111 protein-coding genes (1 of these 111 running past the window's edge) are annotated in these 114401 nt (G+C 56.7%); 49 read left to right on the top strand and 62 right to left on the bottom strand.

Translation table 11 applies throughout. From position 1 onward, the window contains the following. From ADH66_RS00550 to ADH66_RS00530, 5 genes are all read left to right on the top strand, one after another. Positions 1-213, top strand: the 3' end of a protein-coding gene (locus ADH66_RS00550; protein ID WP_066537068.1) for a hypothetical protein. It extends 372 nt beyond the left edge of the window; only the last 213 of its 585 coding nucleotides appear in the window; the start codon falls outside the window, past its left edge; it ends in the stop codon at positions 211-213. Positions 214-272: 59 nt separating this feature from the next. Further along, a complete protein-coding gene (locus tag ADH66_RS00545) occupies positions 273-938 on the top strand; it encodes a hypothetical protein (RefSeq protein WP_066537070.1) in 666 nt (221 codons plus the stop codon). A gap of 154 nt (positions 939-1092) precedes the next feature. Further along, positions 1093-2187, top strand: a complete 1095-nt coding sequence (ychF, locus tag ADH66_RS00540; RefSeq protein WP_066541757.1) for a redox-regulated ATPase YchF — start codon at positions 1093-1095, stop codon at positions 2185-2187. A gap of 24 nt (positions 2188-2211) precedes the next feature. Continuing rightward, positions 2212-3417 carry a GNAT family N-acetyltransferase gene (locus tag ADH66_RS00535; protein ID WP_066537071.1) on the top strand — a complete coding sequence of 402 codons (1206 nt, stop codon included), beginning with the start codon at positions 2212-2214 and terminating at the stop codon, positions 3415-3417. A gap of 23 nt (positions 3418-3440) precedes the next feature. Further along, entirely contained in the window at positions 3441-4358 is a 918-nt protein-coding gene (locus ADH66_RS00530; RefSeq protein ID WP_066537078.1) for an alpha/beta hydrolase, read from the top strand. Positions 4359-4399: 41 nt separating this feature from the next. Here the strand turns inward: ADH66_RS00530 and ADH66_RS00525 are convergent, their stop codons facing one another. From ADH66_RS00525 to ADH66_RS00455, 15 genes are all read right to left on the bottom strand, one after another. Next, a complete protein-coding gene (locus ADH66_RS00525) occupies positions 4400-4627 on the bottom strand; it encodes a DUF378 domain-containing protein (RefSeq protein WP_084384605.1) in 228 nt (75 codons plus the stop codon). Between the two features lie 119 nt (positions 4628-4746). After that, positions 4747-7095: a protein translocase subunit SecF gene (gene secF / locus ADH66_RS19735; protein WP_066537087.1), complete on the bottom strand. Its 2349-nt coding sequence runs from the start codon at positions 7093-7095 to the stop codon at positions 4747-4749. Positions 7096-7240: 145 nt separating this feature from the next. Further along, on the bottom strand, positions 7241-9223 hold the full coding sequence (locus ADH66_RS00515; RefSeq protein ID WP_066537089.1) for a bifunctional 4-hydroxy-3-methylbut-2-enyl diphosphate reductase/30S ribosomal protein S1: 1983 nt from the start codon (positions 9221-9223) through the stop codon (positions 7241-7243). Between the two features lie 9 nt (positions 9224-9232). After that, positions 9233-9910, bottom strand: a complete 678-nt coding sequence (locus ADH66_RS00510) for a lysophospholipid acyltransferase family protein (RefSeq protein WP_066537091.1) — start codon at positions 9908-9910, stop codon at positions 9233-9235. Continuing rightward, on the bottom strand, positions 9911-10591 hold the full coding sequence (cmk, locus tag ADH66_RS00505) for a (d)CMP kinase (RefSeq protein ID WP_066537092.1): 681 nt from the start codon (positions 10589-10591) through the stop codon (positions 9911-9913). It abuts the gene before it with no gap. A gap of 20 nt (positions 10592-10611) precedes the next feature. Continuing rightward, positions 10612-11172 carry a GNAT family N-acetyltransferase gene (locus tag ADH66_RS00500; protein ID WP_066537094.1) on the bottom strand — a complete coding sequence of 187 codons (561 nt, stop codon included), beginning with the start codon at positions 11170-11172 and terminating at the stop codon, positions 10612-10614. Next, positions 11169-11807, bottom strand: coding sequence for a zinc dependent phospholipase C family protein (locus ADH66_RS00495; protein ID WP_066537096.1), 639 nt, complete (start codon positions 11805-11807; stop codon positions 11169-11171). Before ADH66_RS00495 ends, ADH66_RS00500 begins: the two co-directional genes overlap by 4 nt. Before the next feature lie 3 nt (positions 11808-11810). After that, positions 11811-12215, bottom strand: a complete 405-nt coding sequence (locus ADH66_RS00490) for a hypothetical protein (RefSeq protein WP_066537097.1) — start codon at positions 12213-12215, stop codon at positions 11811-11813. Between the two features lie 2 nt (positions 12216-12217). Further along, positions 12218-13423, bottom strand: a complete 1206-nt coding sequence (locus tag ADH66_RS00485; RefSeq protein WP_330397743.1) for a BaiN/RdsA family NAD(P)/FAD-dependent oxidoreductase — start codon at positions 13421-13423, stop codon at positions 12218-12220. An 11-nt stretch (positions 13424-13434) separates the two neighbouring features. Further along, the gene (locus ADH66_RS00480; protein ID WP_084384336.1) at positions 13435-14307 is read right to left on the bottom strand and encodes a MurR/RpiR family transcriptional regulator; all 873 of its coding nucleotides are present in this window, start codon (positions 14305-14307) and stop codon (positions 13435-13437) included. A gap of 131 nt (positions 14308-14438) precedes the next feature. Further along, on the bottom strand, positions 14439-14978 hold the full coding sequence (locus tag ADH66_RS00475; RefSeq protein WP_066537104.1) for a hypothetical protein: 540 nt from the start codon (positions 14976-14978) through the stop codon (positions 14439-14441). Between the two features lie 15 nt (positions 14979-14993). Continuing rightward, positions 14994-15611, bottom strand: a complete 618-nt coding sequence (locus ADH66_RS00470) for a J domain-containing protein (RefSeq protein WP_066537106.1) — start codon at positions 15609-15611, stop codon at positions 14994-14996. 106 nt (positions 15612-15717) lie between these two features. Then, the gene (locus ADH66_RS00465) at positions 15718-16620 is read right to left on the bottom strand and encodes a DUF5685 family protein (RefSeq protein WP_066537107.1); all 903 of its coding nucleotides are present in this window, start codon (positions 16618-16620) and stop codon (positions 15718-15720) included. 125 nt (positions 16621-16745) lie between these two features. Further along, the gene (locus tag ADH66_RS00460; RefSeq protein WP_066537108.1) at positions 16746-17636 is read right to left on the bottom strand and encodes a diacylglycerol/lipid kinase family protein; all 891 of its coding nucleotides are present in this window, start codon (positions 17634-17636) and stop codon (positions 16746-16748) included. A gap of 18 nt (positions 17637-17654) precedes the next feature. Then, positions 17655-18098 carry an NUDIX hydrolase gene (locus tag ADH66_RS00455; protein ID WP_066537109.1) on the bottom strand — a complete coding sequence of 148 codons (444 nt, stop codon included), beginning with the start codon at positions 18096-18098 and terminating at the stop codon, positions 17655-17657. A 138-nt stretch (positions 18099-18236) separates the two neighbouring features. Between ADH66_RS00455 and ADH66_RS00450 the strand changes: the two genes are divergently transcribed. Together ADH66_RS00450 and ADH66_RS00445 are read left to right on the top strand one after the other, a co-directional pair. Beyond that, positions 18237-18671 (top strand): cell wall hydrolase, encoded by a 435-nt coding sequence (locus ADH66_RS00450; protein WP_066537110.1) that lies wholly within the window; start codon positions 18237-18239, stop codon positions 18669-18671. 24 nt (positions 18672-18695) lie between these two features. Then, positions 18696-19115 (top strand): hypothetical protein, encoded by a 420-nt coding sequence (locus ADH66_RS00445; protein WP_066537111.1) that lies wholly within the window; start codon positions 18696-18698, stop codon positions 19113-19115. Positions 19116-19156: 41 nt separating this feature from the next. Here the strand turns inward: ADH66_RS00445 and trxB are convergent, their stop codons facing one another. Genes trxB through ADH66_RS00415 form a run of 6 tightly spaced genes read right to left on the bottom strand, consistent with a single transcriptional unit; the run spans position 19157 to position 24232 of the window. Continuing rightward, positions 19157-20053 (bottom strand): thioredoxin-disulfide reductase, encoded by an 897-nt coding sequence (trxB, locus tag ADH66_RS00440; protein ID WP_066541759.1) that lies wholly within the window; start codon positions 20051-20053, stop codon positions 19157-19159. Between the two features lie 24 nt (positions 20054-20077). Further along, positions 20078-20386, bottom strand: coding sequence for a thioredoxin (trxA, locus tag ADH66_RS00435; protein WP_066537114.1), 309 nt, complete (start codon positions 20384-20386; stop codon positions 20078-20080). A gap of 54 nt (positions 20387-20440) precedes the next feature. After that, positions 20441-21160, bottom strand: a complete 720-nt coding sequence (locus ADH66_RS00430; RefSeq protein WP_084384337.1) for an HAD family hydrolase — start codon at positions 21158-21160, stop codon at positions 20441-20443. Beyond that, positions 21161-21529, bottom strand: coding sequence for a DUF1667 domain-containing protein (locus tag ADH66_RS00425; protein ID WP_066537117.1), 369 nt, complete (start codon positions 21527-21529; stop codon positions 21161-21163). Positions 21530-21531: 2 nt separating this feature from the next. Next, positions 21532-22797 carry an NAD(P)/FAD-dependent oxidoreductase gene (locus ADH66_RS00420; protein ID WP_066537118.1) on the bottom strand — a complete coding sequence of 422 codons (1266 nt, stop codon included), beginning with the start codon at positions 22795-22797 and terminating at the stop codon, positions 21532-21534. A gap of 1 nt (position 22798) precedes the next feature. Next, positions 22799-24232: an NAD(P)/FAD-dependent oxidoreductase gene (locus ADH66_RS00415; RefSeq protein ID WP_407922940.1), complete on the bottom strand. Its 1434-nt coding sequence runs from the start codon at positions 24230-24232 to the stop codon at positions 22799-22801. A 151-nt stretch (positions 24233-24383) separates the two neighbouring features. Here ADH66_RS00415 and xylB point away from each other — a divergent pair, with 151 nt between their 5' ends. From xylB to ADH66_RS00375, 7 genes are all read left to right on the top strand, one after another. Continuing rightward, positions 24384-25913: a xylulokinase gene (xylB, locus tag ADH66_RS00410; protein WP_066537120.1), complete on the top strand. Its 1530-nt coding sequence runs from the start codon at positions 24384-24386 to the stop codon at positions 25911-25913. A gap of 12 nt (positions 25914-25925) precedes the next feature. Then, entirely contained in the window at positions 25926-26801 is an 876-nt protein-coding gene (locus ADH66_RS00405) for a DegV family protein (protein WP_084384338.1), read from the top strand. Between the two features lie 4 nt (positions 26802-26805). Beyond that, positions 26806-27459: a YczE/YyaS/YitT family protein gene (locus ADH66_RS00400; protein WP_084384339.1), complete on the top strand. Its 654-nt coding sequence runs from the start codon at positions 26806-26808 to the stop codon at positions 27457-27459. Between the two features lie 164 nt (positions 27460-27623). Further along, a complete protein-coding gene (locus ADH66_RS00395; RefSeq protein ID WP_066537121.1) occupies positions 27624-27854 on the top strand; it encodes a hypothetical protein in 231 nt (76 codons plus the stop codon). 38 nt (positions 27855-27892) lie between these two features. Continuing rightward, entirely contained in the window at positions 27893-28084 is a 192-nt protein-coding gene (locus ADH66_RS00390; RefSeq protein WP_066537122.1) for a hypothetical protein, read from the top strand. 33 nt (positions 28085-28117) lie between these two features. Then, entirely contained in the window at positions 28118-28309 is a 192-nt protein-coding gene (locus tag ADH66_RS00385; protein ID WP_066537124.1) for a hypothetical protein, read from the top strand. Positions 28310-28612: 303 nt separating this feature from the next. Then, on the top strand, positions 28613-28807 hold the full coding sequence (locus tag ADH66_RS00375; protein WP_066537130.1) for a ribbon-helix-helix protein, CopG family: 195 nt from the start codon (positions 28613-28615) through the stop codon (positions 28805-28807). A gap of 45 nt (positions 28808-28852) precedes the next feature. Here ADH66_RS00375 and ADH66_RS00370 read toward each other — a convergent pair whose 3' ends face one another. The 6 genes from ADH66_RS00370 to ADH66_RS00345 all read right to left on the bottom strand — a co-directional run bounded on the left by ADH66_RS00370 (position 28853) and on the right by ADH66_RS00345 (position 34571). After that, the gene (locus tag ADH66_RS00370; protein ID WP_066537133.1) at positions 28853-30550 is read right to left on the bottom strand and encodes a phospho-sugar mutase; all 1698 of its coding nucleotides are present in this window, start codon (positions 30548-30550) and stop codon (positions 28853-28855) included. A gap of 121 nt (positions 30551-30671) precedes the next feature. Then, complete coding sequence (gene ymfI / locus ADH66_RS00365) at positions 30672-31400, bottom strand: elongation factor P 5-aminopentanone reductase (RefSeq protein ID WP_066537135.1); 729 nt, start codon at positions 31398-31400, stop codon at positions 30672-30674. After that, entirely contained in the window at positions 31397-32125 is a 729-nt protein-coding gene (locus ADH66_RS00360; protein WP_066537136.1) for an RsmE family RNA methyltransferase, read from the bottom strand. Before ADH66_RS00360 ends, ymfI begins: the two co-directional genes overlap by 4 nt. A 4-nt stretch (positions 32126-32129) precedes the next feature. Continuing rightward, complete coding sequence (pyrE, locus tag ADH66_RS00355) at positions 32130-32792, bottom strand: orotate phosphoribosyltransferase (protein ID WP_066537138.1); 663 nt, start codon at positions 32790-32792, stop codon at positions 32130-32132. A gap of 30 nt (positions 32793-32822) precedes the next feature. After that, positions 32823-33611 carry a class I SAM-dependent methyltransferase gene (locus ADH66_RS00350; protein ID WP_066537140.1) on the bottom strand — a complete coding sequence of 263 codons (789 nt, stop codon included), beginning with the start codon at positions 33609-33611 and terminating at the stop codon, positions 32823-32825. Positions 33612-33614: 3 nt separating this feature from the next. After that, positions 33615-34571, bottom strand: a complete 957-nt coding sequence (locus ADH66_RS00345; protein WP_066537150.1) for a ComEC/Rec2 family competence protein — start codon at positions 34569-34571, stop codon at positions 33615-33617. Positions 34572-34761: 190 nt separating this feature from the next. Between ADH66_RS00345 and ADH66_RS00340 the strand changes: the two genes are divergently transcribed. Then, positions 34762-35289: an AAC(3) family N-acetyltransferase gene (locus ADH66_RS00340; protein ID WP_066537151.1), complete on the top strand. Its 528-nt coding sequence runs from the start codon at positions 34762-34764 to the stop codon at positions 35287-35289. A gap of 49 nt (positions 35290-35338) precedes the next feature. Here the strand turns inward: ADH66_RS00340 and ADH66_RS00335 are convergent, their stop codons facing one another. Beyond that, on the bottom strand, positions 35339-37162 hold the full coding sequence (locus ADH66_RS00335; protein ID WP_066537153.1) for an S-layer homology domain-containing protein: 1824 nt from the start codon (positions 37160-37162) through the stop codon (positions 35339-35341). Positions 37163-37390: 228 nt separating this feature from the next. Here ADH66_RS00335 and ADH66_RS00330 point away from each other — a divergent pair, with 228 nt between their 5' ends. The 12 genes from ADH66_RS00330 to ADH66_RS00280 all read left to right on the top strand — a co-directional run bounded on the left by ADH66_RS00330 (position 37391) and on the right by ADH66_RS00280 (position 49731). Then, entirely contained in the window at positions 37391-38128 is a 738-nt protein-coding gene (locus ADH66_RS00330; RefSeq protein WP_066537155.1) for a JAB domain-containing protein, read from the top strand. A gap of 15 nt (positions 38129-38143) precedes the next feature. Further along, positions 38144-40141 carry an excinuclease ABC subunit UvrB gene (gene uvrB, locus ADH66_RS00325; RefSeq protein WP_066537158.1) on the top strand — a complete coding sequence of 666 codons (1998 nt, stop codon included), beginning with the start codon at positions 38144-38146 and terminating at the stop codon, positions 40139-40141. Continuing rightward, positions 40138-40332, top strand: coding sequence for a hypothetical protein (locus ADH66_RS19730; RefSeq protein WP_084384340.1), 195 nt, complete (start codon positions 40138-40140; stop codon positions 40330-40332). The genes uvrB and ADH66_RS19730 overlap by 4 nt, the downstream gene beginning before the upstream one ends. A gap of 18 nt (positions 40333-40350) precedes the next feature. After that, entirely contained in the window at positions 40351-41391 is a 1041-nt protein-coding gene (locus ADH66_RS00320; RefSeq protein WP_066537161.1) for a GrpB family protein, read from the top strand. 10 nt (positions 41392-41401) lie between these two features. Next, a complete protein-coding gene (locus ADH66_RS00315; RefSeq protein WP_066537164.1) occupies positions 41402-41935 on the top strand; it encodes a nitroreductase family protein in 534 nt (177 codons plus the stop codon). A 3-nt stretch (positions 41936-41938) separates the two neighbouring features. Continuing rightward, positions 41939-42337, top strand: a complete 399-nt coding sequence (locus tag ADH66_RS00310) for a nuclear transport factor 2 family protein (protein ID WP_066537166.1) — start codon at positions 41939-41941, stop codon at positions 42335-42337. After that, positions 42334-45162, top strand: coding sequence for an excinuclease ABC subunit UvrA (uvrA, locus tag ADH66_RS00305; protein WP_066537169.1), 2829 nt, complete (start codon positions 42334-42336; stop codon positions 45160-45162). The genes ADH66_RS00310 and uvrA overlap by 4 nt, the downstream gene beginning before the upstream one ends. 11 nt (positions 45163-45173) lie before the next feature. Continuing rightward, positions 45174-45356: a hypothetical protein gene (locus tag ADH66_RS00300; RefSeq protein ID WP_066537171.1), complete on the top strand. Its 183-nt coding sequence runs from the start codon at positions 45174-45176 to the stop codon at positions 45354-45356. Between the two features lie 134 nt (positions 45357-45490). Continuing rightward, positions 45491-46123 carry a GyrI-like domain-containing protein gene (locus ADH66_RS00295; protein WP_066537173.1) on the top strand — a complete coding sequence of 211 codons (633 nt, stop codon included), beginning with the start codon at positions 45491-45493 and terminating at the stop codon, positions 46121-46123. A 2-nt stretch (positions 46124-46125) separates the two neighbouring features. Beyond that, positions 46126-46896, top strand: a complete 771-nt coding sequence (locus tag ADH66_RS00290) for a hypothetical protein (RefSeq protein WP_066537175.1) — start codon at positions 46126-46128, stop codon at positions 46894-46896. 165 nt (positions 46897-47061) lie between these two features. Continuing rightward, positions 47062-47325: a 30S ribosomal protein S15 gene (gene rpsO, locus ADH66_RS00285; RefSeq protein WP_084384606.1), complete on the top strand. Its 264-nt coding sequence runs from the start codon at positions 47062-47064 to the stop codon at positions 47323-47325. 213 nt (positions 47326-47538) lie between these two features. After that, a complete protein-coding gene (locus ADH66_RS00280) occupies positions 47539-49731 on the top strand; it encodes a polyribonucleotide nucleotidyltransferase (RefSeq protein ID WP_066537176.1) in 2193 nt (730 codons plus the stop codon). A gap of 151 nt (positions 49732-49882) precedes the next feature. Here ADH66_RS00280 and ADH66_RS00275 read toward each other — a convergent pair whose 3' ends face one another. The 6 genes from ADH66_RS00275 to ADH66_RS00250 all read right to left on the bottom strand — a co-directional run bounded on the left by ADH66_RS00275 (position 49883) and on the right by ADH66_RS00250 (position 54916). After that, positions 49883-50701, bottom strand: coding sequence for a DNA-3-methyladenine glycosylase family protein (locus ADH66_RS00275; protein WP_066537179.1), 819 nt, complete (start codon positions 50699-50701; stop codon positions 49883-49885). After that, a complete protein-coding gene (locus ADH66_RS00270) occupies positions 50698-51405 on the bottom strand; it encodes a DUF6062 family protein (protein WP_066537182.1) in 708 nt (235 codons plus the stop codon). The genes ADH66_RS00275 and ADH66_RS00270 overlap by 4 nt, the downstream gene beginning before the upstream one ends. Before the next feature lie 167 nt (positions 51406-51572). After that, complete coding sequence (pgsA, locus tag ADH66_RS00265) at positions 51573-52145, bottom strand: CDP-diacylglycerol--glycerol-3-phosphate 3-phosphatidyltransferase (RefSeq protein WP_407922906.1); 573 nt, start codon at positions 52143-52145, stop codon at positions 51573-51575. 19 nt (positions 52146-52164) lie between these two features. Continuing rightward, a complete protein-coding gene (rimO, locus tag ADH66_RS00260) occupies positions 52165-53502 on the bottom strand; it encodes a 30S ribosomal protein S12 methylthiotransferase RimO (protein ID WP_066537185.1) in 1338 nt (445 codons plus the stop codon). A gap of 14 nt (positions 53503-53516) precedes the next feature. Further along, complete coding sequence (locus ADH66_RS00255) at positions 53517-54020, bottom strand: NUDIX hydrolase (protein WP_066537188.1); 504 nt, start codon at positions 54018-54020, stop codon at positions 53517-53519. Then, positions 54017-54916: a YihY/virulence factor BrkB family protein gene (locus tag ADH66_RS00250; RefSeq protein ID WP_066537193.1), complete on the bottom strand. Its 900-nt coding sequence runs from the start codon at positions 54914-54916 to the stop codon at positions 54017-54019. The genes ADH66_RS00255 and ADH66_RS00250 overlap by 4 nt, the downstream gene beginning before the upstream one ends. A 188-nt stretch (positions 54917-55104) precedes the next feature. Between ADH66_RS00250 and ADH66_RS00245 the strand changes: the two genes are divergently transcribed. Both ADH66_RS00245 and mnmA read left to right on the top strand, forming a co-directional pair. Next, positions 55105-56598: a phosphohexomutase domain-containing protein gene (locus ADH66_RS00245; RefSeq protein WP_066541771.1), complete on the top strand. Its 1494-nt coding sequence runs from the start codon at positions 55105-55107 to the stop codon at positions 56596-56598. After that, the gene (gene mnmA, locus ADH66_RS00240; protein WP_066537203.1) at positions 56595-57677 is read left to right on the top strand and encodes a tRNA 2-thiouridine(34) synthase MnmA; all 1083 of its coding nucleotides are present in this window, start codon (positions 56595-56597) and stop codon (positions 57675-57677) included. The genes ADH66_RS00245 and mnmA overlap by 4 nt, the downstream gene beginning before the upstream one ends. A 33-nt stretch (positions 57678-57710) precedes the next feature. On the opposite strand, the gene ADH66_RS00235 is transcribed toward mnmA, so the two are convergent. From ADH66_RS00235 to ADH66_RS00225, 3 genes are read right to left on the bottom strand one after another with little or no spacing between them, the layout of a single operon-like run. After that, positions 57711-58046 (bottom strand): hypothetical protein, encoded by a 336-nt coding sequence (locus tag ADH66_RS00235; RefSeq protein ID WP_066537206.1) that lies wholly within the window; start codon positions 58044-58046, stop codon positions 57711-57713. A gap of 12 nt (positions 58047-58058) precedes the next feature. After that, positions 58059-58538, bottom strand: a complete 480-nt coding sequence (locus ADH66_RS00230) for a hypothetical protein (protein WP_066537209.1) — start codon at positions 58536-58538, stop codon at positions 58059-58061. A 23-nt stretch (positions 58539-58561) separates the two neighbouring features. Then, positions 58562-58816: a hypothetical protein gene (locus tag ADH66_RS00225; protein ID WP_066537211.1), complete on the bottom strand. Its 255-nt coding sequence runs from the start codon at positions 58814-58816 to the stop codon at positions 58562-58564. A 98-nt stretch (positions 58817-58914) separates the two neighbouring features. Here ADH66_RS00225 and ADH66_RS00220 point away from each other — a divergent pair, with 98 nt between their 5' ends. The 13 genes from ADH66_RS00220 to ADH66_RS00160 all read left to right on the top strand — a co-directional run bounded on the left by ADH66_RS00220 (position 58915) and on the right by ADH66_RS00160 (position 69148). Then, entirely contained in the window at positions 58915-59382 is a 468-nt protein-coding gene (locus ADH66_RS00220) for a YfcE family phosphodiesterase (RefSeq protein WP_066537213.1), read from the top strand. Positions 59383-59403: 21 nt separating this feature from the next. Then, positions 59404-59841 carry a GNAT family N-acetyltransferase gene (locus ADH66_RS00215; RefSeq protein ID WP_066537216.1) on the top strand — a complete coding sequence of 146 codons (438 nt, stop codon included), beginning with the start codon at positions 59404-59406 and terminating at the stop codon, positions 59839-59841. Continuing rightward, on the top strand, positions 59834-60268 hold the full coding sequence (locus ADH66_RS00210) for a glycosyl-4,4'-diaponeurosporenoate acyltransferase CrtO family protein (RefSeq protein WP_066537219.1): 435 nt from the start codon (positions 59834-59836) through the stop codon (positions 60266-60268). The genes ADH66_RS00215 and ADH66_RS00210 overlap by 8 nt, the downstream gene beginning before the upstream one ends. Positions 60269-60351: 83 nt before the next feature. Next, complete coding sequence (locus ADH66_RS00205; RefSeq protein ID WP_066537222.1) at positions 60352-61308, top strand: beta-ketoacyl-ACP synthase III; 957 nt, start codon at positions 60352-60354, stop codon at positions 61306-61308. 28 nt (positions 61309-61336) lie between these two features. Next, a complete protein-coding gene (locus tag ADH66_RS00200) occupies positions 61337-62281 on the top strand; it encodes a nitronate monooxygenase (RefSeq protein WP_066537225.1) in 945 nt (314 codons plus the stop codon). Further along, entirely contained in the window at positions 62269-63183 is a 915-nt protein-coding gene (gene fabD / locus ADH66_RS00195; RefSeq protein WP_066537228.1) for an ACP S-malonyltransferase, read from the top strand. The genes ADH66_RS00200 and fabD overlap by 13 nt, the downstream gene beginning before the upstream one ends. Positions 63184-63199: 16 nt before the next feature. Next, entirely contained in the window at positions 63200-63937 is a 738-nt protein-coding gene (gene fabG / locus ADH66_RS00190) for a 3-oxoacyl-[acyl-carrier-protein] reductase (protein WP_066541773.1), read from the top strand. Between the two features lie 84 nt (positions 63938-64021). Next, positions 64022-65254 carry a beta-ketoacyl-ACP synthase II gene (gene fabF / locus ADH66_RS00185; protein ID WP_066537231.1) on the top strand — a complete coding sequence of 411 codons (1233 nt, stop codon included), beginning with the start codon at positions 64022-64024 and terminating at the stop codon, positions 65252-65254. Positions 65255-65274: 20 nt separating this feature from the next. Then, the gene (accB, locus tag ADH66_RS00180; protein ID WP_066537234.1) at positions 65275-65703 is read left to right on the top strand and encodes an acetyl-CoA carboxylase biotin carboxyl carrier protein; all 429 of its coding nucleotides are present in this window, start codon (positions 65275-65277) and stop codon (positions 65701-65703) included. 17 nt (positions 65704-65720) lie between these two features. Further along, entirely contained in the window at positions 65721-66140 is a 420-nt protein-coding gene (fabZ, locus tag ADH66_RS00175; protein WP_066537236.1) for a 3-hydroxyacyl-ACP dehydratase FabZ, read from the top strand. Between the two features lie 16 nt (positions 66141-66156). Continuing rightward, entirely contained in the window at positions 66157-67485 is a 1329-nt protein-coding gene (locus ADH66_RS00170) for an acetyl-CoA carboxylase biotin carboxylase subunit (RefSeq protein ID WP_066537237.1), read from the top strand. 26 nt (positions 67486-67511) lie between these two features. Next, positions 67512-68387 carry an acetyl-CoA carboxylase, carboxyltransferase subunit beta gene (gene accD / locus ADH66_RS00165; protein WP_066537239.1) on the top strand — a complete coding sequence of 292 codons (876 nt, stop codon included), beginning with the start codon at positions 67512-67514 and terminating at the stop codon, positions 68385-68387. Next, positions 68387-69148, top strand: coding sequence for an acetyl-CoA carboxylase carboxyltransferase subunit alpha (locus ADH66_RS00160; RefSeq protein WP_066537241.1), 762 nt, complete (start codon positions 68387-68389; stop codon positions 69146-69148). Before accD ends, ADH66_RS00160 begins: the two co-directional genes overlap by 1 nt. A 150-nt stretch (positions 69149-69298) precedes the next feature. Here the strand turns inward: ADH66_RS00160 and ADH66_RS00155 are convergent, their stop codons facing one another. Continuing rightward, the gene (locus tag ADH66_RS00155) at positions 69299-73846 is read right to left on the bottom strand and encodes an S-layer homology domain-containing protein (protein ID WP_066537243.1); all 4548 of its coding nucleotides are present in this window, start codon (positions 73844-73846) and stop codon (positions 69299-69301) included. 431 nt (positions 73847-74277) lie between these two features. Here ADH66_RS00155 and alaS point away from each other — a divergent pair, with 431 nt between their 5' ends. The 4 genes from alaS (at position 74278) to ADH66_RS00135 (ending at position 81896) form a co-directional block, all read left to right on the top strand. Beyond that, positions 74278-76908: an alanine--tRNA ligase gene (gene alaS, locus ADH66_RS00150; RefSeq protein WP_066537245.1), complete on the top strand. Its 2631-nt coding sequence runs from the start codon at positions 74278-74280 to the stop codon at positions 76906-76908. Continuing rightward, on the top strand, positions 76905-77414 hold the full coding sequence (locus ADH66_RS00145) for an AAA family ATPase (RefSeq protein WP_066537248.1): 510 nt from the start codon (positions 76905-76907) through the stop codon (positions 77412-77414). Before alaS ends, ADH66_RS00145 begins: the two co-directional genes overlap by 4 nt. Positions 77415-77439: 25 nt before the next feature. Next, complete coding sequence (locus tag ADH66_RS00140) at positions 77440-77787, top strand: histidine triad nucleotide-binding protein (RefSeq protein ID WP_066537252.1); 348 nt, start codon at positions 77440-77442, stop codon at positions 77785-77787. Between the two features lie 449 nt (positions 77788-78236). Then, the gene (locus ADH66_RS00135; RefSeq protein WP_066537254.1) at positions 78237-81896 is read left to right on the top strand and encodes an S-layer homology domain-containing protein; all 3660 of its coding nucleotides are present in this window, start codon (positions 78237-78239) and stop codon (positions 81894-81896) included. Between the two features lie 95 nt (positions 81897-81991). Here ADH66_RS00135 and ADH66_RS00130 read toward each other — a convergent pair whose 3' ends face one another. From ADH66_RS00130 to ADH66_RS00060, 16 genes are all read right to left on the bottom strand, one after another. After that, entirely contained in the window at positions 81992-82303 is a 312-nt protein-coding gene (locus tag ADH66_RS00130; RefSeq protein ID WP_066537257.1) for a hypothetical protein, read from the bottom strand. Positions 82304-82450: 147 nt separating this feature from the next. Next, complete coding sequence (araD, locus tag ADH66_RS00125; protein WP_066537261.1) at positions 82451-83158, bottom strand: L-ribulose-5-phosphate 4-epimerase; 708 nt, start codon at positions 83156-83158, stop codon at positions 82451-82453. Between the two features lie 14 nt (positions 83159-83172). After that, on the bottom strand, positions 83173-85215 hold the full coding sequence (locus ADH66_RS00120; protein WP_066537264.1) for a glycoside hydrolase family 127 protein: 2043 nt from the start codon (positions 85213-85215) through the stop codon (positions 83173-83175). Between the two features lie 24 nt (positions 85216-85239). After that, entirely contained in the window at positions 85240-85497 is a 258-nt protein-coding gene (locus tag ADH66_RS20735; RefSeq protein ID WP_084384341.1) for a DUF6171 family protein, read from the bottom strand. Continuing rightward, a complete protein-coding gene (locus ADH66_RS00110) occupies positions 85494-86972 on the bottom strand; it encodes an alpha-N-arabinofuranosidase (RefSeq protein WP_066537266.1) in 1479 nt (492 codons plus the stop codon). Before ADH66_RS00110 ends, ADH66_RS20735 begins: the two co-directional genes overlap by 4 nt. Positions 86973-87078: 106 nt before the next feature. Further along, positions 87079-87246: a hypothetical protein gene (locus tag ADH66_RS19725; protein WP_157130622.1), complete on the bottom strand. Its 168-nt coding sequence runs from the start codon at positions 87244-87246 to the stop codon at positions 87079-87081. A 32-nt stretch (positions 87247-87278) separates the two neighbouring features. Then, entirely contained in the window at positions 87279-89021 is a 1743-nt protein-coding gene (locus ADH66_RS00105) for a glycoside hydrolase family 35 protein (RefSeq protein ID WP_066537269.1), read from the bottom strand. Between the two features lie 160 nt (positions 89022-89181). Further along, positions 89182-93057 (bottom strand): S-layer homology domain-containing protein, encoded by a 3876-nt coding sequence (locus ADH66_RS00100; RefSeq protein WP_084384342.1) that lies wholly within the window; start codon positions 93055-93057, stop codon positions 89182-89184. 224 nt (positions 93058-93281) lie between these two features. Next, a complete protein-coding gene (locus tag ADH66_RS00095; protein ID WP_066537276.1) occupies positions 93282-94706 on the bottom strand; it encodes a site-specific integrase in 1425 nt (474 codons plus the stop codon). 202 nt (positions 94707-94908) lie between these two features. Then, positions 94909-95955 carry an ABC transporter substrate-binding protein gene (locus ADH66_RS00090; RefSeq protein ID WP_066537278.1) on the bottom strand — a complete coding sequence of 349 codons (1047 nt, stop codon included), beginning with the start codon at positions 95953-95955 and terminating at the stop codon, positions 94909-94911. A gap of 38 nt (positions 95956-95993) precedes the next feature. Further along, the gene (locus tag ADH66_RS00085) at positions 95994-97439 is read right to left on the bottom strand and encodes a DUF4340 domain-containing protein (RefSeq protein WP_066537280.1); all 1446 of its coding nucleotides are present in this window, start codon (positions 97437-97439) and stop codon (positions 95994-95996) included. A 4-nt stretch (positions 97440-97443) separates the two neighbouring features. Then, entirely contained in the window at positions 97444-99081 is a 1638-nt protein-coding gene (locus ADH66_RS00080) for a GldG family protein (RefSeq protein WP_066537283.1), read from the bottom strand. 14 nt (positions 99082-99095) lie between these two features. After that, complete coding sequence (locus ADH66_RS00075) at positions 99096-99803, bottom strand: ABC transporter permease (RefSeq protein ID WP_066537284.1); 708 nt, start codon at positions 99801-99803, stop codon at positions 99096-99098. Between the two features lie 2 nt (positions 99804-99805). Further along, positions 99806-100774 (bottom strand): ATP-binding cassette domain-containing protein, encoded by a 969-nt coding sequence (locus ADH66_RS00070; protein ID WP_066537289.1) that lies wholly within the window; start codon positions 100772-100774, stop codon positions 99806-99808. Positions 100775-100921: 147 nt separating this feature from the next. Next, a complete protein-coding gene (locus ADH66_RS00065; RefSeq protein WP_066537292.1) occupies positions 100922-101218 on the bottom strand; it encodes a GNAT family N-acetyltransferase in 297 nt (98 codons plus the stop codon). Between the two features lie 21 nt (positions 101219-101239). After that, complete coding sequence (locus ADH66_RS00060; RefSeq protein ID WP_066537295.1) at positions 101240-101872, bottom strand: GNAT family N-acetyltransferase; 633 nt, start codon at positions 101870-101872, stop codon at positions 101240-101242. Between the two features lie 163 nt (positions 101873-102035). Between ADH66_RS00060 and ADH66_RS00055 the strand changes: the two genes are divergently transcribed. Genes ADH66_RS00055 through ADH66_RS00045 form a run of 3 tightly spaced genes read left to right on the top strand, consistent with a single transcriptional unit; the run spans position 102036 to position 104539 of the window. Further along, positions 102036-103322, top strand: coding sequence for a DUF1015 domain-containing protein (locus ADH66_RS00055; RefSeq protein ID WP_066537298.1), 1287 nt, complete (start codon positions 102036-102038; stop codon positions 103320-103322). Positions 103323-103337: 15 nt separating this feature from the next. Next, positions 103338-103886, top strand: a complete 549-nt coding sequence (locus tag ADH66_RS00050; protein ID WP_066537300.1) for an NUDIX hydrolase — start codon at positions 103338-103340, stop codon at positions 103884-103886. 32 nt (positions 103887-103918) lie between these two features. Further along, positions 103919-104539, top strand: a complete 621-nt coding sequence (locus tag ADH66_RS00045; RefSeq protein WP_066537302.1) for a hypothetical protein — start codon at positions 103919-103921, stop codon at positions 104537-104539. 56 nt (positions 104540-104595) lie between these two features. Here the strand turns inward: ADH66_RS00045 and gyrA are convergent, their stop codons facing one another. From gyrA to dnaA, 8 genes are all read right to left on the bottom strand, one after another. After that, complete coding sequence (gene gyrA, locus ADH66_RS00040) at positions 104596-107088, bottom strand: DNA gyrase subunit A (RefSeq protein WP_066537304.1); 2493 nt, start codon at positions 107086-107088, stop codon at positions 104596-104598. Positions 107089-107110: 22 nt separating this feature from the next. Beyond that, complete coding sequence (gene gyrB, locus ADH66_RS00035; RefSeq protein ID WP_066541777.1) at positions 107111-109072, bottom strand: DNA topoisomerase (ATP-hydrolyzing) subunit B; 1962 nt, start codon at positions 109070-109072, stop codon at positions 107111-107113. Positions 109073-109234: 162 nt separating this feature from the next. Continuing rightward, complete coding sequence (locus ADH66_RS00030; protein WP_157130623.1) at positions 109235-110023, bottom strand: hypothetical protein; 789 nt, start codon at positions 110021-110023, stop codon at positions 109235-109237. Positions 110024-110088: 65 nt separating this feature from the next. Further along, a complete protein-coding gene (remB, locus tag ADH66_RS00025; RefSeq protein WP_066537309.1) occupies positions 110089-110352 on the bottom strand; it encodes an extracellular matrix regulator RemB in 264 nt (87 codons plus the stop codon). A 28-nt stretch (positions 110353-110380) separates the two neighbouring features. Further along, positions 110381-111502 carry a DNA replication/repair protein RecF gene (gene recF, locus ADH66_RS00020; RefSeq protein WP_066537310.1) on the bottom strand — a complete coding sequence of 374 codons (1122 nt, stop codon included), beginning with the start codon at positions 111500-111502 and terminating at the stop codon, positions 110381-110383. Then, positions 111493-111708, bottom strand: a complete 216-nt coding sequence (locus ADH66_RS00015; protein WP_066537317.1) for an RNA-binding S4 domain-containing protein — start codon at positions 111706-111708, stop codon at positions 111493-111495. Before ADH66_RS00015 ends, recF begins: the two co-directional genes overlap by 10 nt. A 31-nt stretch (positions 111709-111739) precedes the next feature. After that, positions 111740-112843, bottom strand: a complete 1104-nt coding sequence (gene dnaN / locus ADH66_RS00010; RefSeq protein ID WP_066537321.1) for a DNA polymerase III subunit beta — start codon at positions 112841-112843, stop codon at positions 111740-111742. A 250-nt stretch (positions 112844-113093) separates the two neighbouring features. Continuing rightward, a complete protein-coding gene (gene dnaA / locus ADH66_RS00005) occupies positions 113094-114401 on the bottom strand; it encodes a chromosomal replication initiator protein DnaA (protein WP_084384344.1) in 1308 nt (435 codons plus the stop codon).

Raw genomic sequence — 114401 nt, 5'->3', positions numbered from 1 at the left:
GAGCAGCTTTTCCTTTCCGGCCTTTTGAAGCCCGGCCAGGCCCTTGACAAGATAGAGCTTAATACAGCCCTGCCCGACGGCGACCACAGCGCCGTACTGTTCTTCACCACCGTTGAGGACGACCACAAGACCCTGCACTCCCAGATATCGGTCACCATGAACCTTCATGTGGGCGCGCAGTACGCGAAGTCCTCAAGCTCCGCCTCTAACTGATTCAGGCTATTGTGGGGTAATCCCAATAGTAATAAATTTAATTTAGGAGGATGTTCATCATGACATTCAAGAAAGTTCTGTCAGCCGTTATGGCTGGCGCAATGGTCCTGTCCATGGGCCTGACTGCTTTCGCCACCTCTGGTCAGGTTGACCTTGAGGGCGAGGGAGTCTACGAGATCGAAGTCGGTTCAGCCACTCAGGCAGCCACCATCAAGGTCAAGGTTCCCGAGGCTGTTGGCTTCGTAGTCAACCCCTATCGTCTGGACGTTGCCAACACAGATCTCAACATCACTGACACCAGCAAGAGCCAGATCGTCAGCCCTATACAGAAGATCGAGAACCTGAGCGCTTTCAAGCTTTCTGTAGGCGGCACAATTTATGCTTATGAGAACTCTGAGGAAGCTAAACTGGTGGACACTCTTACCACTAGCGGCACAGAGCTTCCGAAGGAAGCCATCATTAACTTCAACTATGTGGCTGGTGCGGGGACCGAGACTACCTTGGCCTCTCCTGCTACCACTAAGCTGTCCGATGCCAAGACTGAAGCCGGCAAGGCTCTGACTGATACTCAGATTGATGCCACAGGCGGTGCAAAGCCTGTCTATCTCTTCCAGTTTGATGGCTCTGCTCAAGATGCCCCCGCCACTGCCTGGACTGAGGGCGACACCTTCGGCGCTACCATTTCCTTCACCTTCACCGCTGTTGCTAACGCCGCGAATCCGTAACCTTCATTAAGGCGAGCAAATACTTAAAGCTGAATAGTTCGGGCCGCGCAGCTCTATGAGCTGCGCGGCTCTTTCTTTTTCGGAATACGATTGAAAAGGCGGCGGCTTTGTGGTATACTTAGGGTGAGTTTTTATGAAAGAGGTTTTGGGAAATATGAAACTAGGAATCGTCGGCCTGCCCAATGTGGGCAAGAGCACGCTTTTTAACGCCATCACTAACGCTGGGGCCCAGTCCGCAAACTATCCCTTCTGCACCATCGAGCCCAACGTGGGCATGGTCGCCGTGCCGGACAAGAGACTGGAAAAGCTGCGGGATATGTACGAGCCAAATAAGTTCACCCCGGCCACTATAGAGTTCGTGGACATCGCGGGGCTGGTGCGTGGAGCCTCCAAGGGCGAGGGGCTTGGGAACAAGTTCCTCTCGAATATTCGGGAGGTGGACGCGGTGGTGCACGTGGTGCGCTGCTTTGAGGACGGGGACATCGTCCACGTGGAGGGGAGCATTGACCCCCAAAGAGACATAGAGACCATTGACCTTGAGCTGATACTCTCCGACCTTGAGGTGCTGGACCGGCGCCTTGACAAGACCAGAAAGCTTTTAAAGGCCGATAAGAAGTATCAGGGGGAGCTGGACTTCTTCGAGCGGGTCCGGGCGGCCCTAGAGTCGGGCCAGTCCGCCCGCAGCGTGGAATGTGACGAGGAGGAGGCGGAGCTGCTGAGTTCGGTGTCCCTGCTTACCAACAAGCCCATAATCTTCGCCGCAAACCTCTCTGAGGAGGACTTTAAAAGCGGCGTAGAGGGAAACAGATTCTTCCGTGCGGTGCAGGAGGCTGCCGAGCGGGAGCACGCCGCCGTGCTGCCCATCTGCGCCCAGACAGAGGCGGAGATATCAGAGCTTGCCCCCGAGGAGAAGGAGCTGTTTTTAGCGGACATGGGCCTTACGGAGTCGGGCCTGGACCGGCTGATTACGGCCTGCTATTCCCTGCTGGGGCTCATCTCCTTCCTGACGGCGGGTAAGGACGAGTGCCGGGCCTGGACCATCAAGAAGGGCACCCGAGCCCCTCAGGCGGCGGGGAGGATACACACGGACTTTGAACGGGGCTTCATCCGGGCCGAGGTCATCGGCTTTGACGAGCTGATGGAGTGCGGAACCATGGCCGCTGCCAAGGATAAGGGGCTTTTGCGCTCAGAGGGCAAGGAGTACGTCATGCGCGACGGCGACATTGTGTTGTTCAGATTTAATGTATAAATATTTCACTAAGGAGAAAATACTATGTTTGCAAGGAAGCTGGAGCCCTCTGAATACTGGCAGGCCCGACGGGTAATGGCCGTGGCCTTTGAGGGCGTGTTTGAGCAGGAGAAGGAGCTGGAAAAGGCAAAAACCGATAAATACGACCCAAAAGAGGACCTTTACGGCGCGTTCCTCACAGAGGACGGCCCGCTGGCGGGCTCCATCGTCATCAACAACAAAACCTCCCGCTTTGACGGCCATACGGTAAAGATGGGCGGCGTAGGGGGCGTGGCCACCCTGCCTGCCCAGCGCCGGGGTGGGGCTATCCGCGCCTGCATGGAGCTGGCACTCAGGGATATGTATGATAAGGGCTATGCCCTCTCCCATCTCTATCCCTTCAGCACCGCCTATTACCGGCAGTTCGGCTTTGCCCCCGCCGGACAGAGCCTGCGCTGGAGGGTGGAGCTTGCGGACCTTAAGCGCCTGCCCAATGCGGGCGGTACGGTAGAGCAGCTTTTCCCTGGGGACGACCTTAGCCCTCTATTGGACATATACAACAGAAGGTACGGCGATACTAACTTCTCCTGCCTGCGGGATTCTTTCGACAAGGACCTGGAGGGTGATAAGCTCCTAACTTCAAAGCGCTGGATATTCCTCTGGCGCTGCAATTCCGGTGAGCCCAGGGCCTTTATGGTCTGCAGCCGGGTGGGGAACAGCCTTGTTTGCTACCCCGACTTCAGCCTGCCCAATGCCCTGCTCTTTGCCGACGCTACGGCTCTTACCGGCCTCTTGAACTTTGTGTATGCCTCCTTCCTTGCCAACTTTGACTCCATAGAGTTCTCGGTCCCCGCCCATCTGGACCTTACCGCCCTGCTGCCGGAGCTCACCTCCACGAAGTATTCCCCGGCGCTAAACGGCATGGCTCGGGCGGTGAACGCGGAGGCGCTCTTAAAGCTCTGCCGCTGTAAGGGCCAGGGAAGCCTCGTGATAAAGGTCACCGACGGTATCCTTCCCGAGAATAACGATACCTTTTCCCTGACCTTCGCCCAGGGCGCAGAAAACCAGGTGGAGCGCACCGGCTCCGACCCGGACATAACCATGGACGTTGGCGATCTGTCGGTCCTGTTGGGCGGCGCAAGGGACACCTCCAGCATAGAGCTGAGCCCCGGCATAGCCGTCTCCAACCCGTCCGCTCCACTGGAGCAGGTGTTCTACCGCAAGCCCTGCCACGTTCTGGATTTATTCTAAATTGATTTTAAGGAGGGTCTATAATGGAAGTAAAAGAAGGGTTCCGCCCCGCCTCCAGCGGCTGGGGGCAGATCTTCTCCCGGAGCTGGGTGGAGGAGGACTCCGAGCCCAGGGCAGTCATAGTCATCGCCCACGGAATGGCCGAGCACAGCGGCCGGTATGACCATTTCGCCCGATTTTTGGCTGAAAACGGCTTTGCGGTCTATATGAACGACCATGCCGGCCATGGCCGTTCCGCCCAGATAAAGGGGCATTTTGCCGATAAAAACGGCTGGGAGTGCGTGGTCAAGGACCTGAACTCCCTGATGGATCAGGCCGTGGAGCGGCACCCTGGCCTGCCTGTCCTCCTTATGGGCCACAGCATGGGCTCCTTTTTAAGCCGGTCCTTTATCGCCCGTTATGGAGATCGCCTTTCCGGCTGCATTATCTGCGGCACCATGGGCAAGAACCCGGGGGTAGCTCTTGGTAAGGCCGTGGCGGCGGCTCAGATGAAACTGATGGGCCCACGCTCCAGAGGCGAGCGCATCAGCAAGCTGGCTTCCACCGGCTATAATAAGCGCATCGAAATCCCCGTAAACGACTCCGCCTGGCTGTCCACCGACGACGCGGTATGCAGGGCTTTTGAGGCCGACCCTCTCTGTAACTTCCCCTTTACCGCCGCCGGATACTACGATCTTTTCACCGGGCTGATGGAGATAAGCTCTTTGGAGTGGGCCCGGAGAGTGCCGAAAAGCCTGCCGATATTTCTCCTTGCTGGGGACCAGGACCCGGTAGGGAATTATGGCGAGGGGCCAAAGCAGGTGGCCGGCTGGCTGCGGGAGGCCGGGGTGCAGAGCGTCCGCCTGAAGCTCTATCCCGGTATGCGCCACGAGGTGCTCAACGAGATAGGCAAAGAGGAGGTCTATCAGGACGTACTCGGCTGGCTTGAGGAGCACATATAATTATGTAAGGCAAAGGCCAGCTTTAACGCTGGCCTTTCTTTTTACCGTGCACTGTGCGCCACGCTCATATCCTTTTCGCTGTCCCAGTCCCTAAATAACAGCGCCAGGCACCATAGAGCCGAGATGCCCACCAGGGTATAGATGATCCTGGAAATTACGGCGGTCTGCCCGCCGCATATCCATGCCACCAGGTCGAAACGGAACACGCCCACAAGGCCCCAGTTCACTCCGCCGATGACGGTCAGCGCAAGTGCGATCCTATCGATAATGTTCATGCTCATCCTCCTCCTTTCTGTCCTATTTTTCGCCCGGTCACGCGGGTTTATACGGAAAAATTGCCGCCGGAGCCTTCGCTCCTGCGGCAATTTCTGTAATGTCAAATTCTGGATTATTTCTTATCAGCCTTGCGTACCTGCCACGCCGCAAAGAGGTTGGGCGCGATAAACTGTGACGAGAAGCAGCCCGCCACAACGCCCACCATCATGGGCAGGGAGAAGGACACCACAGTGCTTATGGAGAACACGCCGGCCACCGCCAGCACCACCACCAGCGCCAGGAAGGTGGTAAGGGAGGTGAGCACCGTGCGGCCCAAAGTCTGGTTCAGGCTCAGGTCCATGGTGTCCACAAACTCGGCCCGGGGGCCAAGCTTACGCTTATTCTCACGCACCCGGTCGTAGATGACTATGGTGCTGTTCAGCGAGTAGCCCAAGAGGGTCAGCACCACGGCGATAAAGATATCGTTGATGGCCATACCAAATATCACGAAAATGCAGAAGGCAATGATAATGTCGTGCAGCAGCGCCACTATGGCCGTCAGGCCCGCCGACAGACCGCCGATCTTCTTGAAGCGAAGTGCGATATATGCCAGCAGCAGCACGGCCGTCAGCACAAAGCAGACCATGCACTTCTGGAAGAACTTGGCGCCCATGGTGGCGTCAACGGAGTTAGACTCCAGCAGAGTGAAGGTGGCCTGGTCATAAGCCTCGCTGAGCGCCTCCGCCACCTGGGCCTGCTGGTCAGGGGTCAGGCTCTTGTTCCCGGCAAAGGAGACTGTCACGCTGTCCTGGCCGGTGGTGATGTCCTTATTGACGGACACTGAGCTGTCCAAGCCCATCTTGTCGGAGATGGTGCTTGCAATAGACTCGCTGTTATAGCCCTCGCCCTCGACATTGTAGCGAATCATAGCGCCGCCTGCAAACTGGATATCCAGCTTCGGCCCCATCACAAGGCTGGCGATAAGCCCCGCCACAAGGACCACGGCGGAGATAGTGTAGTAGGCCCTGCGATTGCCAAAGAAGCTGAAGCGCTTATCCCGTTTTGGCTCCTGGCCCTCCTTTGGCCCGCCAAACAGCCAGCTCTTTCTAAAGGGCTTGAAGGACGCCAGGGACAGGGTCATCAGGCGGGTAGCGAACACGCCCATAATGAAGTTGGCAATAATGCCCACTAGCAGGGTGAAGCCGAAGGAGAAGATGGAGCCGGTGGTGGACTGGCCAAATATCATAGAGAGGATGTTGCTGGGCCCAAAGACCATCATCAGCATGATGGCCACAATGGCCGTGGTGATATTACCGTCAAAAATGGCCCAGAAGCTGCTCTGGAAACCGTTCTTTAAAGCGCCGTCCAGAGTCTTGCCGTTATTGAGCTCCTCGCGCACGCGGCTTGCGGTGATGACGTTTGCGTCAACGCCGATGCCTATGGAGAGGATAAGGCCCGCTATGCCGGGCAGGGTCATGGTAAAGGAGTTCATATTGGGGAAGAACCCGGATACCGCCGCAAAGCATATGCCCATCTGCCCCGCAAGGCTGATGACCGCCACCACGCCGGGAAGCCGGAAACAGACTATCATCAGCACCGCTATAACAAGAAAAGCGATAACACCCGCCATCAGCATGGCATTGAGCGCCTGGCTGCCCAGAGTAGGGGCCAGGGAGTTAAAGTTAGAGGTCTCCAAAGCGAAGGGCAGCGCGCCCGCCTGGATCTGGGCGGCAAGAGTAGTGGCCTCCTCGCTGGTAAAGGAGCCGGAGATAACGGCGTTGCCGTCGGTTATCTGCTCGTTCACGGTGGGATAGGAGAGCATGACGTCGTCCATCCAGATGGAGATGACCTTGCCCGTGAGCCTGCCGGTGGCCTCAGAGAACTTCTCCTTGCCCTCCTCGCTCAGCTCCAGCTGGACCACATACTGGGTCGCGCCAGTGTTCTGGTCCTGCTGCACGCCGGGCTGGGCCCTTACAACGTCCGCGCCCTCCAGGAGGACGGTCTCGGCGGTGGTGCCCGCAGGGGTCTTGTGTATCTCCTGCCCCCCCTCGCCATACTCTGTGGTCTCATACTCCATGCCCTCGCGGAAGGTGAGCATGGCCGTGGCGGACAGCTCGTTTATGGCCTTCTCCGGGTCGAAGTCCGTCTCGTCGGACTTCCAGGGGAAACGCACGATTATGCGGTTATTGGCCTCGTCGGTATAAAGCTCATAGTCCGTGATGTTCTGTGCCACCATACGGGTCTCGATTATCTGCTTTGCGCTCTCCAGCTCGCTGCTGGTGGCGGTTATCCCCTCCGCCGGGCTGAAGGTGGCCTCTACGCCGCCGCGTATGTCGATGCCCCAGCGTATATCCTGGGCCCCTTTAAGATAGGTGACCTTGAAGTCGCCGTTCTGCCCATACACTCCGAAAAGGGAGGTGTATACCAAGGCGGCAATCAGGACAAGGACCACAAAGAATACCGGTTTTTTTACTCGTCTCATGTTTGTTTTCCTCCAATAGCCCGGCCCTTCGCTATATTGACTAAATTTCCAGGTCGGACCTTAAACTTTATATTCACAAGGATGAACCCTGTATTACGCACAAAACAGGGCAGTCACGACTACCCTGTTATGATTATGCGTTTAATTACTCCTCCGAAGATTCGTCCTCCGTGCTGAACACTACCTCGTCGGCGGGAGCCTCCTCAGCCGCCGCGGCAGCCTGCTCGTCCTCCAGCACCGCGCGGATGGAGAGGGACACCCTGTGGCGCTCCAGGTCCACATCGGTGATCTTCACCTTCACCACGTCGCCCACCTTCAGCACATCCTGGGGCTTGTCAATGCGGTGGTCCGCTATCTGGGAAATATGGATAAGGCCGTCTATGCCTGGTATGACGCTGGCGAAAGCGCCGAAGTCGGTCATCCCGACCACCTTGGCCTCGCAGACAGTGCCGGCGGGGAACTCCTGCTCCAGCTTCACCCAGGGGTTGTCCTCCCGACGCCTGTAGCCCAGGGAGATCTTGCCGTTCTCCCGGTCAAGGCCCTTTACGTATACGTTTACGGTATCGCCCACCTTCACCACCTCGCTGGGGTGCTTCACGCGGTTCCAGCTGAGTTCGGAGATATGGATCATGCCGTCCACTCCACCCAGGTCCACAAAGGCACCGAAGTTTGTCAGGGACTTCACCTTGCCGGTGAACTCCTGGCCCTCCTCCACCTGCTCCCAGAACTTCGCCTGGGCGGCCTTGCGCTCCTCTCTGAGGACGCTGCGGATAGAGCCCACAGCCCGGCGGCGCTTGCGGTCCACCTCGATAACGCGGAACCTCACCTCCTGGCCCTGCAGGGCGTTAAGATCCTCGCCCCGGCTGACGGTTGCCTGAGAGGCGGGCACAAACACGCGCATACCGTCCCACAGAACGATGACGCCGCCCTTGACCACCTCTATCACCTTGCCCTCTAAAACCTCGTTGTTCTCCAGGGCCGTCTGGATTATATCCCAGCCCCTCATGGCGTCCACCCGGCGCTTGGAGAGCATGATGGTGCCCTCCTGGTCGTTGGTCTTCATGATGAGCAGCTCCATCTCGTCGCCCATCTTCACGATGTCCTCGGGCTTGGCGGTGGGATCGTTAGAGAGTTCCACTGCGGGGATAAAGCCCGCCTGCTTGCGGCCCACGTCCACATAGACCTCGGTGGGGGAGATGCCGACTACAACGCCATGTACCTTTTCATCTGTATTCATGCTCTTGAGTGACTCCTCAAGCATCTCCTCAAAATTCTGTTCCGTACTGTTGACTTCAGCCATGGTAACTAGTACCTCCTTTATTATGCTTGCCGGGGTCGAGGCCCCTGCGGTTATGCCAACGCTCAGGCCGGCGGGAAAGGTGGGCAGTTCGCTCGCCTTCTCAATGAGATACGTTCTACACTGCCTGGCGCATATATCGCCAAGCTTGGCCGTATTCGAGCTGTCCCTGCCGCCGATGACAATCATCACGTCGCATTTTCCGGCAAGGTCCAGCGCCTCTTTCTGCCGTTTCGCTGTTGCATTACATATTGTATCAAAAACTGCGGCGTTTGTACATACCTTTTTAAGAGTTTCCAAACATTTTTCCCACTCGCCCATATGAAAGGTGGTCTGGGCCGCCGCAGCTATGGGGACGTTTGTGAGCTCTGCATGGTCCTTTAGCAGATTTTGGAGTTCACTATGGTCCCGACACACAAAATATGGGCCCTTACAGTGGCTGACGGCCCCCTTCACCTCCGGGTGCCCCGGGTCGCCGAACAAAATAAACGTCCTGTTTTCTTCCGAGGAACACCCGGCTAAGTGGTGGATTTTTTTAACAAAGGGACAGGTAGCGTCCGCAAACCGCAGCCCCAGCCGCTCTATCTCCCGCTCCACCTCCAGGGTCACCCCATGGGAGCGCAGCACCAGCACATGGCCCTCGGGCGTGTCCCTGGGCGCGTCCACTACCTTCACGCCCTTTGCCTCAAGCTCCTCCACCAGCTGTGGGTTATGCAGCAGCGCCCCCAGGGTCGCCGCCTTCTCCCCCCTGTGCAGGAGCTCCTGCACCATATCCACCGCGCGCTTTGCACCGAAGCAGAAGCCCGCGCTCTTTGCAACCTCTATCCTCATAACATCGCCTCACTTCCCCGCCGCCCCCTGGGCCTGGGACGGCAGTCCCAGCTCCTGGAGGGTCTCCTCTCTCAGCGCCGCGATCTCCTTCATGATGGTCCGGCTGGCCCGGCGCAGCTCAAGACTGGAGTCGTCCTTTATATTAAGCGACTCCGCCGGTATGGGTTTTCCGATATTTATGATGTGCCGCTTGAACTTCTTTGGCAGTCCGCCGTCCCCTGTGGTGATGCACACCGGCACCACAGGGGCCTTTGTGCGGTAGGCCAGCAGCGCCGCGCCGGTCTTTGGCCGCTGCAAAAGGCCGTCCTTGGAGCGGGTCCCCTCGATGAAGATCCCCACCATGCCGTTCTCGTCCAAAAGCTTATAGGCGTTCTCCAGGGCGTCCGTGCCGCCGCTGCCCCTTATCACCGGGAAAGCCCCCAGCAGCCTTAAAAGCCCTCCGAGGAAGCGGCTCCTGAAAAGCTCCTCCTTCGCCATATACAACACCTGCCGCCACTGGGCCACACCCAGCATCACCGGGTCCCGCTTGGCCATATGGTTGCTGCACAGCAGCACCGGCCCGGTTTTGGGTATATTCTCCCGGCCCCGGACGCTTATCCTGAACACCGGATAGTAAAACAGGCACAGCAGGGACTGCCCGATAAGGTACAGCAGGTCCTTCCGTCTTGCCCCGCGCTTCTTTGTCATTTACCCCTTGCCTCCCCCTTCATTCCCCATGCGCTCCCTGGCCATGGCCGTAAGCCGCTCCACCACCTGCCGAAAGCTTAGCCCTGTGCTGTCCAGCACAACGCCGTCCTCGGGCAGCAGGTCCAGCTGGGCCGCGTCCTGCTTATCCCGCTGGACCACCTCTTTAAGCACCTGCTGAAAGTCCGCGGGCTCCCCCGCCTCCTCAAGCTGCCGGGTGCGCCGTCTGGCCCGCTCCTCGGCCGAAGCCGTCAGGAACACCTTTAACTGGGCGTCCGGCAGTATCACCGTGCCGATATCCCTTCCGTCCATTATCACGTTGCTTTTCCTGGCAAGGCCCCTCTGGATCCCCACCAGGAATTCCCTGACCTCCGGGATATGGGCCACCCACTTAGAGGTCGCCATGGACACCTCCTGGGTGCGTATCTCCTCCGACACGTTCCGCCCACCCAAAAGGGTACGCTGGCCGAACTCCCCATATTCCAGCGAGACCTCCACCCCCGTCAGCTCGGCAGTCACCGCCGCCGGGTCTTCAAGGTCCACCCCCTTCTCCAGCATATAGAGGGCTATGGCCCTGTATATCGCCCCGGTATCCACATAGGTAAAGCCCAGCTCCTTTGCCGCAGCCTTGGCCACGCTGGACTTCCCTGCTCCCGCCGGGCCGTCTATGGCTATCGCAAACATATTTCTCCTCCCCTCTCTTTTTATCCGTTTCTTTTATCATATTCAGGCTTCAGCAGCCTATACTCAAGCCTTGTCTTCATTCTGTCCTCATGCCACTGCCAGTCCACGTGCTCGGCCTCTTTAATAAGCCCACATTTCTGCATTATCCGCTCCGAGCCCTTATTCTCAGCCAGACACCCGGTGGTGACCCTATACACGCCGCCCTCCTTAAAGGCAAAGTGCAGGACCTCACTAAAGGCTTCCGTGCCGTACCCCCTCCCCCAGAACTCCGGGAAGTAGAAATACCCGGCGTGGACCAGCTTGCCCACCGGGGTGCGGTCCGTAACGGTGTACCCCACGGAGCCCACTTGCCTGCCGTTTTCCTTCAGCTCCACCCGCAAAAAGTAGAACGTCCTGTCCGGCTTCAAGGCCTCCTCCAAAACCCCGGCGAACTCCTTATCGGACTCCTCCCGGCTGTGCACCATAATGTCGCTCTGATACCGGAGCATGGCTCCCTCGTGGGATTTCAGCTGATAGTATTCCTCCTCGTCGGCGGGCGTATAGTCGCGTATGACGAGCCGGGGCGTTTCAAGCTTTATCATGTCCTTGCTCCTTCTCTCCATAAATACCTGATACATTCTTCCGTGCAGCCGGTTATATAATCGCGCACCTGCCGTTCGGATATATATTTAGTGTGGGGAACGATATCCCGCCTATTGTCGTACTCAAGGATAAGCTTATCTCCCCAGGCCCTTACGCTACCTGCGTCGATCCTCCCCTCCAGCGAGTACGCCTTGCCTTCCCTTATACCGTCTATTATGCGCGGCGCGTTCCCGTCCCAAAACATCCGCTCCTGTATCTGTTCGCAGTCCGCGTAATAGACCTCATTCATGGACATATCTGGGTCCGGCACCTGCGAAAAGCTCTCCTTAAACGGTACCCTTACAGAAGAATACCATATCATATCGGACAGCAGGTGCACAAGATAGCCAATTACAAAATCCCTATTTTCCGGCGTATGGTATTCGTCAAAAAAGCCGTCGAAATGGCTTATGGGGTTTTCACTTGTGAACCTATAGTGAGATACGCGCTTCATCTCTTTGGTACAGTCCGCCCTCATGTGGACCGCGTCCGGGGCGATGCTCCCCAGCAGGAAGTCCCCATAGGAACGGAACGAGCCGGGCTTCTCCCCATAGATATTATCCGCAATCAACAGGTGCATCATCGGCTGTGCCATATATCAACGGCCCTCCTTCTGCAAAAAAGAATCTATCAGCGCAATATCCCTCAAATCCTTCTCCCGGCCCAGGGCCGCCTTCTGTTTCCTTATGCTCAAAAGGCTCGCCGTGGGGAGGCCCTCCACCTGGACTACTTCCTCTGTCTCCCAGTCCTCCAGCACCTCCACATACTCGCTTACGGCGAATATCCTGGTATTGTCCAGGCCGTCCCTGTGAAAGGGATAGCCCTCCGCTTCAAGCCGGTCCGCAAGTTTCTTTGTGCAGATCAGGTCCACGTCATGTGTGCTCTCCCGGACCCCGAACAGCACCAGCGCCGCCCCCGAGGTCAGCCAGCAGTCCGGCCCTATAAACTCTATTCCCCGGGCAATGCTCAGCACGTCCTCCTTGTAAAGCAGCTTTTCACTCATTTTTATTCTCCCATGCTCAGCCCCGCCAGCCTGCCGGTGGCAAAGGCGATCTGCAAATTATACCCCCCTGTGGGCGCGTCCACGTCCAGCATCTCCCCGGCAAAGTACAATCCCTCTATAAGCTTTGAGCCCATGGTTTTGGGGTCTACCTCTTTAAGGCTCACGCCCCCGGCGGTGACTATGGCCTCGTCGATGGGCCGAAAGCTCTCTATCTCTACCGTAAAGTCCTTTAGTACGGCCAGCAGGCTTTTCCTCTGCCCTCTGGTGACGGAATTGCACCTTGTCTCCCCGGGCACCCCCGAGCGCTCCACTATCACGGGTATCAGCTTCTGTGGCAGCAGCCTGTCAAGGGAATTTATAAACTGCCTGTTCTTCTTCTCCTCAAGGTCCCGCAATATCCTCGCGTCCAGCTGTCCCTCGTCCAGTGCGGGCTTCAGGTCTATATGCACCGTATACGCCCCCGCAGACATGGGCCGCATATGCGCCGACGCGCTGAGTATGGTGGGCCCGGAGAGCCCGAAGTGGGTGAACAGCAGCTCGCCGAAGTCCTCATATACCGGCTTTCTCCTGCCCGCCGCCGTGACCCTGACCCCCACGTTGCGCAGGGACAGGCCCATAAGCCTTTGGCATATGCCACCTCTCTCCACCAGTGGCACCAGGGACGGACTTATGGGCACAAGGATATGCCCGAGCTCCTCCGAAAGCCTGTACCCCGACCCGTCCGACCCGGTGGCCGGATAGCTTGCCCCGCCGCAGGCCAGCAGCACGTTTTTTGCCTTATAGTATCCCCTATCGGTTTTCACCCCGACGGCGCGCCCCTCCTCAACGAGCACCTTTTTCACCGTCTCCCGGCAAAGCTCCGCGCCCCTTGAATAGCGCACAAGGGCGTCGGCAATGTCTGCCGCCCTGTCCGACTGAGGGAACACCCTGCGGCCCCGCTCAGTCTTTAATGGCACGCCCAGGCCCTCGAAAAAAGCCATGGCGTCCCCCGGCGTGAAGCTTGTAAGAGCGCTGTAAAGAAACCTGCCGCCATTGGCGGCAGCGATGACCTCCTGGGGCGTACAGTTATTCGTCACGTTGCAGCGCCCCTTGCCGGTTATCCTCAGCTTGCGCCCGGGCCGCTGGTTCTTATCAAACATCAGAACCTTCAGCCCACGCTCTATGCACGTTCCGGCGGCCATGAGCCCAGCGGCCCCGGCCCCGACTATAATAACCTCTTTCAGCTGTTCCTCTCCTCCACCTTCTCATATACTCCGTACTCGTCCCATATGCGCTCTATGCGCTCCAGGACCCTTGTGACCTGGGCCTTTTTACGGATGGCCGTGGTGACGATAAGGGCGTTTATAACGCTCAAGGGACCCACCAGGGAATCCACAAAGGACACCATATCGCTCCTTGCCAGCAGCACATGGGAGGCGCTCTGGGCAAGAGGGGAGGCCATACTGTCGGTGATGGCTATGGCGGTCATGCCCTGGCTGGAGGCGTACTGCAATGCCCTTGCGGCTTTCTTGGAGTACCTGGGAAAGCTGATGGCGATAATGGCGTCCTCGCTGTTCACATGCACCATCTGCTGTAAAATCTGGGCCTCGCTGGTGGCCTCCACCAGCTGCACGTTGTCAAAGACCAGCTGCATATAGTGGGCCAGAAAAGTCGCCAAGGCCAGCGAGCTCCCCGCCCCCAGGACGAATACCCTTTTAGCCTCCACCAGATGCTCCACCGCCCTATAAAACTCCTCTGAGTTCATACCCTCCCGGGTCCGGCGCAGGATGTCTATATCCTGGCCCAGCACCGCGTCCAGCAGCTTTTCCTGGGGGATGTTCCGTGAGGTCATCTCCAGCCGCTGGAAGCTTGTCATCTTGTTGCGTATCATCTCCTGCACGGCCTGCTGCATTGCCGGGTACCCGGAATAGCCGATCTCCGTGGCGAAGCGGACCACCGTGGATTCGCTGACCCCAACTGCCGCCCCCAGACGGGAGGCAGTCATAAACGCCACCTCCTCGGGGTGGTCCTGCAAATACCTGGCAATGGCCCGCTGGCTCTTAGAGAAGCCCCGGCGGCTCTCCTGTATCTTTTCGGAAAGCTGATCGTTCATAGGTCTCATGTTCCTCTCAAAAACATATTTAGCTTAATTTTACGTCTTTTTTTGCGGAAAATCAAGTATTATTGAAAATAAGCGTCGCAAAACCCAAAAAAGGCCCGCGGGGCTGCCCCCACAGGCCGCTTCTATTTAAAATATTTCGAGAGTTTCCCATGCACCCTGCGGAAATACTCCCGTATCAGCCCTGCCAGCGTGAATTCATACAGCACAAACACCACGTTCGCCATTAGCAGCAGCGCCACAGCCCCCCAGGGCATCGGCAAAAACGGTATATCCTCCCAGGGTATGCCCAGCACATATGTGGCAAGCAGCGCCTCGCCCACCGCCGCGCCGTTGAACACAAGCAGCTTCGCCCCCCAGCGCGCAGCCGCGTTTTTGATTTTGCCCAGCACCGCGAACAGAGCCGGATAATACCCGAAGAACAGCAGGTATATCAGCGCCGCCTCCTTATCTGGGGTCAGCAACAGGCACAGCGCCGCCGTCGCCCCATATGAGCCAAAGGCCCACTTGAGCCCTGCCTCGGCCACAATAGGTATCAGCAGGCACCCGGCAAGGGCGGGCATAGCTATGGAAGCCACCTGTACCAGCCCCTCGAACATCATCAGCGCCAGCGACAAAGCCGAAACCATACCGCAGAGGGCTGTTTTCGCCGTGTTTCCTTTCATGGGCCCGCCCCTCCCTCAGCAGCAGCGTATCAGGTCGCCGCCCATGCACTCGCAGCAGCAGTCGGCCATCAAAAGCCCCGAGCACATATCGCAGGCGTTACAGTCGCTGCTCATGCCGCGGTTGGGGTTATAGCCGCCGTACATACCGCCCCTCTGGTTCATGGCTTGGTTTAGGGCCGCGCTGTACTCCGAGTTGCTGGGGTCCATCTGGCAGGCCCGGGAGAAATGGTCCTTGGCCTCCTCAAGCCAGCCCCGGCGGTACAGAACTGAGCCCTTTAAAAAGTACCACTCGGCGTTGCGCCTGTCGGCGGGCACACCGTTCAGTATCTGCTCCGCGTCGGCAAACCGCCCGGACATAATAAGGCTGCGCACATCGCTGAAACCGGAGCCGCCTGCCCCGGCTCCCGTACCGTACCCGGCGTTATATCCGCCCCTGCCGCCGCTGCGCCGCTGGGCCGTTATGGCGTCATAGGCCTCGTTTATCTCCTTCATCTTCTCGTCGGCCAGCTCTTTGAGCGGACTCTCGGCATACTGGTCGGGGTGGTACTTTTTCGCCAGCTTCCTGTACGCGTCCTTTATCTCCTCGTCTGTGGCGGTGCGGGACACTCCCAGTACCTTGTACGGATCGTTCATTGAATTAACCCTTCCCTTTTGTTTTGAAGTATATTTACAGCCTTCGGCGACCAAGTTCACGGAGTGAACTTGAGGGAGCCTTTGCCCCTAAGAACCCCACAACCTTTTACCTTGGCTCTCTGCGGGGTTTCTCCTTTACATGAAGGAACAGTATCTCCCGCTGGACCTCTCCCAGGCCCTTTTGGGCCACATTCTCTATAATGGGCCCGAAGGCCCCAAGGTCGATAAGGTTAACTGCCAGCACCAGTCTTGCGGCGGTGGCGTTCAGAGCCTCGTTGCAGGCCTTGTCTGCGGCCCCGCGCTCCTCCTGGGAGAGCTCCCTCCTCCCCTCAAGCCCCAAGCGCTTGATAAAGGGGTTAAAGCTTCCCCTGCGCATATCCTCCGCCAAATCGTCCGCCGCGTCCATCAGATACACCCACCGGCCCAAAAAGTACCCGAAGCTCTCCAACGCCGGCCGCTGCTTGCCGTCACACCCGGCCAGCTCCCCGAACAGTTCCCGAAGCAGACTCGCCGTGGGCTCCGCGCATCGGTCCACCCCGGCGCTCTCCCTCTCGGCCTGCCTCTGTTCCTCCATGGTCCTCTCCACTATCCCGGCCATAGACGGATACCTTTTCGCCGCCCTCCTGGCCTTGGGCGAGACTATAGGCAGCAGCAGCCTGCTCCCAAGGGACGAGAAGAACCCTTCGTCCAGGCAGTCGTCCCGAAGCTTGTGATATGTCAGCAGCACGCAGAGCGCCGCCGCCTTCTTATAGGCCTCCCCTGGGCTTTGCAGGTACGTACAGGGCTTTAATGGGTTGAACACGCAGCGCCCGCTGCGCTCCTCCACCCGCTCGCCGCCCACAGATAACGCCAGCATAGCATAGAACGCGCAGTCATAGCTCAGGGCGAACCGGGCCATAGCGCCGTATTCCTTCCCCAGCACCCGGCAGAGCTCACAGTACACGGCCTTATACTGACCGTATTCCTTTACCAGCAGCTCGGGCTTATACGGGCGAACATATCCGAACATGGTCCTCTCCCCTTATCCTACCGATATTTTACCCGATTTTCCGCCCAAGTTGTTGAACACATTGTAAACAAAGCCCTTCAAAATCTTTACATATCCTTACTTTTTGCTTGAACTGCGAAGACATCTCACCTAAACAGCTTTAACGCCTCCGGCAGCACCTCCACCTTAACGTCTGTTCCCCCGCTTACGTACTCCCCGTCCAGGGACCAGGGCATGGGCTCCGCGCAGGTAAAGGAGGCCCCCGCCGTGTGCACGAAGGTTATCAGCTCGTCGTCCACCTGTCCGCCCATCAGGGCCAGCAGTATGCGGTTTAGCTCGTGTAGGTTCTTCGGGGTCTTTACCAGGGCCAGCTCGAATCTGCCGTCCACCGGGTCCACCTTCTCCGGGGCCAGCTTGATTATCCCGCCTAGGGACGTGGAGTTGCTCATGGCCCCGAAAAGGTACTCCCCCTCGTATATGCCGCCTTCTACGGTCTCGGCCCGCACGGTATAGGACTTCAGCTGGGGCAGCTCCTTTATGCCCTCTATGACATACGCCAGGTGTCCTAGAGAATTTTTCAGGCTCTGGGTGGTGGCATAGGAGGTCTGGGTAAACGCCCCGAAGGAGGCCACGTATATAAAATGCCTGTCCCCGAAACGTCCGGCGTCTATGGGCTTCGCCTCGCCGTCCGTGATAAGGTCCGCGGCCTCGGCGGGTTCCTTCGGCAGGCCCAGGAAATTTGCGAAATCATTTGTGGTCCCGGCGGGAATATAGCCAAGCCTTATATCCTCCCCGCTTCTCAAAAGCCTGTCCACCGTGGCGCTCAGCGTCCCGTCGCCCCCGCAGCACACCAGGATGTCGGGTTCTGAACGTATGGCCCGGTCCAAGGCCTCGGCAGCATGGGCGGAGTTGACGGTAAGCTCCATTACCACCTCGTTTTTGTCCTCTCCGCCGGAAAAGGCCCGGTATATGCTGTGCAGCTCCCTCATGACCACCTGCTTGCCGGCGTTCGGGTTTACCAGTATCCTGACTTTCATAGCTTTCCCCCTTCTCTTCTAGCCTTTGAACCTGTCCTGCACCCGCCCGAAAATATGCGGCGTGATATAGGGATAGGTCACGTTCTCCGGCAGGGCGTCGAAGCCTCTCGCCTCTGCCATCTCGCTTTCGGGCATGGGGCCAAGGGTTTTTATATCGGCAAAGAATATGGCCCCCCAGGCGCCGCTTTCGGGCTTTCCGTCCACCCGTTCCTCGGCCCAGTACATACACACGGGCTCCAAAGTAAAATCCTCAGCCCCGCTCTCCTCCCAGAGTTCCCTCCTTGCCGCGTCCTCAGGGGACTCCCCCGGCTCTATATGCCCGCCTTGGGTCTCCCAGGTGTCCCGGTCTTTATGGCGGCTCAACAGCAGCCTGCCCTCATACCGTGAGAACACCACCACATATTTATTGGGGAGGGATTCGTCCCAGTCAACTATCTTGGCACAAATTGAACTGCTACCCATGTCACAGCGCTCCTTTTGGTTATTTTCCTGTTGATTATAGCAGAAAGCACGCTGAATGTAAAGCGGAAGAGGCCGCTTGCCGGAATACCCCCGCCCTCCTTTACATATATATAATTACAAACATAAGGAGGAAGGGACGTGGCGTTTTCTGACAGAGAGATACTGGCGCGGATAATCGAGTGCGAGGCCGGCGGCGAGGGCGACACAGGGATGCAGGCCGTGGCCTGCGTGGTGATGAACCGGGTGCAGGTAACCTACGGCGAATACGGCAGGCTCATGACCCTCCGGGAGGTGGTCTACCAGCCCAAGCAGTTCACCTGCGTTATGGAGACCGTCGGCGGCCAGTACAATATGCAGAATATCTACAATATGCGCCCAACGGACGTACATTATAACATCGCGGACTGGGCCATCGCTGGAAACCGGCTTACTAACCTGGGCTTTGCCCTTTGGTATTTCAACCCCTTTAGGCCCACCTGCAGGGAGAACTTTCCCTCGCAGGTGGGGCAGTTCGTGATACGCCTTGGGGACCATTGCTTTTACAATCCCACGGAGAGCTATGCGGAGACATGACTACTTTTGAAAGGAAGGCAGTGTATGAATCAGAATCAGAGACGTGAATGCGGGAGAAACTCTGCGGCCATGCGCAGGCTTATGAGCCGTGCGGACTACATGGCCGAGGCGGACGGCGCGGCGGCCATGGACAATTTCGAACACCCCCAGCAGGAGGACTTCGACTCCGAGGAAATGCGCGGGTCCATGCAGATGATACTGGCACAGAACATCGGGAACTTTGTGGTGATAGAGTTCCTCATAGGCACCGGCGGCATCATGCGCAAGCAGGGAATGCTCTATTTTGTGGGCCGCAGCTTCGTGACTCTATATGACGAGGCGGCAAATAACTTTATAATCTGCGACATCTTCTCCATCAAGTTCGTCTATTTCTATATGCCCAACGACAGGCCGCGGCAGAATTTTAACCTGCTGCCGGGGAATAGCAATAATATGCACAGGTAACCATGAAAGAAGATCCCTCCCGAGGGGGGATCTTCTTTCATCTATTTATCCAGATACTCCTGGGCGGCGGTGGCGGCCACAGCGCCGTCAGCGGCAGCGGTCACTATCTGCCTGAGGGGCTTTGCCCTAAGGTCTCCGGCGGCAAATACCCCCGGGATATTCGTGCGGCAGTCCTCGCCCGCCGAAACATAGCCGGCTTCGTCCAGCTGGACCTGCCCCTTTAACAGTTCGGTCTCGGGCACCTGCCCTACGGCGATAAACACCCCGGCACAGCTGAGTTCCCTGCACTCGCCGGTATTCTTATCCTCCGTCACAAGGCCCGTAAGCCGCTCCTCAAAGCGCAGCTCCTTCACAATGCTGTCCCAGACGAACTCCACGTTCCCGGCCATCTCCAGGTTTTGCTGCTGTATCTGTGGGGCGCGCAGCTTGTCCCGGCGGTGTATTACGTACACCTTCTCGCAGAGCCTTGAAAGGTACAGCGCGTCAGCCACGGCGGTATTGCCCCCGCCCACCACCGCCACGGTTTTGCCCCTATAGAACATACCGTCGCAGGTGGCGCAGTAGGACACGCCCTTCCCCCTCAGTTCCCGCTCGCGGGGAAGCCCCAGCTCCCGGGGCTGGGCCCCTGTGGCAAGAATCACCGTCCGGGCCTTATAGACCTCCTTGGGCGTTTGCAGGGTCTTGATATCCCCGGAGAGCTCCAGGCCCGTGACCTCGGCTGAGATGGTCCTCGCCCCAAAGCGCTCGGCCCCGGCCTTCATCTTCATGGCAAGCTCAAAGCCGTTTATCCCCTCGGGAAAGCCTGGATAGTTGTCCACCATGTCCGTGGTGCCCATCTGCCCGCCTGGGGCGAGCTTTTCCATGAGCCCCACCGTGAGCCCCGCCCGGGCCCCGTATAACGCGGCGGTGTACCCGGCGGGTCCGCCGCCTATTATCATCAGGTCAAAGATATCCGCCACGGCTCAGATAAGCTCCTCCAAAGCGGTCTTGGGCTGCACGCCCACAAGGGTAGAGGCTATCTCGCCGTTTTTGAACAGTATGGCCGTGGGTATGCTCATAACGCCGTATCTGCCCGCAAGGTCCGGCTGCTCGTCCACGTTCACCTTGCCCACCTTTACCTTGCCCTCGTTCTCCTCTGCGAACTCGTCCACTATGGGCGAGAACATCCGGCAGGGCCCGCACCACTCGGCCCAGAAGTCCACCAGCACAGGGACGTCGGATTTTAACGCCTCCGTCTCGAAATTTTCCTTTGTAAGCGTCAGAACTGCCATTTTTTAGTTACCTCCTAAATGTTAATAATTATATTATTCTGACCCGGGCCGGCTTTATTCCAGCCCGGCGAATTTCATGAAGTCCGTAAAACTGCCGTGAGGTATTGCACTGATATCATCGTTATGGGCATTCTCCAGACAGTCGGTGATAAGATATGCCGAAAGCCCCGCCTTTCCCGCAGCCAGCGCGTCCTCGCGCACGTCGTTGCCTGTCATCAGGCACTCCTCCGGGCGCTTTCCCATACGTTCCAGTATCTGGGTATAGTAGAAAGGGCTGGGCTTGCAGTAGGAGCAGTTCTCATAGCTGGTCACAAGGGAGAAGTCCCCGGGCGTAAGCCCCAGCCAGCCAAGCCTTGTGGCTACGGCCACGGCGGGGAACATGGGGTTTGTGGCCAGCACCACCGTGTAACCGGCGCTTTTTGCCGCGTCCACGGTCCTTTTGGCCAGAGGATTCTCCCGGGTGGCTGTTTTCGCGCCGTTGAACTCCTCGGCGTAAAACTTATCGAATACCGGGCGCAGGTCCAGTATCTGCTCGCCAAGCTCCCCGGCGAAGGTCTCCCAGAAGCGCTGGTCGTTGGGGCAGGCGCCGTCGTTTGCTATCATGGCCTTGGTGCCCCTCCAGACAGCGGCAACAAGGGTCTTTGGTTCATAGCCATAGGGCGCGGCCTTTTGAGCCAGTAGCCCGAAATAGGTGTCTGTAAAGCTCTCCAGGTCCATAGGCAGCAGTGTGCCGTCCAGGTCGAACATCAGCGTGGTTATGTTTTCCCTGAGCAATTATATCCCCTCCCTGTCTGCGGTGGCGATAAGGTCCACGCCGGTGCCGGCTATGTTGGGGATAACCACATCGCCGATATGCACGGGGGCGGTTACCACAGTCCTGCGTATCTCCTCCATAACGGCGAATATCTTGCTTTTGGGCACGTCCTGCCTTGTGCGCACGGAGACCACCGGGCCCGTGCCGCCTTTGAGCCGTACCGTAGAGGTGACGGTCCTCGTGGGGGCGGTGACCTCTCTCCTGCCGTAGTCCTCGCCCCGTTTGCAGGTGTTGCCGGTGACCGAGAGCACTTTACCCTCATTATCCGTCTCCACCTTTAAGGGGCAGCCCAGGGGGCAGCTTATGCAGGTAAGTTCGACTATTGGCAAGGTTATTCCTCCTCCCGGGCCTCCAGGGTAAGGTTCTCCTCAGAGCCTGTAAGCCACTCTTTTTTTACTGTCAGCTGCTCCATCTCGCCGGGGGCCATCACCGGGCGCTTCTTTCTTATGAGCTCTTTCTCCCCGGCCTTCAGGGTGACAAGGGCCCTTCTCATGTTCCTGCCCACCCTGAAGCGGATCACCGTATCTCCGTCTCTTCGGGCGGGATCTATGGTGCAGGGCACAGTGTACCGCACCGCTCCCGCCGGGACAAGGGGTATGCCCGCGCCCCTTGGGGCCCACCCGCCCAAGACATACCTGGCGGCGTTCCTGCCCGCCCCCGCGGCCTCCTGTGACACGTAGTCCACTAGGTCGTGTACGTGCAGCACGTTCCCGCAGGCGAAGACCCCGGGGATATTTGTCTCAAGGCTCTCGTTGACTATAGGCCCGCCGGTGACCGGGGCCAAATCTACTCCCACGGCCCGGGACAGCTCATTTTCGGGCAAGAGGCCCACCGAGAGCAGCAGCGTGTCGCAGTCGTAGTCCTCCTCGGTGCCTGGGATTGGCTTTAAATCGTCCCCCACCCTGGCAATGGTAACGCCGGTTACCCGCTCCTTGCCCCGGATATCAACGACAGTATGGCTGAGCTTCAGGGGTATCCCATAGTCGTCAAGGCACTGGACGATGTTGCGCTTGAGCCCGCCGGAATAGGGCTGGAGCTCCGCCACGCAGAGCACCTTCGCCCCCTCAAGGGTCATACGCCTTGCCATTATGAGCCCGATGTCGCCGCTGCCAAGAATTACTACACGCTTTCCGGGCATATAGCCCTCCAGGTTCACAAGCCGCTGGGCCGTGCCCGCCGAGAATATGCCCGCCGGCCGGGTACCGGGTATGTTCAAGGCGCCCCTTGGACGCTCCCGGCAGCCCATAGCCAGCACCACAGCCTTGGCCCGGGTCTGCAGCAGTCCGTCTTTACGGCTGACGGAGGTAACGGTTATCCCGCCGCCCTCCTGCTGCAAATCCACAACTGTAGTGCTCAGAAGGTAAGGGACGCCCAGTTCCTTCACCTTCACTATATATCTTGCGGCGTACTCGGGGCCGGTAAGCTCCTCTTTGAAGGTATGCAGGCCGAAGCCGTTGTGTATGCACTGGTTGAGTATGCCCCCCAGCTCCTTTTCCCGCTCCAGTATGAGTATATCCTTGGCCCCCGCCTCCTTGGCGGCTATGGCGGCGGCCAGCCCCGCGGGGCCCCCGCCGATTATGACTATGTCACGCTCCAACTTATTCGCCCTCCTTCCGGGTCCTGCCCAGCACTATCTGCGAATCTTTGCCGGACTTCCTGATATCCGTCAGGTCCAGGGAGAGCTCTCGGGAGAGTATCTCCATGACCCTTGGCGAGCAGAACCCGGCCTGGCACCGGCCCATACCTGCCCGGGTGCGGCGCTTCACGCCGTCCAGGGTCTTCGCCCCCAGCACTCCGTGCACAGCGTCCAGTATCTCTCCCTCGGAGACCTCCTCACAGCGGCAGATGATACTGCCATAGCGGGGGTCCCTCCTGATAAGCTCCGCCCGCTCCTCTGTAGGCATATCCGCGACCTTTGGCACACCTTTCCGTATAGGGTCAAAGCTATCGTTGACCGGCAATCCCAGCTTCTCCGCTATGAGCCGGGCAAGGTACTCTCCGATGGCCGGGGCGCTGGTAAGGCCCGGAGACTCTATCCCCGCCGCGTCGAAGAAGCCCTCGGCCGATTCGCCCAGAATAAAGTCGTCGCCGTCCTCGTGGGCGCGAAGGCCCATAAAGGAGGTTATCACCTGCCGCATGGGCACATTTTTCACCGCCCAGGCGGATTTCTCCGCCACCTCCCTTAACCCTTCGGCGGTAGTGGCGGCGGTCTCAGGGTCCTCCACGTCGGCGGCGGTGGGGCCCACAAGAAGGTTGCCGTGGACGGTGGGGCTTACAAGCACACCCTTGCCAAGCTTACCGGGCAGCTGGAACACCGTATGGGACACGTGCCCCCCGGCAGTCCTGTCCAAAAGACAGTATTCGCCCTTGCGGGGGGTGATGCGCAGCTTGCTTTCACAGGCCATATTGTGCAGCTCCCCGGCGTAGACCCCGGCGGCGTTCACAACGGTTCTGGCCAGGAGGTCGCCCTTATCGGTGGCAGCTGTCCAGCAGCCGCCCTCCCGCTTAAGGCCGGCGACCTTCGTGTCAAAGCGGAACTCCACGCCGTTTTTGGCCGCGCTCTCCCCAAGGCCCAGGGTCAGCTCGAAGGGGCAGACAATGCCGGAGGTCTCTGCCAGCAATGCCCCGCAGACCTCGTCGGTAAGATTGGGCTCCAGGACCCGGGCCTCGTCCCCGCTTAACAGCGACAGGCCCCCCACGCCGTTTTCTATACCCCTATCATAAAGCTCTCTTAAACGCGGAAGGCCGTCCTCGCTGAGACAGACCACCAGGGCCCCTATGCGCTTGAAGGGGATATCCATCTCCTCAGAGAGCTTGTCCATCATCTTATTCCCTTTTACGTTCATCCTCGCCTTCATCGTCCCAGGCTCCGCGTCGAACCCGGCATGGATAATGGCGGAATTTGCCTTGCTGGTGCCCTCGCAGACGTCCAAAGCCCGCTCCACTACTAGGAAGCTGCCCTTATACCGCGAGAGTTCCCTTGCCACCGCGCAGCCCGCGACCCCGGCGCCGATAACTACGGCGTCATATATTTTCATGCTCTACACTCCTTCCCTTTCATCTTTTATAATATAGCACAAACATATTTTTTGCGCAAGCCCAAACTGGGCCTTGACATCCCTCAAAAAATGGTACATTATTATAATTGGATTTTACCTTAGAATTATAAAGGAGATGTTTCGGATGGAATATATCATAGGCGTGGATCTGGGCACCAGCGGCACAAAGACCGTGCTTTTCGACCGGGAGTGCAGTGTGATTGCCAGCGCCACGGTGGAATACCCCCTGTATCAGCCGGAGAACGGCTGGGCCGAGCAGGAGCCCGGGGACTGGTGGAGGGCTGCGGCGGCCACTATAGAGCAGGTAATACGAAAAAGCCGGGTGGATCCGGCAGATATCAAGGGCGTGGGGCTCTCCGGGCAGATGCACGGCCTTGTGATGTTGGGCAAGGAGGGCAACGTGCTGCGCCGCTCCATCATCTGGTGCGACCAGCGCAGCGGCAGGCAGTGCGGCGAAATAACCGAAAAGGTGGGCCGTGAGCGGCTCATCGAGATAACCGCGAACCCGGCGCTTACGGGCTTTACCGCCGCCAAGCTCCTCTGGGTCCGAGAGAACGAGCCGGATATTTATAAAAAATGCGCCCATATACTTCTCCCAAAGGACTATGTGCGCTATATGCTCACCGGGGAGTTCGCCACAGAGGTGTCGGACGCCTCGGGTATGCAGCTTTTGGATGTGCCGAACCGCCGCTGGAGCGACGAGGTGCTCACAAAGCTGGACATAGACCCGAAGCTTCTGGGCAAGGTCTACGAGTCCCCGGAGGTCACCGGGACCGTGACCCAGGGGGCCGCGCAGATGACCGGCCTGCGCCCGGGCACCCCCGTGGTGGGCGGCGCCGGGGACAACGCGGCCGCGGCCGTGGGCACGGGCGTGGTGACGGACGGCATGGCCTTCACCACCCTTGGCACCTCCGGCGTGGTGTTCGCCCACACGGACAAGCTCTCCATCGACCCCAGGGGCAGGGTGCACACCTTCTGCTGCGCGGTGCCCGGGGCCTGGCACGTGATGGGCGTAACCCAGGGGGCGGGGCTTTCGCTCAAATGGTTTAGGGACAACTTCTGCTACTCTGAGATAGTCTCGGCCCAGGGTCTCTCCATCGACCCATACGTGCTTTTGGACCACCAGGCGGAGCTCTCGCCGGTGGGCTGCAATAAGCTTTTCTACCTGCCATACCTGATGGGGGAGCGCACCCCGCACCTGGATCCGGACTGCCGGGGGGTGTTCTTCGGCCTGTCGGCCATGCACGTGAGAAGCGACCTTTTGCGGGCCGTCATGGAAGGCGTGGCCTACTCCCAGAGGGACAGCCTGGAGGTCCTTCGCGAGATGGGCATAACGGCAAGCCAGATGCTCGCCTGCGGCGGTGGGGGGACCTCGCCGCTTTGGCGGCAGATGCTGGCGGACGTGTACGACTGCCCGGTGCAGACGGTCAAGTCAAAAGAGGGCCCGGCCCTGGGCGCGGCTGTCTTAGCCGGAGTGGGCGCGGGGCTGTACCCCTCGGTGCAGGAGGCCTGTGCCCGGCTCATAAAGGTCAACCCGCCCCAGGAGCCGATTAAGGAGAACGCCGAAAAATATGAGAAGCTCTATAAGGTCTACACCGGGCTGTACCCGGCGTTAAGGGACAATTTCAAGCAGCTGGCAGAGCTGGAATTATAAGAGAGGTATACTGTGGCAAATAAAATCATTTTAAGCGCGGACAGCACCTGCGACCTGGGGGAGGAGCTGAAGGCCCGCTATAACGTCAGCTATTATCCCTTCCACATTATCCTGGACGAAAAGGACTATCAGGACAACGTGGATATCACCGTAAAGCAGATATTCGCCGCCTACTACGACCGCAAGGCCCTGCCCAGGACGGCGGCCATAAACATCGGGGAGTACGTGGACTACTTCAAGGGCTGGGTAAAGGAAGGGTACGACGTGATACATCTGAACCTGGGCGGGGCCATCTCCAGCGCCCACAAGAACTGCGTTCTTGCGGCGGCGGAGTTGGCGGAGTCCGGGGCCCCGGGCAAGGTGTACCCTATAGACAGCTTCAACCTGTCCACGGCCATAGCCCTACAGGTGATAGATGCCGGGGACATGATAGCTGCCGGGCTCCCCGCCGCCGAGATAGCAAAAAGGCTGGAGCAGAACCGGGGCAATGTCCACGCAAGCTTCCTTCTGGACACCCTGGACTTTATGCGGGCAGGGGGGCGCTGTTCCACCGTGGCGGCGGTCAGCGCAAATCTTCTCAGCCTTAAGCCCTGCATAGAGGTGGACAATACCGACGGCAGTATGCACGTGGGCAAAAAGTATCGTGGGGGCCTTCGGAAGGTCCTGGTGAGCTACGTTAAGGACAAGCTGGCCCAGTACCCGAACATAAAAAGGGACCATATCTTCATCACATATTCCAGCATAGAGCCAGAGCTGGAGGACCTGGTGCGGGAGACCATACGCTCCACCATGGATTTTAAGGAGATACACGCCACCCATGCCAGCTGCACCATCGCCAGCCACTGTGGGCCCAACACCCTGGGCATACTCTTTGAGACGGAGGGCTGAGCCGATGGAGAGCTTTTTTGAGCGCTTTAAGGGCCGGCACATGATAAAGCGCACGTTGATAATGCTGCTGGCCGTGATAATAATGGGCATGGGGGTGGGCTTCTTCATGCACGCGGCCATGGGCTCGGACCCCTTCTCTACCCTGAACCTGGGGGTTAGCTCCAAGCTGGGGCTGAGCTTCGGGCTCTGGCAGGCCATATTCAACGCCATACTTTTGGTGGTCATCGTCTTTGTGGACCGATCGAAGCTTGGGATAGGCACCATAGGCAATATGCTGCTGGTGGGCTTTTCTGCGGACATTATGAGCGGTCTGCTTACGAACGTCCTGCCCCCCGCAGAAGAGCTGGGAATAATCCCACGGGTGCTGCTGACGGTGCTGGGGGTCCTGATGCAGCTTATTGGCTGCTCCTTCTACGTGACCTGCGACCTGGGCATGGCGCCCTATGACTGCATAAGCTATCTTGTGCCCGAGCGCACGAGGATACCCTTCCGCTGGTGGCGCATCCTGACAGACGTTATCTGCGTGGGAACGGGCTTCGCCTGCGGGGCGGCTATAGGCATCGGCTCGCTGATTATGGCCTTCGGCACCGGGCCCCTGCTGCCCATCTTCAACAGGTATCTGGCCGCGCCTGTGGTGGGCCGGAGCATTGAAAAATAGGTCCAATATTTGTGCAATATTGCCATTGAATTTTGTGGAAAACCAGGGTATAATTAGCATAGATAACAGAAAGGGAGGGCTCAAAAATGGGCCGAGCAGACAGCCAGTTGAAAGCGTTGGAGGATAAATAAACACGCCTGCATACAATTAAGGAGGTCTGTTATATGTTGAATATCTTCAGTGATCTATGGAATATGTTGTATGAGTGGAATTCTGATTTGGTATACTTCGTTTTAATGGCGCTTGGCACTGTCGTTCTTTTCATCGTGGGCGGGCTGCTTATGCACTGGGCATTTGGCGGAAAGAAAGCAGACCAAAAGAAGAACGACAAGCTCTTTGAGACAACGGCCTTTTTAAACGCCGTTCGCCCGACCCTGCCCAGAAAATTCCGCTGAAAATATAAATAAAATACAAGTCAAAGGAGGCCAGACGTATGTTTAGCATCGGTTCGTTTATTTTAGGCGTCCTGATCGTGCTCGCCGTAATAGGCGCGGGCGCGGCGGTACTCTGGCTCGTGTTTGGCCGGAGGAGGAAGGGCGAGGACAAGGCCATAGGTGTGATGGAGCAGATGGCTCATTACAAGGCCACCAGCTCTGTGGACGCTATGCAGAGGAGGATACGGTAAGAAAAACTGGCCCTTAAGGAGGTTTGGGCGAATATGAATATGCTTTTGACCCTTCTCGGCTGCCTGGGAGTTTTCCTGGGGATCGTGGGCATTGCCGCGCTGGGGTTTTGGCTGGCCTATGGCCACAAGAAAAAGACGGAGGACGAAGCCATCGGCCTCTTTAGGCCGATGGCCATATATAAGGCATCCTCGTCCAACCTTTTCAACGTGCCCCGGCACAGATAGCAGACCAGCGGCTATTGACCGCAGAAAATTGAGAAAACGCCCGCCGGGGCTTCCCGGCGGGTTTCTTTTTATGTATAGGTCCCGAAAGAAATGCAGGCTGGGCCTCCGTCGCCGCCGTACAGGACCATGGCCAGCAGGACCAGTATCATGAATAGGATAGGCAGCAGCTTTTTTAGGGTTTCCATGCGCGCGTTCATCTCCGCTTTAAGTTTAACTATAAATATATAGTGTATTAAGACTATATAAGTATACCATAGATAAAACCTCCCTGTCAAGGTACAATAACCCTTAGAGGTGATTTCTATGCCGGAGGAGATAAAGATAACAAAAAAGCGGCCGCGCCGGGGCGACGACGGGCATAAAATAGTGTCGGTGCGCATGAAGGACGAGACCATCGAGCGCCTGGACGCTCTGGCCGAAAAGACTAACCGTTCCCGCAACGAGCTTATCAATATGCTGCTGGACTCTGCGCTGGATATCGTAAAGGTTGAGGAATAAGAAAAGAGCCCTCCCAGGCGGGAGAGCCCTTTTTATATGCCGTTCTCAGATGCCCAGCAGAGCCGGCACGGCGTCCTTCATCTTCTGTATGACAGCTTCACTGTCCGCGCGGGTGGCGCCCTTGCCGGAGAGGTATATCTTTATCTTCGGCTCGGTGCCCGAGGGGCGCACGATAAGCTTGCAGCCGTCCTCCAGGCGGTACTCCAGCACGTTGGACTTTGGCAGGTCTATCACACCCTCCTTGTCCCCATAGGACTGGGAGGTCTTATAGTCGCTGCGGCCCGTTACCTTCGTACCGGCAATCTCAGCGGGCGGGTCGTTGCGAAGCTTATCCATGATGCCGTTCATGGTTTTCATGCCGTCCTCGCCCTCGAAACCGAAGTTCATCAGGTCGTTCTTATAGTAGCCGTACTTCTCGTAAAGGGCGTTCATGGCCTCCACCAGTGTCATACCTTTGCCCTTATAGTAGGCCGCCATCTGGCAGATGAGCATACTGCCGTCCACAGCGTCTTTATCGCGCACATAGCCGCCGGAGAGGTATCCATAGCTCTCCTCAAAGCCCAGGAGATAGCTGTCGGCGCTGCCCTCCTTCTCCTCAAGCTCAGCTATAATGTCGCCGATATACTTGAAGCCGGTAAGGCACCTTCTAAGCTCCACGCCGTACTCCTTGGCAATGGGGTCCACCATGTCGGTGCTGACGATGGTGGTCACGGCCACGGGATGGGCGGGCAGCTTTCCCTGCTCCTTCTTCACTCGGGCAATAAAGTCCAGGAGCATTATGCCCACCTCGTTGCCGGTCATGAGCACATACTCGCCCTTCTGGTTCACGGCTATGCCCACCCGGTCGCAGTCGGGGTCTGTGGCCAGGAGCAGGTCCGGCTGTACCTTTTCGCAGAGTTCAAGGCCCTTCTGCAGCGCTTCCCGGATTTCCGGGTTCGGGTAAGGGCAGGTGGGGAAGTTTCCGTCCGGGTTCTCCTGCTCGGGAACCACCGTCACGTCCTTCACGCCTATCCTGTCAAGTATGCGCTTAACGCACATCAATCCGCTGCCGTTGAGGGGAGTATAGACCAGCTCCAGATTTGACGCGTCCACCTTCAGATTCTCAGCATAGACGCTGTCGATAAACGCGTCCACGGTCTCCTCGCCGATATACTCTATAAGTCCCTTGTCTATGCCCTCCTGGAAATCCAGCTTCTTCACGTCCGCGAAGATGTCCAGGGAGTTTATCTCGTTCATAATGCCGTCTGCCATGTCCGCCGTCACCTGGCAGCCGTCGGAGCCATAGGCCTTATAGCCGTTGTACTTGGCGGGGTTATGGCTGGCGGTGACACAGATGCCAGCGTCGCACTTCAGGTGCCGCACGGCGAAGCTCAGGGCCGGTGTGGGCATCAGCTGGGGATAGAGGTACGCCTTTATGCCGTTGGCAGCCAGCACCGCCGCGGACTGCTGTGCGAAGGCCACGCCCTTAATCCGGCTGTCGTGGGCAATGGCTACGGACTGGGGTTTGCCGTCTGCGTGTTTTAAAAGGTAGTTTGCCATGCCCTGGGTGGCCTTGCGCACGGTGTAGACGTTCATGCGATTGGTGCCCGCGCCGATAACGCCCCTTAGACCCCCGGTGCCGAATTCCAGGTCCCGGTAAAAGCGGTCGTTTATCTCCTCGGGCTTATCCTTGACGGACTCCAGCTCGGCGGTAAGGTCCCTGTCGTCCAGGTCCTGGGCGAGCCATCTCTCAAACTCTGTCATGCTGTATCGTCCCTTTCCGTTTGTTTCTGTTCGATTTCGGGAATTTACCTATATTTTACCTCAAAAGCTCTCCATAGTCAAGACATTTCTGCGGGACGGCAGGGCCTATGGCCGGGGCCGCTCACATCACAAACCCACCGTTCACCCCCAGGGTCTGCCCGGTGATAAAGCTGTTTTCCCAGAGGAACACCGCCGCCTTTGCCACCTCCTCCGGGGAGCCTATGCGCATAAGGGGAGTGTCGTCCCTCAACGCCTCCATATCCTCCGGGGAGAGACGTCCGTTCATGGGCGTGTCTATCACCCCCGGGGCGATACAGTTTACCCTTATGCCCGAGGGCCCCTCCTCCCGGGCCAGCGCCTGGGTCAGCCCGATGACGGCGGCTTTCGAGGCTGAGTAGGCCGCCTCGCAGGCCGCGCCCTGCTGGCCCCACATGGAGCTGATATTTATTATGCACCCGGCCTTCCTGCGTATCATGGGCCCCAGGGCCCGGCGGCAGCAGAGGAACATGGAGGTAAGGTTCACGTCCATCACCCTCTGCCAGTCCGAAAGGGTCATGTCGGTAAACAAGCCCTGCCAGGAGATACCGGCGTTATTCACCAGCACCGTCACCGGCCCGAAAGCCTTTTCACCTTCGGTAAAGATCTGCTCGACCTGGGATTCTACTGTCAGATCCGCCTGGAACACTTCGGCGCTCCCTCCCCTGTCCGCAATAAGTCCTGCCGTCCCAATGACGGACTCCCGGTTAGAATTATAGTGCAGGACCACCTTGCAGTCCCTCGCCCCAAAGGCCAGGGCTATGGCCCGCCCTATGCCGCCGGAGGCCCCGGTGACGAGCACGTTCTCCCTCACGGCTCCATGTCCCCCTTCTCATAGAATACGGCGGAAAGCGCCGTTATGGGCGCGGTCTCCGTTCTCAGTATCCTGGGTCCAAGGCTCGCTATCCTTGCCCCCAGTTCCCCGGCCAGGGCCGCCTCCTCCTCTGAGAAGCCTCCCTCCGGGCCGACGAACAGGAACAGTCTGTCCCCTATGCCTCTCAGGCAGGAGCGAAGTCCCCTCGCAGCCCTCTCATAAAAGAAAAGTATATCTCCGGCGCTCTGGGCCGTCTCAAGGGCCCTTCTCAGGCCGGCCGGCTCCAGGACCTTCGGGACAACGCCCCTGCCGCTCTGCATGGCGGCCTCAAGGGCTATCCTTTGCAGGCGCGAAAGCTTCTTCTCCCGGGACTTTTGGTCCCATTTTGCGACGCAGTACCGGCTCTCTACGGGCCATATCTCATACGCCCCCAGCTCCACGGCCTTCTGCGCCACCGTCTCCAGCTTGTCCCCCTTTGGCAGGCACTGGCAGACGGTCACTTTTGTCCTGGGCTCGCCCCGGCTGGGAGTCCCCGCCCCTACGTCCAGCAGGAGGCTGTCCCCCATATTCTCCCGAACGGTGCAGGGGAAGTCCGTCCCCCTGCCGTCGCAGAGGGTGACGGCTTCGCCGGGCCTCAGCCGCAGGACCTTCGCCCCGTGCCGCCCGGCTTCGCCGGAGAGTATGTACCGGCCTGCGGGTATGTCGTCAACAAAGAATCTTGGCATATTCTTACGGCAGTATGCAGTAGCGGTCCATATAGCCCTCCATGGCCTTGCAGAGGGCCGGGTCGCCGTTTTCCCTCAGGTAGTCGTACACGTCCACAACGTTGACGATGGGGTGGACCTTTGCGCCGAACTCCTCCTCCACCTCCATAATGGCGGTCCTGCCCGGAGTCTGGCCCACCTCGCAGCGGTCCACGCTTATGAATATATGGGGTACGCTTATCTCCCCGCAGGCCCTGAGGAGGGACATACTCTCCCGCACGGCGGTCCCGGCAGTTATAACGTCCTCGATGATTATCACACGGTCGCCGTCCTTTGGCTTATATCCAACGGTGCTGCCGCCCTCGCCGTGGTCCTTTACCTCCTTGCGGTTATAAAAGTAGGGCTTGTCTATATGGTGCCCAGTCCAAAGGGCACAGGCACAGGCCGCCGCCAGGGGTATGCCCTTATAGGCGGGCCCGAACATTGCGTCAAACTCCCCGCCAACGGTATCAGCCACCATTCCGGCGTAATACTCCCCAAGCCTTGAGAGCTGGGCTCCGGTACGGTACATACCGGTATTGACAAAATACTGTGTGTTCCGCCCGGACTTGGTGACAAACTCCCCGAAGCGCAGCACCTGCGCGGAGAGCATGAACTGGAGAAATTCCTTTTTCTTTTCGGTCAGCATGGTTTTGGCTCCTTTACTTATTGATTTAAATTATTGGCCTGCGGGCTTCCTCGCCAACTCCAGGTCCACTGTATAGTACACGGTCATCACGCCGCCGTGGCGCTCTATAGCGTCGTATATCCCATGAAACAGACCCTCGCGGCTCTGGGGCTCAAGGGACATATGGTCAGGATAGGTGCGCAGAAGGCCCATATACTCTCCGGCGGTAAAGTCCTTTGTGAATTCGTACAGATGAAACCTTGCATCGGTAAATCCGTACTTTTGGGGGACAGCCAGAAGCCTGCCGCTGTCGGAACGCGTCAGCGGCCTGTACTCCCCCTTGCCGCCGTTCATGTGCCGCCGGTAGAGCTCGTATACCTCCCCGGTAAGCTCCCGCCGCCCCCTGTCGGGCCCGGCATGATAGGCGAAGCGGGCAAAGGTGCCGCCCGGGCGCAGCAGGTCATATACCCGCCTATAGCCATACTCCTCTGGTATCCAGTGGAAAGCCGTGGCGGCGTACACTAGATCAAAGGCATTATCCGGGCAGTCATAGTCCTGAAGGGTCAGCCCCCGCAGGTCCAGGTTCTCATATCCCCCCAGCCGCTTTTTGGCAAGGTCCCCGAGGTTCCCGCCCGGCTCAAGGCCCGTAAGGCTGCACCCCGTCTCCAGCACCGGCCCCGAAGCCTTCCCTGTACCAAGGCCTATCTCCAGTACCCGGCTGCTCTCGTCTATAGGACAGTAGGCGAAAATATCACTGTAGAGCTCCGGCGGGTACTCCGGGCGGGCCAGGTCATAGCCCTCTGCCTGCCTGTCGAAGTTTCGCTGAAATTCAGTGGGCATAGTTCAGTCCTCCCTCCCCTTCACAGAGTCAAGGCCCGTGGTGAAGTCTATGCTGCCGCCGGTGCTCTCGGCCAGTATTGTGCCGTCCCTGTCCGTGCGGTAGGTGGTTATATTTTTATCCTCCAGCTTCTTTACGGTCTCCCGGTGTGGGTGGCCGTAGCGGTTGCCGGCCTCACAGCTTATGACTGCGTAAAGAGGGTCAACGGCCTCCAGAAACTCGTCGGAGGTGGAGGTCGACGAGCCGTGGTGCCCGCATTTAAGTACGTCCGAGCGCAGCATATATCCGTCCTCCAGGATTATCTCCTCGCTCTCCTCCTCCGCGTCGCCGGTGAACAGGAAGGAGCTCTGGCCGTACACTAAGCGTATCACTGCCGAATAGTTGTTGGCCCCCTCCCAGTCCGCGTCCACCCTGGGAGACATGACCTGGAACTGTGAGCCGGGAGGCGACTCGATTATGGCGTCCTCGTGCAGCTGGTTTATGGTCAGCCCCTTGTCCAGGACCGCGTCCAGAAGCTTCTCATAGGCGGCGGTGGTGGGGGCCTTGTCCTCGGGCATCAGGGGCATATATATGGCCCCTATCTCAAAGCGCTGGACTATCCGCGCCATGCAGCCCATATGGTCCGTGTGTGGGTGGGTGCAAACCAGCGCGTCCAGGCGTTCTATGCCCAGACCCTTTAAATAATCCGTAAGCCCGTCGGCATACTTGTACTCGCCGGTGTCTATCAGCATATTGAAGTAGCCGGTCTCTCCGGGGAGGCGTATGAGCTCGCTGTCCCCCTGGCCCACGTCCAGGAAGTAGACCTGCAGCGGTTCCGCTGTACCGCCCTCCGGCAGGGGAACTGAGTCTACTCCCTCCGGCGCGCCGCCCAGGTTTATCCGGCTGGAGAGCAGGAACAGGACTATCAGCAGCACAAGCCCGCCCACGGGGCCCAAGGTGTACTTTGCCTTTTTTCTGTTCATTGGGTGTCCTCCTATCTGTATTTCCGCTTGGAATATTATAGCATGGATACCATGGATTTGAACAGCCCCAAAAAATTTTAAAAAAATTCAAATTGCTATTGACTTTGGTTTTAGCAAAATGTTAGCATTTTTTCGTGATCACAACACTATATAACATATCTGCCGCCGGCGGTGGGAAAGGAGTTTACCCATGACAGAAAAGGATCAGCTTCTCCATGACCTGAAGGCCCTGGGAGTAAAAGAGGGCGACGCTGTGCTGGTGCACTCGTCCATGAAAGCTCTCGGGACAAAGCTCACCCCGGAGGAGGTCATAGACGCGTTGCAGGAATCCGTGGGGGAAAAGGGCACGCTGCTCATGCCCGCCCTGACCTATGAGAACGTAAGCGGGGAACACAGGGTGTTCGACAGCGGCTCCACCCCGCCCTGCATAGGACTTTTGCCCACAGTGTTCTGGAAACAGCCTGGAGTTGAGCGCAGCCTGCACCCCACCCATTCGGTATGCGCCAGGGGCGCTTTAGCTCACCGGCTAACCGTGGGCCACCAGATGGACGACACCGCCGTAGGCCCCCACTCGCCCTTTATGCAGCTGGCTGTAGTAGGGGGGAAGCTGCTGTTTATCGGAGACATAATAGACGCACGTGCCCTGCTGGCCGTGGGGCTCATGGAGATGCGCATAAACCCATACGCCTTTGTGACGGATATCTCAAAGTGGATATGACAGGAAAAGCTCCCCATATGGGGAGCTTTTCCTTTTACATATATTTCTCTCAGTGGCAGCCGCGCCGCTCGCACATATACTTAGCCGTGGGGTCCGTGGGATCCCAGGTATGCCAGGAGGGTATCTTCAGCCCGGCGGGCTTCTTCAGGGGCCCGGAGGTCTCTGTGGCAGAGATAAACACATGGGTGCCCAGGGCGCAGTTATCGTATATCCACTTTGCGTCCTCACAGTTCAAGCGTATGCACCCCAGCGACCGGGTAGTTCCCAGGTTATTGTACTCGCCGGACCACATGGTATAGTTGTTCCTCAGATCGTTTGGCACCGAGTGGAACAGATAGCTGTCGTATATCTGTGTGCACCACTGGGCCCAGCTGCCGCCCACCATTTCCAGCCAGCGGTAGCGGGCGGGGGTATAGTAGTCGCCGGTGGGTGTGGGGTTTCCGCAGGAAACCAGCATGGAGCGCACGGGGATGTTATATTTCCCGGAGTCCTCCTTTGCGAATATTATCAGATAGTTGGCGGGCTTATATACCTTTATATAGTACGGACCCTTTACCACGCCCAGATTCGATATATCCTCCACCAGCTCGCCGTTTTTATAGTATCGCTTCCATTTCCCCTCGGTGAAGAAGCCCGTGGCCCCGGCCCCGGTCCTGTCAAACCAATACTTCACACCGCCGATGGTCTGTGCGCCACGCAGTGCCATGCCGTTGGAGCCGATATAGTAGCGCTTGCCGCCGCCGCTTATCCAGCCGCGCTTCTTCGTGGCCTCATATCGGGTATAGTCCGTCCACTGCTCGCCGCCCTCCTCGGTGGCGGTAAATTCATGGTCGGTGGCCGCTTCTATGATATTTCCATAGGCCCAGTGCTCCGGGAACACGTCGCAGAAGCTCCGGGTCCCGGGCTTGTTCTCTATGTCCCCGTCAGGCTGGCGGCCCAGCATATTATTTAGGATAATAACGGCCTCTGCCCGGGAAATCTTATCGTATGGGCGGAACTTGCCGCCAGCGTCGCCCTTGATCCAACCCTTGGCATAGGCAGAGGCAATATACGCTCTGGCCCAGTGGGTTTCCGACACGTCGGCAAAGGGACATTCGGCCTCCACAAGGCTGTCACAGGCGGCAGCCATTTTCACAAACTCGGCCCTGGTAATATTCTCCCTGGGGGAGAATTTGCCGTCCTCCCGGCCGCTGGCAATTCCTAACGCGTTCACCCTCCCCACGGACTCCGCAAACCATTCGGTGGGTTTAACGTCCGTAAAGTCCGCCGAATAGTCGAAATCCTTTTGGCGCAGCAGGTTGCTGAACAGGGTGGCGGCCTCGGCCCTGGTCAGGTTTCCTTGTATGTTGAATATCTCGTCGGTGATACCGTGGATATACGCCTTATGCTCGTCGGTGTTCATCAGGGCGCTGACGCTGCGCTGGAGCTGGGCCTTATACACGGTGTCGCCGTTAATGTCTGTCTCCATCGGGTCAACAAATTCTCCGGCCTCATTGAGCCAGCCGGTGACAACATAGCCCTGCCAGGAATATTCCTCCGGGATATCCGGGACGCTCTCGGGCTTCATGCCGGGGACCGCGATTTGGGTCACCGTGCCGAAATCGCCGAAGTCAAAGATCACCGAAACATTGCCGCACTCCGGCGGCTCATCAGCATCATCAGTGGAGGAACCGGCGTCAAGGGCCGCGCCGTCAGTATCCACAGCGCCGGTATCCTCGGCAAAGTTATCCAGTCCGCCTTCCTCCGCCGTTTCAGCGGGGGCCTCGCCGACATCGGCGGCAGCGGACAGGCCAAGGCAGCCGGTGATCAGCAGGCAGCACAGCAGAAGGGCCAGCGCGCGCCGGATATTCTTGAGAGGGCCAGAGGTTTTCATAGGTACAACTCCTTTTATATATGGTGCATGGTATGGATCATTATACTATAGGTCCCAGGAAAAATAAAGATGTAGAATGCAATTTTTACCGATATTTTTCATGGTGAAAATATCGGTTGCTTTTAGCCGCTTATTCAGTTTATAATTTAGTCTGTAATATGCTTCGGCACTTGACAAAGAAACATATGTTTGTTATGATAGAGAGACTACGAGAGGAGACCTATTCTAATGGCTTCAAAAAAGAAAAAGCCCAGCCCAGATGAGGTCCGCCGCAGGCAGCTTCTCCGTGCGGCCCTGGAATACCTTATGCCCCCGGAGCAGGCCGAAAAAGCCGCCCAGTCCATGTGGAGGACCTGGGGAAGTCTCGGAAACATCGCCTCTGCGCCCGAAGGGGAGCTGGCTGCGGCCGCCGGCGAGAACGCCGCCCGTTATCTCCGCCTTACGCTGGAGCTGGCCAGGGCCCGCCTTGAGGAACAGACAGACGACGTTAAAAGAGTGGCGGACAAGCAGACGGCGGTGGAGCTGTTCCTGCCCATGTATCTTGGCCGCCGCACGGAGGCCGTAGGGGTCCTCCTGCTGGACAGCGGCAAGCGGGCCATATACAAGGGAATCGTCTGCGAGGGCGCTGTCAGCGCTGTGCCCCTTTATGTGCGAAGGCTGGTGCGGCTGTGCATAGACTACGACGCGGACAGCTTTCTGCTGGCGCACAACCACATCAGCGGAAGCGTGCAGCCCTCCAAGCAGGATATACTGACTACCAAACAACTGGAGCTGGCCCTTGGGTGCATACAGGTCCGGCTAAGGGACCACATCATACTGACAGAACGGGACCAGTTCTCATTTTTCGAAAGCGGCCTGCTCCGCACTATGTCAGAGGACAGCTTGGTGGAACGGCGCATGGAGCTGGCCGGGACCATAGAGCTGGCGGACCAGTTGGAGAAGACCGGCCTGGCCGGCTTAGAGTAGAGGGAGGGACACGCAATGGATTTTAAGCTTTCATCAAAATTTCAGCCCACAGGCGACCAGCCGGAGGCCATAGATCGGCTGGTAAAGGGGGTAAGCTCAGGAATAAAGGAGCAGACTCTTTTGGGCGTCACCGGCTCGGGCAAGACCTTTACAATGGCAAACGTCATAGCAAGGCTCAACCGCCCCACTTTGATACTGGCCCATAACAAGACCCTGGCCGCCCAGCTCTGCTCGGAGTTCCGGGAGTTTTTCCCGGAGAACGCGGTGGAATACTTTGTGTCCTACTATGACTACTACCAGCCCGAGGCGTATATCGTGCAGACGGACACCTATATAGAGAAGGACAGCGCCATAAACGACGAGATAGACAAGCTGCGCCACAGCGCCACCTGCGCCCTCTCCGAGCGCCGGGACGTGATAATCGTGGCCTCGGTCAGCTGCATATACAGCCTTGGGGACCCAATAGATTACAGGACCATGGTGATATCCCTGCGCCCTGGGATGGAGAAGAACCGGGACGACCTATTAAGAAAGCTTGTGGAACTCCAGTATGAGCGCAATGATGTGAACTTTATCCGCAACAAGTTCCGGGTCCGCGGGGACGTGGTGGAGATCTTCCCCGCCGAGTCCAGCGAGAAGGCCGTGCGGGTGGAGTTCTTCGGGGACGAGATAGAACGAATAAGGGAGTTCATACCCCTTACCGGCGAGGTCACCGGGGAACTGAAGCATATAGGCATATACCCGGCCTCCCACTATATCGTGCCGGGCACAAAGATGGAGACAGCTATAGCTAATATCTATGACGAGATGGAGAAACAGGCGGCCCGCTTCAAGAGCGAGGGCAAGCTGATAGAGGCCCAGCGCATCGAGCAGCGCACAAGACACGACATAGAGATGCTCTCTGAGATAGGGTTCTGCAAGGGGATAGAGAACTACTCCCGGGTGCTCTCGGGCCGCGAGCCGGGCAGCGCGCCCTTCACCCTTCTGGACTACTTCCCCGAGGACTACCTGCTCTTTGTGGACGAGAGCCACGTGACCCTGCCCCAGGTGCGGGGTATGTACGGCGGGGACCGGGCCCGCAAGCAGATGCTGGTGGACTATGGTTTCCGGCTGCCCTCGGCCTATGACAACAGGCCCCTGAACTTCGACGAGTTCTACTCCCACATAAACCAGGCCATCTTCGTCAGCGCCACTCCCGGTGACCTGGAACTGGACAAATCCGCCCAGGTGGTGGAGCAGGTCATAAGGCCCACGGGGCTTCTGGACCCCAAGGTGACGGTGAAGCCCACGGACGGCCAGATAGACGACCTTATCTCGGAGATAAACCTGCGGGTGGAGAAGCACGAGCGGGTGCTTGTGACCACCCTCACAAAGAAGATGGCCGAGGACCTTACAACTTATCTTGAGAATTACGGCATAAAGGTGAGATATATGCACCACGATATAGACACCGTGGAGCGCATGGAGATAATACGCGACCTTCGCCTGGGCGAGTTCGACGTGCTGGTGGGCATTAACCTTCTGAGGGAGGGCCTGGACCTGCCGGAGGTCACCCTTGTCGCCATACTGGACGCCGACAAGGAGGGCTTTCTGAGAAGCGGCCGCAGCCTTATCCAGACCATCGGCCGCGCCGCCCGGAATGCCGAGGGCCAGGTGATAATGTACGCCGACCAGGTCACCCCCTCTATGGAATACGCCATAACCGAGACCGAGCGTAGGCGGGCCATACAGGAAAAGTATAACCTGGACCACGGCATCGTGCCCAAGACCATTACAAAGGACGTGGCGGAGATACTTGAGATCTCCACCCATAAGGAGGACGGCAAGAAGAAAAAGAAGCACTACACTCCCGCCGAGCGCCAGGAGCTCATAGAGAAGTACAAGAAGGAGATGAAGGCGGCGGCGAAGCTCTTGGAGTTCGAGCACGCGGCGTATCTCAGGGACAAGATAAAGGAGCTTGAAGGACAGGGCGCGGGACACGCGCCGGTGCCCAGAAGGAGAAGGGGACAATGACAAAGGGAGAAGCCGTGTGGAGCACGAGACTGTATCCGGGCAGTGGCTGTGGGAGGACAAAAGCCTGGAGCGCTGGTTCACCCTATCTGCACCTGTGGCTGCCTTGCCCGCGTAATGAGGAGGGGCTTGCAACTCTGAGAGAGTGGCTGCGCACCGGGGAGCTGGAATGGCGGTGCAGAAAGTATCTTTGAGCATAAGGAGAACAGATAATGGGCAAAAAGTTAAGTGAAATGACCATTGAGGAGCTCTGGGAACTGTTCCCCATATTCCTTACGGAACATCAGGACTGCTGGGCAGAGTGGTATGAGGAGGAGGCGGGGATACTTCGCGGAATACTCCCGCCCGGCCATGAGCTGCACCATGTGGGCAGTACGGCCATAAAGGGCATATGGGCCAAGCCCATCGTAGATATCTTGATAGAGGCCCCGGACATGGGGGCGCTGAATACTGCCGGCGAAGCGCTGAAAGCGGCGGGATATATCTGCATGTCCCGGGGCGAAAACAGGGCGGACTTCAACAAGGGCTACACCCCCGACGGCTTTGCGGAGAGGGTGTTCCACCTGCACCTCAGGCTTATTGGCGACCACGACGAGCTGTACTTTAGGGACTACCTCAACGCGCACCCGGACATAGCGAAGGAGTATGAGCATTTAAAGCTGGGGCTCTGGAGGGAGTATGAGCACGACCGGGACGGGTACACCCGGCAGAAGGGGGATTTTGTCGCGGAGCATACAGCGCGGGCGAAGAAGGAATTTCTCGGGCGGTATATTTCCTCGGAAACCCTTATCCGCGAGACACTTCCGGCTGATACTCAGGAGAGTGTGCTGAAGCTCCTGGCTTATCTGCGCGCGGAAGGGACGGCCTTTGAGAGGTGCGGCGGCTATTGGGCCGGGCAATACTACTGGAGGATATCGTACCTCAATGAGCCGGTATTCTATCTGCTCATAAACGGTGCAGGGGCCGAGGCCAGATTCGCCCCGCTGACGGTCTGGACGGACGACAGCGGCTCTCCATGGTTTGAGGACGTGCCGCTGGATGACCGGGAGAAGGAGCTTTGCCGGGAGCATGTGAATATCTGCGAGGGCTGTGGGTCATGTCATGGGGGTACTGATAGAATGATCTGCGGCAGGGAGTTTGAGGACGTGTGCCGCACCGCTTTGCGGTTCGTAAATCCCGGCCCACAGGAGCTTGAGCTGCTGGGGAGGCTCGCAGGTCTCAGGCTCGCGGATATCGGCCAAAATAAAATATAAGGAGATAAGCATGGACATACTTGAACTGATACTTTCAAGGAGGAGCTACCGGGGCCCCTATGAGAACGCTCCTGTCCCACGGGAGGACCTCTGCCGGATAATGGCGGCTGGCCTTGCCGCGCCCTCGGGGTGCAATAAGCAGACGACCAGCCTTATAGCCGTGGACGACCCGGAGCTGCTCTCAAGGCTTAAGGGCGTTATCGACCCGCCCATAGCGGAGACGGCCCCCGCCGCCATACTGGTGCTTGCCCGGGACATAATCGCCTATAGGGACCGGTGCTACAGCGTGCAGGACTACTCGGCGGCGATAGAGAATATGCTGCTGGCCATAAAGGCGCTGGGGTATGAGAGCTGCTGGTATGAGGGGCATATCACGGACGAGGACAGGATAGACCTGAAGCTGGCGGAAATATTGGGCGTGCCGGAGGAGTACCGTATAGTATGCTTCCTGCCGGTGGGCAGGGCCGCCGGTAAGCCGGGCGCGGGGCCGAAGAAGAAGGCTTTTGAGGAACGGGCATGGTTCAACGGGTTTGGAGGGGAATAGGCAATGGAACAGGAAAAATATGGACAGAGGGAAGCGCTGATAAGAGAATACTTCCAGTGCTGGGTGGAGAACACGCCGAAAAGGCTGCCGGAAATCTTCGCCCCGGGGATAATATACAGCGAATGCTACGGCCCGGAGTACCGGGGGATAGGGCAGGTAAAACGGTGGTTTGAGGACTGGCACCAAAAGGGCCGGGTGCTTGAGTGGAGGATAAAGGGCTTCCTGCACCAGGGGGGCCGGACGGCGGCGGAGTGGTATTTCCGCTGTGACTATGACGGGGAGGCGGACTTTGACGGCGTGTCCCTCATTGATTTTGACGAAAGCGGCAGGATATGCCTCTTAAAAGAGTTCCAATCGAAAGCTGAGCATGAGTTTCCTTATGGGAAGGATGAGATAAAATGAGCCTTGACAAAATAGAAGTCCGCGGGGCCCGGGAGCACAACCTTAAAAACATAGACGTGACCATCCCCCGGGACAAGTTAGTGGTGCTGACGGGCCTTTCCGGCTCGGGCAAGTCGTCACTGGCCTTCGACACCATATATGCCGAGGGCCAGAGGCGGTACGTTGAAAGCCTGTCCTCTTACGCCCGGATGTTCTTGGGGCAGATGGAAAAGCCGGACGTGGACAAGATAGACGGCCTGTCCCCGGCCATTTCCATCGACCAGAAGACCACCTCCAAAAACCCACGCTCCACCGTTGGGACGGTGACGGAGATATACGACTACCTGCGGCTTTTGTACGCGAGGATAGGCATACCCCACTGCCCCGTCTGCGGCCGGGAGATAAAGCAGCAGACTATAGACCAGATAGTGGACCAGGTGCTGGCCCTGCCGGAGAAGACCAGATTGCAGGTGCTGGCCCCGGTGGTCCGGGGGCGCAAGGGCGAGCACGTGAAGGAGTTCGACGCGGCAAGACGCGGCGGCTTCGTGCGTGCCCGGGTCGACGGCCTGTTATACGACCTTAGCGAGCCCATACAGCTCAACAAGAACCAAAAGCACAACATTGAGATAGTGGTAGACCGATTAGTGGTGCGGGAGGATATACGCTCCCGCCTCGCGGACTCCCTCGAGGTGGCCTCGGGGCTCACCGGTGGCATGGTGATAGTGAACGTCATAGACGGCGAGGACATCACCTTCTCCCAGAACTACGCCTGCCCGGAGCATGGGGTCAGCGTGGACGAGCTTACCCCCCGGAGGTTCTCCTTCAACAACCCCTTCGGAGCCTGCAAGAAGTGCACTGGCCTTGGGGTGTTCATGCGCATAGACCCGGCTCTGATCCTCCCGGACAAGAAGCTTTCCATACGCAAGGGCGGGCTCAAGGCCAGCGGCTGGGCCATGGAGGGCAGCACCATCGCCACCATGTATATGCAGGGGCTTTCCGAGCACTATAAGTTCTCCCTGGACACTCCTATCGGCGACCTGCCCAGCGAGATAGTGGACGTGCTGCTCTACGGCACGAAAGGCGAGAAGATAAAGCTCACCCGCATGGGCGAGTACGGCAAGGGCAGCTCCTATATGGCGGCCTTCGAGGGGGTCATCAACAACCTGGAGCGCCGCTATAAGGAGACCTCCTCCAACTGGATAAAGGCCGAGATAGAGACCTATATGAGCGCCGTCCCCTGCGACGAGTGCCACGGCAAGCGCCTGTCCCCGGAGAGCCTGGCTGTCACCGTGGGCGGGGTGAATATCGCGGACTTCTGCGACAAGTCCGTTACAGAAGCTTTGGAGTTTGTGGGGGCCCTGGAGCTCACAGAACGGGAAAAGCTCATCGCCGCGCCCATTGTGAAGGAGATAAAGTCCCGGCTGGGCTTTCTACAGAGCGTAGGCCTTGAATACCTGACCCTGTCCCGGTCCTCGGGGACCCTGTCCGGCGGCGAGAGCCAGCGCATACGCCTTGCCACACAGATAGGCTCGTCCCTGATGGGCGTACTGTATATTCTGGACGAGCCCAGCATAGGCCTGCACCAGCGGGACAACAGCAAGCTTTTGGGCACCTTAAAGCACCTTCGGGACCTGGGCAACACGGTGATAGTGGTGGAGCACGACGAGGAGACCATGCGGGAGGCTGACTATATCGTGGACATCGGCCCGGGGGCCGGAGTGCATGGCGGGAAGGTTATATACTCCGGGCCGGTAAAGGGCATCATGAAGTGCAAGGAGTCCATCACAGGCCAGTATCTGAGCGGCAAGAAAAAGGTGGAGATACCAGAGACCCGCCGCTCGGGCAACGGCAAGTTTTTGGAGATAGTGGGGGCCAGCCAGAACAATCTCCGGAACGTGGACGTAAAGCTCCCTTTAGGTGAGTTGGTGTGTATTACCGGCGTGTCCGGCTCTGGGAAATCCTCTCTGATAAACGAGATACTCTATAAGAAGCTGGCGGCCGAGCTGAACCGCGCCCACACCTTCGCGGGGAGCCATAAGGAGATAAGGGGCCTTGAGCACCTGGACAAGGTGATACAGATAGACCAGTCCCCTATCGGCCGCACCCCTCGGTCCAACCCGGCCACCTATACGGGACTGTTTAACGACATCCGCGACCTCTATGCCAGCACCCAGGAGGCAAAGCTCCGGGGCTTTGGGCCGGGCCGCTTCAGCTTTAACGTAAAGGGGGGCCGCTGCGAGGCCTGCCAGGGGGACGGCATCATAAGGATAGAGATGCACTTTCTGCCGGACGTGTACGTGCCCTGCGAGGTGTGCAAGGGCCACAGGTACAACCGGGAAACCTTAGAGGTGAAGTACAAAGGCAAGAGCATATACGACGTGCTGGAGATGACCGTAGAGGAGGGCCTGGACCTCTTCAGGGACCTGCCGAAGCTGAACCGCAAGCTCCAAACCCTGTTCGACGTGGGCCTGGGCTATGTGAAGATAGGCCAGCCCGCCACCACCCTCTCCGGCGGCGAGGCCCAGCGGGTGAAGCTGGCCACGGAGCTCTCCCGCCGGCCCACGGGCAAGACCATCTACATCCTGGACGAGCCCACCACCGGCCTGCACATCGCGGACGTGCACAAGCTCATCGAGGTATTGCAGCAGCTGGTGGACAAGGGCAACTCCGTGGTGGTCATAGAGCATAACCTGGACCTGATAAAGACCGCCGACCACATCATCGACCTGGGCCCCGAGGGGGGCAACCGGGGCGGCACCATAGTGGCCCAGGGCACTCCCGAAGAGGTAGCCCTGGTGGAGGGGAGCTATACCGGGCAGTATCTCAGGCCGCTTTTGGGAATATGAAGGGAGGCTCTATGCTGCGCAGAATAACGGTCTTTGACGCCATTGACCAAAGGCAGCTTATGGATATATACCAGGAGAGTAATAAAGAAAACGCGATGGAATTCTACCATGAAATGCCGCGGGCAGATGCCGTAAGGAGGACGGCCCATATAAGCTCTGTGATTGTGTGCATAAAAATAATGAAGCTTCGCTGAAAACCCATGAAAAGTGCGGGTTTAAAATAGTGTCTCAGGAGGGGTTCAATTATCTTTTGGGAACACAGAACAGCCGTACTTACGGGCTGCAATATTCCTGGCCGCCGCCAGGCTAAACTAGAGGAGAATATCTTATGCCATTTGACTTCAAAAAGGAACAAAAACGGCTCTATTTGCCCCCGAAAACGCCCGAAATAGTCACAGTTCCGCCCATGAATTTCGTCGCTGTGGACGGCCGGGGCGACCCCAACGAGGAGGGCGGCGAGTACAAGCGGGCACTGGAGGTGCTGTACGCAGTCTCTTACACGCTTAAGATGAGCTATAAGACAGACTATAAAATACCCGGCTTTTACGAGTACGTGGTGCCGCCCCTTGAGGGCTTTTGGGTGCAGCCGGGAGTCAAGGGTTTTGACTACAGCGACAAGTCCTCTCTCCTCTGGACCTCGGCGATACGGCTGCCGGATTTTGTGCGGGAGGAGGACTTCGCCTGGGCCGTTAGTGCCGCTGAGAAGAAGAAAAAGCTGGACTGCTCCCAGGCGTATCTGCTGGCCCTGGACGAGGGGGTATGCGTGCAGATGCTCCATCTGGGGTCCTATGACAGCGAGCCGGAGCCGGTGGCACGCATGGACGCTTACATAGACGAAAACGGCTATGAGAACGATATGGCGGGCGATAGGCGGCACCATGAGATATATCTCAGCGACCCGCGCAAGACTTCGCCGGAGAAGTGGAGGACAGTTATACGGCACCCCATAAGGAGGAAATAATTATGAGCGCATACCGCACCGCTATAGAGACAAACTATCGGATGATAAAGGGTGAAAATATTGCTGAAAATGAGCGTGAGGCTATCGTGGGAGAGCTGCTTGAGGCGGCGGAGACGGACCCCGCCATGCCCACAGGCAGCCGCGCGATGTATCCGGTATTCTACATTCCCCCGCAGGGCGTGAAGCTCCAAAGCCTTATGGCCCAGATACCAAAGACAAAGATACTGGCCGGGAACATGTACGAACTGGAGATACTGCGGGTGCTGTGTTTGCTGGCCCCGGAGGACCCCCGGGTGGTCTTTATGCGGGACGCGACCCTGGAGCGCCTGAGGTCCACCTGCTTCGGCTGGGAGGACGACGGCGTGGGCGAGTGCTTCGACGCATCTTTGATAGTTCTGCGCTTTCTCTGTGCCGCCGCGCCGGAGGACAGGGAGTGGATAAAAGGCCGCATAGAGAACTATAACCGCCACGCGGACGATAAAAAGCGCCCCTGGTTCCCCCTCTGGTACTTCTGGCTCTGCCTTTCGGAAATGCCACTGGAGCTGGCTCTGCCGGAAATAGAGCGGCACCGGGAGGAGCTTGAGAAGAAGCTCCGGCGCAGCTATGTGATGAACAGCCCCCAGGACCGGGCGCTGCACCCCCTGCTGATATGTATGCTGAGAAACCTCATGTCCCGGCTGCCAGAATACGCCTGGCTAAGCGGCCGGCTGGTGCTCCTGAACCCGAAGGACGGGCGGGCGCGGCTGGATATGGAGGAGGTAAAGACCGCCTGAGAATATTTTTCTAAAGCCCCAAAAGTCAGGCTTTACAAACCCGGTAGAGTGTGCTAAAATATCATGAGTACCCTTCCCTCGGATACCGGCTTCACCTGCCGCAGCCATTGGCTGGGCCGCCGTAGCCTGTGGGTGGGGCGAATAATTGTAGAAAAGGTGATAGAAATGACCAAAGCAGAGAAGACCGAAATTATCCAGAAGTACGCCCGGCACGAGGGCGACACCGGCTCCCCCGAGGTACAGATTGCCGTGCTCACAAAGCGTATAAACGACCTTACCGAGCACCTGCGCTCGAACCAGAAGGACCACCACTCCCGCCGGGGCCTGTTGAAGATGGTCGGCCAGCGCAGGAGCCTTCTGAACTATCTCATCAAGATAGATATCGAGCGCTACCGCAGCATCATCGCCGAACTGGGCATCCGTAAATAAGAACGCGACATCTGTCCTGAACTTTGAGCGGGGGCGGCGGCGGGCTCTCGGGCTTTGCCGCCGTTGTTCGTTCATATCAGGGATAAAAAAGTGCCGCCAGGCACCTGTTTTACAAACAGACTCCCCGCTGCGGCGGAGGGCCTGTTTGTCAAACAGGGCCGCGGCAAAAAGAAACTGCCCCTTTATTTGAGAGAAGGGGAGAAAGGGTAAATTATGTTTGAGAACTTTAAACGCTATGAGACCGACTTTGCCGGGCGCCCCCTGGTGATAGAGACCGGCAAGATGGCCCAGCTTGCAAACGGTGAGTGCCTGGTGCGATATGGCGACACCGTCGTGCACGTGGCCGCCACCGCCTCCGCGAAGCCCCGTGACGGCATCGACTTCTTCCCACTTTCAGTGGACTTCGAGGAAAAACTCTACTCCGTGGGCAAGATACCGGGCTCGTTCCTCAAAAGGGAGGGCCGCCCCAGCGAGAAGGCCACTCTGGTATGCCGCATGATAGACAGGCCCATACGCCCCCTGTTCCCCAAGGATATGCGCAACGACGTTGCTATCGTCTGCACCGTCATGTCCGTAGACCAGGACTGTTCCCCGGAGATCGCCGCCCTGGTGGGCACCTCCATCGCCCTGACCATTTCAGATATCCCCTGGAGCGGGCCCATATCCGGCGTGTCTGTGGGGCTTATCGACGGCCAGTTCATCATCAACCCCGACGCTGAGCAGCGCAAGCTTTCCCAGATGGCGGTGACAGTCGCCTCCACCACCGAGCGTATAGCCATGATAGAGGCCGGGGCCAATGAAGTCTCCGACGAGGATATGTACAACGGCATTATGGCCGGACACGAGGCGAACCAGCATATTCTGGAGTTTATAAAGGGCATACAGGCTGAGATAGGCAAGGAGAAGTTCGAGTACCCCAGCAACGAGCCCGAGCCGGAGATGTTCGAGGCCATCAAGGCCTTTGCCGAGGACGACGTGCGCGCCGCCATGGACACCGACGACAAGACCATAAGGGACGCAAGGCTGCGCCCCATATACGAGAAAGTGCACGAACGCTTTGACCCGGAGTACCCGGAGCAGGAGGCGAAGATAGACGAGTGCATGTATAAGACCCAGAAGTACGTGGTGCGCCGCTGGCTTTTAGACGAGCAGAAGCGGGTGGACGGCCGCGGCATGGACGAGATGCGGCCCCTGGCGGCAGAGGTCGGACTGCTGCCCAGGACCCACGGCTCCGGTATGTTCACAAGGGGCCAAACCCAGGTGCTCACCGTGGCGACTTTGGGCTCCATAAGGGACAACCAGCTTCTGGACGGCATAGACGAGGAGGAGAGCAAGCGCTATATCCATCACTATAATTTCCCCTCCTACTCCGTGGGCGAGACCCGGCCCAGTCGAGGCCCGGGACGGCGTGAGATAGGCCACGGAGCTCTCGCAGAGCGGGCTCTGGTACCAGTGGTGCCGGGGATGGACGAGTTCCCCTATACCCTCCGACTGGTGTCCGAGGTGCTCAGCTCCAACGGCTCAACGTCACAGGCCTCCATCTGCGGCTCGACCCTGGCCTTGATGGACGCGGGCGTGCCCATCAAGGCCCCTGTGGCGGGTATCTCCTGCGGCCTTATCACCGAGGGGGACCGCTGGATGACCATGGTGGACATCCAGGGGGTTGAGGACTTCTTCGGGGACATGGACTTTAAGGTGGGCGGCACCAAGAAGGGCATAACCGCCATACAGATGGACCTGAAGATATCCGGCCTGCTGCCTGAGATGGTGAAGGAGGCCCTGGAGAAGACCCATAAGGCCAGGAACTATATCATAGACGAGATAATGCTCAAGGCCATACCAGAGGTGCGGCCCGAGCTGTCGCCCTATGCGCCTAAGATGCTTTCTATGCAGATACCCGTCGACAAAATCCGAGAGGTCATCGGCACAGGCGGCAAAGTCATACAGAAGATCTGCGCCGAGTGCGAGATCACCATGGACGTGGAGGAGGACGGCCATGTGTTCATCACCGGCATTGACCTTGAGAAGTGCCGCCGGGCCATGGACATTGTGGACACCATCGTCAACGACCCGGAACCGGGCAGCTACTATAACGGCCGGGTCACAAGGCTGATGGACTTCGGCGCCTTTGTGGAGATAGCCCCGGGCAAAGAGGGCCTTGTGCATATCTCAAGGCTGGATATCCGGCGCACAGAGAAGGTTACGGACGTGGTGAACGTGGGCGACGTGGTAAAGGTAAAGGTACTGGAGATAGATGATAAGGGCCGGCTGAACCTATCCAGAAGGGACGCGCTTATCGACTTGGACGGCGCGGTGCCCGAGAACGATATCAGCGCGGACAGGCCGCCCAGACGCGACCATGACCATGACCGCAGGCCGCCCAGAAGGGACCACGACCGCAGATAAAAAGCTAAGGAAAAAGTTTCGCCCGCCTTTTCAAAGGCGGCAGGGTGTGGGGCAGAGCCCCACGGTCTTGCCGTAGTGCGCGCCCTGTGCGCACGAAGGCCATAAATATACTTCACAAAATAACCCCCGAGTTACCTCGGGGGTTAAACTTTCACAGGAACAGCTCCGGGTGCCTCCGGCTGTAGTGGAATATATACTGCTGCGCAAGCCCTGCATTGGGGCCAAAATCCTCCGGGGCCATCCCTGGCAGCAGCTGGGCCATGGCCCGCTTCATCCACACGTCCATGGGAAAACACTCAGTTTTATGAAATCCATATAGAAGCGCACATTCCGCCACCTTTGGGCCCACTCCCTTTATCTTTCGCAATTCCTCCCGGCCATACCCGGTGGGCTCGCGCACGATACGCTGAAGATCAATCTCACCCTCCACGACCTTTCTGGCCGCGTCCAGTATGTAGGGCGCGCGGTAGCCGGAGCGAAGGGGCTCCAGGTCCTCTAACGACAATGCCGCCACAGTCTCCGGCCCAGGGAAGGAGCGCATATCCGTGCCGGGTATCTTCCCGCCGAACATACGGCAGAAGTTGTTTACCAGGCCCTTGATACGACTGATATTGTTGTTCTGAGACATGATAAACGAGCACAGTGCCTCCCAGGGCTCCTGGCGCAGTATGCGTATGCCAGGGGCAAACTCCGCGGCCTCCTTGAGCACAGGGCTCAGGTCGGAGAGCTCCCCTCGGATCCGGGCATAGTCCTCGGAAAGGTCGAAATAGGCGCGCCAAACGCCGTCCATATCCCCCTGGGAACAGTCCAGCTCCAACTGGTTCCCCACCCTCCGCAGGGTCAGATATCTCCCATAGGCCGCGCCGCACCAGGTTTCAGAATCCTCCGGGGTCGGCCTCCAGCGGAAAGCCTGACCGCAGTCCAGGGTCTGGGGCAGGTCAAACTCCGCCGGTATCTGTACGCCGCTCATCGGTTCTTCTCCCCGGAGTCCTGTTGGGCAGTGGGGGCCCGAGAGGTGAGCCAGGTCATAGCCCGTTCTATGGCGTCCTTGGAATTACCCCAGTCGCCGCCGGCGTTGCGGTAATCAAACATACGGCAGAAGTGGGTCACGTCGCCGCTGAGCTCCTCAAGATAGGCCTTCGCAAGGCGGGTGGTCTCGGCCTCGAAGGGCACAAAATTCTTCTTGGGCATCTTCCCCGCCGCCGCCATCACCAGCCCATAGTGGGGCAGACAGATATATTGTTGGGCAGCGTACAAGTCCCTAAACTCCTGCTCGTTCTGCCATAGGGCCAGGGTGCTCTCCAAAAGGTGGCGCATACTGTCCTTGATATTGGCGCAGATAAAGCAGTTATCCTCCCGGCTGTGTACGGCGGCGGCTATCGTTTTGGGAACTGCCTTGCCCTCGGGGAATACCTGCCCCTTTACCTCGGCCAAAAGGCTTTCCAAAATAAGGGCCACGGAAAGCCTGCTGCCCCGGGCAAGTATCTGGTTAAAGTGCTCAGAGCAGAAGCCCAGCCGGTTGGTCTCTATTCGCACATCGGGCTCCATCATGGCAGCGCCCGTGATATAGGTAGCCATGCGGTCCTCCAGCATATCGCGCATCCGGCAGAAGGGACAGCCGTCCTTGGGCTCGAACACTTCGTTTACGGGAATTGAACATATGTCCTCTCGCATTATGTGACCTCCTCATATGAGTTCATAGAATGGAAATATATTCACCACATTTACATAATATTTGGGGTCTAAATCGGTTTTCAACCTGGATAAAGCCGGTAAAATAAAGGGTTATCAACATTTTCCACTGAGTTTTCCACATTCCTCTACCAACATAAAACGGCTGCCTATTTGATTGCCTCAATGTTGTCCTTGATATAGATGACCCCGGATATCACCGTCACCACAGCCACCGCCCAGCAGAGCACCTGGGTTATCAGGGAGACTGCCATAGCGTCAGAGCCGCTGGCAATAGCCGTAAGAGTATAATATATAAGTATAGTGGACATTTGAAGCACGGTCTTCACCTTGCCCCACATATTTGCCGCTATCACCCGGCTTTTTGAGGCGGCCACCATGCGTATGCCCGCCACGGCGAACTCCCTGAAGAGGGTCAGAGCCAAGACTATGGGGCTGCATACACCGTCCACCACCATATAGATGAACGCAGCGGTGGTGAGCATCTTGTCCGCCAGAGGGTCTGCAAATTTGCCGAAGTCCGTCTCAAGGTGGTACTTCCGGGCTATCTTACCGTCCAACAGGTCGGTTATGCTTGCCAGGGCAAAAATCACCCCGGCGATAAGGCTGTAGACCCGGCTAAACTCCGGGGTTCCAAACCTGGTAAGGGCCGCGAACACCATGAAGAAGGGCACCATGGCGCACCTTAACAGGGTCAGCTTGTTGGGAAGGTTCATTTTCATGCCGCCGTCTCCTTTCAGTTTAGACGTTCATCTCCAAAGAGCCCATAAGGTCGCCGTCCATGCAGTCCTCTACCTTTACCTGCACAAAGCTCCCGAGAGTGGGGCGCTTTCCCTCAATGGTGAAGAATACCCTTCCGTCCACGTCCGGCGCGTCCATATAGGAGCGGCCAAACCAGCACTCTGCGTAGCGGTCATAGCCCTCTACAAGCACCAGAAGGGTCCTGCCTATAAGGGCGCCGCCCTTCTCCTCGGCTATGTCCATCTGCTGCTCCATTATGATGCCGGCCCTGCGCTCCTTCTCCTCCTGGTCCAGCTGGTCCGGCAGCTCCGCCGCCGGGGTGCCCTCCTCCTGGGAGTAGGTGAAGCAGCCCAGCCGGTCAAACTTTACGGTTTTTACAAACTCCGAAAGCTCTGTGAAATCCTCCTCGGTCTCGCCGGGAAAGCCGGTTATCAGGGTGGTGCGCAGTATAACGCCGGGGACCTTTGCGCGTATCCTCTCAATAAGCCCCTCCAGGGATTCCCTGTCCCCTCGGCGGTTCATGGCCCTCAGCACCCTGCCCGAGCAGTGCTGAAGCGGCAGGTCGATATATGGCAGCACCTTTTCCTCCTCCGCCATCACCTCCAAAAGCCCGTCAGTTATGGCGTCGGGGTAGCAGTACAGCACACGGAGCCACTTTATGCCCTCAATCTTGCAAAGACGTTTCAAGAGCTTCGCAAGGGTATACTCTCCATATAGGTCTATGCCATAGCGCGTGGTGTCCTGGGCGATAAGCACCAGCTCCTTCGCGCCGTTTCGGGCTAAAGCCCTGGCCTCCTGCTCTATGTCCTCCATGGTCCTGCTGCGGTAGCCGCCCCGGATATAGGGTATCGCGCAGTAGGAGCAGCGGTTGTCGCAGCCCTCGGCTATCTTTAAGTAGGCCGTCCAGCTGGGGGTGGTCAGCTCCCTGTCCCCGCTGAGAGGCAGTCTCTCCTTCTCCGGGAAGGACTCCACCGGCCCGGATTCCAGCAGCTCCCTTATGTACCTTGCCGGGTCCTCGTTTGCCCCGATGCCCAGCACACCGTCCAGCTCCGGCAGCTCCCCCCTTATCTCTCCTTGATAGCGCTCCGAGAGACAGCCTGTTGCCACAAGCTTCTTTATGCGCCCCTCCTTCTTCAAGAGTCCCAGCTCCAATATCTCGTCGATGGACTCCTTCTTGGCGCTCTCGATAAAGCCGCAGGTATTGACGATCGCCACATCGGCCATGGCCACGTCCTCCACCAGCTCATATCCCGCCGCTTTCAGCTTCGCCATAAGCAGCTCGCCGTCCACCTGGTTCTTGGCGCAGCCCAGGCTTATCATCCCAACTTTCACTGCCATTATCTTGCCCTCCTCTATTTTACCAGTCCGCGCACCGCGGCAAAAAACTCGTCCGTATACTCCCCGGCAAGTATCTCCCGGGACCTTGCCTTTTGCTCCCACTCGTCTATGGGGACCCATTCGGCCCTGTCCACCTCGTGGGGCTGGAGCGTCAGCTCGTCCGCAGAAACGTCCCTTTTAAGGCCGTATACGTCCATAAAGAAATCCTCGGCCTTACGGCGGGCCAGAAATACCATCTCCTGGGGCCTGGCGCTTATACCAGTCTCCTCCAGAAGCTCCCGCACGGCGGCCTCAAGGCTCGTCTCCCCCGAGAGGACCCCGCCTCCGGGATTCTCCCATACTCCGGGGTAAACGCTTTTCTCCATGCTCCTTAGGGTACAGAGAACTTCTTTTTTGCTGTTCACCACCGTGATGGTCACCGCCAGGTGGTAGTCCCCGGGGGTCTGGAGGTCGCCCCGCTCCTGGGTGCGGCCCGTAAGGTTTCCGTTTCCGTCGTATATGTCCCAAAGCTCCGTCATTCTGTCTCCTCCTTTTCCACTGTGGCCTTTGTCTGCGGCCGCCTTATTTTATAGCGCTTGGGCCTGCCCCGCAAAAGGGCCTTTATGTCCTCTCTCACGCCGCTCCGCTCCAGCCACATACTGACCTCGCCCCCAAGGAACAGAATATACATACAGAAAAACAGCCAGAACATCATTATGACCAGCGTGGCAAGGCTGCCGTAGATGGAAAAGTTTGAGAAGTTCTCCACAAACAGGGAGAAGAAGTATGAGAACAGTACCCAGCCGCCGGCGCCAAAAACGGCCCCCAAAAGGTTATGCCTGAGCTTCACCCGCCGCCTGGGCACAAAGCTGTACAGCAGGGCGAAGAAGACAAACAGCATTACAAAGCTCACCAGGGACTTGAAGTTTATTAACAGGGCCGCCACCAGGGGCCAGCGGTCCTGAATGGCCCGGTAGATGGTGGTGCCGAACACCAGCAGCACCGCCGCCACTATGAGCACCACCGCCAGCGCCACCACGTATACCACGGCCATAGCGCGCAACAGTATATAGTTCCTGGGCTGCTCCACCTCGTAGATATGGTCAAGGCCCTTGATTATGGCCACCATGCCCATAGAGGAGGACCAGACCGCCGCTATCACCGCCACCGGCAGCACCCCGGAGGCCTCGATAGGGCTTGGGATTATCTCGCCCAAAGCTGCGGAGAAGGCCTCCGGCAGAAGGTTCAGCGCCGCCTCTATCATGGTGACCCCAGAGGAGAAGTGTATCCTCTGCATAAGGGTCAGAAGAAACGCCAAAAAGGGCAGGAAGGAGGTGATAAGGAAAAAGGCGCTGTGTGCCGCAGAGGAGTCCAGCCGGTCCCGGGTTATGCGGTCCATGAACCAGAGCACCTGCTTCTTTATAAATGCCCACATAGGACTTTACACCTCCGCTTCGAAAGCTCCCTCGGATAAAATATATGATGATTATACCATAACCCCCTGCGGCGGTCAAGTGCGGCGGAAGGCGCGGGCCGCGCAAAAAGGATTGATTATCTCCCCCGCTTCTGGTACAATAACATATATAATGCCAAGCGGTAAAAGGAGTGAGTTTATTGAACTACATGTATCTTAAAAGCGGCACGGACGTGCGGGGCACGGCCCTTGAGACCCCGGAGGACGGGCCTGTGCAGCTGACCGATGATGCCGTAGCTGATATTGCCCGGGCCTTCTTAGTCTGGTGCGAAAGGCATATGGATATACCCGCAAACCAGCTGAAGCTGGCGGTGGGCAGGGATTCAAGGCTCTCTGGGCCCCGGATAGCCGCAGCCCTTAAAGAGGCGCTTCTCCCCTGCGGCGTGACCTGCTACGACTGCGGGCTGGCCTCCACGCCCTCTATGTTTATGGCGGTGCTGGACATACCCTGCGACTGCGCCATTCAGATAACCGCCAGCCACCACCCCTTCCACAGGAACGGCCTTAAATTTTTCACAAAGGACGGCGGGCTGGACAGCCCGGACCTTACAGAGCTGCTCTCCTTGGCGGAGGAGGGCAGCTGTCCCGGGCGGTCCTCCGGGGGCAGCTGGCAGGAGTCGGACCATATGGAGCGGTACGCCGCCCATCTGCGGGAGCTTATAGAGAAGGGGGTAAACGCCCCGGACTACCATAGGCCCCTTTCGGGTTTCCATATCACCGTGGACGCGGGCAACGGCGCAGGGGGCTTCTATGCCGAGAAGGTCCTGGCCCCTTTGGGCGCGGATATCAGCGGCAGCCGGTTCCTGGAGCCGGACGGCAGGTTCCCCAACCATATCCCCAACCCGGAGAACGAGGAGGCCATGGGCTTTGCCGCCCGGGCAGTCACCGAGTCCGGGGCGGACCTGGGCATAATCTTCGACACGGACGTTGACCGGGCGGGGGTGGTGGACCGCCATGGCCGGGAGATAAACCGCAACCGCCTGGTGGCACTGGCCGCGGCCATAGCGCTGGAGGACTCCCCCGGCGGCACGGTGGTCACCGACTCCATCACCTCCGACGGCCTAAAAGAGTATATAGAGGACGCCCTGGGAGGCAAGCACCATCGGTTCCGGCGGGGGTATAAAAACGTGATAAACGAGGCCCTGCGGCTGAATAAGGAGGGCGTGGACTGTCCCCTGGCCATCGAGACCAGCGGCCATGCGGCCCTTCGGGAGAACTACTTTCTGGACGACGGGGCATATCTGGTGACGAAGATAATCGTTAAGCTTGTGAAGCTGCGCCGGGAGGGCGGAGAGCTGGAGGATATGCTGAGCGGCCTGCGGGAGCCCGCCGAAACTCTCGAGGTGCGGATACCGATACTCGAAAAAGATTTCCGGGCCCGGGGGCAGGAGCTTATCCAAAGCCTTGAAGCCTGCGCCGTTGCCAAGGGATGGCGGATAGCCCCGGACAACCGCGAGGGGCTCCGGGTCTCCTTCCCTAAGGGCGAGGGCCAGGGCTGGTTTCTGGTTCGACTATCGGTCCACGACCCCATACTGCCGGTGAACCTCGAGAGCGACGCTGTGGGCGGCGTGGAGACCATCAGGGGCAAGCTCCGGGAATTCTTCCGGGAAAACAGCCTGGGCCTGGACATTTCAGCCCTATGAGCGCAGATAACGGTTCCCGGGTGCTTGTGGCCATGAGCGGCGGGGTGGACTCCTCTGTGGCGGCCCTGCTACTCAAGCGGCAGGGGTATGAGGGCATGGGGGTGCTTTTAAAGCTGTTCCCCGGCGGGGAGGACAAAGAGGGGCTCCGGGGGGAAAAGGCCTGCTGCTCTTTAGAGAGCGCCGAGACCGCCCGAAGCGTTGCCATGGGGCTCGGTATGCCCTTCTATGTGTTCAACTTCTCCGAGGATTTCCGGCGGGAGGTGCTGGAACGGTTCATAACGGCCTATCAGAAGGGCGAGACCCCAAACCCCTGTATCAGCTGCAACCGCTATATAAAGCTTGGCAAGCTCTTTCGCCGGGCGGCCGAGACAGACTGCTCTCATGTGGCCACAGGGCACTATGCCCGGGTGGAGCGCTCCGGGAGATGGCTTTTGAAAAAGGGTCTGGACGAAGACAAGGATCAGAGCTACTTTCTGTATAATCTTACCCAGGACCAGCTTTCACACCTTCTGCTGCCCCTTGGCGGGCTTACAAAGGCCCAGGTGCGCCGGCTTGCGGAGGAGGCCGGGTTCATAAACGCCCACCGGCAGGAGAGTCAGGACATATGCTTTGTGCCCGACGGGGATTACGCCAGGTTTATCGAGCAGTATACAAATACCCCGGCGGAGCCCGGGGACTTTGTGGGCACTGCGGGGCAGGTATACGGCAGTCACAGGGGCATAATACGGTACACCGTCGGCCAGCGCAAGGGCCTGGGCCTCTCCTTTCCCCAGCCCATGTATGTATGCGGGATAGACCCGGACAATAACCGGGTCCTTCTCGGGGAAGAAGCGGAGCTGTTTTCGGACAGGCTCACGGCCCGGGATCTGAACCTCATCGCCGTGGACAGTATACCGTCGCCTATGCGGGTCACGGCGAAGATACGCTATAGGCATAAGGAACAGCCTGCCACGGTGGTGCAGACCGGGCCGGAGGAAATGGAGGTGCGCTTTGATAAGCCCCAGCGGGCCGTGACCCGGGGCCAGGCCGTGGTGCTCTATGACTGTGATACCGTCATAGGCGGCGGGACCATTTACTAATAGAAAAAGGCGCTTTTTATCAGCGCCTTTAGTCTACATCAGCAGGAACAGCAGGGCAAACATCAGCTCGTTGTTCCCCTCCTCGCCCCCAAGCATGAGCAGCAGAGCCAGCAGCATGGTCCGCTCCCGGTCCTTAAATAATTCCTCCAGAAGGCTTGGCGGGGGCGAAGCCGGCGGAACAGCTACAGGCTGCGCTATGGGCTCAGGGGCGGGCGGCTCGGGCTGCCCGGAGGGCTTCTCCTCTTGGACAGGCCGCTCGGGCGCCGGCTGGTTTACAGGCCGCTGCCTGCCCGGCCTTGCCCTGGACTGCATCTCTCGGGCCCTGCGGGCCGCCTCCTCCTGCATACGCCGCATATCCATCTCCGGCATGGCTCCACCTCCTTATATGCCCAGCCCCGGCATCAGCCCGGGCAGGCCGCCCATATCCCGAAGCATTGGCAGCAATCGCATCAGCTGCAATATTTTTACCGCTTCGTCTATCTTCCTTCGCCGCTCCTCGCCCAGCAGAGGGCGAAGGGCCATGAGCAGCCGGGTGGAGTCGTCCTCCCGGTTCAGCTGGCTGAGCACGGGGGCAAGCTTTGCCACCATGCCTATGGTATCCGGCCCGGCAAGGGCGGTGGACTGCGCCTGGGGTGCCGGACTGGCACCCCCCAGCGCCCCAAGCATTCCGGCAAGCGCGGACAGATCCGGCGCTGGGGCGGGAGCCGGCGCAGGGGGAAGGGGAGCTGCTGCGGGCTGAGCTCCGGTAGTGTCCCCCCCTGCCTGCTGGCCAAGTCCCAGAGAGCTCATCATGCTCTGTATCTGCTTCATGCTGTCCGGGTCGGACAATATCTGACTAAGCTGTTGCTCCAGGCCCTCCATATGCAGAGCCCCCCTCTCTTACGTTATTTTTTCCCGCCCTGGAGCATCTGCAAAAGCTTCTGCGCCTGGGGCGTCGCCAGCAGCTTCTTCGCCGCCTCCGGATCCGACAGCACCTTCTGCAGGGCGGCGCTGTCCCCCTCTGCGACGTTTCCCAGGAGCTTCGAGAGCGTGCCGTTCTGTGCGGCCCGCTTCAGCTCCTCAGGTGTGGAGCCCAAGCGCTGGGCGGTTATCTTCAGCAGGGACTCAAGCCTGCCGTTATCCATATTGCTTTCGTTCATTTTACGTGCCCTCCCTTACTATATGGCTTCTCTCCATAATATGCGGAAGGGCCCAGGTTGATTCTCAAATACATATTTATCGGATAGGAGCGGTTTTTATGCGCATTTTAGTCACATCGGACACCCATGGGGACTTTGGACGCCTGCGCCGGGCTATTCTGGCCCAGCAGGGGGCCGATATAGTCATACATCTCGGCGACGGCGGGGACGACGTTGAAAAAGTCAGGTTCTCTTTTCCGAATAAGACCTTCCTACAGGTCAGAGGCAACTGCGACTGGGGCAGCGCCATGCCCGAGAGCGGGGAGTATATGGCCGGGGGGAAAAAGATATTTTATACCCACGGCCATAATTACGGCGTGAAGTCCGGGGACTATACCATCATCAGCGAGGCCCGCTCAAGAAAGGCCGACATCCTGCTTTTCGGTCACACACACCAGCCCCGAGAGGATTACGAGGACGGCCTGTATATCATGAACCCCGGTCGGCTCAGCGGGTGGGAGCCCACCTACGGGATAATAGACATCACGGAGCAGGGCATGGTTTTGAACGTGATGAAATTACCATGAATTTTATTTAGGAGAGTTTTAATGTATCGTGAGATGACTTTGAAGGATGTTCAGAGCGTACTGCCCCTCTATATCGGCTATTATAATACCTGCGAGGAGGGAGAATGGACGGAGGAAACCGCCGGAAAGCGCATACGCCAGGTGCTTGGTATGGACGGCGGCTGGGGGCTGCTCCTTGAGGACGGGGAAGGCCCTGCGGGCTTTGTCATGGGGTATTTCAAGCAGTATGACGATCTTATTTCCTTTATGCTGGAGGAGATCGTCATTGAGCACACGCGTCAGGGGAAGGGACTGGGCTCGGCGCTCTTGGAGGAGACCGAGAAAAGGGTCCAAAAACTGGGGGCTGCGGGTATCGAGCTAAGCTCGGTCAATGATGAGATGCACGCCCATTTCTACGAAAAGGCCGGGTATAGAGACGCGAAGAATTTTGTGCAGAAGGTAAAATGGTTTTATGCCTAAGGCGACGAAGCTGACGACTGTTTTAATTCTTTTGGGCGCGGCACTGGGCAGCCCGGCTTTTATGCGCCCGAATTATACCAAAGGCTGGTACAGGACGCGGCCCTGGGAGCAGAAGGTATATAATGCCTTAAGGGTGAGGGAATGGAAGGACAAGATGCCCACCTACAGCCCCGAGGCCTTCTCTCCCCGGCTGCACGGCTGGGAGGAGATCGCCGTCAATATGTGCTGCTCCGAGCGGGTGCATGAGGTAAGCGCCCTTTTGAGCTTTGTCCCCCTTGGGGCCTCCCTTTGGTTCGGGTCATTCTGGGTGTTTTTTGTGACCTCTGTGCTGGGTGCGGCCTTTGATATGTCCTTTGCGGTCATACAACGCTATAACCGCATGAGGATAGCCAAAATAGCTTCCCGTCCCGGGGCCCGCCCTCATTGACAAACCCTGGGAAATCCTTTATAATAAGAGAGTTGTGAGCCTTGATAATATCCCCGGCTCTCGCAGAGAGGAGCTAGAAGAATATGAGCTTTCAGATACTTGGAACAGGCAGCTTCCTGCCGGAAAAGGTTATAACCAATGAGGAACTGTCCCGGATGGTGGACACCTCGGACGAGTGGATAACAAAGCGGGTAGGCGTTAAGGAGCGGCACGTGTGCACCACCGAGAGCAATACAGACATGGCGGCCGCCGCCGCCGCCCGGGCCCTGGAGTCCGCCGGGGTAAGCGCTTCGGAACTGGACCTTATCCTCGGCGCCTCTGTCAGCGCGGACAGCATCTCCCCCGGTATGGCAAGCATGGTGCAGAATAAGCTTGGGGCAAAATGCCCGGCCTTTGATATAAACGCCGCCTGCCCGGGTTTTTTATTCGGGCTGGAGATAGCTGCCGGCTTCTTCTCACGGGGCACGGTAAAAAAGGCGTTGGTGGTCAGCAGCGAACGCATGAGCGGGCTTATCGACTGGACTGACCGCTCCACCTGCTGTATCTTCGGCGACGGCGCGGGAGCGGCGGTGCTGGGGCAGGGAGACAGTTATCTGGCCTCAGAGCTGCACACCCAGGGGGGCAACGACGTTATTGACATCCCCACCGGCTGGGGCAACTCCCCCTTCTATCAGGTGGAGCAGAACAAGAGCTGCGTGCACATGAAGGGCCAGGAAACCTATAAATTCGCGGTCACCTCCATGGTGAACGATATACGCTCCGTAATGAAGCAGGCGGGCATTTCCGGCGAACAGGTTTCCGTGGTGATACCCCATCAGGCCAACCTCAGAATAATCAACGAGGCCGCAAGGCGGCTGCCGGAGATAGCCGCGGAGAAGTTTCTGGTGAACATCCAGGAGGTGGGGAACACCTCCTCGGCAAGCGAGCCCATACTACTGGATAAAGCGGCTCGCTCGGGGCTGATAAAGCCAGGTGACTATGTGGTGATGGCGGCCTTCGGCGGCGGGCTCTCCAGCGCGGCCTGCGTTATCAGGTGGTAAATTCTTTTTCGGGAGGAATATTAAGCTTATGATAAAGACTCCGTTATGCGAACTTTTGGGTATAGAATACCCCATTTTCCAGGGGGGCATGGCCTGGATATCCGACGGGAAGCTGGCGGCGGCCGTGTCAAACGGCGGAGGGCTGGGGATAATCTCAGCCATGAACGCCAACGCCCAGTACCTCAAGGAGCAGATAGACCTGGCACGCTCTCTGACTGACAGACCCTTTGGCGTGAACATCATGCTCATGTCGCCCTTCGCCGCCGAAGTGGCCGAGCTGGCGGCGAAGGAGCATGTGGCCGTGGTGACCACCGGCGCGGGGAACCCCTCCAAGTTCATGCCCATGTGGCTGGAGGCAGGAGTGAAGGTGGTGCCCGTGGTGGCCTCTGTGGCCATGGCGAAGCTTGTAACCAAGGCCGGGGCCTCCGCCATAATAGCCGAGGGCGGCGAGTCCGGCGGGCATGTGGGGGACCTTACCACAATGGTGCTGGTGCCCCAGGTCTGCGACGCCACGGACCTGCCTGTGCTGGCGGCTGGCGGCATAGCCGACGGCCGGGGCATAGCCGCCGCGTTCCAGCTGGGCGCGGTGGGCGTGCAGGTGGGCACCAGGTTTTTAGTGGCCAACGAGTGCGGAGTGCACCCGAACTATAAGAAAAAGGTGCTGAAGGCCAACGATATCGCCACTATGGTCACCGGCAAGCGGCTGGGCCACCCGGTGCGGCAGATAAAGAACCAGTTCGCAAAGGATTTCTTTAAGGCCGAATACAGCCAGATCTCCGACGAGGAGTTGGAGGAGCTGGGCCGTGGGGCCCTGTATCGGGCGGCAGTAGAGGGCGACGAGAAGACCGGGGACTTTTTGGCCGGGCAGATAGCCGGGATGGTGAATAAAGAGCAGCCCGCCGCAGAGATAATTTCCGAGATGTTTTCTGAAGCGGAGGAAGTGCTGAAAGGGGCGGCGAAATGGGTAAGATAGCTTTCGTCTTTTCGGGCCAGGGGGCCCAGTACCCGGGGATGGGGCAGTCCCTCTGTGAGGCGAGCGCTGCCGCTAAAGCTGTTTTTGATATGGCGGACAGCCTGCGCCCGGGAACATCAAAACAGTGCTTTTCCGGCACGGCAGAGGAGCTGTCTGTCACAAAAAACACCCAGCCTTGCCTATACTGCGTTGACCTTGCAGCGGCCCGGGCTCTGGAGGAAAGGGGCGTCCATGCCGACTATGTGGCAGGATTTTCTCTGGGTGAAGTTGCCGCGGCGGCGTTCGCGGGTGTCTTTACGGACGAGTCGGGCTTTAAGTTTGTATGCAGACGCGCCGAAGCCATGCAGAAGGCCGCCGTGGAGAACCCCGGCAGCATGGCGGCTGTTTTGAAGCTGTCCAATGAGAAGGTAGAGGAGCTCTGCGGGAGCTTCTCTAAAGTCTGGCCTGTGAACTATAACTGTCCCGGCCAGCTGGTGGTGGCCGGAGAACCCGGACAGTTAAAGGAATTTCAGGAGCTTGTAAAGGCCGAGGGCGGGCGGGCCGCGCCCCTGGCTGTCAGCGGCGGATTCCACTCCCCCTTTATGGAGAGCGCCGCTGGGGAGCTGGCTGGGTATTTGTCTACAGTGGAGACAGGCGAGCCGCGCCTCCCGCTGTACGCCAATCTGAACGCTAAGCCCTATACCGCCGCTTCGGCCAGGGAACTGCTGGTAAACCAGGTGAAGAGTCCTGTCCGCTGGCAGGAGACTATTGAATCGCTGGCCGCAGAAGGTGTTGACACTTTTCTTGAGTGCGGCCCGGGGAAGACCCTGTGCGGGCTGATAAAGAAGACGGTGAAGACCGCGAAGGTCCTCCAGGTGCAGGACCAGGAGACATTGAAGGCCGCTTTGAGCGGGCTTATGTAAAGGAGGCTTTTAGATGATGAAGCTGGAAGGAAAGGTAGCGCTTGTAACCGGCGGGTCCCAGGGCCTGGGCAGGGCCATTGCGCTGAAGCTGGCAGAGAACGGCGCGGATATTGCCATAGCGTATGTGGGGCCCAACGAGCCCGCAGAGGAAACCCGGGGGGAGATAGAGGCCCTGGGCCGCAGGGCACGGCTCTATGTGTGCGACGTGCGGGACGAGGCCGCAGTTAATGAGACTGTTTCTGCTGTAAAGAAGGACCTGGGCCAGATAGATATACTGGTGAATAACGCCGGGGTCACCCGGGACACTTTGATGGTGGGCATGAAGGACGAGGACTACGACATGGTGCTGGATATCAATCTAAAGGGCGCGTTCCACATGATAAGGGCCTGCTATAGGGACTTTATGCGCAAGCGCTATGGCAAGATAATCAATATCAGTTCTATTGCGGGCCTTGTGGGCAACGCCGGGCAGGTAAACTATGCCGCGTCCAAGGCCGGACTTATCGGTATGTCAAAGTCTGTGGCCAAGGAACTTGGCAGCCGTGGGGTCTGCTGCAACTGCATAGCCCCGGGCTTTATCAAGACCGACATGACCAAGGACATCAAGGAGGATAACCCCCTTCTCATACAGGTGCCCATGAAGCGCATGGGCTCCCCGGAGGACGTGGCCAATGTGGCGTTGTTTTTGGCTTCGCCGGAATCTGACTATATTACCGGCGAAACCATCAGGGTAGACGGCGGGCTTGCCACTTAAAATTTTTTATATAATTTCAAAAACCAGATTAAATGGTATTGCAATCTTAGTTGAAATGCGTTAAAATAAGAGAGGATGATTTAGTTGAACCGTGTCGTGGTAACCGGCATGGGCGCTGTTACGCCTATCGGCAACGATGTGGAGAGCTTCTGGCAGGGGCTGGTCTCGGGTAAATGCGGCATAGGCCCCGTCACCAAGTTCGATACCGCTGAATTTAAAGTAAAGGTGGCCGCCGAGGTCAAGGATTTTGACCCCTCCCGCTATATGGAGAAGGCTGAGCTCCGCAAATATGATGTGTTCTGCCAGTATGCCCTGGCTGCCGCCGCCCAGGCGGTGGAGGCCAGCAGGATACAGGGTTCCCTGCCCTCTGAGGACATAGGCGTATATTTTGGCTCCGGCATAGGTGGCATCGGCACCTTTGAGGAGCAGCAGAAGCTCATGCTGGAGAAGGGCCCCCGTAGGGTATCCCCTTTCTTCATCCCTGCCCTCATTATAAACATGGCGGGCGGACTTATCGCCATCAAGTATGATTTCCAGGGAGCCGCCGTTTCCTCCGTTACGGCCTGTGCCACCGGCAATAACGCCATCGGCGAGGCCTATCGGGCCATAAAGCATGGCTACCTGACGGCGGCACTGGCCGGCGGCGCGGAGGCCGCTATCGTGCCCCTAGGACTGGCTGGGTTCTCCAATATGAAAGCCCTGTCCACCACCGAGGACCCCGCGAGCGCCTGTGTTCCCTTTGACGCCAGACGGAACGGTTTTGTTATGGGTGAAGGCGCGGGGGCTTTGATGCTGGAGGAGTATGAGCACGCAAAATCCCGTGGGGCTGTCATATACGGCGAGCTCTGCGGCTATGGGGCCACCTGCGACGCACACCATATCACCGCCCCGGACCCCGAGGGCAAGGGCGGGGCCAGGGCCTTGAAACTGGCCCTAGACGAAGCCGGAGGCTATGAGGATCCCCATAAGCTCTATATCAACGCCCATGGCACCAGCACCCCCCTTAACGATGCCTGTGAAACCCTTGCTATTAAGAAGGGCCTTGGGGAGGAGGCTGCCCGGGCCTGTGTGATAAGCTCCACCAAATCCATGACCGGGCATATGCTGGGGGCGGCGGGTGCTGTTGAGGCCATTGCTTGTGTTATGGCGCTTAGTGAAGGCGTTGTGCCGCCCACCATCGGCTATCAGGAGCCTGACCCAGCCTGTGATCTGGACTATGTGCCTAATGACGCCCGCAGCGCTGACATTGAATTGGCTCTGTCGGCCTCTCTGGGCTTTGGCGGCCATAACGCCTACTTAGCTTTCCGCAGACTATAATTTCCGGGAGGTTTCATATAATGGACGTAAAGTCGATCGAGAACCTGGCAAAACTGATGAAGGAGAACGGCCTGACTTCCTTGGAGCTGGCCCAGGAGGGGATAAGCCTAAAGCTGGAGCGCAAGTCCGCGCCTGAACCGGCCCAGGCCGGGGCCCCCTCCGTTTCCCCCTTTGTGACGGCCCCTGTGGAGCCGGAGCCCGCGCAAAAGAAAGGATCGCTGGTGCTCTCCCCAACTGTGGGAGTATTCTACGCGGCAGCTTCGCCGGAGAGCAGCCCCTATGTTGAGGTTGGCTCCCATGTAAAGAAGGGCGATACCCTCTGTATCATTGAGGCAATGAAGCTGATGAACGAGATCCCCTCCGAGGTGGACGGCACCGTGGTGGAGGTCTGCGTGGGCAATGGGCAGGTGGTAGAGTACAACCAGCCCCTGTTCCGTATCGCGCCGTAATATTAAGGAGGTCCGCTATGAACCGTGACGAGATAAAGAATATACTGCCCCATAGGGAACCCATGCTGCTTGTGGACGAAGTGGAGCTTGTGGACGGCAGGTCCTGCGGGAAGTACCGTGTGCGTGGAGACGAATTCTTTCTACAGGGCCATTTCCCGGGAAACCCGGTGGTGCCCGGCGTTATACAGTGCGAGATGCTGGCACAGTCTGCCTGTGTGCTTCTGCTCGGAAAAGCCGAGGGTATGACCCCACTCTACACCGGCCTCAATAACGTAAAATTCCGGGGGCAGGTAAAGCCCGGCGATATTTTCGAGACCCAGTGCGAGCTTGTACGCAGCCGGGGGAATTTTTACTTTGCCAAGGGTACAGGCAGCGTTGACGGCAAGGTATGCGTGTCGGCGGAGTTCTCCTTCGCGCTGGTAAAGACCGGGGATTAAAGAAAGGGGCGGGCTTGTGTTTACAAAGATACTCATAGCTAACCGGGGCGAGATAGCCATACGCATTATCCGCGCCTGCAAGGAGATGGGCATCTCCACCGTGGCTGTCTACTCTCAGGCGGATAAAGAGTCCCTGCATACCGCCCTTGCCGACCAGGCCGTGTGTGTGGGTGGTTCCCGCGCGGAGGATAGCTACCTTGACGCAAAAAGAATAATCAGCGCGGCGCTGGCTACCGGGGCCCAGGCCATCCATCCCGGGTATGGCTTCCTGTCAGAAAACGCGGAATTTGCCCGGCTATGCCGGCAGTATGGCTTGACCTTTATCGGGCCCAGCGCCGAGGTTATCTCAAGGATGGGCGACAAGGAGGCCGCTCGGAAGCTTATGAGGGAAAACGGCGTCCCCACTACCCCCGGGACAGATGTTCTTTCCAGCCCGGTGGAGGCCTTAAAGGCCGCTGAAGCTATTGGCTACCCGGTGATGATAAAGGCCAGCGCCGGCGGCGGTGGTAAGGGCATACGCCTTGTGGAACGCCCCGAGGACATAGAGCGGGCCTTTTGCACAGCTTCTGCCGAAGCTGAAAAGGCTTTTGGGGACGGCCGGGTGTATATGGAAAAATATCTGGCCCCTTCAAAACACATTGAGGTGCAGCTGCTGGCGGACCAGGAGGGGCATATCGTCTGTTTGGGCGAGCGAGAGTGCTCCATCCAAAAGAACCATCAAAAGCTTATTGAGGAATCCCCTTCTCCGGGGGTAACTCCCGGAACCAGAGAAAAGCTTATTGCTGCCGCCGCCAACGCCGCCCAGGCGGCGGAGTATACCAATGCCGGCACGGTGGAATTTTTAATGGACAAATCCGGGCAATTCTACTTTATGGAGATGAACACCCGCTTACAGGTGGAGCACCCTGTTACAGAGCTTGTCACCGGCATAGATATTGTAAAGTGGCAGATACGCATCGCCGCGGGGGTGCCGTTGGACTTTACACAACAGGATATCCACTTGCAAGGGGCGGCTATTGAATGCAGGATAAACGCTATTAAGGCCAGTCGTGTTAAGTTCTTCCATCCGCCGGGCGGTCCCTGGGTGCGGTTTGACAGTTTTCTTTATCAGGGCTGTGACATTTCGCCCTATTATGACTCCATGCTCGGCAAGCTTATCGTATATTCTTCTACCAGGGAGGAGGCTATACGAAAGATGCAGTCGGCTCTCTGCGAGCTGATAATTGACGGTGTGGACAATAATATTGAGGAACAAATTGGTATAGTCCGCGACAGGCGCTTTAGGGCTGGAGATTATTATACAGATTTTATCAGGTATTTTAAGCCCAAGCTCAAGGATAAGTGACTTAATATAAGGAGAGGTTGCAGCTTATGAATTTAATGGGACTTTTCCGATCGCCCCAGAACGAATTGGAGAAGGGCGGCAAGGAGGCCGAGGACGCCGGTATCCGCAGTACGTGCCCCCGATGCGGCGTCCAACTGCCGTTAAGCGACCTTCAGGAAAATATGAACGTGTGCACCGCCTGCGGCTACCATTTCAGGATAACCCCCAGAGAACGCATCGCCTATATCACCGACGAGGGCAGTTTCCGGGAGCTGAACGGAGAACTCATGAGCCGGGACATACTGGACTTCCCTGGCTATGATCAAAAGCTCAGAAACGCGCGGCTCTCCTCCAGAGAGAAGGATGCGGTAGTCTGCGGCACGGCTGAGATTGGGCAGTACCCCTGCGCGTTGTTTGTGATGGACCCAAACTTTATGATGGGCAGCATGGGTACTGTCGTGGGTGAAAAAATAACCCGTCTGTTCGAATCCGCCGCGGAGCTCCACCTTTCTGTAGTTGGCTTCACTGTGTCCGGCGGGGCGCGGATGCAGGAGGGCATACTATCCCTTATGCAGATGGCCAAGACCAGCGCGGCGGTCCGGCGGCATAGTAACGCGGGGCTTTTATACCTTACAGTTCTAACAGATCCCACCCTTGGCGGAGTGACGGCCAGCTTTGCTATGGACGGCGACATTATTATGGCCGAGCCGGGGGCCACGATCGGGTTTGCCGGGCCAAGGGTTATTGAGCAGACTATACGAAAGAAACTGCCCCAGGGCTTCCAAACAGCGGAATTTCTTTTGGACCATGGCTTTGTGGATCTGATAGTGCCCAGGCATGAACAGAGGGAGACCATTGCCAGCCTGCTTAGACTGCACCAAATGGGGACTGCGGAGAAAGAAAAAGGGGAGGGCGAGCTGTAATGAGTGCATATGATAAGGTCATGCTTGCCCGGTCCAAGGGACGGCCCACGGGTACCTCGTATATTGAGAATATTTTTGATAGTTTTATTGAGCTGCACGGCGACAGACGCTTTGGAGACGACCCTGCTATTGTAGGCGGCATTGCCACTTTGGAGGGTGTGCCGGTGACTGTCATTGCCATTGAGAAGGGGACGGACACTAAGGAAAGGCTGAAGAGAAACTTCGGGATGCCCAGCCCCGAGGGCTACCGTAAAGCCTTAAGACTAATGAAGCAGGCGGAAAAGTTCCGCCGGCCGGTAGTCTGTCTGGTGGATACCTCAGGGGCATACTGTGGACTTGGAGCTGAAGAGCGGGGCCAGGCTCAGGCAATCGCTGAGAATTTGATCGAGCTTTCCACGCTTCGCACCCCAGTAATATCCATACTTATAGGCGAAGGCGGCAGCGGCGGCGCATTAGCGCTGGCGTTGGCCGACCGGGTGTGGATATTGGAGAACGCCATGTACTCGGTGATCTCGCCCGAGGGCTGCGCGAGTATACTTTGGAAGGACGCCAAAAAGGTCAAGGACGCGGCCGAGTGTTTGAAACTGACTGCGCAGGATATGAAGGAATTGGGCGTGGTGGAACAGATAATTACTGAGGAGGACGTCAGCGCGACCTATGCGCAGGTTAAGTCTCTGCTCTCTGCAGAGCTTCCCGCGCTCATGTCCCTATCGGTAGAAGAGCTTTTAGCGGCTCGGTACGGGCGTTTCCGGCAATTTTGATAGGGTTTGCCGGTTATTGTAGAAAGTAGCAGAGCGGCCTTACATCAAGGCCGCTCTGCTTATGTTTTTTAAACCAACAGCAAAGAGGGCGGAAAACTCCGCCCCCTTCGCCTTTATGGGGTAATCATAAAATTTAGGTGAGTTGAAACCTTATTTATCGGCCATGTACTCGTAAGCCTTCATGATGACTACGGCGGCCTCACTGCGCTTCAGGACGTCCTGGGGCCCGAAGTTGCCGTTGGTGCGGCCCTGCATGAACCCTGCGTCGTAAACGGAGTTCACGTAATACTTACCCCAGTTGATCTTGTTCCAGTCCTTGATGTCATGGGTGTTCTCGGTCTTGGTCGCATCCGTGACACCAGTCCAGTCGGAGATCATGCGGGCAGCCTGGAGACGGTTCACCTTGCCGTTGGGATCGAACTTGTTATTTCCGATACCGCTGATGATCTTGTTCTTGCTGCAATACTCGATAGCGGCGTCGTAAAGCTCGTTGTTCTTGGGATCGCTGAACGCCGGTGTGCCGCTATAGAGCTTCTTGAGCTCGGCGTCGGCCTCGGCCGCGCTGGTGATATCAGCGTTCTTGATCCTCAGGTCAGCGCGGGCAATCAGCAGAGCGAACTGCCAGCGGGGAATGTCAACATTGGGGCTGAACTTGGTTTCAGAGGTGCCCACCATAATGCCGTTGTCGATGGCGGCCTTTATATAGTCGCCCATGGCTCCGGCAGGAATATCGGTGTACTTGTCGCTGGGCTTCTGAACGTCGCCGGTGACAGCGGTCAGGGTGTAGGTAGCGGTGGAGCCGTCCTCAGCGGTCACCACGATGGTGGCGGCTGTGGTCAGGTCGACCTCCATACCCTCGGTATATGCTGTGCCGTTGACGGTGATGCCCTTGATCTTGCTGTCCGTAGCGGTCAGGGTCAGGGGCAGCTTGGTAACGTCTGTGCCCTCGGGCACCTTGACGGTGTAATCGTTGCCGGACTTGGTGACTTCGTACTCGCCCACCTTGACCTCGCTCAGAGTAGCGTCGCTGCTCTGGTTGGTGTCCTCCTCAATCTTGAGGGTGTAGGTGAAGGCAGTATTGCCATTTTCGGCGGTCACTTCAATTTCAAGGTCAGCGCCCAGATCATAGTAAGCGTCCTTCTCATAGGAAACGCCGTCCACCTTAACAGTGGCGACCTTGGAGGCGGTAACGATATTCAGCAGCTGAACCTTATCCATATCGGCGGGAATCTTCAGGGTCCAGGTCTCGCCGTCCTCGCCCAGCACGGCGCTGTAGCCGTTAGAAGAAATGCTGGTGATTTCAGCGCTGTTCTCCTCAGGAGCGACCTTTACGACTATGTTCCACTCGCCGGTGTTGTTCTTGGATTCGGACTGGATAACCAGCTTAGTGACGTCGACATCGCTGCTAGTCTGGAGCTTATAATCCTCTCCAACCTTCACAACCTTGAACTTGGTGGCAGTGTCGTCATCGAACTTAGACTGTTTGCCCTCGTCGGGAACTATCTGATTGCCCACGCTTGTGGCATGAAGGGTAGCCAGCTTGCTGGTTACGATATCCAGGGAGAAGAGCTTTGCACCATCGTCCACAAAGGAGTAGGGTACGGTAATCGTAACAGTGTTGGAGGCCTTGGCGACCTTCACCCTCTCGTCCAGAGTGCTGGCAATGCTTACAAGCTCCTTGCCGGTCTCGGCGGGGATGTAGGAGGCGGACATCTTGTAGAGAGTGGAGGGGGTGATGTCAGCTTCAGCACCGCCAGCCACAGCCGTCAAATCGGCAGTAAGGGCGGTCTCCCTGTCCTCATCATAACCCGCGCTCGGAGTAATCTCTATAGCGTCCCAATCCTTCTCGCTGAAGACGTAAATCTTCACTTCCTTGCCGGCCTTGGTCCAATTATCATTGTCAGCGGTCCATGCAGCAAACTGATCGCTATACGTTGTCACTTTGCCGTCGGTCTTAGTAACCTTCATTTCGGTTGCGGTGGTGCCCTTAACGGCGTACACCTTCGCGCCCTCGCTGACCTCCAGCTCAGAGAACCGCATATTGTCAGCAGCACTTACGCCGGTATGGCTAAGGGCATAGGGCAGCGGAGCAACTACGATCTTGCCGCTCTGCTTGGTGCCGGAGGCGGTGGCGTTATAGGAAACGCTTGCGGAGTCGGGAGTTCCGTCCGCATCATTAGTCACCTTCACGCCGGAAATAGTCGCGGCAGTGCTGGGGGCCTTCTTGTTGATGGTAACGGTGTAAACGGTCTCGGAGTTCGCGGCCGCATTGTACTCGGTCTTGATTTTGAACTGGTTGCCAACAGCATCGGCGCCGGCAACGCCAGCGGTGGGGATTCTGATGACCTTGTTACCGCTTGCATCGTTATCGGCATCAAGAACATCTTGGAGACTTGTCGCCAAATCGTAATCAACAAAGGTGTTGGTTATAGCGACGGAATCCTCTCCATCCTCACTGCCTTTGGATACTTCATCCCACCCTTCAACAATAACGTTATCCGACGCAGGTCCACTCTCGCCAACCTTGCCGGCAGTTGAAGCGGTCGCTTTTATAATATGAGTGGTGCTTCCGTCCTCTCCTGTTACAGGGTCATAGGCAACGCCCCAATCGCTAGAGACAGAAGCATCATTCCCCACGGCGGTAGCAACCAGCGCTGCAAGGGCAGCCACATCAAAATCCGCCTTTGGAGCGAGTGTCCAAATATACTTGCCATCGACATCTGTGTCCTGAGTTCCAGGGGTACTTTCTTTCGCTGTAGCCGTACAAGGTACCGTAACAGTCACTGTTATACCGCCAACTGTTAATTGATAATCAGCAGTCGGGTTTGACGGTGCTGTTTGAGCATCAGTGACTGTTTCTTTAGTATCAGACGGAACATCACTATCAGTCAATGTTACAGTATAAACCGCGTTTGTAGCAGCGCCACTAGTGACGGTTATGTCGTTATTACCCATCTTAATAACCGCGCTGGGGTTAGCAGCGGCACGGACCTTGAGCCCGGCCAGCTTGGTCCAGGGGTCAATGCCAACGGCGAAGGGCACTGTGATGTTGACGGTGTTGTTGGTGTTGTTGATGCTGCCGGTGGCAACAACCTTGTTGTCGTCAGCGGGGTCAATGAACTCAACGGAGGTCAGACGGCGGTTGCCGCTGGTGCCCGGGTTGACGTTCACGGTGTACATGGTGGTGGTCTTGCCGTCCTCGGACTTCACGTTGATGTAGACGGTCTTGGAGACGGCGATTCCATTGGTGGACGTAGCCACGCCGCCGCTAATGTCTTCGCCAGTGCCCGCTACAGGATCAAAGCCATTGACAGGCTTATCAGGCGTTGCGTCTGCAGAAGCCACATAGTCCCTGGCCAGCTCAACGTTGGCCGCCTCAGAGCCCCATACCTTGATGATCTGGGCAGTGATAGAATCCTTGGTTGTATGGTCCTTGTCATAGGGCATGGTCACGTTAACGGTGGTCTGGCCCTCGGGGATATTGACTATCTGGTTGTTCGCGCCCACCTGGATAGCGGTCAGCTTGGCCTCGGGGTTCTCTTTGGGAACCAGGACGCGGACGTTGACAGCCTTAAAATCGTCGGATTTTTTGGTCTTTACAGTGATTGGCTTGGTGCCGGAAGTAGTAGAATCGGCAACCCAATAGTCCACGCCGTCGATAGTATCCACGTTGGCAGAAGGAGACGGAACCGCGAAATTCAGCGCGTCGCCGGACTCGGCAGCAACGCCGTTAACCTTGACAACGCTGCCGGTGGGAACGGTCCAGCTGTTGGCCAGCTTGTTGACCTTGGCAACGTCCACAGCGGTGCGGCCGTTGTTAACATAGGAATATGGCAGGAAGACGTTAATAATCTTGGAATCGTCTTCATCGGCCTTGCCTTCGAAGTCGCCCAGCTTGAAGGTGCTGAAAGCGGGCTCCTCGGTGAAGGTGACCTTGTAAGCCTTTGTGTCACCGTTCTGGGCGGTGACAGTCAGGGTCTTGGTCCCTGAGTTGTAGGTCATGTTAGCAATATTGTCGTTGGCGGGGATAAAGACAGGCGTCAAACCGGCTTTATCTGTAAGGGGGGCATTGCCTGTGGCAGAGGAATTTATATTATCACTCATGCCGAGAGCCTTGACCAACTCAATGGTGTTTTTCTCATTATCGAACTTCGCGCTGACCATGCCCTGCAGTTTAGCAGACTTGATAGCCTTCAGGCTTGCGTCGGTGCTCTTGACTGTCATGGTCGCGGTGATGACCAGCTTATACTCGTTGGTGCTGAGTACGTCGCCGTTGTCATTGGTGACCTCTGCGGTCAGGGTGTAGGTGTAGGTGCCCGCGCCGAAGCTGTCGACAGACTTATCGGCCTTGTCGGGGTCCAGCGGATTCACGGCGGTGCCCAGTGTGCCCAGGTCCACGCCCTCCTTGCCGCTGACGGCGATGGTGGTGTTTGCTGCCGGGATCATGCTGGCGCCGAAGTCTGCGGGGGACCCGCCCTCCGGGAACTTGGTCTCAGCGGTATAGGCGTTCTCGGCTGCGTCCCAGGTGGCACGATTTCCATCTACGGAAATATTGTACCCGGGATCATCAGCAGCAAACGCCATGGGAGCGTCCTCCACGGTTGTCACCGCGGCGAAGGCGCTCGGGATCATCGTGGCGACCATCAGTATGGCCAACAGCGCCGCGAGTGATCTCTTCAGGAACTTGCTTTTGTTCATGATTTCAACCCTCTTAAATTTTAGATTCTCGTCCGGCTCTTTTTTGCCGGCGAGTGGAAGTTATTTATATTCTACTACCCGGACAAACTGTTGACAAAATCGCCGGGAGGGGTTATACTATATCATAGCAAAATATGATCAAAGGCGAGGAGAAGACGTTCTTCCATCAACCCTTTCAGAGAGACGGCGGCCGGTGCAAGCCGTTGGGGGCGGGAGAGCGGGCCGCTTCTATCGAGGTTCTTTGCGGGCCTCACGCTCTGCTGCGACGAGCAGCAGCGTATTCCCGGCGTTAGCGGGCTTCGAGCAGGCGCTGACATCAGCCTTACGGCCAAGTCGCGCAATTTGGGTGGTACCGCGGGCTTATCCGTCCCATTGGGATAGATTGGCCTGCTTTTTATTTTCATATAAATTATTATTAAGGAGAGATAAACATGAAATGGACAGGACTGAACGAGCTCAGAGAGAGCTATCTTCGCTTCTTTGAGTCAAAGGGGCACCTTCGGCTTCCCAGCTTCTCCCTGATACCCCAGGGGGACAACAGCCTTCTGCTGATAAACTCCGGCATGGCGCCCATGAAGAAGTTCTTCACCGGCGAGTCCACCCCGCCCAGGCTGCGGGTGACCACCTGCCAGAAGTGCATACGCACCCCGGACATAGAAAGCGTGGGCATCGACGACCGGCACGGCACCTTCTTCGAGATGCTCGGGAACTTCAGCTTTAACGACTACTTCAAGAAAGAGGCCATTCCCTGGGCCTGGGAGTTCTTTACCAAGGTACTGGAGATACCCGAGGAAAAGCTCTTTGTTACCGTATACCAGGAGGACGACGTCGCCTGGGATATCTGGACCAAGGATGTGGGCGTGCCTGAGAGCCATATGCGCCGCATGGGCAAGGAGGACAACTTCTGGGAGCACGGCAGCGGCCCCTGCGGCCCCTGCTCTGAGATATACTTCGACCGGGGCCCCGAGCACAGCTGCGGCAAACCCGACTGCGACGTGGGCTGCGAGTGTGACAGGTATGTGGAGGTATGGAACCTGGTGTTCACCCAGTTCAACAACGACGGCAAGGGCAACTACACACCCCTTGGCCGGGAGAATATCGACACCGGCCTGGGTATGGAGCGCTTGGCGTGTGTAATGCAGGACGTGGACAACCTGTTTTTGGTAGACACCGTGCAGAATATTATGAAGAAGATAAGCGAGCTCACCGGGGCAGAGTACGGCGCGGACAAGAAGACCGACATTTCCCTGCGCATTATAACGGACCATATGCGCAGCACCGTCTTTATGATAGGCGACGGCGTGCTGCCCTCTAACGAGGGCCGGGGATATGTGCTCAGGCGGCTCCTTCGCCGGGCGGCACGGCACGGGCGGCTGCTGGGGGTAAAGGGCGCCTTCCTCAAGGACGTGGTGGACACCGTGGTCCAGGAGAACGGCGGCGCTTACCCGGAGCTCCGGGAGAAGCGGGAGACCATCAGGAAGGTGATAGCCCACGAGGAGGAGAGCTTTAACCGCACCATCGACCAGGGTATGGCCATGCTCACCGAGTTTATCGACAAGGCCGACTCGAAGGTCTTCTCCGGCGAGAGCGCCTTTACCCTCAACGACACCTTCGGCTTCCCCCTGGACCTGACAAAGGAGATACTTTCCGAGCGGGGCATGGAGGTGGACGAGGCCCGCTTCCACGAGCTTATGCGCCAGCAGAAGGAGCGCGCCCGCTCCGCCCGCAAGAACGCCGGGGCCGACGCCTGGAGGGGCGAGGGCGGGGCCGTCAACGGTCTGCCCAAGACGGAGTTTCTGGGCTATACAGAGCTTGCTTCTGCCGCGAAGGTGCTTGCAATAATCGAAAACGGCCGGCGGGTGGACAGCGCCGAGGCCGGCGCGGAGGTCTCCGTGGTGCTGGACCGCACCCCCTTCTACGGCGAGAGCGGCGGACAGGCGGCTGATGCGGGCACCCTTGAGGCCGAGGGTGTCACTGTGGACGTGATAGATGTGACTCGGTATGAGGGGATATTCCTGCACAGGGCCGTCATAGGCGAGGGCACCCTTAACGTGGGGGACCAGGTCAGCGCCGTTGTAGACGGGGATCTTCGCGCGGACATCATGCGCAACCATACCGCCGCCCACCTTTTGCAGGCCGCTTTGAGGAGGGTGCTGGGCGAGCACGTGGAGCAGGCGGGCCAGCTGGTAAACGGCGACCGGGTGCGCTTTGACTTCACACACTTCTCGGCTATGACTCCAGAGGAGCTTTTACAGGTAGAGCACCTTGTAAATCTGGAGATACTCCGCTCGGTGCCGGTAGAGATTCGGGAAATGCCCATTGACGAGGCCAGGAAGCTGGGGGCCATGGCCCTGTTCGGAGAGAAGTACGGCGATGTGGTGCGGGTGGTCTCCCTAAAGGACGGCTTTTCCATGGAGCTCTGCGGCGGTACCCATATGGACAACACCGCAAGGCTGGGGCTTTTCAAGATTGTGTCCGAGTCCTCGGTGGCGGCCGGCGTGCGCAGGATAGAGGCCGTCACCGGCCGGAACGTGCTGGAGCAGCTGACCCAGAACGTGGCCGCCCTTGGGGAGACCGCAAGGCTCCTTAAGGTCACAAATCCTGTTGAGCTGCCCGCCCGCGCAAAGCAGGTGATGCAGGAGCTCAAGGAGAAGGACCGGCAGATCGAGAGCCTTAACGCCAAGATAGCCTCCATGAACCTTGAGGGGGTCTTCCGTGAGGCCCAGGACGTGAACGGGGTGAAGGTGGTGTTCGCGCTGCTGTCGGGCACCGGGCCGGACGCGCTGCGGGCCCTGTGCGACAAGGCCAAGGAGGCCCCGGAGCCGGTGGCGGCCGTTTTTGCCGGGGTCAGCGGCGGCAAGGCCACGCTGGTGGCCGCCTGCAATAAGCCCGCCCAGGAGAAGGGGCTGAAGGCGGGGCTTTTGGTGAAGTCCGTGGCCCAGATAACCGGCGGCAACGGCGGCGGCAAGCCCGACTTCGCCATGGCCGGGGCCAAGGACCAGACGAAATTAGACGAGGCCCTGGCGGCGGTGCCGGGCTTCGTGAAGGAACAGATGCAGTGAAGAATAAGAGAGTGATTTTCCTGAACGGCCCTATGGGCGCGGGGAAGACCACGGTGGGGCGGCTTATACAGCGGTCTTTGGCCGGGTGCGCGTTCATCGACGGGGACTGGTGCATGGACCTGGAGCCCTTTGTGGGGAACAGCGAGACCCGGGCCCTGGCGGCGGACAATATCCTGCATATGCTGGCCGGGTATAATAACTGTTCACATTGCCGTGGCGTGGTAGTGGCTTGGCTCATGGACCGCCCGGAGATATGCCGCGCCCTGGAGGAGGGGGCGGCAAAGATAGGGCTGGAAACGGCGTGGTTTACCCTTTTATGCACAGAGGAGGCTCTGGGCGCGCGCTGGCGCGGGGACAAGCTCTGCCCGTGGCGCACGGAGGAAAATCTGAAGGTGAGCGTACGTTCGCTGGAGGCCTTTTCAAGGCTGCCCGGCGTGCCCGTTGACACGTCAGGCATGACGGCAGAGCAGGTGCGCGATCATATACTCAAACATTTATCAGACTAGTTAAGTCAGGAAGGAGCGCAAAATTATGGCTGACTGCATTTTCTGTAAGATAGCGGCGGGGGAGATACCCTCCACCAAGGTGTACGAGGACGAGACCGTCCTCGCCTTCCGGGACCTGGACCCCCAGGCGCCCACCCATGTGCTGATAATCCCCAAGGAGCATATTGCCAGCGCGGCGGATATCACGCCGGAGAACAGCGCTGTTGTGGCGCATATCTTTGAGGTAGCGGCGAAGCTCTCGGTGGAGCTGGGCCTTGATAAAGGCTTTCGTATCGTGAACAACTGCGGCGAGGACGGTATGCAGAGCGTCCAGCACCTGCACTTCCATATGCTGGGCGGCAAAAAGATGGGCTGGCCGCCGTATGCGGAGTAGAAATGGCTCTAGGCCAACATGGAGATAAGATTTAACTGAAAAAGGGCTGGAGAGGCTTACGCTTCTCCAGCCTTTCATTTTATTGGTTATGGAAAAACGCCGGTTTGTACAACTATTTTAGTATATAAATAACTTCCACTCGCCGGCAAAAAAGAGCCGGACGAGAATCTAAAATTCAGGAGGGTCGAAGCCCATGAGCGAAAGCGGATTTCCCGAAAGGCTGCCCGCCTCGCCCCTGGCCGTGCCTATAGCGGCGGCGGCGGCAGGAGGCGCGGCCCTCCTGATATGTTAGAGCTGGAGGTGATGGAGCGACCGCAGGAGCAGGTGAGTTCTGCGGGCAAACACATAGGGGACAAATACCTGACAGCCGGGCGCCGTGTCTGTCAGGCGGGTAATAATGTCCCCCGAGAAGAAACGCGGCGCACAAAAATATTAAGGAGGCAAAACAAATGGCAAAAAAATTTTTGTCAGCACTGCTGGCCGTTCTCATGGTCATCTCCATGGTGCCAATGGCTGCCATGGCAGAGGGCGAAAGGGCTGAGAAAGTGCCTACACTGGCCGTCGGTGCAAACGATAGCAACACCGATGCGGTAGAGGCTATTAAAAAAGCAGTTGGCGCATCCAGCGTGACGCTTGGGGGTGACCAGGGGAATATCCTCTGGTTCGCCATGACGGGACTGGGCGCTGACAACTACTCCCTGTCCGTTAAGAGTGCAAGCGGCGCTGAGCTCTTAGGGGATAAGTACGTAGGCTATGATAAGGAAACAAGAAACTTTAAACCCACTGGTGAAAAGTATCTGATTTATGTTTCCCTGAACAACAAAGCAGCTGGCGGCGAGGGGCAGCAGGTAAACGAAGATGCCCTGGCAGACGGCGCATATACCGTTACCCTGACTAACCAGGACACCGGCAGGGTTGTTGCTACCGAGACCATTACTCTGGCGAGTACGGAGAGCGGCGCAAAGTGGAATGGTAAGCAGACGACAAATGCTGGCGGCATCGAATTCAAGGTGGCAAGCCAAGGACACTTCGAGAAAGGCCTGTCGGACCTCCAGACCGGCACCCCCACGTTCAATGTGACCTCCGCAGGGAATAACAAGTGGAACGTAGAGGTTGGCGGTGCTTCCGTGAAGTATGTTTCTGACTATAGAAAATTTAACGAGACTCTTCTTCAGGAACAGCACGGCTACTACCTGGGCATATCCATCCCGAAGGCTGTGAACGGAAACATCGTGTCTAAGATGACACTTCCCTGTCTCGATGAGAACGGCAAGCCTGATACTAAGGATCTAACGGCCGGCGTTTTCACCGAGTACAATGACTCTTACTGTGACCTTATATTCCGTCTGGGCGAGACCGCAGAGGAGGCCAAGGCCGCTTCCAAGGCCATTAAACTCACCTATGGCGGCATTGCCGAGCAGACCTACACCTTTGACTTCTCCGGGCTGACTTTCCCCGACGAGAACGTTAAGGCAGAGGCCTTTACAGGAAACCTGGAGGGCCTGAACAAAAATACAAGCGCGATTCAGTCAAACATCGTGGCTGAGACCGATGCGGATACCAAGACTATCACCGTTACCGGCACCGCTTATGAGGTGAAAGATTGGACTGAGTTCCACGGAAGCGATGAGGAGCAGCAGAACGGCCATTTCGTCGCCCTCAAGGTTTCCAACCCCGCCAAGGTGGCTATGCAGCTGTATAGCCCCACAGAGAAGGGCACCGATCGTGAGTGGAAGGTAATTGATGACGGTATAATCCTCACTCGCCTGGACAACCTGAAGGAGGACGGTTATAAGGGCAAGATCAAGGTCGGCGCAAACGAGGAGGGCGGTACCGAATGGACTATCGACTACTCCGGCGTTGATATGCTCGAGGCAACTACCGATTTGCAGGTGGATGCTTTCGACGGCCTTATAAACCTTACTGGCAACACTAAGAAGGGTTCTGACCTTCAGTCCGACATCACTTTCTCCCGGAAAAAGGCTAACAACGTGACCACTATCTCCTTTAGGGGCAACAGCAACTATATCCCCAAGTGGGAACAGTTCAGCAGCAATCCTGACGAGCAGGAGGGCAACTACATTGCTCTGAAGCTGACTGCCGACGGCAGAATCAAGGTTGGCGAAAAGCCTATGACCGCCGACGGACAGCTGGTAGTTATGCTGCGCGAGAGCAATGACTTTAAGGTCAACGTGACCGTTACGTACACCCCCGAAGGGGGCAGCGAGACAACAGACAGGTATGTCCTTGATTTCTCCGCAGTGAAGCGTCTGCCCGCAGAGATTAAGGGTGTTGAGCTTGCTGACGATAATGCGTTAACCGGCCTTATGCCGCCTGCCTATAAGGACGGAAAGATTGTTCTGTCCGGCATGGTAGAGCCAAAGGACTCCAATGAGAACCTGTTTAACGATGGCAAAATAAAGATTGACCTGGGCGGAAAGAAGAAGGACGTAACCATCAGGTTCATAAAGAATGGCGACAAGCTGGAGGCTGTTGCTGATCCTGCTGAGATTGCCGGGAACACCCTGGAGTTCGACACCAGTATGCTGTTCATCAAGAGCGCCAATGCTACTGATGATGCGACAGCTGCCGCCCCCGTGCCCTCTGTTTCCGAGACTATACCCGAGGAGCAGAAGGAGGCTGCCGAGGAGGTTTCCAAGGCCCTGGCCAACAACAAAACTGAGATAGAGAAGGCCATCCTCCAGAAGTACGCCTATGAGGTGTCCAACAACTCCGCTGCCAAGGAGACCCTGGTCGCCGACGCCGCGAAGATCGTTGCTGAGAACGCTGATAAGGTGCCTGAGAGTCTGAAGGTGAATATTGAAGCGGCTGTAGAAGACGGCCTTGATGGAGTATCCACCATTGTACAGACCTATGCGAAGATCGATGTTGTCAGCGTAGAGACCTCAGAGGACGGCACCACAAGCTTTGAGATCTCCATCACACCCATGGCCCGCACTGTCGTGTCCACTGTGGCCGATCCCAGCAAGGTACAGCTTTTTGATCCCAATGCAACTGAGGCCAACGCGAACAGAAGGGCCAACGCTATCGTCGTCAAGGACGAGGAAGTGAAGATCGGCGAGTCCACCAAGGTTACACTGGCTCTGCCCGACGCCTACAAGGCCGCGACTGCTTTCATTAAGCACGTTAAGGACAGCGGAGAAGCGTATGTCTACGAGGGCAAGATTACTGGCGCTAGCCCCAGGATACTGGAGTTCACCAGCGAGCATGGCTTCAGCAGCTTCACAATTTCCGCTGAGAAGCCTGTCCTCGACCCGAGCAGCGACGCTACTCTGAGCGAGGTCAAGGTGGGCGAGTACGAAGTCACCAAGGTTGACAACGCCTACACCGTCAAGGTGCCCGAGGGCACAGACGTTACCAAGCTGCCCCTGACCCTGACCGCTACGGACAGCAAGATCAAGGGCATCACCGTCAACGGCACAGCCTATACCGAGGGTATGGAGGTCGACCTGACCACAGCCGCCACCATCGTGGTGACCGCTGAGGACGGCTCCACCGCTACCTACACCCTGACCGCAGATGACGGCACCGTAGCTCCTCCCAAGCCCTGGGAGAACCCCTTCACCGACGTGAAGGAGGGCGCGTGGTACTATAACGCCGTGAAGTACGCCAACGAGAACGGCCTGATGGATGGCACCTCCGCTGACAAGTTCAGCCCCCGCGTCAACCTGACCCGTGCTCAGTTTGCTCAGATTCTGTATAACGCAGAGGGCAACCCCGACGTGACCTGGACCGATAAGTTCAGCGACGTGAAGGAGGGTGCCTGGTACGCCAACGCGGTTATCTGGGCCGCCGAGAACAACGTCCTCGCCGGTTACGCCAACGGCACCGCCCGTCCCAACAGCATAGTTACACGCGAGGATCTTGTGAGCCTGCTGTGGCGCTACGCGGGCAAGCCCGCTCCCACCGGCACTACTCTGGACTTCTCCGACGCGAGCAAGGTCAGCAGCTATGCTAAGGACGCCCTGCTCTGGGCCGTTGAGAACAAGATCATAAGCGGCAGAGCTAATGGTGAACTTGACCCCAAGGGCAATGCTCAGAGGGCCGAAGCCGCTCAGATGCTGATGCAGTATTTCAGCAATAAATAAGGTTTCAACTCACCTAAATTTTATGATTACCCCATAAAGGCGAAGGGGGCGGAGTTTTCCGCCCTCTTTGCTGTTGGTTTCTTTAAAGGTTCTCTTTATAGCAGCGCGTATTCCACCGGGGTTATCTTTTCGATATCTCCGCTGCTGTCCTCCTCCAGCAGGTTCAGCTCTGTAAAACCGAAGATTTCAGGTTTGCCGGACTTTGCCTCGGACTGCTTCAGCGGCACATAATAAATTACCCGGTTAAGCGATATGTGCCCGTCGCTAAAAACATCCTCGTTATAGGAATGGGCCCCGACAATTTCCTCCTCCCGTTTGGGTATGGCGTCTGATCTGGCGTGGTCGCTGAACCATGACAGGTAGTGCTGGTAAACCCATGTAAATGTACAGCCGTTCAAATTATTCATATTTTTCCCTCCTTAAGGACATTATAACACATAATATTAAAGTAAATAATCTTGACCGGAATTAAACTATCTTTTTATAAAAAATATTTTAAAAACAAAAAAGCGCCAGGAAATCCTCTTCCTGGCGCTTTTTAAGCATTTTGTGTATTATTGCTGACCATAGTAAGCATTTGCCCCATGTTTGCGGAGATAATGCTTATCCAAAAGCTCTTGCTGCATCCGGCCGGAGGCTGGCTGTCCTAACGTAGACTCAAGAACCATGGCGTGCCAGTCCATAAAGGCCACCTCCTCCATGACCACAGCGTTGTGCACGGCTTCCATTGGAGTGCCGCCCCAAGCGAAGGGGCCGTGGCTGTGTACAAGCACTCCGGGAATACTCATCGGGTCGATGCCATTAAAGGTCTCGATTATCACATTCCCCGTTTCCAACTCATACTCTCCGCCTATCTCATCTGCCGTCATCCGGCGCGTGCAGGGTATATCTCCGTAGAAATAGTCCCCATGGGTCGTGCCCAGGGCAGGGATAGGCCTTCCCGCCTGGGCAAAGGTGGTCGCCCAGCGGCTATGGGTGTGAACTATCCCGCCAAGTCCCGGGAAAGCCCTGTACAGGGCTAGATGCGTGTCCGTATCGCTGGAGGGCTTCCATTTTCCCTCTACCCGCTTCCCGGTTTTCAGCTCGACTACCACCATATCATCGGCTGTCATGCCCTCATACTCCACCCCGGAGGGCTTTATAACCATCAGCCCCTTCTCACGGTCGATGCCGGACACATTGCCCCAGGTGAAGGTTACAAGTTCATGCTTTGGCAGCATCAGATTTGCCTGGCATACTGAGATTTTCAATTCCTCTAACATAACTACCTCCTGATTTATATCCGCACCCAGACAGACATTTCGCCTTCTCCCCGATTGGCCCAGGCATAATATGGGATAAACTTCAAGCAAGCCTGAGACTCCTGCGGCGTGGCATATTCCGCATAAAGGGGCGCGTTCTCCTCGGGCTGCTCCCGGCGGAACCCCTCAAGCTCCAGCGAGGTCATTTTCTGTCCACAAATTTCAATTTGGCTTATGGCGGCCTTGTTTACCGCACCGGGGTCCAGGCGCAGGAGATGGAGATTTTCTCCGTTATCGGCCTGCTCCATGCAGTAGCAGATAGGCCCCCTGGTGACAGCCACCCGGCCCATATCCTCCCTGACTCTTGGATTTGCCGCGTTCAGTCGCACCTCCATAGGGAGGCTGAGCTCTACCCGATCGCCGTCCCTCCAGATGCCGGTAAAATACACGTATCCCTCCTTCTCTACGCGCTCCATGCCCTCCGGCCCGGTAACGGCCGGTGCTCTGCACCAGCCCGGCAGGCGGAAAGCCAGGGTGCACTTGGCCGGAGCGTCCGTATGCACGGTCATAGCCGCGCGGCCCTCCCAGGGAATGGAGCTCTCAAGGATAAGCCGAAGCTTTATGCCCTCCACCTCCTTTGTTATCTCACTTCCCATATAAAGGTGGGTAAACAGAGTCTCCTCCCGCTCAGTAAACGCATAGGCAGCGGCAGAGCTGACAATCCTCGCAATATTGGGCGGACAGCAGGCGCAGCCGAACCACTTTTGCCGCACCGTCTTCACATGCTCCAGCCGCGTATCCTCCTTGCAGGCGGCAGGGGATACCTCCAGAGGGTTCACATAGAAAAAGCTTTTGCCGTCCAGAGCCATCCCGGCCACGACCGTATTATACATGCTGAGCTCCATCACGTCGGCATATTCTGAACTTGGAGATATCTCCAGCATACGGCGGGCAAAAAAGGCCAGGGAGATGGCCGCGCAGGTCTCGGAATAGGCGGTGTCGTTCGGCAGGTCATAGGGGTAGGAAAAGGCCTCGCCCACTGCCGTTCCGCCAATACCGCCGGTAATATAGAGCTTCTTTTTGACAATATTATCCCAAAGTCTCTTGCAGGCGGCAAGCAGCTCTTTATCTCCCGTCAGCCTGGACATGTCCGCCATGCCGGAGTAGAGATATCCGGCGCGTACCGCATGGCCGACAGCCTCCTCCTGCTCCCGCACAGGCTTATGGGCCTGATAATAGGCATAGTGTGAGGAGTCGTCCTTCGGTACAGGTCTGCCCTCTTTCTGAGCCCGGCGTTTTTCTTCCTCTAGAAAATAGTTCGGCGAGGTCCCCCGCTGGTCCAGAAAGAACCTGCTGAGGTCCAGATATTTCTCCTGGCCGGTGGCTTCATACAGCCGCACCAGGGCCATCTCCGCTATCTCATGTCCCGGATAGCCCTTGCATTTTCCCTCCTCCGGCCCGAAGCACTGGCAGACATAGTCGGCATACCGGCAGGCCGCCCGCAAAAGCTTGTCCTTGCCTGTGGCCTGATAGTAGGCTACTGCGCTCTCTATCAGGTGCCCCAGGCAGTATAGCTCATGATGGTCCTTTAGGTTTGTGAAAGCCCCGTCCATACCGTTCAAAATATAGTAGGTATCGAGATATCCGCTTTCCTGCTGGGCCGCACAGATGATCTCTATAGCTCCGTCTACAGTGCCCTCAAGCTCCGGGTCCGGGTGGTTTGAAAGGGAGTAGGCCGCCGCTTCTACCCATTTGTAAAAGTCAGAATCCTGGAACACAAAGCCATAGAACTTGTCCGCCTCCGGGTGCTCCTTATCCTCCGGCAGAGTCTGAAAGCCCCGGAAGGTATATCCGGGCTCGGTAAACCCCGGCTGAGTTTTGCGCTCCATAAGCCGGGCGGCGGCCCGGAAATTGTGCATACAGAAGCTGGGCTCGGCCCCGGGTACGCGGTCATTCAAGGCCTCCCACTGGTAAGGGAGGACCTCCCGGCGGACGGTCTCCTGCACGGCGCCCCAGAAGGGGTCGGTGATCTTGACCTGGCGGATATCAATGGGTGTGCTAGCTTCCTTTTTGTTCATAGTAGACCTCGCTTTCATAATGTATTATTCCTCCTGCCCCCAGCGTCCCATTGGGCAGGCCAGCCGTCTCTTAGCGGCACGCACCTCGGCGAAGCATCCGCACTGGGCGCACATACCGTTATGCAGATCCCCACATGCCCTGCAAATTTTCAACCGCCTAGCATACTCGTCAGAGCTGCTCCTCTGTTCCCCGGGGAGACTCGCTATATACCGATAGATAGATTTAAAATACTCGCCGTCAAGCTCTCGTAAAAGACAGCGCTTACAAGAAGGGCTGTTCATCTTACTGTAAATGCCGCAACAGAACAGGCGGGCAGGACAGCCTTAAATCCACCATCAGTAATTTCAGCAGCAAGGTGGGAGGGCCTGACGGTCTCCTCCGCCCCAAAGTCATTGTAAGCTCCACAGGGGCCCGTCAGTACCCGGCCCTCTACACTTGCGGCTCTGCCAATGCCAGTAAGGGCGCAGTCCAGCTCCGCGCTGTCTGTGTCGCTGAGGTTGGCTATGGTCACCAGCACCCCCTCTTTACCCTCGCTGGCGGAGATGTGAAGGTTCGGCACCTGGTCCTCCCCCTCGCCGGTAAGGGTGGTCTCCACATAGCTCTCCAGTTGTCTGGCGTCCTGATGGCCCTTATACATCTCAAACACATGGTAAGTGGGGGTCAGCAGCAGCTTCTCCCCTTCCGTCAGTATAACGGCCTGGAGCACGTTTACAGTCTGGGCGATATTGGCCATTACCACCGTATCACAATGGTTGTTGAAGATGTTGAGATTGACAGCCGACACTAAAGCGTCCCGCATGGTGTTCTGCTGGTACAGAAAGCCGGGGTTGGTTCCAGGCTCCACATCGAACCAGGTGCCCCACTCGTCAACGCATAGGCCTATCTTTCTATCTCCTTGATATTGCTTTATAATACGGCTATGATTCTCCACCAGCTCCTCCATATAGAAGGTCTTGCGGAGAGTGGAGTAATACTCGCTGCGCGGGAACCCGGTGGCCGGTCCCTTATCGGTCCAGTCCCCTGTGCGGGGAAGGGTGTAGTAGTGCAGGCTCACCGCATCTATAAAGCGTCCGGCCCTCTCCATTATCACCTTTGTCCAGTTATAGTCCCCCTCGCTGGCGCCAGAGGCTATCTTATAGATGGGGTGTTCAGTGTCATAGTTGCGCAGGTAAGTGGAATACTGGCGACAGAGGTCAGCATAGAACTCCGGGCGCATATTGCCCCCGCAGCCCCAGGCTTCGTTGCCTATGCCCCAATACTTCACGTTCCAGGGCCCCTCCTGGCCGTTGCTCCTGCGCTCCTCCGCCATGGGGGACTGCCCGCCCATATTACAGTATTCCACCCAGTCTGAGAACTCCTGCACCGTGCCGCTGCCCACGTTGCCGGATATGTAGGGCTCGCATTCCAGCTGGCGGCAGAGCTCCAAAAACTCATGGGTGCCGAAGGAGTTGTCCTCGGTGACCCCGCCCCAGTTGGTGTTCACTATCTTCTTACGGCTCTCCTTTGGGCCGATACCGTCACGCCAGTGGTAGGTATCCGCAAAGCAGCCGCCCGGCCAGCGCAGCACCGGGATACCCATCTTTTTCAAGGCTGCCACAACGTCGGTGCGCATACCATTGAGATTGGGAATGCTGGAAGCTTCACCGACATATATGCCGTTATAGATACAGCGGCCCAGATGCTCGGCGAAGTGGCCATAGATATTTCTGTTGATATGCCCCTTTGATCGATTTGCGTTTACTATTGCTTTTGCCATATATAATTACCTCCTTTTTGTAATTTTATTGTACCGCAATTCGGGGAAAAGTCAACAGGAAAAACGGTCCCGCTCATAAAAAGCGGGACCGTCTGTAATATTTATATCAGTGAAAAATATTAAGCGCAATACCTGCTATCAGCAGGGCCTCCGCAAAACCCACCATAACCATCAGCACTAGTATAATACTGCGCAGGATACCTAATCCGGGCGGCTGGGGCTGGGGGGTAAATACCGGGGCCTCGAATTCAAAAACCTCAACTTCCGTATTCATACTAACCCATTTCCTTATCCAAAAATGACTTCTTAGCCGATATCCGGCTCATTCCGTAGTGCTATAGACGCACCGGCCCGGCCCTCGGTCTCGAATAATATTATCTCGTTGCTTCCGTCCTTGAGAAGCGGGCCCGGAAGGTAAAGCCGCTTTTGGGGGCCGATATCCCAGAAACGCCCCAGGTTCACGCCGTTTACAAAGACAACGCCCTTGCCCCAGCCCGCAAAATCGAGGAAGGTATCGCCTGTTTCAGCGGCCTCAAAGGTGAAGCGGTAGAAAGCCGGCAGCCCCTCCTGATAGTCCTTGGAAAAGTCAAGCTTATCCAGGTTGTCCAGAGGCAGAGGATACTGCCTCCAGCCATTATGCCAATGGCCATTGAGCCAGACCCCGCCGCTAATTCCCTTTCGCTGTTCCTCAAGCCGAAGGGCAAAGTTCACCCGGCCAAGATTTTCCACCAGGATATCCATATCCGCACCGCGGTCAAAGCTTACGTCCAGCTCCCGCTCCTCCAAAAGCTCCTTGTCCATAAGGGTTACCACAGGCTTTTTGTCCACAAACACCTGGGCGCGATCGTTTGCGCCGCGCAGCTGTAAACGGCGCAAATGCTCCTCAGTGCGCAAATCAGTGTGATAGAGGATATAGCCATAGCTCTGTCCCAGCTTTTCCATGGGCTGGGGGAAGGTGTTCTCTATAGGCGCGCTCAGCTCCTCCAGCACGGAAAACAGGCTTACCTTCTCCTGCACAGGCAGCACACCATAATCGATACGCTTTATATCTGTGGTAAGTTCTATCTTCGGTATTTCCCGATACTTCCCGATAATTTTTTTAAAGCGCCGGTATTTCTCGGTGATCTGACCGTCCTCGGTAAGTATGGCGTCGTAGTCGTAAGAGGTCACATCCGGGGTCAGGCCTTCGTAATAATTCGCGCCGTTCATAAAGCCAAAGTTAGTGCCGCCCTCGAACATATAAAAGTTCACATTGCCCAGCTCCAGCATCTTATCGAGCTCTCCTTCGGCCATTTCCAAGTCGCCGATCATATGCTTCTCATTGCCCCAGGCGTCAAACCAGCCTATCCAGAACTCCATACACATCAGTGGGGAATTTGGCCGGAACTTTGAAAGATACCCAAAGGCCTCCTCTACCCGGGAGCCAAAATTTGCTGTGGCAAGTACACCGTCTATGGTGCCGCCATGAAGCATATCATGAGTGGGACCGTCGGAGGTGCATAGGGGCACTGTAATGCCAAGCTCCCGCATAAGGTCCCTCAGCCACTCGAGATATTTCTTGTCATTGGCGTAGGAACCGTACTCGTTTTCTATCTGCATCATTATCACCGGGCCGCCCTGGTCTATTTGCAGGGGTCGAAGCTTTGCCATAAGCACCTCATAATACTCCCGCACATGCTTGAGATATGGCGGGTAGTACACCCTAAAACGCATACCGTCTTCTGAAAGCAGCCAGGGGGGCAGCCCGCCTAGCTCCCACTCAGCGCAGATATACGGCGAGGGACGCAGTATCACGTAAAGCCCCAGCTCCCCCGCAAGCTTTACAAACCGCTCCACGTCCAGCATACCGTCAAAGCGGAACCGGCCCTTCTCTGGCTCGTGCATATTCCAGGCTATGTAAGTCTCCACGGTATTGCAGCCCAGAGCCTTCAGCTTCTCCAGCCGATCGCGCCAGTATTCGGGCACCACGCGGAAGTAGTGTATGGACCCGGAAATAATTTTGAACGGTTCGTCGTCCATATAAAAGCGGTCTCTCACTTCAAATTTCATGGCTGTCCTCCTTATATTTATTACTCTCATTATAGCGCCGCCAAGAGGCGGTGTCAATTCAAAAATCTCGGCTTTGTCCACAACCAACAGCAAAGAGGGCGGAAAACTCCGCCCCCTTCGCCTTTATGGGGTAATCATAAAATTTAGGTGAGTTGAAACCTTATTTATTGCTGAAATACTGCATCAGCATCTGAGCGGCTTCGGCCCTCTGAGCATTGCCCTTGGGGTCAAGTTCACCATTAGCTCTGCCGCTTATGATCTTGTTCTCAACGGCCCAGAGCAGGGCGTCCTTAGCATAGCTGCTGACCTTGCTCGCGTCGGAGAAGTCCAGAGTAGTGCCGGTGGGAGCGGGCTTGCCCGCGTAGCGCCACAGCAGGCTCACAAGATCCTCGCGTGTAACTATGCTGTTGGGACGGGCGGTGCCGTTGGCGTAACCGGCGAGGACGTTGTTCTCGGCGGCCCAGATAACCGCGTTGGCGTACCAAGCACCCTCCTTCACGTCGCTGAACTTATCGGTCCAGGTCACGTCGGGGTTGCCCTCTGCGTTATACAGAATCTGAGCAAACTGAGCACGGGTCAGGTTGACGCGGGGGCTGAACTTGGTGGCAGAAGTGCCATCCATCAGGCCGTTCTGGTTCACATACTTCACAGCGTCATAGTACCAGTCGCCCTCCTTCACGTCGGTGAAGGGGTTGGTCCAGGGATCAGGCGGGGTAACCGTACTGGAAGCCATGGACAGGGTGTAGTTGGCGGTAGTCTTACCGTCGGCAGCGGTTACGACCATAGGAACGGTCTTGCCCTCGCTCAGGTCAACGGTAATATTGGAGCCAACGCCCCACTCGAACCTGTACTCCTTCCCATCAACGGTCACAGTGGCGGCAGGGTCGGTGGTGTTGACAATAATGGGCAGCTTAGTCTCATCGTAATTCTCGTCGTCCTCCAGGTTCTTCACCACGAAGTTATTACCCTCCTGGGTGAAGATCAGGGTATCGTCTACCATAACGCTGCTGACTGTAGCATCGTTGTTGGGCTCGGTGGTACGGATCTCAAACTCATAAGCGCCAGTGCTGGTGCCATCCTCGGCCACGACGGTAAAGTGGATCACGCGGCCATCGGTCAGGTTGGCGGGCTGATTCTTAAAGTACAGCTTGCCGTTTACCACCTTGAACTTGGCGGTATTCTCGCCCCTGCCGACCCAAGTGGTCTGGCCGTTCTTAACGGTGGAATGCGCGCTGCGGTCAGCAAAGCTCAGCTCGAACTCGGAAGCGCTGTTGACGCCCTCAGCACTGTCGTAGTTCTCGGGAACAGTGATGATAAAGCGGTTCAGCTTCTCAACCTTGGTGTCCAGCGCCACGCTTACAGGAGCAGTCGCGCCAACACTATTCAGCTTGCTCTCATCGCTGGCGTTCGCACGCACGGCGTAAACGATGTAGTCCTGAGTTGCGGAACCGGCGGCATCCTCCTCGCTCCATACTGTGATAACGTTTCCAGTTCCACGCGCAGGTTTAAACTTTAACACATTTGCGAGAGAAGTAATCTCGCTCTCTTTCAGAGTCACGAGCTTTTCCAGGGTATGGGAAGCTGTAGTCTGGTTCTCCAAGCAAGCGAGGTCATAGACAAACTCGCCCTTAGCGGTAGCGGCCGTGCCATTCTCGCCATCCAGCTTCTCGCCATTAAACTCCCAATCATACAGATACAGAGAAGTACCAGTACCTATAGTATCGCCGTCCTTGTCCCTATTGAAGCTGTAGGGAACATTCAGCCTGATGGTGTTGTTGTTGTGGTTGATAACTCCAGTGATTTTCGCGCTGTCGTTGTTAGCAACCTTATACAGCTCTTCCTCTTCGGTCAGGGTAATCTCGGTAATGTTGGCAGTCTCGGAAGGTGGCAGCATATAGATACCCACTTTGGTCACGGACTCATCAGCAGGATGAGTTGCAGCACCAGCTGAATCTCCATGGCCTAATGTAAAGGAAGAATGCAGGACAAAGCCAAAACTTCCGTAATCAACACTAACTGTGCCATCAGATCCGCTCATGCCGGACGTCGGCAAAGCAGTCCCCTCACTTATTAATATGTGGTTAGCGCTATTAAATGTATCCATAATTGAAGTTGTTGCGCCCACACTGGCATCAACAGTCACTTTATCATAGAGGCCCACCAAGTCAGTCCAAGCATGTGTGTTCGCGGCTATTTTGTTCGCAACAGTTTTGTCGTACGGCACACGAAGGATTATATTTCCTTCCTTATCCTGCTCAGAGACAACGGTGGTCCCTGCAGCCGCAGTACCAGCCTTGCCGTGCAGTGTTACGGTCTTGATTTCCGCCTTGCCCTCGGGAGTACCATTGAAGTTGACACGGTACTCGGTGTTGGTGCTGCCGTCCTCAGAGGTTACGAGGATGCGCATGGGGGTGCTGTGGTATTTGCGGAGGTTAACATTGCTCAAAACCACAATGCCGTCATTGTCCGCAATGCCATCAGGATTTTTAATATCGCCACTTTTAATCATGGGTTCACTAGTGCCAGCATAGATTTCCGCAGCCTTGGTATCATCTTTGTAGTCACTAATCACATTGCTGTCGTCTTCATTAAGGCCGTCGGGATTGAGGATGGTGACAGTGGCGTTGGTGGAAACATGGAGCTCCACATCGCGGGTGGTGAGCTCGACAACACGAGGATTATCCTTGTTGTTATCAGTATCTTCGAGGTTCTTGTTGGGAATTTCGCCCACGATAACGCTGGCGTTGGTGCTGTCAATTTTAACAATGCCCTGGCTGTAAGTATCTGCGCCGTTTGCATTGCCAACATCCACGCCGGTCAGCTCAGCCTTGGTGTTTTTCACAGGTATGAACTTAACAGTTATTTCGCCTGTATTTGCGTCACTTGCATCGTTATCATACAGAGAAGAAACGTTTGTCTGAACGTCGAACTTGAAATTTTCGCCGTTTTTGTGTGTTACCTTCGGGGGCGTATTGGCTTCTGCGTTGTTGGCTCCATAGGCCCAGACAGCCACTCCGCTGGTTGTTCCAACATACTTGTCAAACAGCACGCCATCGCCATGGGTGAAGCTGTCGTTGCCGCCAGTGATAGCCTTGGATGTCACCTTGATAACCTGCTCGGAGGTGGTAAAGGAGGGGATAAGAAGATCGTCGAAAGCATTGAAGGGAACCTTAACAGTGACAATTTTTTTGCCTGTGCCCTCGTACTCGTTGCCGGTTATGCCATCCTCAACTTCGCTGTAATCAACCACCTCGATGTCCTTCAGAGTAAAGGTATTAAAGATGGGCTCAATCTCGTAATGGACATCGTAAGTCTTTGTGGACTTATCTTCGGCAGTGACGGTCACCTTTTCGATAACGTTCTGAGTGGCGCCGCTCACAGTATGGGCTTTCACAGTGAAGTCAACCGTTGCACCAGCGCCTGCCAGCTTGAAATTCTCCGCCTTCAGGCCAAGAACGTCCTTGTCGCTGGTCGTGCCCACAGGCTTCACGATGGTGATATCGCGGCCCTCGATGCGGGCGTCGACTATACGGGTGGACTCGATCTTGTCGATGCCGGTGTTGCTGCTGGCGCTGCGCTCGCTGACGTTGACGGTCAGCGGGTAGTCAACGGGGTCGCCGGTCTTGGGGATTATGCGCAGCTTAATGCCGGTGTAATCGCCCCAATAGGTGCCCTCGGGCTTCACGGCGTAGGAAAGCAGGTTTATGGTCTGCTTCGCGTCGGGCGCGTCGGGCCAGCCGGTCAGGTCAACGGTCTTCTGCTTCCCGTCCTTGTCCAGGATGCCTACAGAAGTGCCGTTTTTGCTGCGCAGCTCGAACGTGACGTTCTTCAGCGCATTTTCGATCACGCTCGCTGTGCCGTTGGGGGCGGTGATGCTTACAGTGGCGCTGTCGCCGCTGAATTCCACCGCCACATTCTGAACCTTGATAACATCAGGCTCAGTTGTCGCAGCAAAAGCGCTCGGGATCATCGTGGCGACCATCAGTATGGCCAACAGCGCCGCGAGTGATCTCTTCAGGAACTTGCTTTTGTTCATGATTTCAACCCTCTTAATTTTAGATTCTCGTCCGGCTCTTTTTTTGCCGGCGAGTGGAAGTTATTTATATTCTACTACTATTGTGGGCAAAGCCTTGAAAAGCCCTGGGGTATTTGGGCTCTAATTCAACTTTTGTTCAACTAGTTCGCCTTGATTCGCCAAAATTCAACATTTTTGCACATCTCTGTGCAAATTCAAATCTCAGCCGGAAATTCAACATTTTTTCAACTCTCCTCCCTTTTCTCCGCAGAGGCGTTTTTGGCCCGGTTGATGATTTCCTCCATCCTGCCGCTTATCTGCTCCTCGGCCTGCTTCATAAGGTGGCCGTAGATGTTTGTGGTGGTGGCCACGCTGGAATGCCCCAGGCGGTGGCTGACGCTGATGCTGTCCACACCGCTGAAAAGCAGCAAACTTGTCATAGTATGACGAAAGGCGTGAGGATTTAGATGGGGGAGCCCATGCCGCTTTTCAAACCTTGTCAGCCAGTTGCCCAGCTGTGAGGGGTTCATGGGCCCTCCGTGCTCGCCGGTAAAGATATAGGGCGACTCCTTCCACCTGGACCCCTGGCTTAGGCTCTCCTCCTGCTGTAAAAGCTTATGTTCCCGAAGAAGCTCCAGGGTCTCCTCGGGTATCACCAGTGTGCGTATGGAATCCCGCGTCTTTGGCGGCCCCTCGAACAGCCCCCTGTCTGCGGCATAGTGCATGGCGCAGTCTATCCTGATGGTCTTTCTGGCCCAATCCACCTTGTCCCATTTAAGCCCCAGCAGTTCTCCCCTCCGGCAGCCTGAGGCTAAAAGCAGATTAACCGCCGCCCGCCACTTCACCGGCTCCTTCTCTAAAGCGTTCAGTATATCCCCCACCTGGTCCTCCTGAAAATAGTTCGGGTCCGCCCCCGATTCCCGTCTTGGCAGTACGGCCCGCCTGGCGGGGTTATAGGGTATCAACATTTCCTTCTCCGCCTGTCCCAGTACCGCCGACACCAGCATATGGCAGTTCATAACCGTCCGGGAGCTCAGCGTGCGCTGGCTGTACACTGTGGTGAACAGCTCGCCCATAGGTATGTCCAGCGCCTCGGCTATCCGTTTTGCCGTACCGGGCTTCACCGTCTTGCCCTCCCTCAGCCTTGCAAGGCTCACAAGCCCCCCGCCCTTGGCCGGCAGGTCGCCCATCACGCCACGCTCCTCCAAAGCCTTCCATAGGGCAGGCTTCACCTCCTCCCTCCTGTTATCATTTCTGGCCTCCGGCGAGGAAAGCGCCTGATACAGCAGGTTTAAATGCTGGGGCTTGATATCGCACAGCTTCATGGGCCCCAGCACTGGCAGCACCCTTTTCAGGCTCTGCCGGTAGTGTATCTCCGTCAGATGCTTCATGCCCATGGTGGTCTTGCAGATCAGCACATACTCCGCGTACTCCGCAAAGGTCTGCCTGCCGCCTGAGACCAGGTCCTGCCTGCACTGCCGCTCAAAGAGCACCGCCTGCTTCTCCGCCTCTCTCCTGGCCCGCTTTTCACCCCAGCCCTCCGGCACCCGCCAGGTGTGTGAAAACGGGGTCAGCTGTTTCCCTGACTGAGGGTCACGCCCTCTATAAACCCGGATGCTGTAGGATATTACCTGGCCCTCCTTGTTTCTTCTTGCCTGTATATTCGCCATGCTCAAAACTCCTTCCCGCAGAAGGCTTACTATAAAGCCGCCCGCGATTTATTTTCTCTCCATCATACCAATCTTTTGTAGCAGGTGTCTACAGGCCACGCCAGATAGTGTATTTTTTAAATTGAGACTTCTTTTGAGACATAGGAAAAGCCGCAGGCAAAATGCCTGCGGCCTATATACTTCATTAGGGACAACTTTTTGTTTAGGTCTCCTCCGATTTTTGTGCTTTGATATAGTTAGCCTTCTCCAGCACCTCCTCCGGGAAATGCAGCGCCAGCGCGTCCATGGTCTCTTGGTTCACACTTACACGGCCGTTTAGATAGGCGTATACCGCCAGTTCCTCCACGGTTTTCCCGGACACCAGCTGTACGGCCATATCCGCCGCCTTATTGCCGGCATCGGTATAGTCGATATTTATGCTGGCCAAAGCCCCGGCGGCAACTGCGTCCTCGCTGGCAGCGTACCACGGCTTTCCCGCTTCCCGGGCAGCCTTAGCGGCCTCCTGCGCGGCGGCCGACACCGTGCTGTCCATGGGGGAGAACACCGCGTCCACTTGGCCGCAGAGTTCCTTCATGGCCTCCGCCACCTGATCCTTACCGGCGGGATTGCCCTCTACTACGGCTATCTCAAGTTCTGCACATACCGCTTTAAGAGCGTCAACATAGCCTGTGCCGAACGGACAGTTAGAGTCGTATAAGATTCCTACTGTCTTTATAGAACTGTCCACCTGCACCGCCAGATCAAGAGCCTGCCGGGCCGTGATCAGGTCGGCCACGCCTGTAATATTTCCCTCCGGGTTCACGTCGTCCTCTATCCCCAGACTCTCCTTGGGGTCTGACACTCCCAGGAACACCACCTTTGTCTCTGTCCCCTCGCAGGCCTTTTTAGCTGCCTCCGCCGCCGGAGCGGATATGGCGACCACAACCTCCTTTTCCTCGTCAACAAAGCTTTTACATATTTCCTCCAGCTTCGCGGAATCGCCGTCCGCCTTCTGGTAATCCACCTGCATTCGGCTGTCCCCATAACCCCACTCCTCAAGACGGCTCAAAAAGGCCGTCCGAGCCTCGTCATAGGGGGCATAGTCCGTATACTGCACAAGCCCTACCTGATAGGGCCCGCTGGCCTCCGGCTCCGGCGCGGGGGAGAGGGAGGAGGGGGACGAGGATTCATTCTCCTCCTTCTTCGAGCATCCCGCCAAAGCGGCAACCGCCAACAGTATAGCCAGCATTATGCATAATAACCTTTTCATAATCACACTCCCTTTCAAAGCCTGCCTATCATAGGCGTTCATGGCAGCAGGTCAACCACAGAATCGAAATCCGTGCCGCGTACCTGGCCGTTAAAGCTGCCGTTCAACAGGGCCGCGTAACGGTTGCCGGATACCTCATAGTATTCTACAGTATCGCTACCGCCGTTAAAATACTCATACTTTATTTCCATAGCCGGGGTGCCGCCGTATGATACTTTATCCAGCGTAAACACGGCCATACCAATCAACTTCTGGTAGAAGGGCTGGTATACCTCATAGTCGATGGTATTTCCACCGGCGTCGGTTATCTTGGTGATATCATATTCCGTTGAGGTATCTGTGGACTTCTCCTCGTTCTTCTCCCGAGTGATGTCAAAGCTGTGCACCTCACTGCCGTTTAAGGTGACTGTCAGCTTTTTCACCTCCTTAATATTGGCAATCCACACATAGCTCATACGCAAGTCCATCAGGCTGATATCGGCCCAATTTGCCACAGTGCCATTGGCCACCTTATACACCAGGTTGTTTTCGTCCGCAATCATATACCGCATACCGCTGCTGTCCTTGGCGCTGACAGCCACCTCATGCTCTGAGCCGTTAAGGGAGAAGCTCAGCTTCGCGTCCGGCTCTGAAAGTCCGTACTGCTCAAGCTTTTCCTCAGTTATGCCCGCGTCCACCACCGAGGAGGCCGTAAGGGTCTTCAGCGATGTGAGAAGGTCTGTAAACTTTGTGTTCCCTGACTCTGCCGTTATGGGCTCGGCAATTCCATAGCCGCTAAGATACTTTGAACTGGGTTTTATGCTGATAGTCTCGGGGAAATGCGCTCCGCTGAGGGTCAAGCTCTCAAGCTTGTCCTCGGCCTCGGTCTCGCTGGTCTCGCCCTCATCGTCAACGGTCACGTCCACCAAGCTCGGTATCACATATACAGAGGTCTCGAAATAGCTGAACTTATTTGAATAGAAAGCGTCCGGCACACCCAGGACGATATAAACCTCGCCGTCCTTTAGTACATATTTTCCCGTGGTCTCCGGAGCGGCGTCGCCCAGCACCAGCTGGTCGCTTCCGCCATCCTTATAGTTCACCGTCACCTTGGCCCCGGCGCTGCCAAGGCCGAAAGCGTCCAGGCTCTCCTGGCTGCCCAGCTCCTTGGACGGCGACAGGCCAAGCATGGTGCGCACGTTGGCGGACACCTGGCTTGTATTAAAGTCGTAGTCCTCATAGCCCCGCAGTGTAAAGCCCAGCTGAGAATCCTTCTGGGTAGGGATAATGGTATATTCATCCTCGCCGTTCTTTACCTCCACGGACTCTATATCCGCGTCCTCCCTGTCAAACAGGGCCGTGCGCTCCGCAGAATCGGAGCTACTGGACTGAGAGCTCTCCTCCCCGCCCTCGTCCGTCGGCAGGTTCATAAGAAAGAATACAGCTCCGCCAAGAACGAGCAGCACTATAAGGAGGACGACAATATTCCGTACTGTCTTTTTCATTAGCTTACAGATGCCTCCTCTTCAGGAAGATAACGAGCCCCGCCACCAGCAGCAGCACAGGCAGCGCTATAGTAAACATGCCCAGACCCAGCACCATAATGGTGTTCTGAGAGGCTGTCACATCCATGGTGTTTGTCTGCACCCTTTCGGTCAGCACAGAGACAGCGCTGCCGTCCGTATCCGTAGACAGCTTCAAAAGGTCAGAGAGGTAATCCGCGTTATCAAAGGCTGTGGCCATAAAGCCGTCGGAGAAAATGTTGGAGGAGCCAAAGACTATCACGCTGCGGAAATAAAATTCGTTGCCGAACTGGGCGATGGTAGAGGAAAGTGTTGCCACATTCTGCTGGGCGGTATCCGGGTCCTCTATCTCCTCCTGAGAGGTGCTCTCCGTCACCACATAGGCTCCTTCAGAGGTAGTCCACAGCGCCTCTACCCCCACGTCGCCATTGCCGGTAAACAGGATATTGATGGGCACACTGAGAGGGGAGACCAGACGGCTGTAGGTGTTCTTTTCCAGAGCGGTGCCCACAGAGTCTACTATAACGCAGCGGGGGTCGGAAAGGGCGTAGCGGTTGGCGTCGCTCTCCATCACCACAGAGCCCGAGCCCACCGAAACGCCCCACTCCTCAAGGAAAGCGGTCAGGTTGGGCAGCTTACCCTGGCCCGGGTAGAAGCTCAAAAGTATAGCTATAGATTCCTCCCTTTCCTCGTCGGACAGCAGATCTCTGAGCTTCTGTATCTCCTCTTCGGTATAGTCTGTAGAGGGCGTGGCTATCATCAATATCTGCGTGTCCTCCGGGATATCCTCGGTCAGTATATCTATCTGCTGTACGTCAAAGTTCTGCTTTTCCATCATATCCAGGAACGAGCCCATGCTCTCTTCTCCCAGCATCTCCTCATGACCTGTGGCTATGGTGAGCACAGGCACCTTGTCCAGATTCACCATCTCAATGGCGCCGGCAAGGGCGCTGTCTACATTTGAGAATATTTCAGTGGCCCCTGTGGTGGAATTCTGGGACATTGAGAACATATCGTCAACGCTCAGCACCTTGTGCCGCTTCTCGGTGCTTACAAGCACCCGGCCGGTCGTAAGGCTATCGCTGGCGTAGCGGCTGATAAAGTCCGGGTTGGTGTCAGGGTCGATAAACTGTACATGTATCTTCTGGTTCACCTCCTCCAGCCGCTTGGAAAGATTCATAACCTGGCTGTACTTCAAGCCGTAGCTTGAATAGATAGCGTCGTTTTTATAGGCGTCCTCCGTGCCTATCAGATAAATATCGGTATCCTGCTGAACGCCCTTCGCGATATCCACCGCCTGGTCGGACAGGGTATTCATCTTTTGTGCCGTCAGGTCGATGTTCATCGAGGGGAAACGCTCGGAAAGCACCGATACCAGCAGGTTCAGCACCACCACTACGGCTATGAACACCACGGTGAGCACCGTGGCCATGCCGCCGCGCTTGAATTTATTTCCCCGGAAAACCGAGGGCTTCTTTCCTTTTGGGGCGTCCTGCTCCGCCTTCTTACCTTGGGCGGCCCCGCCATCCGATTCGGCGTCCTTCTGGGGCCCGGCAGCTTCTTCGCTGGCGGCCGCCCCTTCTATTTTCTCCTGGTTCTCCAGGTTCTGCTTGTTCTCATCCATTCTTTTCTACCTCCTTAGCTCCACCTGCGGCTCTCCAGCCGGCGGGCGGTGAGAAAGACAAATATCGCCATAACGCTCAGGAAAAACATGGTGCTGGCTACGCTGAAAAGTCCCTGGGTAAAGGTCTGATAGCGGTTGCTAAAGGATATCCAGCTGACAAGGGTGGCTACCGCAGCGTTGTTTACAGACGCCGCCAGGGAATCTACATACATCAGGAAGACTGACACGGCGAAGGTGCCGATGGCGGCGATTATCTGGCTTATGGTAAGGCTTGATATAAATACGCCGACGGATATCATCGCCCCGCCGTAGAGCAGGGTGCCAAGATAGTTGCCGATTATCTCGCCCCAGCTGGGTTCGGCGAAGAAATTCATTGCTACTGCGGGCAGCAGTCCAAGAGTAGAGGCCACGAAAAATACGAAGAAGCACGCCAGGAACTTTCCAAGCACAATGGACGTTACCCCTACCGGGGCCGTCAGCAGTATCTGGTCAGTCTTATTCTTCTGGTCGTCGGTCATGCTCTTCATGGTTATCACCGGTATCACCAGCATTGAGAAGTTGAACATGGAGCCGTACACATAGTTTGGGATATAGGCCGAGGAACCCCTGGCCATCACCATAAAGTAGAACAGGCCGTACAGTGCCATCAGTATGGCCACGCACACATAGCCTATGGGTGAATTGAAATAGGAGCGTATCTCCCTTTTGAATATTGCGGTCATTGTCAGTCCTCTCCTTTCCCGTCGCCCGCCTTTGAGGGCGCATCCGTGCTGGTAAGCTGTAGGAACAGGTCCTCAAGGGTCAGGTCGGTGTTCTTCAGCGCCAAAATGGGCCAGCCGTTCCTGGCCATCAGGGCAAACAGGTCCCTGCGAATATCCACGTCCGGCGCGGATTCCACGCTGAAGTCATAAGCGCCCTCCTCCTTCTCACCAAGGGAGTACACGTCCACAACACGCTCCATTGCCTCAAGAGCGTGCAGTATCTCCCGTTCCGGCCCCTCGGCGCGCATAATGAGCCTGTGGTCCTGGGAAAGGTCATGGGCCAGGGTATCGGTGGCCCCGTCAGCCACCAGCCTGCCGTTGTTTATAACTATGATGCGCTCACAGACCGCCTGCACCTCCGGCAGAATATGGGAGCTGAGTATAACTGTGTGGTTTCTCCCCAGGTTCTTTATAAGCGTGCGTATCTCGATTATCTGCTTCGGGTCCAGGCCCACCGTGGGCTCGTCCAGTATCAGCACCGGCGGGTTTCCGATAAGTGCCTGGGCAATGCCCACGCGCTGCTTATAGCCCTTTGAAAGGTTCCCCACCAGCCTGTTATACACGTTGTCAATCTTCACCAGCTCACATATCTCCTTGATATGCTGCTCCTTGGGCTGCGTGGCCTTCTTCAGCTCGTAGACGAAGTTTAAATACTCCTTCACCGTCATGTCCAGATACAGCGGGGGCTGCTCCGGCAGATAACCTATCATCCGCTTGACCTCGTTGGGGTCCTCCAGAGTGTTTTTCCCGGACACCGTCACGCTGCCCTCCGTGGCGGAGAGATAGCCGGTGATAATGTTCATAGTGGTGGATTTCCCTGCGCCGTTGGGGCCGAGGAAACCCACGATGGAGCCCTCCTCGATTTCAAAGCTCACGTGGTCCACCGCCAGGTTCGCGCCATAGCGCTTTGTCAGGTTCCTGACCTCTACCATTTCCGTGATTCCTCCTGTTTATATGTCTTTCTGTCATAAAATATTAAAATACAGCAGCTTCCTGCCAATTTAGAGCCGGTCTTTATAGTATGGCAAAATATTGCCCGTTTGTCAAGTGCATGGGAGCTTTTCATCAAACTGTAACACTTATGAAATATCTATCCATATCCCGGTATCTCTCATTATCGAGTTTGGGACGCTCTTATAGAAGCTCTGGGCCTCCCCGTTGGACGCCGTAAGCCCGACAAGCGTATCAATACCCTCCTCCTTCAGCGCCCTTCTCAGCGCGCCCATCAGCTTCTGTGCCACTCCCTTATGCCTATAGCTTTTCAGCACGCATATCCAGTCAAGATAAGCTTTCTTAGAGCCGTCAAAACGGCTGGCAATGACCGCCGAATCAATCCTTCCCACCACCCTGCCATCGGAATAAGCCAGGAGCGACACAGAGCCGTCAAAGGCACGGTCCTAAAAGCTGTCCTCAACCTGACGTATATAGGCGTCGTCTATCTCCCACCCCCAATCGCTCTCCTCCTCTCTAAGCCTTCGCTCAAAATCTAAAACCTCCCGTATTTTATCCTTCGTATACTTCTCGATCGTAAGCTCCGTTTTCTCCAAATAGTCCCAAAGCCCCCGGCATTTACCCATATAGTGATAGCTGTTCCCGCTCTTGCTTTCACCTATGCGACGAAGACCCAGACGCTCTAGTATCCCCTGCGACTTCAAATTTTCCTTATTGGAATAAGCCTGCACATAAGTTACGTCCCCCGGTATCTTATCCCCAAGCCAGCGGTACAGCTCTCTGAAAAGCCCGGTTCCCTGGTACTCCGGCCTTATTTGTATCTCCTCCATCATGAACACGTCGTTGCATATATCATACTGGAAATACCCGGCAAGCTCATCGCCACAAAGCATCAGCACCATCTGCCGCCGTTCCTCCTGCAGGGCTGGGACAATATATTCCCGCCAAACCGCGAAATCCTCCTCAAAGGTCCCGCCTGTGGGAGCTATCAGGCTCATATTTCCGTGTAAAATTTTAAACAGCTGCAAAAGAATATCCTCGAGGGCAGCCTTCTCCAATAACTGAAAATTAAACCTCACATCATAACCCTCCCCATGCCATTTCCGGGACAGTATATCACATAATTGTGAAAATTACGTGAAGACCTGGTGATTCTTGTTGACGTGGAGCCAACTTGAGTTTACAATATACTTTAACGGCATGAAATAAATAAAGCTGGAATTTGTAAAGGAGGAGACAGTTATGGCTGACGTCAAGGCCTTCCGCGCCCTGCGTTATGACTTATCAAAAGCCGGTGATATTGGCGAGCTTACCTGTGCGCCCTATGACATCATCAGCGAAGAACAGCGTCTGGAATATCTTAGACAAAATCCATATAATATTGTCCGGCTGGAGCTCCCAAAGGGGGAGGACCCCTATGCCCAGGCCGGAGAAACCCTGCGCAGTTGGAGGGAAAACGGCATATTAAAGCTGGATATGGACCCGGGCCTATATATCTACGAGATGGAATTCCTTGCAAATGTAGATAGGGGAGAGCCCAAAAAGCTCCGCAGTCTTATCTGCCGGGTGCGCCTGGAGGAATTTTCTGCCGGGATAGTCCTGCCCCACGAGGAGACCCTCAGCAAGGCTAAGCAGGACCGTTTCGACCTCATGTGCGCCGCGAACTGCAATTTCAGCAGCATCTACTCCCTGTACCAGGACCCAGAGCACGTCACCCGCAGGCGGTTGGACAATCTCGCGTCAGACTCCGCGCCGCGCTACGAGTTTTCAGACGGTCTTGTGACCCACCGACTCTGGGTTGTAAACGACCCCGCCGCCCTTGAAGCTATACAGGAGGATTTTGCCGGGCGCAAGCTTTATATTGCGGACGGCCACCACCGCTATGAGACCGCCCTTAACTACCGCCGCCACCTTAAAGAGCAGGGCACAGACTGCCCGGGCTCCGATTTCGTACTGATGACTCTGGCGGATATGTCAGATGATGGGCTCGTAGTGTTCCCGACCCACAGGCTGGTGCGCGGCCTTGAGAAATTTGACAGCCAGCAATTACTGAAAGCCTGCGAGGAATATTTTGATATATCTCCTGTTGAAGACAGCGTCAAAGCGCAGTCTGCCCTTGATTATGGATATATCAACGGCAAGCACTGTTTTGCTTTTTACGATAAAGAAAAATGGCATATTTTAACGTTAAAAGACGCTGGCGTTATGGAAAGCCTCCTCCCGGACAAGAGCTCTGCCTACCGCGAGTTGGATGTGACCCTCCTTCACACGCTGGTTTTAGAGCGCTTAATGGGTATAGACAGGGAAAATATGGCAAACCAGACAAACCTGACCTATACCCGCTCGGCGGAGGAAGCGGCGCGATCCGTTGCAAGCGGCGAAAGCAACTGCTGTTTTCTGTTGAATCCCACAAGGGTAGAGGAGATATGCTCCGTGGCCTCCTGCGGGGAGAAGATGCCCCAAAAGTCCACATACTTTTATCCCAAGCTTATTACCGGTTTTGTAATAAACGACCTGTCACAAAATTGAAAAGGAGGGCTTATTATGGAGCTTTATGAGAAAACTTTAAGTGTGCAGCCTATTTATGATGGACGTATCATACACGCGCATGTGGACGACGTAGAGCTGGGAAACGGCGCCGTAACAAAGCGCGAGGTGGTGGACCATCCCGGCGGCGTTAGCGTAGCGGTGCTCACTGAGAAAAACGAGCTGATATTCGTGCGCCAATTCCGATATCCGTACAAGAAGGTGCTTCTGGAGCTGCCCGCTGGCAAGCTGGAGACCGGCGAGGACCCCTTTGAGGCCATGAAACGCGAACAACTGGAGGAGACCGGCACCAAGGGCGAGAGCTACGTATCCCTTGGCGAGGTTTATCCTACCCCCGGATATTGCGGCGAGATAATCCGGCTCTGGGCCTGTCGGAGGACAGAACGGCAGCAGGAGCTCCATCTGGACGAGGACGAGTTTTTGGACATTGAGTTAATACCTCTGGATAAGGCCGTTGAGATGGTCTTGAGCAACGAGATACCTGATGCAAAGACCCAAATTGGTGTGCTGAAGACCGCTTTTTTAGTAAAAAACCGGTTGATTTAGAAATAGAAAAGCTTTGAAAGGAAAAAACACCCATGAAAAATAAAGAAGTTACCGCTCTCATAATCATCATGGTTCTCCTGCTGTTTCCCATGGTACTCTCCGACTGCGAAAGACAGCAGGACCCGTCTCAGCTGGTATCCTCCACAGACGGGCCCACTGAAGCCCCTAATGATGAACCCTCCTCCCAACCTGAAAGCGAAACTAAAGCAACTCAGGAGCCTGAGCCAACCGAAGCTCCCGACAGCATGGTTAACTTTGAGGAAGTCTTTGCAGAGAATCCCATTGATTCCCAACTGTCGGATGCTCTCGACACGGCATCATCAAGCAGCGCCATATTAAAAGCTTATGAGACTGCGGGTAAATACTGGAGGGCCCTGGTGCCCATTGCCTACAATGCGGCAAAATCAGCCGCAGCCGAAGAGGATCAGGCTCAGCTTGAACAGGACCATAAGGCCTGGGAGGACACTATTGACGATGTTATCACCGCCATACAGGAGGAAAACAGCGAGGGTGCTGACGGAAAGATAACCGCGGCGCGGCTGATTGAAGAGAAATACCGTGAGACCGCAAAAGAATTATGCAAAATAGTTTATGCCGGGACTGGCGAACTCCCGGACTTTGCGCCCGCTATGTCCGATGAGCCTAAAGGATGATTTTTAGCATAAATACGGTCCTCTGCGTTAATGGTTAACGCAGAGGACCGTTGCTTTTACTGTTCAGTTTCCAACTCAGTATCGGTTTCCTCGGTCTCCTCCTTCGGCGCGCTGGCAAGTGTAACTATTTTCTCGCCCTCCTGCACACGCATAACACGAACGCCCTTGCTGGGCCTTGCACACTGGCGTACCTCACCGGCGGAGATGCGTATGATGATCCCATCGCTGGATATCATGATAATATCCTCCTCCGGGAATACCACCTTGACCCCGGCCACATCGCCAAACTTGTCCACGTGATAATTTTTGAGACCCTTACCTCCGCGCTTCTGCACCCTATAATCCTCAATAGGGGAGAGCCGCCCGAAGCCGGTCTCTGTTACCGTCAGCACCCTTCCGCCGTCCCGCAGCTGGTCCATGCCAACAATGGCGTCGCCCTCTCCCAGGCGCATCACCTTAACGCCCCGGGCGGCGCGGCCCATGGCCCTTATATCCTCCTCTCTCATGCACAGGGTCATGCCCTTCCTTGTGGAGAAGATAAGCTCGTCGCTGCCGCCGGTCACCAGAACATGGGCAAGGTAATCCCCCTCGTCCAGGTCCACGGCAATGAGCCCGGCCTTGCGCACATTGTTAAAGGCCGAGAGCTTCGTGCGCTTCACAACACCCCGGCGGGTCACCATGACCAGGAACTTATCGTCGTCCAAATCAGAAAGGTGTACAACAGAAGTGATATTCTCGTCCCCCTGCAAGGGCAAAAGGTTGCGTATATGCATACCCTTGCTGGTGCGGGAACCCTCCGGCACCTCATAGCATTTCACTCGGTACATCCGGCCCATATCCGAGAAGAACAGCACATAGTCATGGCTGCCGGTGACAAAGATATGGCTGGCGGCGTCCTCCTCCCGGCGGCTCATGGCGGATACGCCCCTGCCTCCGCGTTTCTGGGTGCGGTAATTCTCCATCTTCTGGCGCTTTACATAGCCGTATCGGGTGAGGGTCAGCACACACTCCTCAACGGGTATCAGGTCCTCTATGTCCACCTCTCCGCTGATAGCCGCTATCTCCGTGCGCCGCTCGTCGCCGAAGCGCTTCTTCATGTCTATGGCTTCGTCCTTTATGATGCCAAGCCTCCTGGCTTCACTCCCGAGGATATCCAAAAGGTCCGCTATTTTTGCCCTGAGCCCCTCCAGCTCCTCCTCCACCTTGGACCTCTCCAGCCCGGTCAGCTGGCCAAGCCGCATCTGCACAATGGCCTGTGCCTGGGGGTCGTCCAGGTCAAAGCGCTCCATAAGCGCGGCCTTGCCCTCGGGAATAGACTTGGCGGCGCGCAGCATGGCAACCACCTCGTCGATAAAGTCCAGGGCTATCATCAGCCCCTCGAGTATATGGGCACGGTCCTGGGCCTTCTTTAGGTCGAACTGGGTGCGCCGGGTTATTACCTCCATCTGGAACTCAATGTACTTTTTCAGTATCTTCTCAAGGTTCAGTATCTCCGGCCTGCCGTCCACCAAGGCAAGCATTATAACGCCGAAGGATATCTGCATCTGAGTCAGGGAGAACAGGTGATTCAGCACTATCTGGGGCGACGCGTCACGTCGCACATCTATAACTATTCTCATGCCCTCGCGGTCAGAGTGGTCGTCGATATTTGTAATGCCGTCTATACGCTTATCCTTTACAAGGTCCGCTATGCTCTTGATAAGCTCGGCCTTATTAACCTTATAGGGTATCTCCGTCACGATTATCTTGGAGCGCCCGGACTTTTCCTCCTCCTCTATCTCCGTCCTGGAGCGCACCACTACCTTGCCGCGCCCAGTGGCGTAGGCCGCCCGGATGCCGCTGCGGCCCATGATTATACCGCCGGTGGGGAAGTCCGGGCCTTTGATATGCTCCATCAGATCATCGAGGGTGGCATTAGGGTTGTCTATCATGCAGCAGACCCCGTCCAGCACCTCGTTTATGTTGTGGGGAGGCACATTTGTTGCCATACCCACGGCTATGCCCATGGAGCCGTTTACCAAAAGGTTTGGAAAATGGCTGGGCAGTACGGTGGGCTCCTTTAAGCGGTCGTCATAGTTGGGCTGGAAATCTACGGTGTCCTTATTTATATCGTCCAGCATCGCGACAGAGAGCTTGGTCATCCTGGCTTCGGTGTATCTTGGCGCCGCCGGCGGGTCTCCGTCCACGGAACCGAAATTACCGTGGCCGTCCACAAGCATATATCTGAGTGAAAAATCCTGTGCAAGGCGCACGAGAGCATCATACACCGAGGCATCGCCGTGGGGATGCCAGGAGGCCAGGGTTTTGCCCACAGTATCCATACACTTGCGGTAGGCGCTGTCCGGCCAGAGTGAGTCCTGGTACATCTGGTAAAGTATCCGCCTGTGAACAGGCTTCAGGCCGTCCCGTACGTCCGGCAGGGCCCTCTGCACTATAACCGACATGGAGTAGTCCAGGAAGGACTGCTCCATCTCCTCTGACAGCGCTACATCTATAATACGTCCTTCCTGCTCCTCCGGCGGCACATTCTTATTGTCAAAATCAGACATTCATTTTTCCTCGCTTCCCCGTTTAAACGTCCCAGTTTGCCTTCTGCGCGTTCTCTACGATAAATTCCCTGCGGGGCTCCACCTTATCACCCATCAGCACGGTAAACACCTGGTCGGCCTTAGCGGCGTCGTCCACCTCTACCCGCCGCATGATACGCACGGCCGGGTCCATAGTGGTCTCCCAGAGCTGTATGGGGTCCATCTCACCCAGGCCCTTATAGCGCTGTATTGGGCAGTTGCCGCCCAACTCGGCCAATATCCTGTCCCGCTCCGGGTCGGAGTAGGCATAGTAATGCTTTTTGTTTTTGGTAATACGGTACAGCGGCGGCTGTGCCAGATACACATGTCCCTGCTCCACCAGCGGGCGCATAAAGCGGAAGAAGAAGGTCAGAAGCAGCGTGCGTATATGGCTGCCGTCCACATCGGCGTCGGCCATAACTATAACCTTGCCGTACCTCAGCTTGCTTATGTCAAAATCCTCGCCGATACCAGTGCCCAATGCCGTCACTACGGGCATCAGCTTCTCGTTTGTATACACCTTATCAAGGCGCGCCTTCTCAACATTTAACATCTTGCCCCATAGCGGTAAGATCGCCTGGAATTTCCTGTCGCGCCCGCCCTTTGCGGAGCCGCCTGCGGAGTCGCCCTCCACAATGTATATTTCAGTTTCCTCCGGGTCACGAGATTGGCAGTCTGCCAGCTTTCCGGGCAGTGAGTTGCTCTCAAGGGCTGTCTTGCGCCTGGCCAGCTCCCTAGCCTTCCTGGCTGCCTCCCTGGCCCGGGAGGCGGTCAGGGCCTTGTCAAAAATAGCCCTGGCAGTAGCAGGGTTCTCCTCCATATACTCCATCATGTTCTTATACACCATGGAGCTTACAAGCCCGTTTATTTCAGTATTTCCCAGCTTTGCCTTGGTCTGTCCCTCAAACTGGGCCTCCTTTAGCTTCACGCTGATAACGCAGGTCAGGCCCTCGCGCACGTCGTCGCCGGTCAGATTTTTGTCGCCGTCTTTTAAAATATTGTATTTTCTGGCGTAGTCGTTCATGACCCTGGTCATAGCCCGCCGGAAACCCTCCTCGTGGGTGCCGCCGTCCACCGTGCGGATGTCGTTGGCAAAGGACAGCATCAGCTCGTTATAGCTGTCCGTATACTGCATTGCGACCTCAGCCGTGGCGTTATCCTCCTCCGCCACGGAGGAAAAATGTATTATATCGTTGTGGACAACCTCCACCGCTTTATTCTTATTCAGATAATCCACAAACTCCCGGATTCCGCCCTCATAGCAGTAGTTGTTCACAATTGGCCGCTCAAACCCCTGCTCCTCTGGAATCCGTTCCTCCGGGTTGCGCTCGTCCCTCAGCTCAATATTTATCCCCGCGTTCAAAAACGCCTGTTCACGCAGACGGTCCTGTAATGTCTTATAGCTGTATACAGTAGTCTCCTTGAAGATTTCCGGGTCGGCCTGGAAACATATCACAGAGCCGTTGCTGCTCCCCTCCGGGGCCGGGCCCTTCTCTATGAGCTCCGTCACGGCATGTCCGCGCTCAAATCGCTGATAGTACCGAACACCGTCGCTGATAATCTCTACCTCCAGCCAGGTGGACAGGGCATTGACCACAGACGCGCCGACGCCGTGCAGGCCGCCGGACACCTTATACCCGCCGCCGCCGAATTTGCCGCCCGCGTGGAGGATAGTAAACACCACAGTGACCGCCGGCAGGCCGGTCTGGTGCTGGATGCCTACAGGTATGCCGCGGCCGTTATCCGAAACATACACCACGTTGCCGGGCAGAAGCCTGACTACTATCTTATCACAGTAGCCTGCCAAAGCCTCGTCTATGGCGTTGTCCACTATCTCGTACACCAGGTGGTGCAGGCCCCTGGGGCCGGTGGAGCCGATGTACATACCAGGCCGCTTGCGCACAGCCTCTAAGCCCTCCAGAACCTGTATCTGGTCACTGTCATAGACCTGGTCAGTTTTTGTCATATCTGTTATCTCATTGATATCCAAAAGCAATAGCCCTCCAACCCAATTATGCTGTGATCCTCATCACATTTTTACGTACCCGATATTCTTTTATTATAGCACATTTTTAGCTGTTTGTAAAGTCCGGCAAGGTACCCCGAGGGGCCCTGAACCTTGTAAAAACTATTTAATATCCCTGCGCGGTGCAGCGGCCTGTCCCTGTGGCCGGCGTGGGGGATACCCGTTCTTTGAAGGCTCAACTCCTTGCCCGGCGGCTGGTCTCGCCATGGTCTGGTGCGGAGCCGGCGTGCGGTTTGCGGCAGGCCTGGACTGCGTTGGCTGCTGCTGTGCTCTGGGCTGTGGCTGCCGCGGGCGGTACGCCCCACCGTCTGCCGGAGTCCGGCTGACCGGCCTCTGTCGCTGCGGCTGGGAGGACTGCCTCGGATAAGCCGCCAGCCGTTCGCTGTGCTGTGTGTTCTCTGCAGCGGCCTGAATTTTTGCCCTGCTAAAGGCCGCCTGGTTTACAACTCCCTGACGCGGCGCGTCAGATATGGCGCCTTCAGGACCCGGACGGTAGCTTCCGCGGGGAACATAATCGTCCTCCTCATAGTGCCCATGTTTTTCCTCCTGACGTGATACCGCTCCCGCGCTGCCCTCCACAGCTGAACGGATACGGCGCTTTTTCTGGTATTCCTCCTTTGAAACCTTCTTTATCACAGGCTTTTCAAGATAAACCATAAAAAGGCTGAAAAGGAAAAATACCGCGAAAGGTATAAAAACGTATATGGCGGTCTCAAGGGCTATATCATCCAGCACAAACTTGTGGAAAAAGTACATGGCGCCCCCCGAAAACAATGCCAATAAGGCCAGCACATATACAAGGGGCGACAGAAAAATATTTGAGATGCCGCCGCATCTTGGACACTGGTATTCACCCTGCCGCTTTAACGACCAGGTCCTTATGATGTTCACTCTCTTTTTACAGTATGGGCAGGTTGGTATCCCTAAATAATGCATATGCTCTGTCACCCTTTCTCTTAAATTTGACTCGTAGTTTCCCTGGCCCTGCGAAGCAGGGTGGCCGGAGACATCTGAGACAGATACACCGTCTCTACTCCATTCTTTTCACACAGGAGGAATGATTTTGGAAGCTCATTGGTCACATTCACAACCCTGCCCTCCTTTTGGGCTTTTCCGAGAAAGTCCCTGGTATGCTTTGACACAGTGGTATTGTCCAGGTCAAAAACACCCGTTATCTTATCTGTCATCACAATGGTATCTTGCCCCAAATGCAGGTACATTAGTAAAAATCCTCCTTTTATCGACACCCTAAAATTCCTCCGGGTACACCGCTCCACACTCCACCCTAAAACGCATACCGTTTTCCATAAGCTCGACGGTATCAGGGCTGCAGCAGGTTATAAATACCTGCTGCCCCTTGAGATGGTTAAGAAGATAATCCTGGCGCCCCCTGTCAAGTTCGCTCATGACATCGTCCAAAAGCACGATAGGCGGCTCTCCTGAAAGCTCTGTAAGTATCTGCGCCTCAGCCAGCTTCATAGCCAATACGGAGCTGCGCTGCTGCCCCTGGGACCCATAGGACCTGGCTGATATGCCGTCTATCTCTATCTCAAGATCGTCCCTGTGGGGTCCTACTGAGGTAAAGCCCGTGCGGGCGTCTGAGGACACGGTTCGGGAGAGCTCCCGTAAAAACAACTCCTCTATTCCGTCCAGGGTGTCGCCGCCCTTGAGGGAGGGGGAATAGCGCACAGACAACTTCTCCCGCCCCCGGGAAATGCCCTCATATATCCCGGCTATCTTCGGCGCAACTCTATCTGTAAAGCTTATACGCTCTTTAATCACCTGGGCTCCAAGTCTCGCTATCCTGGCGTCCCACACGGCCAGGGTATCCGATAGCTGCGCGGATTTTGAAATGTCCTTCAGCAGAGCGTTCCTCTGCATAAGCGCACGGCGGTACGCGGTCAGTACCGGGGCATAGGAGGGCTTCAGCTGGCAGAGCGCCGTATCGAGGTAATTTCTCCGCCGGGCAGGCCCCTCTTTTACCAGCAGAAGGTGCTCGGGGGAGAATATTACGGCCCGGACCTTTCCTACAAGCGGCGTACCCGCGTCCTTCTTTACGCCGTTTATATCCGTTGAACGCCGCCCGTTTTCTATCTGTAGCACAGCGCTCTGCTCACGTTCTTCACTAAAAAAATCCATAGCCAGCGCGGTGCCGGACATATTCTTTCCCGTGTCCGGGTCTATCCTCGGCAGTTCGGCGTCCTTCGCCCCCCGGAACGAGTGGCCGCCGGTAAACAGCCACATACCCTCAAGCAGGTTCGTTTTCCCCTGGGCGTTGTTTCCGTATATTACGTTAACCTCCTCACAGGGGAAAATTTCCTCCTCCTCAAGGTTTCGGAAATTCCTGGCTGCAAAACGGATCACAAACATTTTTCTACCTTAAACCCCCGCCCGGCAACCTGAACGCTGTCTCCGGCACGTATTTTTCTGCCCCGCATAGTGCAAAGCTCACCGTTTACCTGCACGTGTCCGTCCTGTATGGCGGCCTTTGCCTGTCCGCCGGTGATTACCACGCCGCAAAGCTTTAAAAGAGCGTCCAGTTTTATATATTCAGTCGTTATCCTGATCTCTTCCATTTTTATCTCCCAGCTGCTTTGTAAGCGGTAATCAGTCGTTCTTCAGCCTGACAGGCAGCACAAGGAACAGGAAACTTTCCCCCTCCTTTGGGCTGATAGTCATGGGGCTGAGCGGCCCGCTGAGACCCACCTTTATCTCATCGCACTCTGTATTGCGCAGCGCGTCCAAAAGATAACGGTTATTAAACCCTATCTCCAACTCCTCACCCTCCATACTGGCGGATATCTGGTCGCTTGCCCGACCCATAGAGGTGGTGCATAAAAGCTTTATCTCGCTATTTGAAAAAACACAGCGTATGGGGCTTTTGATACGGTCGTTTATAAGAAGCGAGACCCGCTCCACGCTTTCAATGGCTTCCCTTGAACGCATGACTACAGTGGTCTTGCTGCCAGAGGGTATTGTGGCTTTGTAGTTTAAAAATTCCCCCTCCAGCAAGCTGGATATCACGGTATAATTGTCTATCTTGAAGATAATATGCCGCTTGCCGGCATAAAGTCCGATAAGCTCCTCGGAATCTTTTAATAAACGCAAAACCTCGCTTAATGTTTTTCCGGGGACTACAAAGGATAATTTTTCTTTAAAGTCTATGGACTCTGTCCGCTTTGCAAGACGGTAGCCGTCCACGGCAACCACATCCAACAGCCCATCGTCCATGCTGAACAGGCTTCCCTGGTGTATAGGCTTCGCGTCGCTCTCCGCCACGGCGAAAACAGTCTGGCGGATCATACTCTTGAGTACGCTGCCCGCAAGGCTTATATTTTTTCCGTCGTCCACCTTCGGAAGCTCAGGGAATTCCTCTGCTGGGATTCCTATGATAGAGAAACGGCTCACTCCGCTCTCGATGGTAGCCATGTTTTTTTCATCAACATCTATAGAGATAGTGTCGGCCGGGGTTTTTCTGACTATGTCGGAAAACAGCTTAGCGCTCAGCACGGCTTTGCCGGGTTCCTTTACCTTTGCCGGTATAACTGTAGTCATGCCTAGCTCCAGGTCATACGCGCAAAGCTCTAGGTTTTCCTCCTGTGCCGTCAGCAGGATTCCCTCCAAGGCGGGGACTGAGGTCTTTGAGGAGACGGCCCGCTGTATATTTGAGACTGCTTCTGTCATATCGCTTCTGTTTACGGTTATTTGCATGGTATGAATTCCTTTCCATAAAAAGTTCTTGTTTTCATTTTTTGATTTAGAAGTAGTAATAGGGGCTGTTAAAACTGTGAATAAGTTTGGGAACCCTTGAAAAATATGGATTTATAGAAAATTTTTATTTCACTTGAGGCGGTGGACAATCTTATCAAAAAGTTGAAAGTGGGTGGGTGTTTTAACATACGGTTGAGGAGTTGTTGGTGGAATGTTGAGTAAAAGTTGAAATACCGAAGTATGTCTACCATCAGCGGTCCCGTATGTTTTTGATAATATCGTTCACGGTATCTTTGGTATGGGATTCCCTTTCAAGCCTGTCCTCCATCTGGCGCAGGGCATATACCACCGTAGAATGGTCCCTTCCGCCGAAGGTCTGTCCTATCTCCACCATGGGCATCTGGGTTATCTCCCTGACCACATACATGGCCACCTGTCTGGATTTTGAAACAGCCGCGTTGCGCTTCTGGGAACAGATGTCCTCGGGGGTGACCTGGTATGTCCTTGCCACCTCCTCAATTATCTTCTCAACGGTGACAGGCGTGGGCTGCGAATTGTTGATGATATCGCTTATGGCTGTCTGGGCCGTTGCGATATTTATCGGACGGTTCTCAAGCAGATGGAAGGCCCGAAGTTTTTTGACCGCGCCCTCCAGCTGGCGAATATTATTTTTGAGCTTGTTTGCCATGTATTCGCATACGTTCTCCGGAATATCAAAGTCAAAGCTCTCCGCCTTCCTGCGAATTATCGCCACCCGGGTCTCAAATTCGGGAGCCTGCACATCGGCGGTCAGGCCCCATTCAAAGCGCGTTTTCAGCCTGTCCTCAAGGGTGGCTATGTCTTTCGGGGGCCGGTCGGAGGTTAAGACAATCTGCTTCTTCGCCTCATAGAGGGTGTTGAAGGTATGGAAGAACTCCTCCTGTGTGGAGGTTTTTCCACCTATGAACTGGACGTCGTCCATTAGTAAAAGGTCAGCGTTGCGGTATTTTGCTCGAAGGGCCGAGGTGGTGCCCCGTGCAATGGCGTCTATGACCTCGTTGGTAAAATCCTCGCTTTTTACGTATACCACTGTTCGATCGGGAAAGTTAGCCTTGAACTCATTTGACACGGCCGAGAGCAGATGGGTCTTGCCCAGCCCGGAGTTGCCGTAAATGAAAAGGGGGTTATACAGTAAGGCCGGCTTGCTGGCCACAGCCTGACAGGCAGCGTGGGCGAAGCGGTTGGACGGTCCTACCACAAAGGTCCTAAAGGTTAGCTCATAGCCCTCGTCCTGACTTGCTTCTTTTTCAGAGCCGCGGTCTGTTTCCTCGGTTACGCAGAGCTCAAAACCAATACTGTCGCCAAAAACGTTTTTAAGCGCCTGGCTCAAGAGGTCGCTGTAGCAGCGCAGAAGCGTCTGCTTATGGAAATCGTTTGGGGCCTCTATTATAGCCACCCCTTTTTCAAAGTCCATAGATACAGGGCGGAGCCTGCTAAACCATGTCTTATATGCAACGTCTGTTATCCGCGACTTGCAGAATTCGCAGATGATATCCCATGCCTGATCGAAAGAATCCAA

It is taken from the genome of Acutalibacter muris (assembly GCF_002201475.1).
Classification (GTDB): domain Bacteria; phylum Bacillota; class Clostridia; order Oscillospirales; family Acutalibacteraceae; genus Acutalibacter; species Acutalibacter muris.
Note: the sequence above shows the minus strand (reverse complement) of the source record. Positions and strands in the feature narration are given on the sequence as shown.

What these genes read in the sequence shown, in the direction of transcription:
- ADH66_RS00275 (WP_066537179.1), bottom strand. Translation starts at nt 50,701, where the DNA reads ATGAGCGGCGTACAGATACCGGCGGAGTTTGACCTGCCCCAGACCCTG.
- ADH66_RS00235 (WP_066537206.1), bottom strand. Translation starts at nt 58,046, where the DNA reads ATGCCGGAGATGGATATGCGGCGTATGCAGGAGGAGGCGGCCCGCAGG.
- ADH66_RS00315 (WP_066537164.1), top strand. Translation starts at nt 41,402, where the DNA reads ATGGACATACTTGAACTGATACTTTCAAGGAGGAGCTACCGGGGCCCC.
- rimO (WP_066537185.1), bottom strand. Translation starts at nt 53,502, where the DNA reads ATGGCAGTGAAAGTTGGGATGATAAGCCTGGGCTGCGCCAAGAACCAG.
- ADH66_RS00320 (WP_066537161.1), top strand. Translation starts at nt 40,351, where the DNA reads ATGGGCAAAAAGTTAAGTGAAATGACCATTGAGGAGCTCTGGGAACTG.
- ADH66_RS00255 (WP_066537188.1), bottom strand. Translation starts at nt 54,020, where the DNA reads ATGACGGAGCTTTGGGACATATACGACGGAAACGGAAACCTTACGGGC.
- ADH66_RS00110 (WP_066537266.1), bottom strand. Translation starts at nt 86,972, where the DNA reads ATGGCAAAAGCAATAGTAAACGCAAATCGATCAAAGGGGCATATCAAC.
- ADH66_RS00300 (WP_066537171.1), top strand. Translation starts at nt 45,174, where the DNA reads ATGCTGCGCAGAATAACGGTCTTTGACGCCATTGACCAAAGGCAGCTT.
- ychF (WP_066541757.1), top strand. Translation starts at nt 1,093, where the DNA reads ATGAAACTAGGAATCGTCGGCCTGCCCAATGTGGGCAAGAGCACGCTT.
- ADH66_RS20735 (WP_084384341.1), bottom strand. Translation starts at nt 85,497, where the DNA reads ATGAACAGCCCTTCTTGTAAGCGCTGTCTTTTACGAGAGCTTGACGGC.
- ADH66_RS00445 (WP_066537111.1), top strand. Translation starts at nt 18,696, where the DNA reads ATGAATCAGAATCAGAGACGTGAATGCGGGAGAAACTCTGCGGCCATG.
- ADH66_RS00385 (WP_066537124.1), top strand. Translation starts at nt 28,118, where the DNA reads ATGAATATGCTTTTGACCCTTCTCGGCTGCCTGGGAGTTTTCCTGGGG.
- ADH66_RS00085 (WP_066537280.1), bottom strand. Translation starts at nt 97,439, where the DNA reads ATGAAAAAGACAGTACGGAATATTGTCGTCCTCCTTATAGTGCTGCTC.
- ADH66_RS00345 (WP_066537150.1), bottom strand. Translation starts at nt 34,571, where the DNA reads ATGAACAGAAAAAAGGCAAAGTACACCTTGGGCCCCGTGGGCGGGCTT.
- ADH66_RS00045 (WP_066537302.1), top strand. Translation starts at nt 103,919, where the DNA reads ATGAAAAATAAAGAAGTTACCGCTCTCATAATCATCATGGTTCTCCTG.
- ADH66_RS00100 (WP_084384342.1), bottom strand. Translation starts at nt 93,057, where the DNA reads ATGAACAAAAGCAAGTTCCTGAAGAGATCACTCGCGGCGCTGTTGGCC.
- pyrE (WP_066537138.1), bottom strand. Translation starts at nt 32,792, where the DNA reads ATGCTGACCGAAAAGAAAAAGGAATTTCTCCAGTTCATGCTCTCCGCG.
- ADH66_RS00120 (WP_066537264.1), bottom strand. Translation starts at nt 85,215, where the DNA reads ATGAACAAAAAGGAAGCTAGCACACCCATTGATATCCGCCAGGTCAAG.
- ADH66_RS00495 (WP_066537096.1), bottom strand. Translation starts at nt 11,807, where the DNA reads ATGGCACAGCCGATGATGCACCTGTTGATTGCGGATAATATCTATGGG.
- gyrA (WP_066537304.1), bottom strand. Translation starts at nt 107,088, where the DNA reads ATGTCTGATTTTGACAATAAGAATGTGCCGCCGGAGGAGCAGGAAGGA.
- pgsA (WP_407922906.1), bottom strand. Translation starts at nt 52,145, where the DNA reads ATGAAAATGAACCTTCCCAACAAGCTGACCCTGTTAAGGTGCGCCATG.
- rpsO (WP_084384606.1), top strand. Translation starts at nt 47,062, where the DNA reads ATGACCAAAGCAGAGAAGACCGAAATTATCCAGAAGTACGCCCGGCAC.
- ADH66_RS00095 (WP_066537276.1), bottom strand. Translation starts at nt 94,706, where the DNA reads ATGGCGAATATACAGGCAAGAAGAAACAAGGAGGGCCAGGTAATATCC.
- ADH66_RS00480 (WP_084384336.1), bottom strand. Translation starts at nt 14,307, where the DNA reads ATGAACGATCAGCTTTCCGAAAAGATACAGGAGAGCCGCCGGGGCTTC.
- ADH66_RS00295 (WP_066537173.1), top strand. Translation starts at nt 45,491, where the DNA reads ATGCCATTTGACTTCAAAAAGGAACAAAAACGGCTCTATTTGCCCCCG.
- ADH66_RS00015 (WP_066537317.1), bottom strand. Translation starts at nt 111,708, where the DNA reads ATGGAAGAGATCAGGATAACGACTGAATATATAAAACTGGACGCTCTT.
- trxA (WP_066537114.1), bottom strand. Translation starts at nt 20,386, where the DNA reads ATGGCAGTTCTGACGCTTACAAAGGAAAATTTCGAGACGGAGGCGTTA.
- ADH66_RS00335 (WP_066537153.1), bottom strand. Translation starts at nt 37,162, where the DNA reads ATGAAAACCTCTGGCCCTCTCAAGAATATCCGGCGCGCGCTGGCCCTT.
- ADH66_RS00530 (WP_066537078.1), top strand. Translation starts at nt 3,441, where the DNA reads ATGGAAGTAAAAGAAGGGTTCCGCCCCGCCTCCAGCGGCTGGGGGCAG.
- ADH66_RS00200 (WP_066537225.1), top strand. Translation starts at nt 61,337, where the DNA reads ATGATAAAGACTCCGTTATGCGAACTTTTGGGTATAGAATACCCCATT.
- alaS (WP_066537245.1), top strand. Translation starts at nt 74,278, where the DNA reads ATGAAATGGACAGGACTGAACGAGCTCAGAGAGAGCTATCTTCGCTTC.
- ADH66_RS00230 (WP_066537209.1), bottom strand. Translation starts at nt 58,538, where the DNA reads ATGGAGGGCCTGGAGCAACAGCTTAGTCAGATATTGTCCGACCCGGAC.
- mnmA (WP_066537203.1), top strand. Translation starts at nt 56,595, where the DNA reads ATGAGCGCAGATAACGGTTCCCGGGTGCTTGTGGCCATGAGCGGCGGG.
- ADH66_RS00210 (WP_066537219.1), top strand. Translation starts at nt 59,834, where the DNA reads ATGCCTAAGGCGACGAAGCTGACGACTGTTTTAATTCTTTTGGGCGCG.
- remB (WP_066537309.1), bottom strand. Translation starts at nt 110,352, where the DNA reads ATGTACCTGCATTTGGGGCAAGATACCATTGTGATGACAGATAAGATA.
- ADH66_RS00080 (WP_066537283.1), bottom strand. Translation starts at nt 99,081, where the DNA reads ATGGATGAGAACAAGCAGAACCTGGAGAACCAGGAGAAAATAGAAGGG.
- ADH66_RS00465 (WP_066537107.1), bottom strand. Translation starts at nt 16,620, where the DNA reads ATGTTCGGATATGTTCGCCCGTATAAGCCCGAGCTGCTGGTAAAGGAA.
- ADH66_RS00360 (WP_066537136.1), bottom strand. Translation starts at nt 32,125, where the DNA reads ATGCCAAGATTCTTTGTTGACGACATACCCGCAGGCCGGTACATACTC.
- ADH66_RS00205 (WP_066537222.1), top strand. Translation starts at nt 60,352, where the DNA reads ATGAGCTTTCAGATACTTGGAACAGGCAGCTTCCTGCCGGAAAAGGTT.
- ADH66_RS00270 (WP_066537182.1), bottom strand. Translation starts at nt 51,405, where the DNA reads ATGCGAGAGGACATATGTTCAATTCCCGTAAACGAAGTGTTCGAGCCC.
- gyrB (WP_066541777.1), bottom strand. Translation starts at nt 109,072, where the DNA reads ATGACAAAAACTGACCAGGTCTATGACAGTGACCAGATACAGGTTCTG.
- ADH66_RS00090 (WP_066537278.1), bottom strand. Translation starts at nt 95,955, where the DNA reads ATGAAAAGGTTATTATGCATAATGCTGGCTATACTGTTGGCGGTTGCC.
- ADH66_RS00455 (WP_066537109.1), bottom strand. Translation starts at nt 18,098, where the DNA reads ATGGGTAGCAGTTCAATTTGTGCCAAGATAGTTGACTGGGACGAATCC.
- ADH66_RS00515 (WP_066537089.1), bottom strand. Translation starts at nt 9,223, where the DNA reads ATGAGGATAGAGGTTGCAAAGAGCGCGGGCTTCTGCTTCGGTGCAAAG.
- recF (WP_066537310.1), bottom strand. Translation starts at nt 111,502, where the DNA reads ATGTTTGTGATCCGTTTTGCAGCCAGGAATTTCCGAAACCTTGAGGAG.
- ADH66_RS00400 (WP_084384339.1), top strand. Translation starts at nt 26,806, where the DNA reads ATGGAGAGCTTTTTTGAGCGCTTTAAGGGCCGGCACATGATAAAGCGC.
- ADH66_RS00220 (WP_066537213.1), top strand. Translation starts at nt 58,915, where the DNA reads ATGCGCATTTTAGTCACATCGGACACCCATGGGGACTTTGGACGCCTG.
- ADH66_RS00075 (WP_066537284.1), bottom strand. Translation starts at nt 99,803, where the DNA reads ATGACCGCAATATTCAAAAGGGAGATACGCTCCTATTTCAATTCACCC.
- ADH66_RS00510 (WP_066537091.1), bottom strand. Translation starts at nt 9,910, where the DNA reads ATGACAAAGAAGCGCGGGGCAAGACGGAAGGACCTGCTGTACCTTATC.
- ADH66_RS00070 (WP_066537289.1), bottom strand. Translation starts at nt 100,774, where the DNA reads ATGGTAGAGGTCAGGAACCTGACAAAGCGCTATGGCGCGAACCTGGCG.
- accB (WP_066537234.1), top strand. Translation starts at nt 65,275, where the DNA reads ATGGACGTAAAGTCGATCGAGAACCTGGCAAAACTGATGAAGGAGAAC.
- ADH66_RS00160 (WP_066537241.1), top strand. Translation starts at nt 68,387, where the DNA reads ATGAGTGCATATGATAAGGTCATGCTTGCCCGGTCCAAGGGACGGCCC.
- ADH66_RS19725 (WP_157130622.1), bottom strand. Translation starts at nt 87,246, where the DNA reads ATGAATACGGAAGTTGAGGTTTTTGAATTCGAGGCCCCGGTATTTACC.
- ADH66_RS00055 (WP_066537298.1), top strand. Translation starts at nt 102,036, where the DNA reads ATGGCTGACGTCAAGGCCTTCCGCGCCCTGCGTTATGACTTATCAAAA.
- ADH66_RS00290 (WP_066537175.1), top strand. Translation starts at nt 46,126, where the DNA reads ATGAGCGCATACCGCACCGCTATAGAGACAAACTATCGGATGATAAAG.
- ADH66_RS00490 (WP_066537097.1), bottom strand. Translation starts at nt 12,215, where the DNA reads ATGAGTGAAAAGCTGCTTTACAAGGAGGACGTGCTGAGCATTGCCCGG.
- ADH66_RS00535 (WP_066537071.1), top strand. Translation starts at nt 2,212, where the DNA reads ATGTTTGCAAGGAAGCTGGAGCCCTCTGAATACTGGCAGGCCCGACGG.
- uvrA (WP_066537169.1), top strand. Translation starts at nt 42,334, where the DNA reads ATGAGCCTTGACAAAATAGAAGTCCGCGGGGCCCGGGAGCACAACCTT.
- ADH66_RS00460 (WP_066537108.1), bottom strand. Translation starts at nt 17,636, where the DNA reads ATGAAAGTCAGGATACTGGTAAACCCGAACGCCGGCAAGCAGGTGGTC.
- fabZ (WP_066537236.1), top strand. Translation starts at nt 65,721, where the DNA reads ATGAACCGTGACGAGATAAAGAATATACTGCCCCATAGGGAACCCATG.
- dnaN (WP_066537321.1), bottom strand. Translation starts at nt 112,843, where the DNA reads ATGCAAATAACCGTAAACAGAAGCGATATGACAGAAGCAGTCTCAAAT.
- ADH66_RS00135 (WP_066537254.1), top strand. Translation starts at nt 78,237, where the DNA reads ATGGCAAAAAAATTTTTGTCAGCACTGCTGGCCGTTCTCATGGTCATC.
- ADH66_RS19730 (WP_084384340.1), top strand. Translation starts at nt 40,138, where the DNA reads ATGACAAAGGGAGAAGCCGTGTGGAGCACGAGACTGTATCCGGGCAGT.
- ADH66_RS00390 (WP_066537122.1), top strand. Translation starts at nt 27,893, where the DNA reads ATGTTTAGCATCGGTTCGTTTATTTTAGGCGTCCTGATCGTGCTCGCC.
- ADH66_RS00370 (WP_066537133.1), bottom strand. Translation starts at nt 30,550, where the DNA reads ATGACAGAGTTTGAGAGATGGCTCGCCCAGGACCTGGACGACAGGGAC.
- ADH66_RS00350 (WP_066537140.1), bottom strand. Translation starts at nt 33,611, where the DNA reads ATGCCCACTGAATTTCAGCGAAACTTCGACAGGCAGGCAGAGGGCTAT.
- ADH66_RS00140 (WP_066537252.1), top strand. Translation starts at nt 77,440, where the DNA reads ATGGCTGACTGCATTTTCTGTAAGATAGCGGCGGGGGAGATACCCTCC.
- cmk (WP_066537092.1), bottom strand. Translation starts at nt 10,591, where the DNA reads ATGTTTGCGATAGCCATAGACGGCCCGGCGGGAGCAGGGAAGTCCAGC.
- ADH66_RS00470 (WP_066537106.1), bottom strand. Translation starts at nt 15,611, where the DNA reads ATGAACGATCCGTACAAGGTACTGGGAGTGTCCCGCACCGCCACAGAC.
- ADH66_RS00330 (WP_066537155.1), top strand. Translation starts at nt 37,391, where the DNA reads ATGGCTTCAAAAAAGAAAAAGCCCAGCCCAGATGAGGTCCGCCGCAGG.
- uvrB (WP_066537158.1), top strand. Translation starts at nt 38,144, where the DNA reads ATGGATTTTAAGCTTTCATCAAAATTTCAGCCCACAGGCGACCAGCCG.
- ADH66_RS00500 (WP_066537094.1), bottom strand. Translation starts at nt 11,172, where the DNA reads ATGATAAAGCTTGAAACGCCCCGGCTCGTCATACGCGACTATACGCCC.
- trxB (WP_066541759.1), bottom strand. Translation starts at nt 20,053, where the DNA reads ATGATAATAGGCGGCGGACCCGCCGGGTACACCGCCGCGTTATACGGG.
- secF (WP_066537087.1), bottom strand. Translation starts at nt 7,095, where the DNA reads ATGAGACGAGTAAAAAAACCGGTATTCTTTGTGGTCCTTGTCCTGATT.
- ADH66_RS00375 (WP_066537130.1), top strand. Translation starts at nt 28,613, where the DNA reads ATGCCGGAGGAGATAAAGATAACAAAAAAGCGGCCGCGCCGGGGCGAC.
- ADH66_RS00225 (WP_066537211.1), bottom strand. Translation starts at nt 58,816, where the DNA reads ATGAACGAAAGCAATATGGATAACGGCAGGCTTGAGTCCCTGCTGAAG.
- accD (WP_066537239.1), top strand. Translation starts at nt 67,512, where the DNA reads ATGAATTTAATGGGACTTTTCCGATCGCCCCAGAACGAATTGGAGAAG.
- ADH66_RS00050 (WP_066537300.1), top strand. Translation starts at nt 103,338, where the DNA reads ATGGAGCTTTATGAGAAAACTTTAAGTGTGCAGCCTATTTATGATGGA.
- araD (WP_066537261.1), bottom strand. Translation starts at nt 83,158, where the DNA reads ATGTTAGAGGAATTGAAAATCTCAGTATGCCAGGCAAATCTGATGCTG.
- ADH66_RS00250 (WP_066537193.1), bottom strand. Translation starts at nt 54,916, where the DNA reads ATGTGGGCATTTATAAAGAAGCAGGTGCTCTGGTTCATGGACCGCATA.
- ADH66_RS00545 (WP_066537070.1), top strand. Translation starts at nt 273, where the DNA reads ATGACATTCAAGAAAGTTCTGTCAGCCGTTATGGCTGGCGCAATGGTC.
- fabD (WP_066537228.1), top strand. Translation starts at nt 62,269, where the DNA reads ATGGGTAAGATAGCTTTCGTCTTTTCGGGCCAGGGGGCCCAGTACCCG.
- ADH66_RS00395 (WP_066537121.1), top strand. Translation starts at nt 27,624, where the DNA reads ATGTTGAATATCTTCAGTGATCTATGGAATATGTTGTATGAGTGGAAT.
- ADH66_RS00130 (WP_066537257.1), bottom strand. Translation starts at nt 82,303, where the DNA reads ATGAATAATTTGAACGGCTGTACATTTACATGGGTTTACCAGCACTAC.
- ADH66_RS00280 (WP_066537176.1), top strand. Translation starts at nt 47,539, where the DNA reads ATGTTTGAGAACTTTAAACGCTATGAGACCGACTTTGCCGGGCGCCCC.
- fabG (WP_066541773.1), top strand. Translation starts at nt 63,200, where the DNA reads ATGAAGCTGGAAGGAAAGGTAGCGCTTGTAACCGGCGGGTCCCAGGGC.
- ADH66_RS00310 (WP_066537166.1), top strand. Translation starts at nt 41,939, where the DNA reads ATGGAACAGGAAAAATATGGACAGAGGGAAGCGCTGATAAGAGAATAC.
- ADH66_RS00155 (WP_066537243.1), bottom strand. Translation starts at nt 73,846, where the DNA reads ATGAACAAAAGCAAGTTCCTGAAGAGATCACTCGCGGCGCTGTTGGCC.
- ADH66_RS00340 (WP_066537151.1), top strand. Translation starts at nt 34,762, where the DNA reads ATGACAGAAAAGGATCAGCTTCTCCATGACCTGAAGGCCCTGGGAGTA.
- ADH66_RS00475 (WP_066537104.1), bottom strand. Translation starts at nt 14,978, where the DNA reads ATGAAAGGAAACACGGCGAAAACAGCCCTCTGCGGTATGGTTTCGGCT.
- ADH66_RS00215 (WP_066537216.1), top strand. Translation starts at nt 59,404, where the DNA reads ATGTATCGTGAGATGACTTTGAAGGATGTTCAGAGCGTACTGCCCCTC.
- ADH66_RS00245 (WP_066541771.1), top strand. Translation starts at nt 55,105, where the DNA reads ATGTATCTTAAAAGCGGCACGGACGTGCGGGGCACGGCCCTTGAGACC.
- ADH66_RS00105 (WP_066537269.1), bottom strand. Translation starts at nt 89,021, where the DNA reads ATGAAATTTGAAGTGAGAGACCGCTTTTATATGGACGACGAACCGTTC.
- xylB (WP_066537120.1), top strand. Translation starts at nt 24,384, where the DNA reads ATGGAATATATCATAGGCGTGGATCTGGGCACCAGCGGCACAAAGACC.